The sequence below is a fragment of the Tenacibaculum soleae genome, assembly GCF_001693415.1.
GTDB lineage: Bacteria > Bacteroidota > Bacteroidia > Flavobacteriales > Flavobacteriaceae > Polaribacter > Polaribacter soleae.
This window is the reverse complement of sequence record NZ_MAKX01000013.1, coordinates 57,672-173,014: the sequence shown is the minus strand read 5'-3', so window position 1 is coordinate 173,014 and position 115,343 is coordinate 57,672. Positions and strand designations below refer to the sequence as shown.

115 protein-coding genes and 1 pseudogene (2 of these 116 cut by a window edge) are annotated in these 115,343 nt (G+C 29.2%); 50 read left to right on the top strand and 66 right to left on the bottom strand.

Annotated features, from left to right (window positions below; translation table 11 throughout):
* The 10 genes from BA195_RS10450 to thrC form a co-directional block, all read left to right on the top strand.
* Window positions 1-1,452, top strand: the 3' portion of a protein-coding gene (locus tag BA195_RS10450) for a periplasmic nitrate reductase subunit alpha (RefSeq protein WP_068705209.1). The gene continues 873 nt to the left of window position 1, outside the view; 1,452 of the gene's 2,325 nt are visible here — the last part of the coding sequence; the start codon falls outside the window, past its left edge; the stop codon is at window positions 1,450-1,452.
* Between the two features lie 3 nt (window positions 1,453-1,455).
* Complete coding sequence (locus tag BA195_RS10445; protein WP_068705207.1) at window positions 1,456-2,139, top strand: nitrate reductase cytochrome c-type subunit; 684 nt, start codon at window positions 1,456-1,458, stop codon at window positions 2,137-2,139.
* On the top strand, window positions 2,136-2,765 hold the full coding sequence (locus BA195_RS10440; protein WP_068705205.1) for a cytochrome c3 family protein: 630 nt from the start codon (window positions 2,136-2,138) through the stop codon (window positions 2,763-2,765). The genes BA195_RS10445 and BA195_RS10440 overlap by 4 nt, the downstream gene beginning before the upstream one ends.
* 59 nt (window positions 2,766-2,824) lie before the next feature.
* A complete protein-coding gene (locus BA195_RS10435; protein ID WP_068705203.1) occupies window positions 2,825-3,952 on the top strand; it encodes a 4Fe-4S dicluster domain-containing protein in 1,128 nt (375 codons plus the stop codon).
* A gap of 151 nt (window positions 3,953-4,103) precedes the next feature.
* A complete protein-coding gene (gene dsrP / locus BA195_RS10430; RefSeq protein ID WP_068705201.1) occupies window positions 4,104-5,324 on the top strand; it encodes a sulfate reduction electron transfer complex DsrMKJOP subunit DsrP in 1,221 nt (406 codons plus the stop codon).
* Window positions 5,325-5,390: 66 nt separating this feature from the next.
* Window positions 5,391-5,747 (top strand): hypothetical protein, encoded by a 357-nt coding sequence (locus tag BA195_RS10425; RefSeq protein WP_068705199.1) that lies wholly within the window; start codon window positions 5,391-5,393, stop codon window positions 5,745-5,747.
* A gap of 11 nt (window positions 5,748-5,758) precedes the next feature.
* A complete protein-coding gene (locus tag BA195_RS10420; protein WP_068705197.1) occupies window positions 5,759-6,145 on the top strand; it encodes a YchJ family protein in 387 nt (128 codons plus the stop codon).
* 315 nt (window positions 6,146-6,460) lie between these two features.
* Entirely contained in the window at window positions 6,461-8,902 is a 2,442-nt protein-coding gene (thrA, locus tag BA195_RS10415; protein WP_068705196.1) for a bifunctional aspartate kinase/homoserine dehydrogenase I, read from the top strand.
* 17 nt (window positions 8,903-8,919) lie between these two features.
* Window positions 8,920-9,852, top strand: coding sequence for a homoserine kinase (locus BA195_RS10410; protein WP_068705194.1), 933 nt, complete (start codon window positions 8,920-8,922; stop codon window positions 9,850-9,852).
* A gap of 40 nt (window positions 9,853-9,892) precedes the next feature.
* Window positions 9,893-11,179, top strand: coding sequence for a threonine synthase (gene thrC, locus BA195_RS10405; protein WP_068705192.1), 1,287 nt, complete (start codon window positions 9,893-9,895; stop codon window positions 11,177-11,179).
* Between the two features lie 56 nt (window positions 11,180-11,235).
* On the opposite strand, the gene BA195_RS14210 is transcribed toward thrC, so the two are convergent.
* The 25 genes from BA195_RS14210 to BA195_RS14255 all read right to left on the bottom strand — a co-directional run bounded on the left by BA195_RS14210 (window position 11,236) and on the right by BA195_RS14255 (window position 32,390).
* Window positions 11,236-11,409: an aquaporin gene (locus BA195_RS14210; protein WP_262509360.1), complete on the bottom strand. Its 174-nt coding sequence runs from the start codon at window positions 11,407-11,409 to the stop codon at window positions 11,236-11,238.
* A gap of 170 nt (window positions 11,410-11,579) precedes the next feature.
* Window positions 11,580-11,858: a hypothetical protein gene (locus BA195_RS10400; RefSeq protein ID WP_068705190.1), complete on the bottom strand. Its 279-nt coding sequence runs from the start codon at window positions 11,856-11,858 to the stop codon at window positions 11,580-11,582.
* Between the two features lie 64 nt (window positions 11,859-11,922).
* On the bottom strand, window positions 11,923-12,843 hold the full coding sequence (locus tag BA195_RS10395) for a hypothetical protein (protein WP_068705188.1): 921 nt from the start codon (window positions 12,841-12,843) through the stop codon (window positions 11,923-11,925).
* 58 nt (window positions 12,844-12,901) lie between these two features.
* Entirely contained in the window at window positions 12,902-15,550 is a 2,649-nt protein-coding gene (locus BA195_RS10390) for a coiled-coil domain-containing protein (protein ID WP_068705186.1), read from the bottom strand.
* A gap of 37 nt (window positions 15,551-15,587) precedes the next feature.
* A complete protein-coding gene (locus tag BA195_RS10385) occupies window positions 15,588-17,711 on the bottom strand; it encodes a hypothetical protein (RefSeq protein ID WP_068705183.1) in 2,124 nt (707 codons plus the stop codon).
* An 8-nt stretch (window positions 17,712-17,719) separates the two neighbouring features.
* On the bottom strand, window positions 17,720-18,826 hold the full coding sequence (locus tag BA195_RS10380) for a hypothetical protein (RefSeq protein WP_068705181.1): 1,107 nt from the start codon (window positions 18,824-18,826) through the stop codon (window positions 17,720-17,722).
* A gap of 6 nt (window positions 18,827-18,832) precedes the next feature.
* Window positions 18,833-19,294 (bottom strand): hypothetical protein, encoded by a 462-nt coding sequence (locus BA195_RS10375; protein WP_068705179.1) that lies wholly within the window; start codon window positions 19,292-19,294, stop codon window positions 18,833-18,835.
* Window positions 19,287-19,694 carry a hypothetical protein gene (locus BA195_RS10370; RefSeq protein ID WP_068705177.1) on the bottom strand — a complete coding sequence of 136 codons (408 nt, stop codon included), beginning with the start codon at window positions 19,692-19,694 and terminating at the stop codon, window positions 19,287-19,289. Before BA195_RS10370 ends, BA195_RS10375 begins: the two co-directional genes overlap by 8 nt.
* A gap of 6 nt (window positions 19,695-19,700) precedes the next feature.
* A complete protein-coding gene (locus tag BA195_RS10365) occupies window positions 19,701-20,246 on the bottom strand; it encodes a hypothetical protein (RefSeq protein ID WP_068705175.1) in 546 nt (181 codons plus the stop codon).
* Entirely contained in the window at window positions 20,246-21,433 is a 1,188-nt protein-coding gene (locus tag BA195_RS10360) for a PBSX family phage terminase large subunit (RefSeq protein WP_068705173.1), read from the bottom strand. Before BA195_RS10360 ends, BA195_RS10365 begins: the two co-directional genes overlap by 1 nt.
* Window positions 21,433-21,948, bottom strand: coding sequence for a hypothetical protein (locus BA195_RS10355; protein WP_068705171.1), 516 nt, complete (start codon window positions 21,946-21,948; stop codon window positions 21,433-21,435). Before BA195_RS10355 ends, BA195_RS10360 begins: the two co-directional genes overlap by 1 nt.
* Window positions 21,932-22,417: a lysozyme gene (locus tag BA195_RS10350; protein ID WP_068705169.1), complete on the bottom strand. Its 486-nt coding sequence runs from the start codon at window positions 22,415-22,417 to the stop codon at window positions 21,932-21,934. Before BA195_RS10350 ends, BA195_RS10355 begins: the two co-directional genes overlap by 17 nt.
* On the bottom strand, window positions 22,414-25,098 hold the full coding sequence (locus BA195_RS10345; RefSeq protein WP_068705167.1) for an SPRY domain-containing protein: 2,685 nt from the start codon (window positions 25,096-25,098) through the stop codon (window positions 22,414-22,416). Before BA195_RS10345 ends, BA195_RS10350 begins: the two co-directional genes overlap by 4 nt.
* A 2-nt stretch (window positions 25,099-25,100) precedes the next feature.
* On the bottom strand, window positions 25,101-25,436 hold the full coding sequence (locus BA195_RS10340) for a hypothetical protein (protein WP_068705165.1): 336 nt from the start codon (window positions 25,434-25,436) through the stop codon (window positions 25,101-25,103).
* A 22-nt stretch (window positions 25,437-25,458) separates the two neighbouring features.
* Window positions 25,459-25,851: a coiled-coil domain-containing protein gene (locus BA195_RS10335; RefSeq protein WP_068705163.1), complete on the bottom strand. Its 393-nt coding sequence runs from the start codon at window positions 25,849-25,851 to the stop codon at window positions 25,459-25,461.
* Entirely contained in the window at window positions 25,848-26,360 is a 513-nt protein-coding gene (locus tag BA195_RS10330; RefSeq protein ID WP_068705161.1) for a DUF6712 family protein, read from the bottom strand. The genes BA195_RS10335 and BA195_RS10330 overlap by 4 nt, the downstream gene beginning before the upstream one ends.
* Complete coding sequence (locus BA195_RS10325; RefSeq protein WP_068705159.1) at window positions 26,353-27,474, bottom strand: phage portal family protein; 1,122 nt, start codon at window positions 27,472-27,474, stop codon at window positions 26,353-26,355. The genes BA195_RS10330 and BA195_RS10325 overlap by 8 nt, the downstream gene beginning before the upstream one ends.
* Window positions 27,474-27,929 (bottom strand): hypothetical protein, encoded by a 456-nt coding sequence (locus BA195_RS10320; RefSeq protein WP_068705156.1) that lies wholly within the window; start codon window positions 27,927-27,929, stop codon window positions 27,474-27,476. The genes BA195_RS10325 and BA195_RS10320 overlap by 1 nt, the downstream gene beginning before the upstream one ends.
* Before the next feature lie 87 nt (window positions 27,930-28,016).
* Window positions 28,017-28,592: a hypothetical protein gene (locus tag BA195_RS10315; RefSeq protein WP_068705154.1), complete on the bottom strand. Its 576-nt coding sequence runs from the start codon at window positions 28,590-28,592 to the stop codon at window positions 28,017-28,019.
* A gap of 86 nt (window positions 28,593-28,678) precedes the next feature.
* Window positions 28,679-29,590, bottom strand: a complete 912-nt coding sequence (locus BA195_RS10310; RefSeq protein WP_068705152.1) for a hypothetical protein — start codon at window positions 29,588-29,590, stop codon at window positions 28,679-28,681.
* Between the two features lie 65 nt (window positions 29,591-29,655).
* Window positions 29,656-30,717, bottom strand: a complete 1,062-nt coding sequence (locus BA195_RS10305; protein ID WP_068705150.1) for a Clp protease ClpP — start codon at window positions 30,715-30,717, stop codon at window positions 29,656-29,658.
* Window positions 30,718-30,833: 116 nt separating this feature from the next.
* Window positions 30,834-31,322 carry a hypothetical protein gene (locus BA195_RS10300; protein ID WP_068705148.1) on the bottom strand — a complete coding sequence of 163 codons (489 nt, stop codon included), beginning with the start codon at window positions 31,320-31,322 and terminating at the stop codon, window positions 30,834-30,836.
* A gap of 24 nt (window positions 31,323-31,346) precedes the next feature.
* Window positions 31,347-31,664, bottom strand: a complete 318-nt coding sequence (locus BA195_RS10295) for a hypothetical protein (protein WP_068705145.1) — start codon at window positions 31,662-31,664, stop codon at window positions 31,347-31,349.
* Entirely contained in the window at window positions 31,661-31,894 is a 234-nt protein-coding gene (locus BA195_RS10290) for a hypothetical protein (RefSeq protein WP_068705143.1), read from the bottom strand. Before BA195_RS10290 ends, BA195_RS10295 begins: the two co-directional genes overlap by 4 nt.
* A 4-nt stretch (window positions 31,895-31,898) precedes the next feature.
* Window positions 31,899-32,390 carry a sigma-70 family RNA polymerase sigma factor gene (locus BA195_RS14255; protein WP_176714987.1) on the bottom strand — a complete coding sequence of 164 codons (492 nt, stop codon included), beginning with the start codon at window positions 32,388-32,390 and terminating at the stop codon, window positions 31,899-31,901.
* A 1,016-nt stretch (window positions 32,391-33,406) separates the two neighbouring features.
* Here BA195_RS14255 and BA195_RS10280 point away from each other — a divergent pair.
* The 5 genes from BA195_RS10280 (at window position 33,407) to BA195_RS10260 (ending at window position 36,635) form a co-directional block, all read left to right on the top strand.
* The gene (locus BA195_RS10280) at window positions 33,407-34,240 is read left to right on the top strand and encodes a hypothetical protein (RefSeq protein ID WP_068705140.1); all 834 of its coding nucleotides are present in this window, start codon (window positions 33,407-33,409) and stop codon (window positions 34,238-34,240) included.
* Window positions 34,233-34,601: a hypothetical protein gene (locus tag BA195_RS10275; protein WP_068705138.1), complete on the top strand. Its 369-nt coding sequence runs from the start codon at window positions 34,233-34,235 to the stop codon at window positions 34,599-34,601. The genes BA195_RS10280 and BA195_RS10275 overlap by 8 nt, the downstream gene beginning before the upstream one ends.
* A 251-nt stretch (window positions 34,602-34,852) precedes the next feature.
* Window positions 34,853-35,038 (top strand): hypothetical protein, encoded by a 186-nt coding sequence (locus BA195_RS10270; protein WP_068705136.1) that lies wholly within the window; start codon window positions 34,853-34,855, stop codon window positions 35,036-35,038.
* Between the two features lie 141 nt (window positions 35,039-35,179).
* On the top strand, window positions 35,180-35,869 hold the full coding sequence (locus BA195_RS10265) for a sigma-70 family RNA polymerase sigma factor (protein ID WP_068705134.1): 690 nt from the start codon (window positions 35,180-35,182) through the stop codon (window positions 35,867-35,869).
* Between the two features lie 94 nt (window positions 35,870-35,963).
* Window positions 35,964-36,635 (top strand): sigma-70 family RNA polymerase sigma factor, encoded by a 672-nt coding sequence (locus BA195_RS10260; protein WP_068705132.1) that lies wholly within the window; start codon window positions 35,964-35,966, stop codon window positions 36,633-36,635.
* 88 nt (window positions 36,636-36,723) lie between these two features.
* Here BA195_RS10260 and BA195_RS10255 read toward each other — a convergent pair whose 3' ends face one another.
* The 5 genes and pseudogenes from BA195_RS10255 to aqpZ all read right to left on the bottom strand — a co-directional run.
* Window positions 36,724-37,398 carry a hypothetical protein gene (locus BA195_RS10255; protein WP_068705130.1) on the bottom strand — a complete coding sequence of 225 codons (675 nt, stop codon included), beginning with the start codon at window positions 37,396-37,398 and terminating at the stop codon, window positions 36,724-36,726.
* Between the two features lie 287 nt (window positions 37,399-37,685).
* A complete protein-coding gene (locus tag BA195_RS10250) occupies window positions 37,686-38,225 on the bottom strand; it encodes a tyrosine-type recombinase/integrase (RefSeq protein WP_068705129.1) in 540 nt (179 codons plus the stop codon).
* Window positions 38,226-38,275: 50 nt separating this feature from the next.
* A complete protein-coding gene (locus BA195_RS10245) occupies window positions 38,276-38,773 on the bottom strand; it encodes a hypothetical protein (RefSeq protein ID WP_068705127.1) in 498 nt (165 codons plus the stop codon).
* 1,071 nt (window positions 38,774-39,844) lie between these two features.
* Window positions 39,845-41,635, bottom strand: a complete 1,791-nt coding sequence (locus tag BA195_RS10240; protein ID WP_068705125.1) for a recombinase family protein — start codon at window positions 41,633-41,635, stop codon at window positions 39,845-39,847.
* 56 nt (window positions 41,636-41,691) lie between these two features.
* Window positions 41,692-42,243: pseudogene (gene aqpZ, locus BA195_RS10235) on the bottom strand (aquaporin Z); the annotation flags it as partial.
* A gap of 130 nt (window positions 42,244-42,373) precedes the next feature.
* Between aqpZ and BA195_RS10230 the strand changes: the two are divergent.
* The 4 genes from BA195_RS10230 (at window position 42,374) to lipA (ending at window position 45,507) form a co-directional block, all read left to right on the top strand.
* Window positions 42,374-42,580 carry a membrane or secreted protein gene (locus BA195_RS10230; RefSeq protein WP_068705123.1) on the top strand — a complete coding sequence of 69 codons (207 nt, stop codon included), beginning with the start codon at window positions 42,374-42,376 and terminating at the stop codon, window positions 42,578-42,580.
* A gap of 142 nt (window positions 42,581-42,722) precedes the next feature.
* Complete coding sequence (locus tag BA195_RS10225; RefSeq protein WP_068705121.1) at window positions 42,723-43,286, top strand: RNA polymerase sigma factor; 564 nt, start codon at window positions 42,723-42,725, stop codon at window positions 43,284-43,286.
* Between the two features lie 90 nt (window positions 43,287-43,376).
* Window positions 43,377-44,597 (top strand): Nramp family divalent metal transporter, encoded by a 1,221-nt coding sequence (locus BA195_RS10220; protein WP_068705119.1) that lies wholly within the window; start codon window positions 43,377-43,379, stop codon window positions 44,595-44,597.
* A 40-nt stretch (window positions 44,598-44,637) separates the two neighbouring features.
* Window positions 44,638-45,507, top strand: a complete 870-nt coding sequence (gene lipA, locus BA195_RS10215) for a lipoyl synthase (RefSeq protein WP_068705117.1) — start codon at window positions 44,638-44,640, stop codon at window positions 45,505-45,507.
* A gap of 255 nt (window positions 45,508-45,762) precedes the next feature.
* Here the strand turns inward: lipA and BA195_RS10210 are convergent, their stop codons facing one another.
* Window positions 45,763-47,262, bottom strand: coding sequence for a hypothetical protein (locus BA195_RS10210; RefSeq protein ID WP_068705115.1), 1,500 nt, complete (start codon window positions 47,260-47,262; stop codon window positions 45,763-45,765).
* Window positions 47,263-47,457: 195 nt separating this feature from the next.
* On the opposite strand from BA195_RS10210, the gene BA195_RS10205 reads away from it, so the two are divergent.
* Window positions 47,458-47,931, top strand: a complete 474-nt coding sequence (locus BA195_RS10205; RefSeq protein WP_068705113.1) for a nucleoside deaminase — start codon at window positions 47,458-47,460, stop codon at window positions 47,929-47,931.
* 54 nt (window positions 47,932-47,985) lie between these two features.
* Here the strand turns inward: BA195_RS10205 and lgt are convergent, their stop codons facing one another.
* From lgt to BA195_RS10175, 6 genes are all read right to left on the bottom strand, one after another.
* Window positions 47,986-48,813, bottom strand: coding sequence for a prolipoprotein diacylglyceryl transferase (gene lgt / locus BA195_RS10200; protein ID WP_068705111.1), 828 nt, complete (start codon window positions 48,811-48,813; stop codon window positions 47,986-47,988).
* A gap of 136 nt (window positions 48,814-48,949) precedes the next feature.
* Window positions 48,950-49,183, bottom strand: a complete 234-nt coding sequence (gene yidD, locus BA195_RS10195) for a membrane protein insertion efficiency factor YidD (RefSeq protein ID WP_068705109.1) — start codon at window positions 49,181-49,183, stop codon at window positions 48,950-48,952.
* Entirely contained in the window at window positions 49,184-50,665 is a 1,482-nt protein-coding gene (cysS, locus tag BA195_RS10190; protein WP_068705106.1) for a cysteine--tRNA ligase, read from the bottom strand.
* A gap of 90 nt (window positions 50,666-50,755) precedes the next feature.
* Window positions 50,756-52,264, bottom strand: a complete 1,509-nt coding sequence (locus BA195_RS10185; protein ID WP_141677691.1) for a hypothetical protein — start codon at window positions 52,262-52,264, stop codon at window positions 50,756-50,758.
* The gene (locus BA195_RS10180) at window positions 52,245-52,811 is read right to left on the bottom strand and encodes a hypothetical protein (protein ID WP_068705102.1); all 567 of its coding nucleotides are present in this window, start codon (window positions 52,809-52,811) and stop codon (window positions 52,245-52,247) included. The genes BA195_RS10185 and BA195_RS10180 overlap by 20 nt, the downstream gene beginning before the upstream one ends.
* On the bottom strand, window positions 52,804-53,352 hold the full coding sequence (locus tag BA195_RS10175) for an RNA polymerase sigma factor (protein ID WP_068705100.1): 549 nt from the start codon (window positions 53,350-53,352) through the stop codon (window positions 52,804-52,806). The genes BA195_RS10180 and BA195_RS10175 overlap by 8 nt, the downstream gene beginning before the upstream one ends.
* A 99-nt stretch (window positions 53,353-53,451) precedes the next feature.
* Here BA195_RS10175 and meaB point away from each other — a divergent pair, with 99 nt between their 5' ends.
* The 4 genes from meaB to BA195_RS10155 all read left to right on the top strand — a co-directional run bounded on the left by meaB (window position 53,452) and on the right by BA195_RS10155 (window position 57,395).
* Entirely contained in the window at window positions 53,452-54,522 is a 1,071-nt protein-coding gene (gene meaB / locus BA195_RS10170) for a methylmalonyl Co-A mutase-associated GTPase MeaB (RefSeq protein WP_176714986.1), read from the top strand.
* A 75-nt stretch (window positions 54,523-54,597) separates the two neighbouring features.
* Window positions 54,598-54,939, top strand: a complete 342-nt coding sequence (locus BA195_RS10165; protein WP_068705098.1) for a tRNA-binding protein — start codon at window positions 54,598-54,600, stop codon at window positions 54,937-54,939.
* Window positions 54,940-55,019: 80 nt separating this feature from the next.
* Window positions 55,020-55,547 carry a GRAM domain-containing protein gene (locus tag BA195_RS10160; RefSeq protein ID WP_068705096.1) on the top strand — a complete coding sequence of 176 codons (528 nt, stop codon included), beginning with the start codon at window positions 55,020-55,022 and terminating at the stop codon, window positions 55,545-55,547.
* 57 nt (window positions 55,548-55,604) lie between these two features.
* On the top strand, window positions 55,605-57,395 hold the full coding sequence (locus BA195_RS10155; RefSeq protein WP_068705094.1) for a DUF885 domain-containing protein: 1,791 nt from the start codon (window positions 55,605-55,607) through the stop codon (window positions 57,393-57,395).
* Window positions 57,396-57,466: 71 nt separating this feature from the next.
* On the opposite strand, the gene BA195_RS10150 is transcribed toward BA195_RS10155, so the two are convergent.
* Together BA195_RS10150 and BA195_RS10145 are read right to left on the bottom strand one after the other, a co-directional pair.
* Entirely contained in the window at window positions 57,467-57,871 is a 405-nt protein-coding gene (locus BA195_RS10150) for a hypothetical protein (RefSeq protein WP_068705092.1), read from the bottom strand.
* The gene (locus BA195_RS10145) at window positions 57,858-58,442 is read right to left on the bottom strand and encodes an RNA polymerase sigma factor (protein ID WP_068705090.1); all 585 of its coding nucleotides are present in this window, start codon (window positions 58,440-58,442) and stop codon (window positions 57,858-57,860) included. Before BA195_RS10145 ends, BA195_RS10150 begins: the two co-directional genes overlap by 14 nt.
* Before the next feature lie 138 nt (window positions 58,443-58,580).
* Between BA195_RS10145 and BA195_RS10140 the strand changes: the two genes are divergently transcribed.
* The 4 genes from BA195_RS10140 (at window position 58,581) to BA195_RS10125 (ending at window position 60,979) form a co-directional block, all read left to right on the top strand.
* A complete protein-coding gene (locus BA195_RS10140) occupies window positions 58,581-58,928 on the top strand; it encodes a DUF6249 domain-containing protein (protein ID WP_068705088.1) in 348 nt (115 codons plus the stop codon).
* Window positions 58,929-59,033: 105 nt separating this feature from the next.
* Complete coding sequence (locus BA195_RS10135) at window positions 59,034-59,606, top strand: YdeI/OmpD-associated family protein (protein ID WP_068705087.1); 573 nt, start codon at window positions 59,034-59,036, stop codon at window positions 59,604-59,606.
* A 48-nt stretch (window positions 59,607-59,654) separates the two neighbouring features.
* Window positions 59,655-60,182 (top strand): RNA polymerase sigma factor, encoded by a 528-nt coding sequence (locus tag BA195_RS10130; protein ID WP_068705085.1) that lies wholly within the window; start codon window positions 59,655-59,657, stop codon window positions 60,180-60,182.
* The gene (locus BA195_RS10125) at window positions 60,182-60,979 is read left to right on the top strand and encodes an anti-sigma factor (protein ID WP_068705083.1); all 798 of its coding nucleotides are present in this window, start codon (window positions 60,182-60,184) and stop codon (window positions 60,977-60,979) included. Before BA195_RS10130 ends, BA195_RS10125 begins: the two co-directional genes overlap by 1 nt.
* Before the next feature lie 238 nt (window positions 60,980-61,217).
* Here the strand turns inward: BA195_RS10125 and BA195_RS10120 are convergent, their stop codons facing one another.
* From BA195_RS10120 to BA195_RS10105, 4 genes are all read right to left on the bottom strand, one after another.
* Window positions 61,218-63,446 carry a TonB-dependent receptor gene (locus BA195_RS10120; protein ID WP_068705080.1) on the bottom strand — a complete coding sequence of 743 codons (2,229 nt, stop codon included), beginning with the start codon at window positions 63,444-63,446 and terminating at the stop codon, window positions 61,218-61,220.
* Between the two features lie 15 nt (window positions 63,447-63,461).
* Entirely contained in the window at window positions 63,462-64,757 is a 1,296-nt protein-coding gene (locus tag BA195_RS10115; RefSeq protein WP_068705078.1) for a tetratricopeptide repeat protein, read from the bottom strand.
* A gap of 70 nt (window positions 64,758-64,827) precedes the next feature.
* Window positions 64,828-65,388, bottom strand: coding sequence for a DUF4331 family protein (locus tag BA195_RS10110; protein ID WP_068705446.1), 561 nt, complete (start codon window positions 65,386-65,388; stop codon window positions 64,828-64,830).
* 98 nt (window positions 65,389-65,486) lie between these two features.
* Entirely contained in the window at window positions 65,487-66,137 is a 651-nt protein-coding gene (locus BA195_RS10105) for a DUF4331 family protein (protein ID WP_068705076.1), read from the bottom strand.
* Window positions 66,138-66,573: 436 nt separating this feature from the next.
* Between BA195_RS10105 and BA195_RS10100 the strand changes: the two genes are divergently transcribed.
* A complete protein-coding gene (locus BA195_RS10100; protein WP_068705074.1) occupies window positions 66,574-67,467 on the top strand; it encodes a TIGR01777 family oxidoreductase in 894 nt (297 codons plus the stop codon).
* Window positions 67,457-68,131, top strand: a complete 675-nt coding sequence (locus BA195_RS10095) for a GNAT family N-acetyltransferase (RefSeq protein ID WP_245662344.1) — start codon at window positions 67,457-67,459, stop codon at window positions 68,129-68,131. The genes BA195_RS10100 and BA195_RS10095 overlap by 11 nt, the downstream gene beginning before the upstream one ends.
* A 15-nt stretch (window positions 68,132-68,146) precedes the next feature.
* Here BA195_RS10095 and BA195_RS10090 read toward each other — a convergent pair whose 3' ends face one another.
* From BA195_RS10090 to dnaB, 7 genes are all read right to left on the bottom strand, one after another.
* Window positions 68,147-68,941, bottom strand: a complete 795-nt coding sequence (locus tag BA195_RS10090) for a patatin-like phospholipase family protein (protein WP_068705070.1) — start codon at window positions 68,939-68,941, stop codon at window positions 68,147-68,149.
* A 23-nt stretch (window positions 68,942-68,964) separates the two neighbouring features.
* Window positions 68,965-70,002: a helix-turn-helix domain-containing protein gene (locus BA195_RS10085; protein ID WP_068705068.1), complete on the bottom strand. Its 1,038-nt coding sequence runs from the start codon at window positions 70,000-70,002 to the stop codon at window positions 68,965-68,967.
* Window positions 70,003-70,180: 178 nt separating this feature from the next.
* Window positions 70,181-71,308: an N-acetyl-alpha-D-glucosaminyl L-malate synthase BshA gene (gene bshA / locus BA195_RS10080; RefSeq protein ID WP_068705066.1), complete on the bottom strand. Its 1,128-nt coding sequence runs from the start codon at window positions 71,306-71,308 to the stop codon at window positions 70,181-70,183.
* A gap of 151 nt (window positions 71,309-71,459) precedes the next feature.
* Window positions 71,460-72,305 carry a transketolase gene (locus BA195_RS10075; protein WP_068705064.1) on the bottom strand — a complete coding sequence of 282 codons (846 nt, stop codon included), beginning with the start codon at window positions 72,303-72,305 and terminating at the stop codon, window positions 71,460-71,462.
* Between the two features lie 62 nt (window positions 72,306-72,367).
* Window positions 72,368-73,552: an asparagine synthetase B gene (locus tag BA195_RS10070; protein WP_068705444.1), complete on the bottom strand. Its 1,185-nt coding sequence runs from the start codon at window positions 73,550-73,552 to the stop codon at window positions 72,368-72,370.
* Between the two features lie 74 nt (window positions 73,553-73,626).
* Window positions 73,627-74,406 carry a hypothetical protein gene (locus BA195_RS10065; protein ID WP_068705062.1) on the bottom strand — a complete coding sequence of 260 codons (780 nt, stop codon included), beginning with the start codon at window positions 74,404-74,406 and terminating at the stop codon, window positions 73,627-73,629.
* A gap of 19 nt (window positions 74,407-74,425) precedes the next feature.
* Complete coding sequence (gene dnaB / locus BA195_RS10060) at window positions 74,426-75,958, bottom strand: replicative DNA helicase (protein WP_068705060.1); 1,533 nt, start codon at window positions 75,956-75,958, stop codon at window positions 74,426-74,428.
* 129 nt (window positions 75,959-76,087) lie between these two features.
* Between dnaB and BA195_RS10055 the strand changes: the two genes are divergently transcribed.
* The 4 genes from BA195_RS10055 (at window position 76,088) to lysA (ending at window position 80,493) form a co-directional block, all read left to right on the top strand.
* The gene (locus BA195_RS10055; RefSeq protein ID WP_068705058.1) at window positions 76,088-77,158 is read left to right on the top strand and encodes a DUF3810 domain-containing protein; all 1,071 of its coding nucleotides are present in this window, start codon (window positions 76,088-76,090) and stop codon (window positions 77,156-77,158) included.
* Window positions 77,159-77,175: 17 nt separating this feature from the next.
* Complete coding sequence (locus tag BA195_RS10050; RefSeq protein ID WP_068705056.1) at window positions 77,176-77,730, top strand: hypothetical protein; 555 nt, start codon at window positions 77,176-77,178, stop codon at window positions 77,728-77,730.
* Between the two features lie 30 nt (window positions 77,731-77,760).
* Window positions 77,761-78,999 carry a peptidase T gene (gene pepT, locus BA195_RS10045; protein ID WP_068705054.1) on the top strand — a complete coding sequence of 413 codons (1,239 nt, stop codon included), beginning with the start codon at window positions 77,761-77,763 and terminating at the stop codon, window positions 78,997-78,999.
* 288 nt (window positions 79,000-79,287) lie between these two features.
* Window positions 79,288-80,493 carry a diaminopimelate decarboxylase gene (gene lysA / locus BA195_RS10040; RefSeq protein ID WP_068705052.1) on the top strand — a complete coding sequence of 402 codons (1,206 nt, stop codon included), beginning with the start codon at window positions 79,288-79,290 and terminating at the stop codon, window positions 80,491-80,493.
* A gap of 230 nt (window positions 80,494-80,723) precedes the next feature.
* On the opposite strand, the gene rplI is transcribed toward lysA, so the two are convergent.
* Genes rplI through rpsF form a run of 3 tightly spaced genes read right to left on the bottom strand, consistent with a single transcriptional unit; the run spans window position 80,724 to window position 81,830 of the window.
* Window positions 80,724-81,173 (bottom strand): 50S ribosomal protein L9, encoded by a 450-nt coding sequence (gene rplI / locus BA195_RS10035; RefSeq protein WP_068705050.1) that lies wholly within the window; start codon window positions 81,171-81,173, stop codon window positions 80,724-80,726.
* A gap of 15 nt (window positions 81,174-81,188) precedes the next feature.
* Window positions 81,189-81,485: a 30S ribosomal protein S18 gene (rpsR, locus tag BA195_RS10030; protein WP_068705048.1), complete on the bottom strand. Its 297-nt coding sequence runs from the start codon at window positions 81,483-81,485 to the stop codon at window positions 81,189-81,191.
* Window positions 81,486-81,488: 3 nt separating this feature from the next.
* Window positions 81,489-81,830 (bottom strand): 30S ribosomal protein S6, encoded by a 342-nt coding sequence (rpsF, locus tag BA195_RS10025; protein ID WP_068705046.1) that lies wholly within the window; start codon window positions 81,828-81,830, stop codon window positions 81,489-81,491.
* A gap of 121 nt (window positions 81,831-81,951) precedes the next feature.
* Between rpsF and BA195_RS10020 the strand changes: the two genes are divergently transcribed.
* Window positions 81,952-82,848 carry a sterol desaturase family protein gene (locus tag BA195_RS10020; RefSeq protein WP_068705044.1) on the top strand — a complete coding sequence of 299 codons (897 nt, stop codon included), beginning with the start codon at window positions 81,952-81,954 and terminating at the stop codon, window positions 82,846-82,848.
* Window positions 82,849-82,878: 30 nt separating this feature from the next.
* Here the strand turns inward: BA195_RS10020 and BA195_RS10015 are convergent, their stop codons facing one another.
* The 3 genes from BA195_RS10015 to BA195_RS10005 form a co-directional block, all read right to left on the bottom strand.
* On the bottom strand, window positions 82,879-83,940 hold the full coding sequence (locus tag BA195_RS10015) for a hypothetical protein (protein WP_068705042.1): 1,062 nt from the start codon (window positions 83,938-83,940) through the stop codon (window positions 82,879-82,881).
* Between the two features lie 63 nt (window positions 83,941-84,003).
* Window positions 84,004-84,777 (bottom strand): hypothetical protein, encoded by a 774-nt coding sequence (locus BA195_RS10010; RefSeq protein WP_141677690.1) that lies wholly within the window; start codon window positions 84,775-84,777, stop codon window positions 84,004-84,006.
* Window positions 84,758-85,318, bottom strand: coding sequence for an RNA polymerase sigma factor (locus BA195_RS10005; protein ID WP_068705037.1), 561 nt, complete (start codon window positions 85,316-85,318; stop codon window positions 84,758-84,760). The genes BA195_RS10010 and BA195_RS10005 overlap by 20 nt, the downstream gene beginning before the upstream one ends.
* A gap of 353 nt (window positions 85,319-85,671) precedes the next feature.
* Between BA195_RS10005 and BA195_RS10000 the strand changes: the two genes are divergently transcribed.
* The 4 genes from BA195_RS10000 (at window position 85,672) to BA195_RS09985 (ending at window position 90,290) form a co-directional block, all read left to right on the top strand.
* Complete coding sequence (locus BA195_RS10000; RefSeq protein WP_068705035.1) at window positions 85,672-87,888, top strand: RelA/SpoT family protein; 2,217 nt, start codon at window positions 85,672-85,674, stop codon at window positions 87,886-87,888.
* Between the two features lie 75 nt (window positions 87,889-87,963).
* A complete protein-coding gene (locus BA195_RS09995) occupies window positions 87,964-88,413 on the top strand; it encodes a Fur family transcriptional regulator (RefSeq protein WP_068705033.1) in 450 nt (149 codons plus the stop codon).
* A gap of 30 nt (window positions 88,414-88,443) precedes the next feature.
* Window positions 88,444-89,715: an adenylosuccinate synthase gene (locus BA195_RS09990; protein WP_068705031.1), complete on the top strand. Its 1,272-nt coding sequence runs from the start codon at window positions 88,444-88,446 to the stop codon at window positions 89,713-89,715.
* Window positions 89,716-89,759: 44 nt separating this feature from the next.
* Complete coding sequence (locus tag BA195_RS09985) at window positions 89,760-90,290, top strand: DUF1572 family protein (protein WP_068705029.1); 531 nt, start codon at window positions 89,760-89,762, stop codon at window positions 90,288-90,290.
* Window positions 90,291-90,318: 28 nt separating this feature from the next.
* On the opposite strand, the gene BA195_RS09980 is transcribed toward BA195_RS09985, so the two are convergent.
* Window positions 90,319-91,746, bottom strand: coding sequence for a pyridoxal phosphate-dependent decarboxylase family protein (locus BA195_RS09980; protein WP_068705027.1), 1,428 nt, complete (start codon window positions 91,744-91,746; stop codon window positions 90,319-90,321).
* A gap of 134 nt (window positions 91,747-91,880) precedes the next feature.
* Here BA195_RS09980 and BA195_RS09975 point away from each other — a divergent pair, with 134 nt between their 5' ends.
* Both BA195_RS09975 and BA195_RS09970 read left to right on the top strand, forming a co-directional pair.
* Window positions 91,881-93,539, top strand: a complete 1,659-nt coding sequence (locus BA195_RS09975) for an OstA-like protein (RefSeq protein ID WP_245662343.1) — start codon at window positions 91,881-91,883, stop codon at window positions 93,537-93,539.
* A gap of 6 nt (window positions 93,540-93,545) precedes the next feature.
* Entirely contained in the window at window positions 93,546-94,733 is a 1,188-nt protein-coding gene (locus BA195_RS09970; protein WP_141677689.1) for an aspartate aminotransferase family protein, read from the top strand.
* Window positions 94,734-94,773: 40 nt separating this feature from the next.
* Here the strand turns inward: BA195_RS09970 and BA195_RS09965 are convergent, their stop codons facing one another.
* From BA195_RS09965 to BA195_RS09935, 7 genes are all read right to left on the bottom strand, one after another.
* Window positions 94,774-95,040, bottom strand: coding sequence for a hypothetical protein (locus BA195_RS09965; protein ID WP_068705021.1), 267 nt, complete (start codon window positions 95,038-95,040; stop codon window positions 94,774-94,776).
* A gap of 185 nt (window positions 95,041-95,225) precedes the next feature.
* The gene (gene ilvA, locus BA195_RS09960) at window positions 95,226-96,488 is read right to left on the bottom strand and encodes a threonine ammonia-lyase IlvA (protein ID WP_068705019.1); all 1,263 of its coding nucleotides are present in this window, start codon (window positions 96,486-96,488) and stop codon (window positions 95,226-95,228) included.
* 4 nt (window positions 96,489-96,492) lie between these two features.
* On the bottom strand, window positions 96,493-97,998 hold the full coding sequence (ilvC, locus tag BA195_RS09955) for a ketol-acid reductoisomerase (RefSeq protein WP_068705017.1): 1,506 nt from the start codon (window positions 97,996-97,998) through the stop codon (window positions 96,493-96,495).
* A 3-nt stretch (window positions 97,999-98,001) separates the two neighbouring features.
* The gene (gene ilvN, locus BA195_RS09950) at window positions 98,002-98,526 is read right to left on the bottom strand and encodes an acetolactate synthase small subunit (RefSeq protein ID WP_068705015.1); all 525 of its coding nucleotides are present in this window, start codon (window positions 98,524-98,526) and stop codon (window positions 98,002-98,004) included.
* A gap of 2 nt (window positions 98,527-98,528) precedes the next feature.
* Window positions 98,529-100,262 (bottom strand): biosynthetic-type acetolactate synthase large subunit, encoded by a 1,734-nt coding sequence (gene ilvB / locus BA195_RS09945; RefSeq protein ID WP_068705013.1) that lies wholly within the window; start codon window positions 100,260-100,262, stop codon window positions 98,529-98,531.
* Window positions 100,263-100,273: 11 nt separating this feature from the next.
* Window positions 100,274-101,953, bottom strand: a complete 1,680-nt coding sequence (ilvD, locus tag BA195_RS09940; RefSeq protein WP_068705011.1) for a dihydroxy-acid dehydratase — start codon at window positions 101,951-101,953, stop codon at window positions 100,274-100,276.
* A 1-nt stretch (window position 101,954) separates the two neighbouring features.
* Window positions 101,955-102,842, bottom strand: coding sequence for a branched-chain amino acid transaminase (locus BA195_RS09935; protein ID WP_068705009.1), 888 nt, complete (start codon window positions 102,840-102,842; stop codon window positions 101,955-101,957).
* Between the two features lie 868 nt (window positions 102,843-103,710).
* Here BA195_RS09935 and BA195_RS09930 point away from each other — a divergent pair.
* From BA195_RS09930 to argH, 9 genes are all read left to right on the top strand, one after another.
* Window positions 103,711-104,331 carry a GNAT family N-acetyltransferase gene (locus BA195_RS09930; protein WP_068705007.1) on the top strand — a complete coding sequence of 207 codons (621 nt, stop codon included), beginning with the start codon at window positions 103,711-103,713 and terminating at the stop codon, window positions 104,329-104,331.
* The gene (locus BA195_RS09925; protein ID WP_068705005.1) at window positions 104,328-105,506 is read left to right on the top strand and encodes an argininosuccinate synthase; all 1,179 of its coding nucleotides are present in this window, start codon (window positions 104,328-104,330) and stop codon (window positions 105,504-105,506) included. The genes BA195_RS09930 and BA195_RS09925 overlap by 4 nt, the downstream gene beginning before the upstream one ends.
* Window positions 105,507-105,509: 3 nt before the next feature.
* Window positions 105,510-106,487 carry an N-acetyl-gamma-glutamyl-phosphate reductase gene (gene argC / locus BA195_RS09920; protein WP_068705002.1) on the top strand — a complete coding sequence of 326 codons (978 nt, stop codon included), beginning with the start codon at window positions 105,510-105,512 and terminating at the stop codon, window positions 106,485-106,487.
* 91 nt (window positions 106,488-106,578) lie between these two features.
* A complete protein-coding gene (proC, locus tag BA195_RS09915; RefSeq protein ID WP_028889776.1) occupies window positions 106,579-107,379 on the top strand; it encodes a pyrroline-5-carboxylate reductase in 801 nt (266 codons plus the stop codon).
* Window positions 107,376-108,506, top strand: a complete 1,131-nt coding sequence (locus BA195_RS09910) for an aspartate aminotransferase family protein (RefSeq protein WP_068705001.1) — start codon at window positions 107,376-107,378, stop codon at window positions 108,504-108,506. The genes proC and BA195_RS09910 overlap by 4 nt, the downstream gene beginning before the upstream one ends.
* Window positions 108,507-108,624: 118 nt before the next feature.
* Window positions 108,625-109,560: a Rossmann-fold NAD(P)-binding domain-containing protein gene (locus tag BA195_RS09905; RefSeq protein WP_068704999.1), complete on the top strand. Its 936-nt coding sequence runs from the start codon at window positions 108,625-108,627 to the stop codon at window positions 109,558-109,560.
* A 118-nt stretch (window positions 109,561-109,678) separates the two neighbouring features.
* Window positions 109,679-110,455, top strand: a complete 777-nt coding sequence (gene argB / locus BA195_RS09900) for an acetylglutamate kinase (RefSeq protein ID WP_068704997.1) — start codon at window positions 109,679-109,681, stop codon at window positions 110,453-110,455.
* The gene (locus tag BA195_RS09895; RefSeq protein ID WP_068704995.1) at window positions 110,455-111,525 is read left to right on the top strand and encodes a M20 family metallo-hydrolase; all 1,071 of its coding nucleotides are present in this window, start codon (window positions 110,455-110,457) and stop codon (window positions 111,523-111,525) included. Before argB ends, BA195_RS09895 begins: the two co-directional genes overlap by 1 nt.
* A 264-nt stretch (window positions 111,526-111,789) precedes the next feature.
* Complete coding sequence (argH, locus tag BA195_RS09890) at window positions 111,790-113,064, top strand: argininosuccinate lyase (protein ID WP_068704993.1); 1,275 nt, start codon at window positions 111,790-111,792, stop codon at window positions 113,062-113,064.
* A gap of 200 nt (window positions 113,065-113,264) precedes the next feature.
* On the opposite strand, the gene BA195_RS09885 is transcribed toward argH, so the two are convergent.
* Both BA195_RS09885 and BA195_RS09880 read right to left on the bottom strand, forming a co-directional pair.
* Complete coding sequence (locus BA195_RS09885) at window positions 113,265-114,002, bottom strand: hypothetical protein (protein ID WP_068704991.1); 738 nt, start codon at window positions 114,000-114,002, stop codon at window positions 113,265-113,267.
* A gap of 95 nt (window positions 114,003-114,097) precedes the next feature.
* Window positions 114,098-115,343 carry the 3' portion of a dihydrolipoamide acetyltransferase family protein gene (locus tag BA195_RS09880; protein WP_068704989.1) on the bottom strand. 47 nt of this gene lie beyond the right edge of the window, so 1,246 of the gene's 1,293 nt are visible here — the last part of the coding sequence; its start codon lies beyond the right edge, outside the window; it ends in the stop codon at window positions 114,098-114,100.

The window sequence follows — 115,343 nt, the reverse complement described above, 5'->3', positions numbered from 1 at the left end:
AATAAAGGAACTACAAATATAGGCTATGGCTTAGAAGATAATTTTAAATTTAAAGACAAGCCTGAAAAAATAAATTTTGAAGAATACAAAACTTTTTTAGAAGATTATACGCCTGAAAAAGTGGCTAAATATTCTAAAGTATCAGTTAAAGATATTAAATATTTAGCTGCTATTTACGGAAATCCAAATAGTAAAGTAGTTTCTTATTGGTGTATGGGAATGAACCAACATACCAGAGGAACTTGGATGAATAACTTAGTGTATAACATTCACTTATTAACAGGTAAAATTTCACAACCTGGTAACGGACCTTTCTCTTTAACAGGGCAACCATCAGCTTGTGGTACCGCTCGTGAAGTAGGAACTTTTACGCACAAATTACCACATGGAGTTGTAATGAATAAAAAAGATAGAGAAATGGCGGCAAGAATTTGGAAAGTTCCTGTTGAAAAAATACCATCTAAACCAACCTATCACGCTACCGAAATGTTTAGAGCTGTTGATAGAGGGGAAATTAAATTTATTTGGACACAAGCTACAAATCCGTTAGTTTCTTTGCCAAAAACAAGTCGTTATCGACCTGCGATGGAAAAAGAATCTTGTTTTGTAGTGGTTTCTGATGTATTTCCTACACCTACTTCTGATGTAGCTGATGTTATTTTACCTGCAAGTTGGCATATCGAAAAATCTGGATTGTATGGTAATTCTGAAAGAAGAACCCAACATTGGAATAAAATGGTAGAAGCTCCTGGTGATGCAACTCCAGATGCATGGATGTTTATTGAAGTTGCAAAACGAATGGGATTTGGTGATTTGTTTCCATACAGTAAAGAAAATCACGTAGAAGAAATATACAACGAATATCGTCAGTTCCATGAAGGAGCTAAACATGGTATGGCACCTTTAGAAGTATTAAAGAAAGAATCTGGTGCAATTTGGCCTTATGTTGAAGGAAAATCTACCCAATGGAGATTCAATTCAAAATACGATCCTGCTTGTACAAACGGAGAAGATTTTCACTTTTATGGTAAACCAGATGGTAAAGCTGTTATTTGGCAACGACCTTACGAACCAGCTCCTGAAATGCCCGATGAAACTTATCCGTTTTGGTTAAATACAGGTAGAGTTATTGAGCATTGGCATACTGGTTCTATGACTAGAAGAATACCTGTTTTACATAAAGCTGTACCAAATGCTTATGTTGAATTACATCCTGAAGATGCTAAAAAAATGCACATCAGAAATGGTGAAAATGTAAAAGTAACTTCCAAGAGAGGGTCTTGTGTTTTACCTGCTTCTATCAATGAAAGAGGTTTACCTACAAGAGGACAAATTTTTGTACCATTTTTTGATGAAAACATGATGATTAATGATGTTACTTTAGATGCTTTTTGCCCTATTTCTAAAGAACCTGATTACAAAAAATGTGCTGTTAAAATAGAAAAAGCATAGATTATGAAAAAACGACTAGGAATCATATCGTTATTTGTAGTATTATTTATCGCTTTTATTACTATTTGGAATTATAGCTATTATCAAGGACAAGAAGATGCTTACATTCCGCTAGAAAGCGACAAAAACACACCTATAATACCAACAGAGGCAGGAGTTTTTAAAAGATCTGAACATGCTTTAGATTATACCAATATGCCAACAGATTTTGAACATCAAAGAAGTTTAGATAGTTATTATGATAATAGAGCCTATCATGGTGCGCCTCCAAGTATTCCACATGCTATAGAAGAACGTCAAAATATTGGTGATAATACTTGTTTAAAGTGTCATGAAAATGGTGGTTTTGTAGCTAAGTTTAATGCTTATACTCCTGTAACTCCACACCCTGAATTGGTTAATTGCAAACAATGTCATGTTCCTCAAAAATCAAAAACATTATTTAAAGCAGGAAACTTTGCTAAAGTACATGCACCTAAAGTAGGTAACAATAACGCTTTAGTTACAAGTCCACCTGTAATACCACATCAAACACAATTACGAGAAAACTGTTTGGCGTGTCATGCAGGACCAAGTGCTCCTAAAGAAATTCGTGTTTCTCATCCAGAGCGAGTTAATTGCAGGCAATGTCATGTACCAAATACGAAAGAACTTACAGCCATTAAAGATTTTATAAGAAAACAATGATAAATACAAATTACATAAAACATTTTTGGATTTTAAGTATCACTTTTTTGTTGATAAACACTTCTTGTAAACATAAAGAAGATGAATATCATAGTGTAACTGATAAAATTAAAGCAAAAAGCAAGCATTATAACGGAACTTCTATTTCATCAGAAAAATATATTGGAAATCTAAAATTAGTAGAAGTAACCGAAAACGGTATTACTTTTTCTATTCCAGAACGAAAAGGCGAAATAAAATCATACGCCTGTACCGAATGTCATAGTAAGCCTTTACAACAAATGCAACGTAAAGGATTAAAAAAAGCACATTGGAATATCAAATTAAATCATGCTGATGCCAATACAATGAGTTGTACTACTTGCCATGATGGAAGCAGTATGAATAATCTTAAAAGTATAACAGGGCATAAAATCGACTTTAATAATAGTTATAAATTATGTAGTCAATGTCATCAAAAACAATATAAAGATTGGACAGGTGGTGCACACGGAAAAAAAATAGCAAGTTGGGCACCTCCAAGAGCATCGATGACTTGTGTAAACTGTCACAATCCGCATTCGCCAGGTTTTGATACCAAATGGCCAGCGCGATTTAATACTAAAAAAGAAAAACAACGACAATAAACCTAACATTTGTTTAACATCATTTTTTGATGCTAACAATTTTATAGAAAGTATAATATATGAGTGGAATTGGAAAATATTTTAGGTTGAATTTAAATAGTACAACCAAACAAGAGTCTTCTGGAAGTTGTGGCTGTGGAAGTACTTCTGGAGGTTGTAATTCTCATGCCCCAAAAGAAGAATTAAGTAACGAAGAGTTTTTTGAAGCTGCAGTTGATGCTGCTATTGGTGATGAAAGACATAAAGATGGTTTTGATCAAGTTTTTGATGTAAAAATGGATCGTAGATCTGCCTTTAAAAAATTAACTGCAAGTTTATTAATTGGAGCCGGTGCAGCTTCGTCATGTACTAGTATAACCGCTAGCGAAGAATCAAAAGAGAAAGCACAAATAGATTGGGAAGAGCAATTTAAAGGGAACTATAAATTGATGGATGACAAAGAGAAAAACGCAACTGTTGATCGACTTGTGCGCTCTTATCAATTACGTACTGGTAAAAATATTAGCATGTCTAATAAAAATGCCGAAGAAGATGTGTTGTTTGGGTATGCTTTTAATATCTCAAAGTGCCAAGGATACATGGATTGTGTAAGTGCATGTGTAGAGGAAAATAACCAAGATAGAAATTCGCAAATGGAATACATCCGTATTCATGAAATGAAAGACGGAAAAGGTTTTAATTTTAATGAAGCTGATGATAATTATTATCATGAAGTTCCTGCGGAAGGACATTTTTATATGGGAACTCAGTGTTTTCATTGTGATAACCCACCTTGTGTAGAAGTTTGTCCTGTACAAGCTACTTGGCGAGAAGAAGACGGAATTGTAGTGGTTGATTACGATTGGTGTGTAGGTTGTAGATATTGTATGGCTGCTTGCCCTTACGATGGTCGTCGTTTTAACTGGAGTAAACCAGAGGTTCCGGAAGCTGAGGTAAACAAAAATCAGCATTATTTAGGAAATAGAATGCGTAAAAAAGGGGTGATGGAAAAATGTACTTTTTGTGTACAACGTTCTAGAGCTGGTAAAAATCCAGCTTGTGTTGAGGCTTGTCCTACCGGTGCACGTATTTTCGGAAACTTGTTAGATCCTAACAGTACCATTCGTTGGGTATTAGAAAATAAAAAAGTATTCAGATTAAAAGAAGATTTAGGTACTGAACCTAAGTTCTGGTATTTTATGGATTAATTGGTTTTGCGTTAGGGATTGCAGTGATATCCTTTTATTTGTCACTTTGAGCGAAGCGGAAAAGTTGTCAAATAAAAGATTTAACGAAAAGCCCGACCGTTAGGGAACGCCCAAAATAAAATATAAACGAAGCGTTATAATAAAAAATAAAATGAGAAGACTTAAAGTTTTTGGAAGTTTAATAAAAGACAGTATAGATGTTATTACCCGAGGATCTAAAAGATATCATATCTGGATGGGGTTTTTAACTTTAATAATGCTAATTGGTATGTATTGTTACTCCATTCAATTAGAACACGGATTGAGTGTTACCGGAATGACAGATCGGGTAAGTTGGGGATTGTATATTTCTAATTTTACTTTTTTAGTTGGGGTGGCTGCAGCGGCAGTTATGCTAGTAATGCCAACCTATGTTTTAAAAGATGTAGACTTTAAACAAGCAGTATTAATTGGAGAAGGTTTAGCGGTTGCCGCATTAATTATGTGTTTAGCTTTTGTGGTTGCCGATATGGGAGGTCCTTCTGTTTTATGGCATATGATGCCTGTTATAGGTGTTTTTAACTTTCCAAATTCAATGTTAACTTGGGATGTTATTGCCTTAAACGGCTACTTATTTATTAATATTAGTATTCCATTTTATATACTATTTAGGCATTATCAAGGAAAAGAATCTAAGAAAAATGTGTATTTACCGGGTGCCATACTTTCTGTTTTTTGGGCAGTAGGAATTCACTTAGTAACCGCCTTTTTGTATCAAGGATTACAAGCAAAACCTTTTTGGAATACTGCTTTACTAGGACCTCGTTTTTTAGCATCTGCTTTTGCGGCTGGACCTGCTTTAATTATTTTAGTTTTAGCAATTATTAGAACGTACACCGAGTTTAAAATAGAAAATAAAACCATAAAAAAACTAGCTTTAGTAGTTACTGTTGCTGCTCAAATTAACTTAATTATGTTAGTTTCTGAGTTGTTTAAAGAGTTTTATGCGCCTACACATCATAGTGAAAGTGCTTATTATTTATTTTTTGGATTGCACGGTAAAACAGCTTTATTACCTTGGATTTGGACTGCTATTACCTTAAATATTATAGCAACTGTATTACTTACGTTTCATAAACTTCGTAATAACTTTAAAGTATTGTTTTTTGCTTGTACAATTTTATTTATCGCAATTTGGATAGAAAAAGGGTTCGGCTTAATCGTTCCTGGATTTATTCCTGGACCTTACGGAAAAATAGCTGAATATACGCCTACAGGAATTGAAATTGGAGTTACTTTAGGTATTTGGGCAATGGGTGCACTTATTTTTACGATATTGGCAAGAACAGCAATTCAAATTGAAATTGGTAAGTTGAGGTACAAGAAAAAATAAGGTAACACTTCCCTACTCTTTTGTTATTGCTATAATTTATGGTAGTTTTACGTTTTTATTTACAAAATGATAATTGAAGATTTAGTAGGAAAATATAACATTATTGGTAATAATCAAGATGCAGAAAAGCACACTTATAAAGGTGTGCTTTCTTTAGTTTTAGACGCTAATAAGCGAATTGTTGCTAAATGGGTTATTAATAATGAACAAGAACAAAAAGGGACTGGTTTTTTTAAAAATAATATTTTAGTTATTAATTTTAATTACAAAGGAGCTGATAAAAATATTTATAAAGGAGTGGTTGTTTACAAATGTATTTCGAAAGATATATTAGAAGGTTTCTGGTCTGAAAAACATGGAAATCCGTTATATTTAGGAGAGGAACGCTGTTTTAGAACTAAAGAAAATCAACTTTTAAACTAACACTTTTACCTATGCAATGCCCTTGTAATCCATCAAAAAAATATAGTGATTGTTGTGAAAAAGCACATCAAAACATACAAACTGTTTTAACCGCAGAAACTTTAATGCGATCTAGATACAGTGCTTTTGTTTTAGCTAAAATTAATTATTTACAAGAAAGTCATCACTCTAACACACGTCCTTCAAATAAAGAAAAAAAAGAAATTTTATCATGGACAAAGTCTGTGAAATGGCTCAAATTAGAGGTTTTAAACACAAGTAAAGGCTCAATTACCGATTTAGAAGGTACTGTTGAGTTTAATGCTTTTTTTATGGAAAACGGTAAAGTTGACGTAATTCATGAAAATTCCTCTTTTTGTAAAGAAAATAAGCATTGGGTATATCTTAATGCTAACTAACACTGTATAAAATTACACAATAATTACTCTTTTTGTTATTTTAATGATAAAAATTTAATAAAAATTAAAATTATTTAAAAAAAAGTGTACATTTGATCCAATGTTAAACAACAAAAGAAATATCAATTCTTCAGAGATCGTAAAATTTACGACTTCTTTTGTTGGCACTACCATTATTTCTACTACAATTATTATTACCCTTTAGGGGTTTATTTTACTACATATCATCCTGTATATATTTATTTTTTCAAAAAATTGAAAACAGATAAATAGCCTAAAAAAATAAATAATTAATTATTTCATATTCCTTTTAAAATGAAGGTTTTAAAATTCGGTGGTTCATCGGTAGCCAACAGTACAAATATTAGTAAAGTAGTTCAAATAATAACTAACAATTGTAACAATAAAAAGATAATTGTTGTAGTTTCAGCCTTTGGTAAAACAACAAACAAATTAATTGCTTCGGCAAACAAAGCCGCAGCTAATGATAAAAGTTATTTTTTATCATTTAATGAAGTTAAACAATTACATTTTCGAGTTATTGATGATTTAGTTGCTAAAAATCAACAATCAAAAGTACATCAAAAAGTAAATGATTTGTTTAATGAATTACAAACCTTATTAGAAGGTTGTTTTTTGTTAAAAGAAGTTACGCCTAAAACAATGGCAACGGTAAGTAGTTTTGGTGAGCTACTTTCTTCATATATTATTTCTGAAATAGCAAAAAATACATTAAACGCAACTTATAAAGATAGTAGGGAGTTAATTACAACTTCAGCTATTTTTAATAAAGCTCAAGTTAATTTTGAAGTTACAAATAAAAATTGTCAAGACTTTTTTAAGCAAAACACCTATCAAGTAGTTGTTTTACCTGGGTTTATAGCTAAATCAGAAAACAAATTAACTACTACCTTAGGCAGAGGTGGTTCTGATTACACAGCTGCAATTTATGCGGCTGCTTTAGAAGCTGATGAATTACAAATTTGGACAGACGTAAGTGGTATGTATACTGCCAATCCAAGTATTGTAAAACAAGCATTTCCGATTCCAAAAATTTCATATCAAGAAGCTATGGAGTTATCACATTTTGGCGCAAAGGTAATCTACCCTCCTACTATACAACCTGTGTTAGAAAAGGAAATTCCCATTGTTATCAAAAACACTTTTGAACCTGAAAATATTGGCACATTAATTACCAAAGAAGCTAAAAGTAAAAATTTGGTGAAAGGGATTAGCTATATCGAAGATATTACACTTTTAACTATAGAAGGCAGCGGAATGATTGGTGCTTCTGGAGTTTCAAAACGCTTGTTTGAAACACTTTCTAATCAAGATATTAATGTGGTTTTAATCACGCAAGCCTCTTCTGAACACTCAATTTGTGTGGGAGTTTATGATGAAGATGCCGAAAAAGCTGCAAAAGCTATTAATACTGTTTTTGAAATTGAAATTGAACGTCGTAAAATAAAACCTGTTATTATTGAACAAGAACTTTCAATTTTAGCTTTAGTTGGTGATAATATGAAAAACCATCAAGGTTTAAGCGGACAAATGTTTAGTGCCTTAGGTAAAAATAATGTAAACATTAGAGCCATTGCCCAAGGTGCTTCACAAAAAAATATATCCGCAGTTATTGATAGTAAAGATGCTAAAAAAGGATTAAACACTTTACATGAGCAATTTTTTGAAGAAAAAATAAAACAACTTAACTTATTTATTACCGGTGTAGGTAATGTTGGTGAACGATTTTTAGCGCAAATACAGCAGCAAAAAGAATACTTAAAAGAACATTTAAAATTAAACATTCGAGTAATTGGAATGTCTAATTCTAAAAAAATGACTTTTGATGAAAATGGTATTAATTTGAATAGTTGGAAGGAAAAACTAGCAAAAGGAGAACCTGCCATTTTAGAAGATTTTTTTAATAAAACGAAAACATACAACCTTCGTAATGCTGTTTTTATAGACAATACAGCCAACTTAAAAGTATCTGAAACATACGAAAGTTATTTACGCAACAACATTGCAGTAGTTACCTGTAATAAAATAGCTTGTGCTTCTAATTTAGATAATTATAAAACATTAAAAAAAGTATCTAAAAAATACAATGCGCCATTTTTATTTGAAACCAATGTTGGCGCAGGTTTACCTATTATTGATACATTAAAAAACTTGATTGCTTCTGGTGATAGAGTGCAAAAAATACAAGCTGTATTATCTGGTAGTTTAAATTTTGTTTTTAATAACTTTAATGCATCAAATACTTTTCACGATGTTGTTGCTCAAGCTCAAAATGAAGGATACACAGAACCTGACCCAAAAATTGATTTAAGTGGTGTTGATGTAGCTCGAAAAATATTAATTCTTGCCCGTGAAAGCGGTTATGATTTAGAGTTATCTGATATTGAAAATAATGCTTTTTTACCTGAAAAAAGCATAGAAACTACTAATAATGAAGATTTTTATACAAGTTTAACTGAATTTGAGCCTAATTTCCAACAACTTTTCAAAGAAGCAAATAATAAAAATTGTCGTTTAAAGTACGTTGCTGATTTTTCTGATGGTAAAGCAAAAGTCGGATTACAACATATTCCTGAAAACCACCCTTTCTATAATTTAGAAGGAAGCGATAATATTGTGTTATTTTTTACTGATAGATACCCTGTAAACCCTTTATTAATAAAAGGTGCAGGTGCGGGAGCAGATGTTACCGCTTCAGGGATTTTTGCAGACGTTATTAGAGTAAGTAATAATTAATTTTTAATTGTAACAAAATGAATTATATAAAAATATTTGCTCCTGCAACTGTTGCTAACGTTTCTTGCGGATTCGATTCTATGGGCTTTGCTGTAGAAAATATGGGAGATGAAATGACTTTTACAAAAACTGAAAAAAAAGGAGTAAAAATAACACAAATTACTGGGGTTAAAGGATTAAGTTTAGATCCAACTATAAATGCGGCAGGAGTTGTTGCTTTGGCTATGTTACAGCAACATCCTGTTAATTTTGGAATTGAAATAACCATGCATAAAGGATTTTCTCCAGGAAGTGGTTTGGGTAGTAGTGCTGCAAGTTCGGCTGGTGCAGCTTTTGGTGTAAATAAACTTTTAGGTAGTCCTTTTTCTTTATTAGAATTAACCAAATTTTCTATGCTAGGGGAAAAAGCTGCTTGCGGTACTCCAATTGCCGATAATGTAGCTGCCGCTATTTTTGGCGGATTTGTATTAATTAGAAGTTATAAGCCTTTGGATATTATAAAATTGCCTGTACCCGATAACTTAAAATTAGTTGCCATTCACCCACAAATTGAAGTAAAAACAAAAGATGCTCGCGATGTTTTACCCAACAAAGTTCCTTTAAAAAGTGCTATTACTCAATGGGCTAATGTTGGTGGATTGGTAAGCGGTTTATACACCAATGATTATCAATTAATAAGTAATTCGTTAACAGATGTTATTGTTGAACCAGCTCGTAAACATTTAATTCCGCATTTTGATTTAGTAAAAAATGAAGCCATCAAAGCAGGTGCTTTAGGTGCCGGAATTTCTGGTGCTGGCCCAACTATTTTTGCTTTATGTAATGGTGATAAAAGTGTCGTAAAAGTAAAAGATGCGATACAAAATGCTTATGCTGATAAAAATATAGATTTCACATTATTTTCATCAAACATAAATCAAGAGGGAATAAAAATAATAGCTACAAATTAAAAATTGCATCCTTTTACCAAAAGAAATAAAAAAATCTAAAATGAATTATTATAGTCTTAATAAAAAATCGCCAAACGTAAGTTTTCAAGAAGCCGTAGTTAACGGGTTAGCACCCGATAGAGGATTGTATTTTCCTGAAAACATCAATCCTTTATCAAAAGAATTTATTGCTAATATTGATCAATACTCAAACAACGAAATAGCTTACGAAGTTATCAAACAATTTGTAGGTGATGAAATTCCAAAAAACACATTAAAACAAATTATTGAAGAAACTTTATCCTTCGATTTTCCTTTAGTATCAATAGAAGAAAATATTGCTACTTTAGAGCTTTTTCATGGTCCTACAATGGCTTTTAAAGATGTTGGTGCCCGATTTATGGCACGATGTTTAGGTTATTTTAATAAAAATAATGACAAAAAAGTAACCGTATTAGTAGCTACATCTGGAGATACTGGAGGAGCAGTTGCTGATGGCTTTTTAGGTGTTAAAGGTATTGATGTTGTTATTTTATATCCAAGCGGAAAAGTAAGTGATATTCAAGAAAAACAACTAACTACTTTAGGCAAAAACATTACTGCTTTAGAAGTAGATGGTGTTTTTGATGATTGTCAAGAAATGGTAAAAACCGCTTTTTTAGATGATGGAATTAATCGCATATTAACCTCTGCAAACTCTATCAACATCGCCCGCTGGTTGCCACAAATGTTTTACTTTTTCTTTGCCTACAAACAGGTTTACAAACAACATAAAGACCTTGTTTTTTCTGTTCCAAGTGGAAATTTCGGGAATATATGCGCAGGTATTATGGCGCAAAAATTAGGTTTGCCTATTAAACATTTTGTAGCTGCAACGAATGTAAACGATACGGTTTCTAATTATTTAAAAAGCGGTAAATATAATCCAAAACCATCAAAAGAAACCATTTCTAATGCCATGGATGTTGGTAACCCAAGTAATTTTATTCGTATTCAAGAATTATTTAATAACAATATAGATAACCTAAAAAATGCTTTTTCATCATATTCTTTTACTGATGATGAAACCAGAAAGGCAATGAAAACTATTTATAATAATAGCAATTATATTGCCGATCCTCACGGAGCTGTTGGATATTTAGGAATTAAAAAATATCAAAAAACAACAGTAGATTTTTTAGGTGTCTTTTTAGAAACTGCGCATCCTGTTAAGTTTTTAGACATTGTTGAAAATACTTTAAATGTTCAATTAGCTATTCCAAAACAAATTAAAACTGTAATAACTAAAGAAAAAACAGCTATTAAAATTAATTCTTACCTTGAATTAAAGCAGTTTTTAAACTCCTAAAAAAAGCCTCTAATAAAACGTTTTATTAGAGGCTTTTTTTGTTATACTATAATCTATTATTTTTCAAATAAAGTTTTGTGAATAAAACCTCCTACAATAGCTCCTGAAATTGGTGCAATCCAAAACAACCAAGATTGAGTTAAATAATCTCCTCCTGCAAATAATGCTTGACTCATAGATCTTGCTGGATTTACTGATGTATATACCCCACTTGTATATGTACTACACAACCCCTATGTTTACTAGAGTTCTTTACTTATTTATATCCTTTATAAATTAATAACAATGCCAAAAACTTTTTCAAGTATTATTGAAATTATTGTAATTAATGCAAATATCAATAAAATAATTTTACCAGTCTTTGTGTAAAACAACCAAAATCTTGCATCGTGTTTTGACATTATGTGTATCTTTTTAATTCTGTATTAAGTGCATTTTCAACTTGAAATTTAAAAGGGCTTTCACATTCAATTAGTTTAAATTTATTGGTCTTTGGATTATAATTAAATATTGGTTTTAATTGATGATAACCATTAATATTATAATGAAGATATTGTTCAAGTTTATATTTAAAAGAATTAATTTGTTTTTCAATGTATATTTCTTGTTCATCTGAATAGTTTTCACCCCATTCAAGAACATCTTCAATTATTACTTTAGTTTGTACCAATAAACTCATTATATAAAAATAATAAAAAACCCCTCATAAATTAATATGAGGGTTTAATTATTTATCTTTAATATTATATACTTTTACTATCAACATTAAATGTTGATAATCCTATTCTATAAACTCTTTTATAATTTTCTGTTGAAATATAAAAATGTTTATCAAAAGTAAATGCAGAACCTAAAACTGGAAAAGAAGAAGCTTTAATTTTTTTATCCTTTTTAATAAATTTCCTTGATGTTATTTGTGTTACAGTTGCACCAGATATTATTTTAAAGGTACAATTTTTATAGTTCTTTTCTAATTCTGTTAGTTTTAATTTAAGTTTAGTTAAATTAATTTCTTTATCTGAAATAACTAATCTTGAAATATCTGACGTTGAGTATTCAATAATTTCTTCTGATTTAACATTAGCCGATAAAAATAACCCCAAATTAGTATCATCACCTTTTTTATACTTGAAAGTTTCAATTTCACCATTTTTTGGTATAAATTGAACTCTTTTTAATTTATCTTTTTTAAAATCTGAAATAAGCATCGTTGATTTACCTTTATCATCAATCATAATAATTTTACCAACAACATCTGATAAGTTTTCTTTGTATGCTTCAATCCCCATATCATTAATATAAACCCTATCTTTAAAACTCAATGTATTTGAATTAGCTTTTGGTTCTGGAAAAAAAGCTAGTTCAATAGCATTAAAATTATATTTTTCATTAATCTCTTTAAATTTAATATTTACTAACTTTTTTAATTCATTAATTTTTTTTTCACTTTCATTTTTTTCTTGCCCTTCTTCAGACACATAATTTTTTAATGAATTTGATAATTTTTTATATTCTGAATTAAATTCTTTTTCTAAAGATTTATATGCTTTATTTTGCTCAATAATATCTTGAATTGATGCAGCTTTTATTACGTGTTCATTTTCGATTTGAGCATAAAAACTATTACTAATTAGTATTAATATAAAAAAAATAGATAATCTCATTTGTTTGATTTTTAATTAATTACAGACAACTAAGATAGTGAAAAAATCAATTATAAGATTAAAATGTTGCTATTGATTCAATTACACTTACATTATTATTAACTGAATTAATTTCTGATACACTTACAATTGGTGCTGGTATATTTCTATTTGCTTGTGCGACCTTAACTGCCAATAAATCATAATCAATAAATGATATTGGTGCATTATTATTTGCGCCCATAATACCACCTTGTGCGAATTTAACGCCACCACCAGCTTCATTAATTTGTGATAAAAGTGGTGCATACATTGCTGTTGATTTCTTATTAATAATTGCTTCACCACCTTCACCTTCATAACCACCAACACCGTCAACCGTCATCGGAATACCACCTTGTGAATGTGAAAGACCATTTAAAATACCACCTCTTGCTTTCTTTTCAACCTTTGTTGATGTTATTTTTTTAACTGCTGTTAAACCACTTTTTAATGCTATTGCTGAAGCTCCAATTTTACTTGCAATATCAAGTGGTGCTGGTAATACTGCTGGTGCTTTCCATACTTCAGAAACACCTTGATATGTATTAATTGTTGCTTGTGCAATACCAGCTGCTTTACCAGCTGCGGTATGTTTACCTAATAATGAAGATACATCACCAAGAGTATTTGCAACCGAATCAAGTTTTGCCTTGTTTTTTGCATCATCAATTAACTTTTGTTGCTTTGCGTATTTCTTATTAATAAGGTTAATATCAGCACCAGATTTTTCAGCGGCTTCAACTTCTTGTAATCTTTGTTGTTCAAGTCTTGCTGATTGTAAATCAAACTCATTTGTATATTTTTCTTCATCAAGTATTAATTGATTTGCAAGGTCTTCAGCTTCTTTTTCTTTTTTTGATTCCTTTCTGGTGTTTTCAACTTCTTCATTAGCAAGTCTGTTTTTTTCATTAATATCATTAATTGCCTTATTATAATCAGTTTGGTTAATGATACCTTCATCAAGTTGTTTTTTTGCAAAATCTTTTTGTTTTTGTGATATTGCATTAATACGTTCTTGTTCAATTCTTAAACTTTCATCAGAAAAATATTTATCATTATCAATTTTGCTTTGATTTGATTGGATATAATTATCAAGTTCAATTTGTGCATTTTCAACTGCAAGTTCTGATTGCTTTTGTAAAAGACCATTTTTAATATCAATTACTTGTGCATCATAAGCTTCTTGTGAAATATTCTTTGCTTTTAATTCAGCATCAAGGATTGCTATTTTCTTTTTTGATACATCTTGTTCAAGGGTTAATTGTTCTTTTAGAGTTCTTGCCCTTGTCCCTTGTTCCGCTATGTATTTATCAAGTTGTTCTTGTTGCTTTTCAATAGCTTTATCAACTCGTTCTTTATGTTTTGTTGCAGCATCTTTTTTTAATGAATTAAGATTTGTTAATTGTTCAGATTCTTGTGATGTTATACGTTCTTGAATCTCTGCAACCTTTGTAAGTGCTTCACCTCTTTTTTCAAGTGCTTCAGTTGTTTCACCTTCTTTACTTATTCTTAAATCAGCCACTTGTAAAGCTAAGTTTGCAATTTTTAGTTCTTCTTTTGATTGTTCTTTTAATAACAAACCAAGGTCTTCATTTGCCTTTATACGTTCGGCTGTTGATTTACTTTCATCATCCCTTATTTGTCTTAATTTTTCAGCTCTTTTTTGATAATCAAGTTGGATTTTATCTGATTTTCTTTGTTGTTTTTGAAGATTTGCTTCAGCATCAGCAAGTTTTTTTGAATCCTTTGCACTTTGTTCAATTTCCTTATTAAAGTTTCTTAAACTAGCTGCTTGTTCGTCAAATCCTAAGTAATTAAGACCAGTTGCAATTGAATCAAGTGCTTTATAAATTCCCTTTTCAACCAATTCAAACCCCTTTACAAGTCCATCAATTAAGAATACGCCAAGTGGTTCAAGTATCTTTAATAGTTTGTTGGTAATACCACTAAACGCTGCAAATGCTTTTTTAATTTTATTTGTTGAATCTTCTGAACGATTCATTGCATTTTTAATTAGCGTAAAGGCTACAACAAGTGCTGCTATTACTGCACCAACTGGTGTTGCAATAAATGCAAGACTTGCTTTTGTTACACCCAAAAATCCCTTTGCCATTCCTCCAAGTGAAGATTTCATTAAATTAGCAGTACCACCAGCTTCTTTTGAACGAGCAACAAATCCACTCATTCCACCGTTCAATGGATTTAATTCGTTTGCAGCTTCTTTTATCTGATTTTTATAATCACCGATTTGCATTTTTTGATTTTCGAACGCATCAACATTTTCTTCAATGTATTTTGTGTTTTCATCAACCTTTGCATTAAGTGCTTCAATTGCTTTTGCACCTTCTTTTGTTTCACTATTTAATTGATTTCTTATTTGCCTTAATTCAGCATTATTTGCCTTAGCAGCATCAAGTGTTTTAATTTCCTTTTTAAGTTCTGAATTAAGTTTTGTTTTTGCTTTGCTTGTAGCTTGAAGAACTTTTTGTTGTGAATTATATTCTTTTTTTAAATTCTTTAAATTAGCTTCATTCTGTATAAATTCCTTTGAATTTTCTTCACCAGCATTTTTAAGAATTTTTTGTTCCGCTGTTAATTCTTGAATTGATTTTTTTGTTACAGAAAGTGTTGATAATAGTTTTTTGTTATCAATTTTTAATTCTGCAATATTGATTGTTTGTGCCATTCATAATTATATAAGGGGCTTTTGTTATTTGAGTGTATTATAATAAATACACAATTGACGTACTTGTAAGTGTATCAGTTACAATTGTAACTTGATGATATATATAGAATACATTTGTGTTTGGTCTGGTAATATTATCAACTTTATGTATCGTATCACTTTGTAGATTAGTTAGGTTAATATTAACCGTTTCACCAAATGCACCAGTATTAAAATTATACGCTCTTATACTTGCAGTTGCAGTTGTTGGTGTAAAATGATTAAATCGATATTTAAACCCAATAGCAGCACCGTTAGCATCGATATCTTCGATATCTAATAACATTACATCAATTGAAGGTGTTTCAACTGTTGAAACATCACATTGAATATATGTTTGTACAATATTACTTTCAATATTATTATCATTTTCAATAATTTGTATTTGATACCAACCACAATTATTTGTACTAATTAATTCATTATGTGAATTATTATTAACATCAAGTGATAAAGTTTTTGAATAACCAGTTGGTTCACCATTTTCACCATCCAATTGCGTAAATATAATTCTTGCTGATTCTGGTGTATAACCACCAAAATTATATTGAACATTGATACCAGCAATTGAATAATCTGGTGTTGGTTGTGTTACTACTACATTTGTAATATTAATGGATAACGTTGTTGGTGGTTGAATAACTTGATTATTAATCAATGCACCGTTAACTTCAGTTAATTCAACTTTACTGATTTGATTATTAGTTTGAACTTTATTCAAAAAATAATATTTACCAGTTTGTTGTAAAAAATATAAGTTGAAGAAGTCGAGGTTGTAAATATCGATTTCATTTAATTTAAGTGATACATTTATGGTTTTAAAATTATTTAATATGTGTTGTATTCTGGTGTAATTTTTATTTAGGTAATATTCCCAATTTGTAAACTCTTTTGAAAGTATTGTTTCTTGTGAATTTATAACCCTATAACCGCTTAATATACCATCACCAATTTCAAAATTATTACCAGTCTTTATAATTTTGAAAAGACTAGAATTAAAACTCTTTGATTTAATAACTTCAACTTCATTTTCATCAATTGTTTCAGTTTTAACTTCAATTAATGGTATATTATATAGTACTGGTACATTCTCTGGTACTGGCGCATTTTCATTTTCATATTTTGATGTGCTTGTATTATAATCAAAAATACTTGTATAAGTTATTTTAGTTGGTGGTAATGTATCATTTTGTACATACAAATAACCATCACCATTTGTATTAAATTTATCCGAATAATTGAATGTAAATTTATTTGATTGTCCATAATTTAGGTTATATTTTTCTTCATTAATTTCAATAAATTTATCTGTTAAATCTGAATAACCATATTCACCAACAAGTAATGAATCCATTGAAATAAAATTAATTGTATCACCTTCTAATTTTATAATTTGTCCGTACCTATTTAATACATCTTTTAAAAATGATGATTGTTTAATTTTAGGAAAAACTTTTCTAAAATCCATAAATGAATCTTCAATACCATTTGACATACTAAACACTTCACCACTTAAATCTTCATTATCGAATAATTCACCTTTATATTTATATCCAGCTTCTTCAAGTATTGCAATAAGAATTGTCTTAACAAAAAAAACTGGATACATTTTATTAACTGTGTGGCGTGAATGTAACCAATGTGGTGTTATAACATTTTCAATGTTATTTTGGAACGCATAAACATAACCAGAAGTATTATCAAGACTATTTAAAATCGTTGTTTCATTTCTTTGATGTGAATAAAATGTTGCAACACCTAAATCACTAATACTTGCATCTTTAATTTTTTCAGCTAAATCAATAATACCATCAAATAAAACAATTGAATAATCAGTATCAGTTGTTTTTGTTATTTGTAAATATCCATTTGAAATAAGTGGTACATTATTAACAAGGTATTTACATTTAATTTTTTTATAGGGTGAACGTGACGTATTACCCAACACACCAAGAAATTCAAATATTTTATCATTTGTTGAACATCTTGGAATTTGTAATGTATTTGAATAAGTTGAATTTCTTGTTGAAATATCACTTATATCATTTACTTGAAGATTTAGATTTATTGATTCCTTTGGATATAATTTTAAATCTTCACCATTTACTACTATTCTATTCATTCAATTTTTTATAATCTTGCTGTTATTTTGTTAGGTAATTCTATTGTGAATTTCGCTTGATTTAAAGCCCTTTTATTACTTATCGTATATGTATCATTGATTGTTACATTAACCCATTTACCATTGATATATGGTCTTTGTGATGTGTACATTTGTACGCTTGGTGATGCTATAAGACTTGATAATAATTCAGCTTCATTTTTATCAATTGTTGATTTAACTTTAATTGTTTCACCAACTTCTTTACCTATTAATGTTGTTGGTGCAACAAGACCATCATTCACATTATTAAATGAATTTGTATTAACTGATTTTAATTTTTTAGCCTTGGTAGTTGTTTTATAAAATTCATCAAAAAGCCAATAAGAATACCCACCATCATTATTAAACCATTTGATGTAAACGCCACACTTTGCTGGTACTTTTTTTAAATTTAAATTGGTCTTGAAAGTATTGTTTTCGTAAATTTCAAGTCTATTTAAATTATCACTAAGTGGTAAAAAGTTTGATGTACTCCAATTTGATGTACCTTTATCAATATATAAACGGAATGAATCGGTACTTAAAGAAGATAAAGCATTACTTAAAAATTCATTATTAAGATTTTTAATTTTAACAGTATTATATTTATTTATACGCTGTAAATCAACTGAAAATGGAAAACCTTCAAAATATGTTAGGTTGTAATCAACACCATTTTCTGAATGATTTAATATTTGACAATTGTTATTATATACAACCTCATCAATTTGTTTTACTGATTTAAAAAATTCATAATTTCTTGAAATGGTTGTACCAGTAACACCAACACCATAATCTGTAATATTAATACTTTGCGTTAAATAAGAACCTTCAACACTTTCACCCCATTCTGAAGGATATGATGTAAAGGGGTCGTTAAATCCGTTTGTGTTGAATCTACTTTTCACAAGTTCTTTTAAGTTGAAAATGAAACGCCCATTTAAGTTTGGATAAATTAAAAAGGGTTTAGTATTAATACCTTCAATTTCAATTATTGCTTCAGTTGTTCCAGTTAATGAAGATGTAAATTGTACAAATGAATCATTATAGGCTGGGTATATCCCAAGCGGTTCTTTTTGTATTGTAATTGCCATTTTTTTTTAAATATTTTTTTCTAATAATTGTAATTCAATTGAAACCTCATCAAGAAAATTATTCACATTAAATTGTGATACTTTTTTAATAATTTTATCAATTCTTTCTGGTGTTATAACTTGCTCATATATCTTTAAATGATAGTTTGAATTTGTACCCTTTTTTGCAATATTCTTTGCAATTGCCCAAGCAAGACTTGAAGTAGTCATACTTTTTTCGAATGGTTGAATACCTTTTTGTTCAATCCATCTTTTAATATTTTCTATTGGCGGCATTTTACCAGCACGCCTACCAGCTAAATATGTATAACCTTGAATAATTGCTTTATCTTCTTCATATATAGCTTTTAAACCCTTCTTAAATTCACCACTTACTTTTTTACCACTTGCTTCATAAACCTTTATAATATCAGCAATTAGGGCTTCTATTTCGCTCTTAATTATATCTTGTTGGTTTATATTATCCATCAATTGAATAGGTTATTATAACACCATCAAAATTATAATCAAAGGCGTTAATTACTTCTATTATTCGCCAGTTGTTAATTAAATTTTCACCATCACATTTAATACCTTCTTTAATTAATTTAAGTGAATCTTCAATGATTGGTTTTATGTAGCTTTGGTATCTATAATTATAATCTTCTTCATCAATATTTGATGATAAAAGCAACATAAAAGAACCAGAATAATTTGTACTAATTACATTATTATATTCATCAAATCCTTCAGTTATTTGAATAGGGTCAACAAATAAGTGTGGTGTGTTTTTTTGTTCAGCTTCGTTATATAAATTGTGAAAATCTTTACGTGCATATTCAAAAATCCAGTTATTATAATCTGCTATATATTTTAATATTTCATACATTCTTTTTTAATTGTTAATGCTCTTTATTTGCTCCATTTCTTTTTGCAAATCATTATTTGTTTTATCCATCAATAATTTCATAAATACATCTGAATATGGTAATTCAAAAATTGCATTCCATTTAAGAATATCACCTTTCGCTAAATTGTCAATAGTATTGTAAATACCAAATTTTGCAATGCGTTCTGAACCGTTAACTGATTCCCATTTTATGTTGGTATTATCAACTGATAATGATGATAATTCAGCTCTATTTATTTTTTGAATTTGTTCTTTAATTGAATTTATTAAAGAAAAAACTTGTATAACGTCTAGGTGTAAGACCTCACTATTTTTGATACCTTGAACCATTGAAATTATACTTATTAAATCACCATCATTTTCACTTGTTAGATTTTGTTTAATAAATTCAACATCTTTAAGTTTTAAATGAATTACTTGGTTCTTGGTTTGTTGTGGTTCAAGATTTTTTAAAATATTTACATAATCTTCAATTAATTCAATTGGTTGCTTGTAAAATTCCTTTAATTTAAAATTCGTTATTTGCTCCATTATCTAACCCATTTTAACGTGCAACCATTATTTGAAGTCTTACTTAATCGTTCCATAAAAAAGTAACGTACTCCATCAATTCCGTGATTATAATCATCAATTGGCACACCTAAAGATTCACCACTTCTATTTTTTTGATATGTATAATTTGAAAATTCTTCAATCAGATTTTCACCAATTACCAGAAGATTATATTCTTGCATTATCGCAATACCAGAAAGTATTGAACCCCTTGTTTTTTTTACACCCATAATTGGAATGTTATATGTACGTAATTCTGCAATTGTTTTTGGTTCTGAACTATCGCAAATAATAATACCACTTGATAATTCATCATCGTTTAGTATATACCTTGCAATTTGTGAATTAAGAAGTCCTTTTTTGTAAAGACTTTCAACCAGTATTATTTGTTCACCAAATCGATAAATTTTTGTTAATGCAGTTTCATCATTTGAGTAACCAAAATCAAGACCAGCACCAAGATATTTTGCACCTTCTGGTAATTCATCTAATTCACTCCAATTATCAAAAATAAGACCATCCGCAATACCTAATTCACCAAGACCAAGTACTTTATATTTATTTATCCAGTAAGGGCTTCCAGTTTCTTCAGCTTTCTTTTTATACCATAAAATAGACTGTAATTCATTATCTGGTATATATTCGTTATGTGTGTAATTAAGTTGAAGATAATCAACGTGTTCTTGCCCTATTAATTCGGAATGCGCCCAAAAACGTCTTCTTGGGTTGTAATCTAATATTGTAAATACACTTGTACGTCCTTGTAATTCAAGAAACGTTTCAAATTTTATTGCATCAGCTTCATTTATATATAAGTGTGTACGTCTTGAACCAAGTCTTGATGATTCACCATCAACTGAAAAAAATTCAATTGTATTTGTTCCATATTTAAAAGTCCTATCTGTTGCGTTTATCTTGAACTTTGAATAAACACCCATATCTTTAAGAATCTTTTCAAAATCTCTTAATGCACCAGATTTAAGATTTGGTAATGATTCAGCAACAATTGAAAGAATCAGATTTTTCTGCTTTGACATTGCAAGAAAAATGAATAATTGTAAGATTGAAATGGTTTTTGATGAACCTTTACCACCTTGAATAATTCGTATTTCTTTTTTAAGTGTTGCAATTAATTTGAATGCGGTTGTTGTCTTGTAATTGTTCACTAATTAACATCATCTTCATCTTTTATTATTTCATAATCTTTTGGTGTTTCCAGTTCGATTGTTTTACCTTCAAGAATATTATTAATAATATCCTTGTGTTCGTCATTTGTGGCACTTATTTGAATAATATTTGCCGTTGGTAATTCAAGTTGTTGCTTCAATTTTAAATCTTCAAATTTTCGTTCTAAAATCCAAGATGAACCCCATTGATTTTTGCTATTTGCATCAAGCATTGTACCCGTTAGGTTCATTTTTTGTTCAACCCTCGCAAATGCTAATTGTTGCCTAAAATCTTCAGCAACACCTTCTTCAAGATTTTGTACTTCTGGGCTTCTGATATTTTGAGTTGGTGATTTCCAATATTTGAAAGTTGTAAATGAAACACGGTCTTTTGGTTCAAGTCTATGATTAACCGCAATTAATAGTTCTGCATCTGTTAATATTACACTACGTTCATCTTGAAGAACTTCTTTCATTTTTTCAAGAAATTTTGGTAATTTATGTTTGTAACTCATCTTTTTCTTCAATATTAATTGGTGGTGTGAAGTATAAATATGATTCTTCATTACGTCTTTTTTTAAGTCCTTTTAAGACCTTACCACCGCTTTTATTCCATCTTCTAAACTGATATTTAATATCTTCATCAAATGGATTATTATTTATTCTTTTTAATAAAGTTGATGAAGCGAATGCACCCAAACCAACGTTATATGAAAATGATACAAGTGCATCAAATTGATTTTGATTTAATTCAACTTTAATAAGATTTGATACACCTTTTTCAAACTGATTTACAACACTTTTAAGTAATGTTTCAGCTTCTTTTAATGTAATTGGTGTATCAGTTAATTTGACCTTGGTACTGTCATTATAATAGGTATTACCATAACCAATTGTTGGAATACCAGAAGGACATAAATAAGGGTTATTTCGGAATCCTTCGTGTTTTTTTATTAGGTTTAAACCTCTTTGTGAAATAATCAATTAATTATTTTTTTTACTCTATAACCACCAAAAGGATAAGTTTCGGAATTAACTCTTTGATGATTATTTATTTCATCAATAAAGGGTGTGTATTTGAATTTTTTTACCTTCATTTCTACTTGGTCAAAATTTGCTTTCATTCCACCATCTTGACCGATAACACCACCACCCCAAGCTTTACTTGGGTTTGATAACCAAGGTTTACTTGGTAATGGCGAGGACGGAAACCAAACGCCAAAAGTAAAATAGCCCGCAATATCTGGAATTGTATCACCTCTTTCAGTATTAACATTTATTCTTTTAAGTACATCATCTACATAAAATTCTACTCTGTCGTGATACCAATCATACCTTAATTTATGATATTGACCATCGGCTATATTGAACCCTACTTCTGTTAAATTATCTCTATACTCCTCCCAATAATTAACATCAATTGGTGGAACATCCCAATTTTGTAATTCTCCTCGCCAAGTATTACACTTCATATTACTTAATGATGGTTGTGATAAAATCCCTCCGTCCAAATGTGATGGAAATTCTATATCTATTTCGTGGTTACGTGTTACATAGTAACCATCTACATCATTACCTTGACGATGTAGATTTTCATTTATAAAATCATTATATCTTGGGTCGGTTGGATATACTTCGTTATAAAAAAAAGTCCACATTGCATAACATACACCTAAGTTATTAGGTATTAATGTTTCAATCTCATAAGAACCAAACCCCGTTTTTCGATTAAATACAAGGCAACCACCCACACGATTAATCCACGGTTCACCGACTTTAGGGTCGTCTATATGTGTATGAAATAAAGGTTTACCATCACGCCCAACACCTTGTGTTGTACCAGTATAATTATCTCCATTACCAACAAGAATTAGTTCATTATCACGCAAAAAAACATTCTCACCAACAACACCACCGTTTGCACCCCCCCATTGTCGATTAAGTAACCAATAATTTTGATTTATTGTGTTATGGTTTGAAAAATCATCTTCAAATATTTCAGTAAATAATTCAGCTTCTTTAATTGTAAGTGGTAATTTATTTGTTAATTCAAGTCCAGATTTTAAATTAAGTAAGTAATCACCAATCAAAAAATTTGGGGGTACTGTAAATCCTAATTTTTCATTTTCTAATTTTAACATCCATTCTTCACCTATTAAGTGCTTCACTTCAGTAGAAATATTTACTAATTCTACTTGTGTTGAGGGTTTATTAATTAATTTATCTTTTTGAATTTCTGTTAATTTACTATGGTTGGATAGTGCATAAATATTTGCAAAAGCTGAATTTGGTGTTGATAAAATTATTTTATCACCATATATTACACCATCTGGTAATGTTTTAGCATTATTTGGGGGGGTGTAATTTAAGTCATTCGACTTAAATAAAACCTTCATTTCCACTCCATCAGTACCAGCAAACATTGCTTCAAGGTTCATATTTTCATCTGGTAATGTTATATTACCAAATAGAACATTATTTTTATAGTATGTGATAATTTTACTATTCGAATCATAAACAACACCTATTATATCACCCACATTATAAATTTTATTACCACCCCCCCAAATTGAACCACCTCCACTTTGTTTTTTAAATTTTCTACCGTGTGAAGTAATCGACCAACCAGCGAGTCCAACTGCTGTTGTTACGTTAACAACATTTTCACTTACTCCCACCCAAGCAACTCCACCAGTTGGTAATGTTATTATTTCCACCTCAAAATAATATTTTCCATCATTATTTTGCATTACTGAATTACTTCTTGATGTTGCCCAACCACCACCAACTTTAGTTAATACCTTATTTTCTTCAGAAAGGTTATAAGAATTACTGGTTCTGGTGTTGGATAATTGTGCTATTTCATTTATAGTAGAGGCACTAATTTTTGCGCCAACTCTTAATTCACCAGTTGATGGTAATGTAATTAATTCAGCTGTTAATGGGCTATTATCATTCAAATAAAGAGTTACAATACCATCAATTCGCTCAAGAATATACTTATTCCACATATCTGGAATTACTGGGGTTGTTATTATAGTTTTAGTACTTAAACCTTTAAGTACAGTTAATTCAATTTCATCATTATTATTTACAACAAATTGTAAACCATTCAAATTATCACCAAAACTTAATAAAGGGGTTGTTTTTCCTTGTGGGTAATTAAACCATCCGCTAAATATAAAATCGTTTAACCCATCATTACCAATTAAACCATTAATTGGTAACCCCCTATTCTCATCAATAGGTAGTTGAAAATAATCACCAGAATTAACAATTTTCATTGATTTAATATCATCAACAACATCACCTATTAATGGTTGACCTACATACTTACCTCCTATAAAATTTTCGAAAATATCATTATCATTTTTATTTAATTCCCAATAACCACCAATTTTAGGTGATATAAATTGACTATCACGAAAACCTTGACCATTTACTAATATAAAATTCTCTGGTTCAGCACTATAACTTTCAAGGTTTTTAATTCGAAAACTAGATTCATAATTAACTGATTCATCAATATACACAAGCTTCCAGCTACCATTTACACCAATGAATTTATATTTTTCTGATATCCATTCGCCATTTACACCAACAAATCTTTTATTTACACTTTTCCATTCAGTACCGTTACCAACATATCCTTTATTATTTATCATCTTTAAATTTCATAAATTACCCATTCATCACCATCTGCTGGGATACCACTAGGTGGTGTTGTACTTGCTATTATATTCCTAAATTGTTCGACATTATTACCACCCATTTTATAAATTACTGGTAATAACGCATCAATTACATCATCTTGTGAATTATAATTAATACCATTAATTTTAAATTCAGTATAATTTGTACTATTTATTAATTGAAGTTTAGTATCATTTACATTATAAATTCCAACGTTATTATCACCTTGTTTAAGTGGTTGATATATCTTTGCGTATGTTGTACCGTTTAAGCTGAAATAATCACTTCCAATTGTGTTAATTAATATCATTCATTATTATTTTTTTTTGTTGTTATTCACTTTCATATTTATCTTGGAAATATTTAAGACTTTTTGCTTGTTTTCTGATTATTTCCTTCTGTTCTTCTATAATCTTACTAAACTTTTCATTTAGTGCTTGTAAAGCCCTTAAATCAGCTTGTAAACGTAACATTGAAGCATCAAATGAATCTTCAATATCTTTGATGCGTTGTTTGTATTTTTCGCTTAAATCTTCAACCATTTCTTGATATATATCCAAGTTTTTTTGAACATTATTTAAACTTGAATTATCAACATCATTTTCTTTTTTTTTGATACCTAATTTGGTTGCTATTTTGTCTTTAAACCAAACACCTACACCAGTTACAAAGGTTAATAAATACGGTAATGCATCAGCAAATGCTTTTTGTGTTTCTGGAATCATTTTATTATTGTAAATCTTTGACCAAATGTGTTAATATCTGGATTATTATTATTTGAATATCTTGGAAATATTGCTTTATTTGTTTGAAGATATTTATCAATCATTTTGAATTTAATACTTGCATCAATTTGTGTTTGCTTTACAACATCTTTAATAAAATTTCTATCAACTGGTTGTGAATCTTCTGTGTATTTTTGCTGATACCCAAAACTTGTATGATTTGTATTAATTACATATATATATCTTGAATAAGTGTAATCAGCTAATAAGCTTTTTAGCCCTTCTTGGTAATAGTTTTTACCTTCTGAAGTAAATGTACCACCACTCATTAATTCGTTGTATTCTGGCTCGTTTACGCCTTGTAATAAATCAAAATAAAAATCATTTAACACATCAAATAAATCAACACTTTGTGCCAATTTTATACACTCGTTAATTTTACCTTCATCAATTTTTTTAGATATATTTCTATACTCTGCAAATTCTTTTGCTGTAATTATATTATTCATATTTTTGTGGTCTTTGGTTTGGGTTGATTATTATTAATTCACCTTCAATTGGTTCTGCGTAATTTGACATCAATTTTTGAAATATTTCTTCAATTTGATTACGTTCTTCTTCTCTACTTTCCCACAACTGAAGCTTTGCTTGTTTAAGCATTTCACCACTATTTCCAAACATTCCATCACTTGATGTATCAACTAGTATTAATGGTACACCAAACGCCTCTGTTATATTTTGCTTCGCTTGTTTATCCGAATATTCAAATAATTTATCATTATAATTACTTGTAAGGTCTTCAACTTTAAATTGATTACTTAAATCATCTGCCATTTGACTAGATTCAAGCAATGTTGTTGTACCAGCATTTTCAGCACCTTGAATTTCCTTAATGGTATTTTTAAACGTCCTTCTGTCATCATCATTTGCGAATGGTTGTACAACTATTACTTTATTATTTAAAAAACCTCTTTCAGCACCGTTTGCCCTAAAAATTTGTGAATTTTTTTGTAATAATGCTTCATTTTGAACCGCAAATAAATCTGGTAATGAATAGATTGAATTTGTGTCTTTTTGAAGGTGTAAAATTTGCCCTTTGTAATTAAGAATTGAACCAGCTTTTTCAATTTGTGCTTCAATTACATTTTTTAATGGGTTGAATTTGTCATAAACTCTGAATTTATCCGCATCAATTTTACCATTTTCTTTATTCCAATTATCATAAACAATAAATTTACCAGAATAGCCCAAATCATCAGATTTACCAACCCTTACGGATGTTGCTGGTATTACCTTAATTGCTTTAATTCTTAATTCACCATTATATGTAATATGAAAAAATACGTTGTTGTGCTTTGCATATTCTCGTGAAGCTATTCTTAACACTTCATTAAGCGTTTGACCATCACTATTAATAATAATATTACCAATTTTACCAAATGATTTACCATATATCGCCTTGGCAACCTTATTGATGCAATTCTTACTGGTAACACTATGATTTACAAGTATTTCAATTAATGATGGAAATGAGTTATCAAGACCCCAATTAAAAACTTCTGTTCGTTTATCCAGTTTTACATTTAGAATTGAATCTTTTACTTTGTTGAAGTGTATTTTCATTATTTTTTTCCATCTGTATTAGTTTTTTTGTTATTTTTTTTACAACTAGTACAAGGTTTTTTTGCTGTTGTTTTTCTCTTTGTGTATTTTCTTTTTGGTTTAATTGGTTCTTCTATTTCACCAATTAATTCAAGCCAATTTGAAGGATATTTTGAAAATAATTTAATACGTTCTTTACGTAATTTTAAAAATTCAATTGCTAATTCATCAGTAAGTGTTGAATTTGATATTGTTATTGAACTACCTTTTTTTAATTTATAAATTACACTAGGTTTTGCCAATTCAAAATTCACCACCTTATAATGTTTTTTTAAAAAATTAAGCATATTTTGAATATCTGAAGGACAACTTGTACAAACATTTCTTTTTGTCAAATCTTTATAATCATCTGCCAGAACTTGAATATATTCTTTGATTATTTTATTTGAACTTTTTAATATTTCTTGTATTTCCATATCTAATTTTTATGATGTAATAAAGGCTGAATTGGTGTTACCCTATCAGCCAATTATTATTGTGTTATTTTAGTTGTTTTTCGTTTCTTAAACGTTAGCAAATAAAGCGTCAAACGTTGCTTTAGATGTACTATAATCACTTTCTAAGAATACGTTATATGGATATTGTTCAACTGTTCCTTCTCTAGTAGATAATGTGAACAACATACTTCCAGAATTTTCATTACTTCCTTGTGACATTTCAGATAATTCAAGACCTGCATCCCAACCATAAGCCTTGAATCCATCAGTACCATTAGCACCTTTGTATTCAGTTTCAACAATTACGATAAAACGCCCATTTTTAAGTTCATTTGCACGTTCTGCATTTTCTGCTGAAGTAGTTGATAATCTTGACAAAAATGAATGTGAAAATCCATCAACATCTTCAGAATTTGAAGCGTAACTTGATGCCACACTTGCTAATTCTTTATACCATTCAATTGATATACCACTTGCTGTTGTTACTAAGTCAGTAATTGTTGCACCGTTTACAGTACTACCAGCTTTGTCAATATCAGAATAATTTATAATTACACCTCTTTGACCAGATAACCCTTTAATTGGTGTATCAGCACAGTCAAATAAAATACCTTCTTTTAATTTATTATTATTACAAGCCATTTGTTTTATATATTTTATAATTAATTGGGGTGAATTAACACCCCATTAATTTTTGTTTTGTTATTAAATTTTATTGTTAATTTGAATTATACACTTAATGTAAATTCAACGATTTCATCAGCATTACTAATTACAACACCAGCTTTTCCTTTTACTCTTATGTGCATTTTATCCGATACTTTATCATAAAATACATCAGCAACATCAGCTTCACCTTGTGCATCTGAACCAACTATAAAATTCGCTCCAACGCTTGAAAACATTCTTCCAGTTCCATCAAGTCCGTAAACTCTAATTAATGCACCTTGACCACCTCCGATATTATAAATACCTTCATCGTGTTCTGGTTTATAGTGATATAAATTATCAGCTTTTTCTTTTGATATGTACATATCAAATACATCATCACCAACAAGTGTTACGTACTCTTTGCTTCTCTTTACCTTAGCTGGTGAAGCAATACGCATATCTTCAATTAATTCTTTTACATTATTCTTTGTGATTGATGTTGCACTTGAAGTATTACCTTCAATTACGTTTGAATCAGCATCAGCTTTTTTGATATAACCATCAAATAAATTGTGCGTTCCATTTGTATCACCTTGCCAATAAGTTAATTCAAGTTTTTCTTGGATTGATGCAATTTTATTTGCAACAATTTGTTCTTCCCAAGTTAATTTGTCACCGTTGTTTGAACCAGGGGCTAAAACTGTATTTGGTAATTTATTTTGTAAATCATCTTCACAAAATGATTCAAAAACTGTAAAAGGTTTTACCGTTAATGTAACTTCATTTATTTGTGTATCTCCTTGTGGTGTTGCACAAGAACCAGATTGTAATGTTGCTTCACCAGATAAGTGTGGTACAGTAGTTGAACCCTTTACACCTCCCATAAATAAAGCGAATTTACCAGTATCACCACCAGCAAATAATGTTTTTGTTAATACCGCATTTTCTCTTGCGATATAGTCGCTAAAATTTGTTAAATCGTATGCCATTTTTTTCTTTTTTTTCTATTTCATCAACTAACGTGTTTGTATAAGAATAGCTAGTTGAAATTTTTTTAGGCTCTTAAATAGTTTGCCTTGTTATTTTTTGTTTTGTTTGTTGAATTTGTTCTTGCAACAATTGCTTCTTCACTTCCAACCAATTTTTTTAAAGCTTTTATTTCAGCTTTTAATTCATCATTTTCTTGTTTGAATGCTCCACTAAGTTTTGCAAATAATGCTGCTTCAATTCCACTTAATAATGCTTCAACATCAATTTCATCTTCTGTTGATTCAGCTTCATCTTCTGCTGGTTCACCTTCTTCTTCAACTGGTAATATTTCTTTTAATTCACCAGCTTCAAATATGAATGTTGAACCATCTGGTAATACTCTTTCACCTTCAATTGCTTTACCTTCTGAATCTTTTGCAACATCACCAACTTGTGGTTCTGCTCCTTCTTCTAAATCTGCAAAATCAAGTACATCACCATTAGCAACTTGAATCATTAAAGCATTCACTTCAACATTTTCAACTGCATCTTCAGAATTGAAAAACGCATTTAATGCATTCATAAATTTCTCTGTTTTTGTCATTTCTTTTTCTTCTTTTTCTTTATTATTTGTATAAATCGCCACCGCTTGAAGTGGTTGTTTGATTTCCGTAGCAATACCAATTTCAAGTGCTTCTTCACTTGATAAAAAGGTTTCATTTTCTAAAAGTGTTTTAATACTTTCAGTATCAATATTTGTGTAGGTTGAATAAAATGTGATAAAGTCCTTCTCAATTGCTCTTAATTCCTTTGCAACGCTTTCTAAATGGTTTGCACCACCATCAACACTTGCCCAAGGGAAATGAACCATAATTTTAGCTTCACCAGCTTCAACAATTCTAATATCACCAGCCATATAAATACTGGCTGCAATCGAGTAAGCTTGTTTTGCTATTGTGGTAACTGGTATTTGTAAATTCCTTAAATAATTGAAAATTGAAAGTCCAGTATCAACACAACCACCAACACTATCAATTACAACTTCAACCGCTTGTGGGTTTTCGTAACTCTTAAATTGTCTTATGCAGTCAAGAAGATTTGTATCTTGACCAATAACACCGTTAATATATATTGTTGCTTTATTCATTCCTTGTTCTTTGATACACTCATATCATAAGAATCTGGTGTGAAGTGGTAATAAGGAACGTTTGAATGTTCTGTGAATGAAAAAACCACCTAAAATTGGTGGCTTCTTGTATTATTTTATATGGTTTTGGTGGTTATTATTGCTTGTTCTGGTTGAAGAAGAAAAATATCTTTATAAATCCACTCATTTGAACCATCTTTTGCCGTGTGTTTTGGTAATAATTTTGAATATAATTTACCATAATCAACACATTCAAGGTCAAACAAATAGGTGAAATCATTATATTGAACTAAATAATAAGATTTAAGTGTTTTATTTAAGTTTTTTTGTAAGCTTTTTGCTTCATTTAGGGCTTGTTTAACGCTGTTTAACTTATCTAATTGAATAAGTACACCGCCTTGATGCGTATCGTGGTTAATATCTCTTGTTTTGGCTTCTACTATACCAAATAATTTATGTGAAGATGTGGTTGAAGCTGAAGTAATTACTGCATCGTAACAATTGAACCCTTCATTGAGTAATTTATTAATTGTAATATCACTTTGATTTGTGAAAAAATTGGTAATTGTCGTTGTTTCTTTATTTATGTGTTGATTAAAATTCATTGTTAATTGGTTAATACTATCTTTTTATTCTGGTAATGGTGCTACGTATGTTGTAGTGATATATTTTTTAATTAATTTAATTGCTTTTTCGTTGTATCTGGTGTTGAACCTTACCAACATTTGTAAATCAAATATTACACAACCGTTTTCAAATCTATAATCATTAAAATCTTCAAGTTTTACACTTAGTGTAATTTTATTAATTGATTTAATACTTGTCAAATCTTCTTTGATTTGGTTGATTATAGTATCAGCAGTTTTTTTATCATTGAATAATTTAATACCAATTAAATTACCACTTACTTCAAATAATGCTGGTCTTAATTCTTTTGATGTTATCATCTTGCATTTTGATTTAACTTTTTTATTATTTTTTGTATCGTTTTTGGGTGCTTTTTAAATTCCTTTGAAAGTAATTTATAGCGTTCTGTTTTAGTTCCTTCTAATTCATAATATTTATCATAAATTGATAAATGATGTAATACTGTTGAATCAACCAGTATTTTATTCTTTACTAGCTTTACTATTACACCAAGGTTTTCTGGTGTGTTGATTAGTTGGTATAAAGTCATTCTTTTATCTTTTAAGTAATTTATATATCGTTTTCTTACTCTTAATTTGATGAAAATCTTGATATACTGTTATTATTTCTTCAACACTCATACCTTCATAGTAATATTTATCTTGGATGAATTTTTGAATATCTGTTAATTGCTCCTTATACTTTTTTAAATAATCTGAATTGATAATATCATCTTCAAGTGCTTCTTCAGATTCCAATAAATCAACTTTACTTATTACGCTGTTATCTTCATTATAAAGGACTTCATCAAGACTTTCATTGTTTAGTATATTATCTTGGATAAAGTCCAAACAAGTGTAATATAAACGCATATATGCATACGTTTGAAAAGTTCCTTTACTCGGTGTGTATCTCAATGCTAATTGATGCAGTTGAATGTAACATTCGTTGAATAATTCACCACGGTATTTTGGATTGAATTTATTCGTAATTGCGTGAATCAAATCTTTGTAATCATTAATATTAATCTTTGGTTGGTCGCTCACTATTCATAATCTCTTTGGTCTTTGTTATTAGTGCTTGAATTACTTCAATATTGGTGTTATTTAAACTCATTACCTTCTTTAGTTGTTCCTTCATCTTTCTCTTTTTTTTCTTACTTAATTATACTGTGCGCTCCACTACAAGTAAAGCTTCTTATAATTAAATATGTTGAACTTTACTAAACGACCAAAAAACCCTAAAAAACTTTGAAAATATTTATGCACGTAGTGCAATTGGTGATGTTATTTATAAAGCTGTATGTTATCATCTGAACGCAAATAAGACCGTTTAAGCAACGTATTATATATTATAAACAACTTTATCATCAGAACGTTAAACCACCCTTAAATAATCGCATTCGCTCAATTGGTGTTATTTGTTTTAATAAAACTGTATGTGAAAAACTGTATCTTAAAAAATTTATGCACGTAGTGCAATTGGATATATTTTATTTATTTTACTTCTTAGCAATTTTAAAAGATGGGTGTAGCCTAAAGCGTAACCCTCTTTTATTAAATTGTGTGTGGTTACTAATACCCACAATAGTATGTTTCTATATATGTATTATATAAGGTTCGATAATCGAACAACTTTTACTTCGATAATCGAACAACTTTTACTATATTTGCAATAAATACCAAGGTTCGATAATCGAACAACTTTAAGTGAATTGTAATTAATTCAATAAAAATATTTTAATATCAAGGTTCGATTATCGAACAACTTTAGATAGTTACCAAGGTTGCAAAATGAGTACACTTTTAATAAGTATAAATATATTCAATGTTAATTAATTTAACTATAAGAAAATTATATAATATATTTTAGTTTACCTTTTAAGAATCTTACGTTTATATAAGTAATAAAAATAATTTGACTTTTACAGAAGTTCAACATATTTATAAATAACAACATCAAGTTGTTCTGGTTTCCAGCGGAATTATGAAAATAGCTATTTCACCGCTGGTTGCATTACCAGTAAAAAAATGTGATAAAGAAAAATGCAATATTTAAGATTATGAAAAAAGAAACTAAGAAAATAAAGAACGGTTATATAACAACCTATTCAAGAAGTGAAGGTAATTATGCAACAATAAGCAACAATATAATTAATGATTCAAGATTAAGTGATTCCGCTGTAAGGCTCTTAATAATGTTAATAAATTCACCAAGCGAAAAAATAAGTATGACTTATTACCGCAAAAAACTTGGTTGGGGGTCAGAAAAAATGAGTAAAATCACAAAAAAACTTGCCGAATTAGGCTATTTAAAGGGTATTCAATACCCACAAGGTGAAAAGTTCAAGTATCATTATAATATTGATGAAACTGGTAAATTAAAGCCTTCTTATGATGATAATGGTAATGTAATAGTGTTGAAAAATTCAACCAAACCTTATACCAAAAAAGAACATCACAAGAAAAAAGAAACTACTAAACAACCAGAACCAAAAAAAGTTGAAATTGTTGATAATGATATTTTAAAATACTTAATTGATAACGTTAATGTAGATGTAATTGAAATGTATCAAGATGAATTTACATCAATTATAAATAATGTTGACAGTTATAACCAACAAGTTAAAGATATTGATGCACTCATCAAAAAAATAAAACTAGAATGTTATAATTTCAATATTAATAATGTAAGTGAACGACTTTCAAAAGTATCAAAAAAAGCAAGTACCAAATTTTCTGAATATCTTAAAAAAGAAATATTTGAAAAGTTTAATCTAAATGTTAATGCAACAAATAAATTAAAACACTTCAATCAGCAAAATCCAAATCAAACCAAACAAAAAACATTATTTGAAGATAAATTACAAGAACTAAGTGAACAACCAAATGATTAATTTTAAAAAATTTATAATACCAATTATATTACTGGTAATCGGTTTATTTTTATATTACTTATATAATAAAGATAATAGTAATAAAGATTATTTAATTAAAATTTTAGAACTAAAAGAATTAAATAATACACTTGTAAATAAAAATGATAGTATCAAACTTATTAATATTAAACTTGATGAAGAACTTGAAAATTTGAATCATTATATTATAATTAAAGAAGATGAATTATTTGAAACAAATAAAAAATTAGAAACAATTGTTATTAAAAAAAATAATATTAAGAAAAATATTCAAAAATTAAATATTGAAGAAGTTGATGAAAAACTTACTGATTATTTAGATAAAAGAAATTTTAAATAAAAATACATAACAAAATATTTAATATACACAAATCTTTTATTGCAACTACGGAAAAAAAGAAGTATATTCGTGTAAATTATAACAGTAACCAAAAAAAACCTTGTATGTTCAATCATAGACCAAACAAGGTTTTTTTATGCGTTAAAATCAAAATGTTAAAGAAATGTTAAAGTTTGACTTTTACAAAAGTTGAACATATTTATTAATGTAACCAGTCACAAATAATAAGAGGTTACTATTTTTGGTCAGAAATGTTAATTGATGGTATTAATTATAAAGTTGAACCAATTGATTTTGATGAAAATAATGATGTTGAAATTGGTTACATCGTGAAAAAACAAACTGGTAATGATATTCAATGTTTTCTTGATAATACTGAAATTGAAATACCAGAAGAGCTAAAAAATTATATTAAAAAATATTCTTTTCATAATTAATAAGGGTTTAGTGACATAAACCCCTATTGTTTTAATAACCACCAATTTTAGGTGGTTATTTTTATTTAAAATACTGCTTTAAATCGGTTTACCTTTTCAACTTTTTACGTTTATATAATATATATATAAACCCCTAAGAAAATGCAATACTTAATAAACTACGTTACTGATAATTATATCCAACTTGACATTCAAAATGTGAAGGATTTATTTCAAGATAAAGAACGCAATCAAGATACAATTATCAAATCACAATTACCACTAGTTTACAAATTAGCCAACTCTTACAGTATCACAACACCAATAACAATTGAAGAACTTTTTTCAATTGGTCTTGAAGCACTTCTTGATGCTTCACAAAGATTTGATAATTCAAATGGTGCATCATTTACAAGTTACGCTAGTAAGGTTATTACATCACACTATTCAAATCATATACATTCAAATAGATTAATTCCAATACCGCATTCAAAGAGTGAAGCAATTAAACCAGTTGCATTTACATTTTCACAACTAACAAAAGATGATGAAAATGAATCTTTCATATCCACTACCCTATCAAATAACATTGATTTAAACTACTCTTATTTATCAAATGAAGATGTATTAATTCAACTAATTGAAGATACCCTAAACAACCCAAAATGGGCTTCAATTGTTGTTGAAGTGTTAGGTATCGGAATGTTTAAAAAGAAAAAACAAATTGAAATTGCTGAAGAAAATAATACAACCAAGCAAAATATCGGTCAAATGTATAATAAGGCAATTAATAGATTAAAAAATAATAAAGCATTCAAAAATAAAATAAGAGGTCTTTATAACTTGGATTAAATAATTTCAAGAAACTTTACTTTTTCTGGTCGTTTACTATTTTTTTAACATATTTAATAATATACTCAAATAACAATACATAATGAATTAAATAATGCAACCATTACAAAAATATGTTGAACAAAATAAAATCAAATTAACACAAGACCAAATAAAAGAACTTTGCAATAACAAAGAACGCAATCAAGATTTGATAATTAAATCACAATTGCCACTTGTATTAAATATTTCAAACTCTTTTAATTCAACAACTGGTGCAAATATTGAAGACTTATTTTCAAAGGCTCTTGAAGCAACACACAACGCCCTTATTAATTACGATAATAAAAGCAATGCTTCATTCACAACATACGCTAAAATCAGCATTATAAACGCTCTAAAAGATTATAGACTTCACAATAATAACATTATTAAACAACCTTCAAAAAATAAAGAACTAAGCAACACAAAAGCCTATTGTTTCAGCTCGTTCAATTCAGAAGATAATAAAGCCATTGAAGATACCATTGAAGATACTACCAATTCAATTTATAGTGATGAAGATAAACTTGAACAACTTATAAAAGATAATTTAAAAGCTGATTATGCAAATATTGTAATTCTGTACTTCGGAATTAATCAAGATAAATCAAAAGTATGTATTGAAATCGCTGAAGAACTTAATACAACCAAGCAAAATATTAATGATAAATTACTTAAAGCATTAAATAAATTAAAATCAAATACGCATTTTAAAACCCTTTTAAAGAAACTTTACAATATATAATATACAACACATTAAAAACAAATAAAAACCCCTTAGAAATCACCTAAAGGGGTTTTATTTATTGTACTATGTATAAAGTGTTATGTATTTATGCAATATAAACTGAACTACCACCCTTGGCAACTGAATATATACCAACACAAGTGCGTTCAAATTTATCTTCAATTAATTTATCAGTCCTTACATTTTCGCCAGTACTTTCAGCCCATACAATTAAATATTTACGTAAATCTTCGATGTTCATATATTGATATTTAGTAAAATCAAAATTTCTTAACATACTAGTTAATCTTTCTGAATCTTCATCATTAATATTATCACATTCCATTTGTGCGTTTATCTCATTATGTATATCTCTACGTAGTGTATCAATTCTATCAATTAAATAATCTTCACCAACAATAAACCCAAGTTGAACTTCACAAATATCAGTTGTTAATTTAACACCCTTAATATAAGCGTTTACAATTAATTCATCAACCATTGCAATTTTTTCATCTTGTGTTAATTCAAGACGTGGTATTTGATTGTAAATTGAATCAAGGAATTTTAAATGGTTTTCAACTGCTGATAATTTTTCATTAACATCTTTTGAATAAAGTTCAAGTGCTTCCTTACTCCCACCTTTAAGTCCATTTGTTGAAAACACATCTTCAAGTTCATCTTTTAATTCATTTATAACTTTAAATGAATTTCTTATTGATACTAATTTTGTTAATAAGATTTTGTTTTCTGCTTGTTGTTCTTTCGTTAATTCACTCATAATACTAATTCTTTTTAAATGTTAATTATTAAAATTCTATTGTTATTGTCCGACTATGCAAATTTACAAAAAATAACCCACTTAACAAAATATTTTACATAAAAAAATTATATTTGCTTTTTAACATAATTTTAACATAGTGATATTTGCGTATATTACCAATCTAACAATCAACCACTTACAAAAAGATATTATTTAATAACTTCAATAAAGTCTTATAAAAAGCCATTTTACACCATTAAACTACCAAAATCTTCTTGTGATATTTCACTATCTGCTTATTCTTTTTATAAGTTTATGTAAATATCATTTAATTCATCTTGTGTTATTCCAAGATATGTACGTGTTACTTGTGTTGAACTATGATTAAATAGTTGTGATAAATAAACAAGTGAACGTTCACTTTGATTATCATTATCCCACACCCTACGACCAAAACATTTACGCAAAGAATGTGAAGATACTTTACCAGCACCAACGCCTTTAAAGTGCTTCTTTAATAATCTATTAATATGTTGTGAACTAAATGGTGTACCCTTTTGCGACTTGAACGCATAACCTCTTAATGATTCATCAAAGAATGTTAACGCCAACTTAATATGGTCGTTTACTTTAAGCGTTCTTTGCTTCTTTGTCTTACCTTCAATTATAGTTATTTCATCACCTCTTAAATCTTCAAATGATAACTTGCTTAAATCATCAATTCGTAAACCAAGGTTAATACCACATATAACAAATAAACCAAATGATTTAAGTTTATCATCTTTAAGCATTTTAAAAGCTTTATTAAGTGTTTTATCAAAATCAAAATAAGTTGAACCAGTCATATATATAAGTATTTAAAAGGGGCTAAATTAGCCCCTTATTAGTTAATTTATTAAGCTATTGTATAAGTTTGTTTTGTTTTAAAATTTGTTGAACCATAAGTATCTTTTATTTGTTCAATGCTTTTATTACTTTTAAACTTCTGTGTGTACCCTTCACTTGAAAAATACCACATCTTCTTTTTGTTTGCCCATCTTGCAGTATTATAACCTTCAATCTTTATTGATTTAATAACTTCTTTTTGATTATACATTGCACCAGCCTTTAAATCTTGCAACCAGATAAAACAACCTACAAAAGATACTTCAATATCAACTAGTTTATCAAATTGTTTAAAAGCATTATAAAATTTATCTGCATCAAAATCTTTATCAGATTCAAAACCAGTATTAAATTTTAATTCCTTGGTGATGGTTTTAAACTCATTATGCATTGCAACAAAATCAGCTTGTGAATTATAACCACTTGTATCTGGATGTAATTCTTTACAAAGTTTTTTAAACTCATTCTTTGCTTCTTCTAAGTTGGTAACATTTTTAAAGTAATTCATAATATTTTAATTTAAGTGTTATTGTTTGACACCACAAATATAATGTTCATTTACCATATATGCTAATTATAAATGAACATTATTTAAAATATTTTACTTGAATGTACCACAAAAACTAATAATGTTCATTTATTATATTAATGAACATTTTTGTATTTGTTAATAACTTATACTTTTTAGCTATAAGTATAAGTTTTGATTATACATAAAAAACATTAATTTTACACCACAATAAAATAAAACATATACCAAAGTACCATACTATCGATATATCGCCTTAAAACATCTAAAATGGACGTATTGATAAATAAGTTATATTTGTAATATGAAAAAAAATAAAAATGAACACAAAAAAAAAAGACTCACTTGGTCAATGAGTCTTATTTAATAACTGTGATGTGACACAATCACCAATAAATTATTATAATTATGGCAAAAAAGCCACGTTTTGAGTCAATCATTGACTCATTGGTAAAATTAATAAAGGAATTAAAACCCCTTATTAAACTATTATCAACTATTAATAACGGTTGATAATCAAATTAACTACTGCAATAGTTAATTTTAATAACCCTAGCTTAAACGCTAGGGTTTTTATTTAATGCAAATTTACATTATTTTTTTTAATAGTACACAATAGTACACAATAGTACACAATTTTTATTTTTAAAGTTATGATTTTTTTTCTGGGGGTGGTGGGTTACTAATTTATGCGCTGTGGCTAAGGTTGAGTAGGCTAAGTAGGCTAAGTAGGTTGAGTAGTTTAAAAGACTTCAAATACTTCAACCTTCCGAAGTGTAATAATAATTGTTCAGATAGGTAATAATATACCTCAAATAAAAAAAAGGGTCACAAATTAATGCAACCCTAAGATAATACTAAAGTCGTCAAACAATAAAACACTTAAAATTAAAATGAATTAATATAGTATTAACTAACTACAAAGATATATTATTATTAGTAATTAGTAAACATCTACCTTTTTATTATTCTTTTTTGGGTTGAATGTTTTGTTTGTGTATTTCTTAATTTTTAACATAAAAACTGCGTGAAATGGTCATTTAGAGTTGTTTAATCAAATTCAATTATATCTTCTTTATTAATTAAAATATCATCACCTTTTGAAATATAAAATTCTGGTTTACTTTTATTTAGACTATCATCAAATGTTTTAATATCTCCCTTTTCAGTATCATTAATTAATTCAATAAATCTTTCTCTTTCTTCTAAATCTTCTTGTGTAGGTGTTTTAGTAACTTTATTTAACCACAACCATTTATTATAGGGGTTTCTTGTGGTGAATATGCTGTATTCATCAAAATCTTTATATTTAATTTTAAATGTGAAAAACTTTTTATCGTTAATATCTTTAGCACCTAAAATTCTAATTTCATCAACTAGTTTTTTTATTGCTGTTTGATACTGTGTAAAATTCCAATTAGGTTTAAAAGTTTCTTGATTTTCTTTAAAATTAGTTACTCGATTTACATTAATTTTTCTTTCTAATAAATTTTCTGTGTTTTGTATTTTAGTTAATAAACCCCTAATATTTAATTCTGTGTTATTCAATTTAATTTGAAAACGTTCGGTGTTATCAATTCCTTTTTTAAATAATAAATCTTCAATATTATTACGAATGTGTTCTTGCTCTTTTAATTGCTCTTTAAAACTGTTTAAATCATCTTTAATTGCTGAAATAGAATCATCTTGTTCATCAACTAGTTTAAGATGTTCAATTAATGATTTATCTTTTAATAAGTGTTTTATTATGAAACTTTCTACCATTGGAATTGAAAGTCCGAAATTATCACATTCATAATTAATACTTCTTTTAGAACTACACCCATAATAATTACCTATATATTTTGCTGAACTATTTTTGTTATTATTATGTTTTCGAACTCCATTATAAAAGCGACCACATTTATCACATATTAATAACCCTTTTAATAAATATTTATGTTTAACATCTTTACCAGAATTATTTGTATTTTTTTTTAAATTACTTTGAACATCATTAAATAACTTTTTAGTTATAATTGCTTTAGGTAATTTATATACAACCCCATTATATGTGCGTTCACCTATATACCATCTATTGCGAAGTACTGAGTAAATTGTTTTTTGATTCCATAATGACTTACTCCTATTATAAGTAACTACCGTACCGTTTTTATTATTAATAATTCTGCTTTCTTTATAATCTTTTTTATTTGGATTCTGTAAAATCAACCGTTTTGATTTAGTATCAATTCCATCTTCATTTAAACCTTTTGCAATTTTTCTTGTTCCGCTACCTTTCAACGATTCATTATATATACGTCTTATAACTGAAGCTTCATATTCATCAATTACTGGTTTACCGTCAACACTTATATAGCCATATGGTAAACGCCCCCATATTTTACCAGTTGAGGCTCTATTTTGTAAACTTCTTTTAGTTTCGAATGATTGATTATTTGGTGCAAATTCATCCATTGCACCAAAGACTTGTAACACCATTTTACTTGCTGGTAGACTTAAATCAAGTAAACCTTTATCGCCAAAATAAATTAATGTTTTATATTTTTCAATTATAGTTAGAAATTCATCAAGTATTTTTAATTTCCTTGATATCCTGTTTTGTTTACGAGTATAAACAATTTTTATTTTTTCACTTTTAATATCTTGTACTAACCTTGAAAGTTCTGAACGTTGTTTAATTGGAATTGAACCTTTAACACCTTCACCTTCATTATAAATTATAATTTGTGAATCTTCATAGTTATTTAATTTTGCGTATTTTAAAGCTTCATCTATTTGGTTTTGAATTGAGTTACTTTCTTCATCTTCAACTGATAACCTCACATATATACCTAACATAAAATTTATTATTTTAGGTAAATATAATACGTTATTTAATCATACACAAGTGGGGTGTTTACTGAAGTATTGGTAATCGGAATACTAATTAAATGTATTAATGTTAACCCTAAACCAATTGCAATCGGTGCAAAACCTTTAGGTGCTTTTTCATTGGTACTTCCTAAAATAATTAACAAAAAGAACATGGTTAATAAAAATTCAGTAATAAAAGCTGCTGAAATACTATAACCATCTGGCGATAATTTTCCGTAACCGTTAGCGGCAAAGCTTCCAATTGATTCAAAATCAGATTTACCTGAAATTATTAAATATAAAGCTCCTGCACCAAAAATTGCTCCTATTAATTGAGATATGATGTAAGGTATTAATTCTTTAGCAGAAAACTTACCACTTGCCCATAATCCTAAGGAAACTGCAGGATTAAAATGACCTCCTGAAATATGTCCTACGGCATAAGCCATTGTTAAAACAGTTAAACCAAAAGCTAAGGCTACTCCTACAAATCCAATGCCTAAATTAGGAAATCCTGCAGCAAAAATAGCGCTACCACATCCTCCAAAAACAAGCCAAAATGTTCCAAATAATTCTGCTAAATACTTTTTCATCTGTAATCTTTTTTAATATTTCAATACTTATTTATGACCCTAAAAAAGTAAAAAGGTCACGCTATAAATTCGTAAATATTATATTTATAAATAAGGTAATTTGTATCTTTGCACTACAAAATTTAAAAACATGAAATTAGTTTTTCTTACCATTGGATTATTAGCATTTGCATTTGCTGGAATTGCTATAAAAATTTGGGCAAAAAAAGACGGAGAGTTTGCCGGTACTTGTGCTAGTCAAAACCCAATGTTAAATGAAAGTGGTGAAGCTTGCGGTTTTTGTGGTAAAACACCAGATCAGTTTGATACCTGTGAAGATTCACAACACAACAATTAATCTTTTTAACAGCCATAATTTTTGCAAACTTGTTAAATTTATGGCTGTTAAATATTTTTTTTTATAATCATCATTTACTTATATATATACAAAGTATTCTAAAATCAGTATATTTATCAAATACAACTTCTAAATACATATCTTGGATATAAATAACGAAAAAGTACACAAACACATTCAACTAGCTAAAAAAGGGAATCAAGTTTCTTTTAATTTTTTGTTAGATACTTTTTGGGCAAGTGTATATCATTATCAACTATCAAAAATTAAAAATGATAATGAAGCTGAAGATATTACAATTAGAACTTTTTCAAAAGCTTTTGATAAAATTGATACCTTTAATGAAGTGTATCAGTTTAAAACATGGTTAATTACCATTTCTAAAAATGTATATATTGATTTTCTTCGGAAGAAAAAAAATTCTATCTTAATTGATACTACCAAAGAGCAAGAAGAAGCCGCTTTTAAAGTTATCGACAACTCCCCTTCTCCTGAAGACAAACTTATCACTGAGCAAAATTTAGCCAAGTTATTAAAAGATATAAAAAAGCTAAAGCCAAAATACCAAGAAGTTATTAATTTGCGTTTTTTTCAAGAATTAAGTTATAAAGAAATCTCTGAAAAACTAAATGAACCTATTAATAATGTTAAAGTTAAATTACTGAGGGCTAAAAAATTATTAGCTGAAATAATAAAGAAATCTTAACTTACCAAGGTTTTAAATTTTAGATATTCGAAAAACAATACAATTTTTGAATATTTTTAAATTATAGTTTAACTTTTTTTATCCTCTTTTATGAAAAAACCCCTTTCAAAAATACTGGGTCCTGGATTGTTATTTGCTGGTGCGGCAATAGGTGTTTCTCATTTAGTACAATCTACAAGAGCTGGTGCCGATTTTGGTTTTGGTTTATTATGGGCTTTATTAATTGTTAACATTTTTAAATATCCTTTTTTTCAATACGGTCCTCGTTATGCTGCAGCGACTGGTGAAACTTTATTAGATGGTTATAAAAAACTTGGCAAAGGTGTATTAACTAGCTATTACATTATAAATTTTATTACAATGTTTACCTTTCAGGCTACCTTAACAATTGTAACCGCTAGTATAGCTGCTACTATATTTGGTGTCACAAATGATTTGGTAACTTGGTCATTAACAATCCTTATTATAAGTATCATTATTTTAGGTATTGGTAAATATAAATTGCTTGATAATTTAATGAAATATATCATTATTATATTAACTATAAGCACAATAATAGCAGTAAGCATTGCTTTATTTAGCACGAAAAAAGGATTTAGTTTTCAACAAATAGTACCAAGCGGAACTGCTCAAATTACATTTTTAATTGCTTTTTTAGGGTGGATGCCCGCACCTTTAGATATTTCTATTTGGCACTCGATATGGTCTGTTGAAAAAAGTAAAACCACCTTTGAACAAATTAAACCAAAATATGCAATTTTTGATTTTAATGTTGGTTATATAGGTACTTTATTTTTAGGCGTTTGTTTTGTTATACTTGGCGCATTGGTAATGTTTCAATCGGGAGAATCTTTTTCATCAAAAGGAACCGTATTTACTTCGCAATTACTTAATTTATATACAAAAAATTTAGGTGATTTTTCTTATTTATTTATAGGTATTGCAGCCTTTACAACGATGTTTAGTACTACTTTAACCACCTTAGATGCCTCACCAAGAGCCATGTCGATAACTACTAATTTAGTTTTCAATAAAAAAATAAAGTTAAACTATTGGTTTTGGATACTCTTATTAGCCATTGGTACCTTTATTATTTTAAAATATTTTTTAGCAGATATGGGCTTTTTAGTAAAAATAGCTACTGTTTTATCTTTTTTAACAGCTCCTTTTTATGCCATTGTAAACTACATTTTAATTACAAGTAAGCATACACCTAAAAAAAATCAACCCAAATTACCCTTGCGTATTTTAAGTATTGTAGGTATTCTTTTTTTAATCGGATTTAGTCTATGGTTTTTAGTTAATTTATAACAGTTTTCTTCGTAAATTTGCTTTTCAATTTTTTATTAAAATGGCAAACGAATCAGTAGTACTACCAGAAAGAGTAAAAAAACCAAAATGGTTACGTGTAAAATTACCCGTTGGTAAAAAATATACAGAATTAAGAGGGTTAGTAGACAAATATAAATTAAATACGATTTGTACCAGTGGTAGCTGTCCTAATATGGGCGAATGTTGGGGAGAAGGCACTGCTACTTTTATGATTTTAGGTAATGTTTGTACACGTTCATGTGGTTTTTGTGGAGTAAAAACTGGAAGACCAGAAACTGTAGAATGGGATGAACCTGAAAAAGTAGCTCGTTCTATTAAATTAATGAGCATTAAGCATGCTGTATTAACCTCGGTAGATAGAGACGATTTAAAAGATGGTGGTTCTATTATTTGGGCAGAAACTGTAAACGCAGTTCGTAGGGCTAATCCAAACACAACTTTAGAAACTTTAATTCCTGATTTTCAAGGAAACGAAAAATTAATTGATCGAATTATTGAAGTTGCTCCTGAAGTAGTTTCTCATAATATGGAAACGGTTCGTCGTTTAACTCGTGAAGTTCGTATACAAGCCAAATATGATAGAAGTTTAGGCGTGTTAAAATATTTAAAAGAAAACGGAATGCGTACTAAATCGGGAATTATGCTAGGTTTGGGTGAAAAGGAAGAAGAAGTAATTCAAACAATGAAAGATTTACGTAACGTTGGCCTAGATGTTATTACAATTGGGCAATATTTACAACCTAGTAAAAAACATTTGCCTGTAAAAGAGTTTATAACTCCTGAGCAATTTAAAAAATATGAAACTTTAGGACTTGAAATGGGCTTTATGTACGTTGAAAGTGGTGCCTTAGTACGTTCATCATACAAAGCACACAAACATGCACGTTAGTTTTAATGATTCCTTAACATTTTAACTATTTAACGTTAAAAAAATGTCAAATATCTAAAAATCAAACAATTTACAAAGTTTTATTTCTAAATTTGCACCGTACTTTGTTAGTAAAGTATAATGAAAAGAGCCTTGTAAACTGTTTTCATTGTGTAAATTATTTGAATTAGTTGATAAACAAAATCCCACTCATATGAGTGGGATTTTGAATTTTTACACTTTTCTTTAACAGTGTAAAATCAATCTAAAAAAAAATTATTTTAAGCTATTTTTCATAAATTCTTTTACTTCTTGTTTTGCTTTTAACATTTCTACCTCATCAAATGTTTTTCCTTCCGCTCTTTTAATATAAGAATTAAAAGCATGACTTAAATAAATTGGTGATTTATTACCCGTATAACTAACCGCGTTATGACAACTAAAACAGTTTGCTAAGTTATCTACTTTTATGTCTTCAATAGAACTCTTAAATGTTTGTGTATAAGTTTCCATAGTTACATTAGCGTTATTTAAAGAACCTCTTGCTGATGAATCTACAGTAGCGTCTCCTACTGAACTACCCAAGTCAACTAATAACTTTGCTTGTTGCTCTGTATTTAATTTATCAGTATCTATCCAAATAGAACCATTATAAAAATAATTATTCCATACATCTTTTAAATGTTTTTTTACGCAAGCATTTATATTTTTTATATTTTCAAAATTAATAGGTTCTTGTTGGCAGGTTTTCATAAAGTTACCTACACTATCTCTTGGCACACCGTATTGAAACAAATCATATGCTTTATATTTCTCTTTTGCTGATAAAGATGCTGTATCCCAAGTAATTCCATTAATTCCTGTAGTTTTATCTTTTGCAAATAATAACTTATCTGTAGACGAAATTGCTACATTTTTTTTCCTATCATAATTTGGAGCTAAATCATCTTGTTCAAAAGTTGCCCAAATAAACTCAGGATGATTTTCTACCACTCCTACAACATGCATACCTAATAAAGCTACTTCTGTATTAATAAAGTTACCTTTTCCATCATTTACGGCTCCTACGGTTGTAAAATAATTGGCACGTTTGTTTGCTGGAATAGCATCAATTGAAGTCCATGAGACTTTTAATTCTAAAGATCCAACAGGAAAGGAAGATAGATTGTTTTTAGCTAATGAACCATTTAAAATAGCGTCTTTAAATTTTTTAGCTGCGTTTTTTAATATCGGAGAAACATGAATTGAGTAAAATACTGTCTCTTCTTTATTATTAACAGAATTATATGCTGGGTTAGTTTTTAAAATACCTGAAGAACCAGCTTGTGCTGTATCTTCTAAAACGACAGATGCTCCAGGTACAGATGTTATACTTTCTAGATGAGCATTTACTTGATACATTTTTTTTGGGTTTAAAAATAAAGGTAAAGTTTCTCCAACATACAATGGAATATCCTTTCCCTCTAATTTTACAAACAATTTTTCTATTTGATATTCAGGTTTTGTTACCCATAAAAACTTTTGCCATGACCATTGATGAAAAATAGCATTGGTAGTACTAATTGTATCAAACGGACTTCCTTTTCCTTCATCAGGTGCAGGTGTTTGAGAATGCGGAAACCAATTACTTTGACACAAGCTTTCAATTTCTAATTTATTATAAGCTACTTCGGTTTGTACTTTTACTGGCTTTTTTTTATTCTCTTTACAAGAATTTAAAAATATTGTACTCAATGCAAGTAGCAATCCTAAAGCTAGTTTAAATGATAATTTCATAATTGATTAGTTTTATAACAAATTTGTAAAATATAGTTACATTAATTAAAAAAAATGTCATGAGGCTAGTAATTAAAGGTATAAGCTACTATATATCAACATTAACGTATATCAAAAAAATAATTTTAAAAAATTAATCTATTAAACAAAACAAATCACTTAGTTTTGCAGTCCTTTTTTTATAAAAAACAAAAAATGAATACACACGAAGAATATATGAGCGAAGCTGTAAAAGCAGCTTTAAAAGGAATGAGTAACAATGAAGGTGGTCCTTTTGGATGTATCGTTGTAAAAAATGGTAAAATTGTTGGTCACGGTAATAATAAAGTAACTTCTACAAACGACCCTACAGCGCATGCTGAAGTTACCGCTATTAGAGATGCGTGTAAAAACTTAGGTTCTTTTCAATTAGACGGATGCATTATATATACTTCATGTGAACCTTGCCCTATGTGCTTAGGTGCAATTTATTGGGCGAGACCAGATAAAGTATACTACGGAAGTAACCAACAAGATGCTGCTAATATTGGTTTTGATGACGAATTTATTTACAAAGAAATTCCGTTACCTTATGAAAAACGTAGCATTCCGTTTGAACAAATAGGTCGAAAAATCGCCTTAGAACCATTTGAAAAATGGAGCGAAAAGCAAGATAAAATAGAGTACTAGTAATAAAAAAACTCCAAGTTTAAACTTGGAGTTTTTTTGTATCTAATATCATGCTTATTTTGTTTTTCTAAACATCAACCAAAAACCGATTAAAACCAATGGTATACTTAATACTTGCCCGGTGTTTAGTGAGTTAAACACCCAATCTTCTCGTCCGTCTACTTGTGCCTTCTTTAAAAACTCTATAAAGAAACGTAACGACCATAAAACCACCATAAACAATCCGAATAAAAATCCTGATTGGTTTTTTTTATCTGTTTTCCAATAAAAATGCCACAATGCAAAAAACAATGCTAAATAACTAAATGCTTCATATAATTGTGTTGGATGACTCGGTACGGTTTCACCTGCTCTTTTAAAGATAACTCCGAAACTACTTCCTGTTGGTTTTCCGTAAATTTCAGAATTAAAAAAATTTCCTAAACGGATAAAAAAACCTGCTAAGGCAACCATAATCCCTAATCTATCTAAAATAAACAACCAAGGTTTCTGTAAATGCTTTTTTGCATAAAAGTATAAAGCTATTGGAATACCAATGGCTGCACCATGACTTGCAAAACCTGTAAACCCTGTAAATTTCCAAGAACCATCAGCCAATTGTTTTATTGGCAAAAATATTTCTAATAAATGATTTTGGTAATGACTCCAACTATAAAAAAATACATCTCCTAAACGCATTCCTACTAACATAGAAACAAATACATACATAAATAATGGATCTAATTTTTCTACAGGAATTTTATCGTTTATATAGATTTTCTTCATTAAACGAAGCCCTAATACAAAAGCTGCTACAAACATTAAACTGTACCAACGTATACCTAAACTACCAATTTTTAAGATTTCAGGATCTAAATCCCATACTATAGATAAAAAATTCATTTATTCTTATTATATGTCAGGTCGAGCATAGTCGATACCTATTTATTAATTCTTTCTTACTAAAACCTCTTGCAAACTACGTTTCTTTTTTCAACAAAAAATAATTTTATTAAAATAATACTCGAGGTAACAATTATTATTTCTTTTTTTCAGGCACCGGATCGTAACCACTTCCTCCCCATGGGTGACAACTAAAGATTCTTTTTGTTGCCAACCAACCGCCATAAAACAATCCATGTTTTTGTAATGCTTCAATTGTGTAACTAGAGCATGTTGGCGAATACCTGCATGTTGCTGGTGTAAATGGCGATATTGCTGTTTGATAAAATCGCACCAATAATATAAACGGATATGTTAGTATTTTTTTCAATTAATTTACAGAAAAACTTGTACCTTCTTTACCATCTTTTAGCTGAATTCCTAATGCTAATAATCTATCGCGAATTTCATCAGATAATGCCCAATTTTTATCTTCTCTTGCTTCTTTTCGCATTTGAATTAGCATTTCAACAACTCCGCTTAATTTATCAGAATTATTTCCATCAGCTATTTCATTCATCAATCCTAAAACATCAAAAACAAAGGCTTTTATTGTTACAATTAACTCTTCTAAATCATTTAAAGTTAAGCTAGCATTTCCTTCTTTTATTTGATTAATATTTTTTACAGCTTCAAATAAATGAGAAATTAACACAGGTGTATTGAAGTCATCATTCATGGCTGCATAACAATCTGCTTTCCATTTTTGAACATTAAAAGTTGAAGTATTTCCTGCCTGAATTTTATCTAAATAATTTACAGCATCCATTAACTTAGTATGTCCTTTTTCTGATGCTTCTAAAGCTTCACCAGAAAAATCTAAAATACTTCTATAATTAGCCTGCATATTAAAAAAACGAACTACACTTGCTGAAAATGCTTTTGGTAAAACACTGTTTTCACCAGTTAAAATTTCGTTTGGCAAAATAAAATTACCTGTTGATTTAGCCATTTTTTGACTATTTAACAACAACATATTGGTATGCATCCAATAGTTTACTGGTTTTACACCGCTACAAGTTTGTGATTGTGCTATTTCACATTCGTGATGAGGAAACTTTAAATCCATTCCTCCTCCATGAATATCAAATTGTTCTCCTAAGTATTTTGTGCTCATTACCGAACATTCTAAATGCCAACCAGGAAAACCATCGCTCCAAGGAGAAGGCCAACGCATAATGTGGCGTTCATCTGCTTTTTTCCAAAGGGCAAAATCTTGTGGGTTTCTTTTATCTGACTGTCCGTCTAAAGTTCGTGTATTATGAATTGCATCTTCTATTTTTCTACCAGAAAGGATTCCGTAATTACCAGTTTCGTTGTATTTTAAAACATCAAAATATACAGACCCATTAACTTCATAAGCAAAACCTTTTTCCATGATTTCTTTAATCATTTCAATCTGTTCAACAATATGACCTGTTGCTGTTGGCTCTATACTAGGTGGTAAAAAATTGTAATTTTTTAAAACATCATGAAAATCTACAGTATACTTCTGTACCACTTCCATTGGTTCAATTTCTTCTAAACGTGCTTTTTTAGAAATTCTATCTTCTCCTTCATCTGCATCATTTTCTAAATGACCTGCATCAGTAATATTACGTACATAACGCACTTTGTAACCTAAATGTAATAAATAACGATATACCACATCAAAAAACATAAATGTACGTACGTTTCCTAAATGGGCATTGCTATATACTGTAGGTCCACAAACGTACATACCTACATATCCGTCGTTTACAGTTTTAAAAGGCTCTTTTGTTTTTGATAAAGAGTTGTATACTTTTAGTTGATTTTCTTTATATAATTTCATCGGAAAAGTGACTATTAACAGATGCTAAAGATAGGCACTTTATTAGGAAAGTAATAAATTTTTAAAAGGTATTTTTTTTAATACTATCTATTATTTTTGAAGTACTAACTGACTGTATTTTCCAATAATTTTCAGCATATTATCTTCTGTTGATATGCTGAAATTACCATTTACTTCTTTTTTAGAATCGTTAATAGAAAATTTTATTGCTGGTTTATGAGGATGATTTCTAGATTTATCCTCTATAACATGCGCTAATTTTTTATTGATGTTAGCTATATTTATCAATGCTTCGGATGAATTTAAATCAACTTTAAAAGTATGATAATTTGGATGAATTTTATTGATTTTTAAACCTCCAAATTCACTATTTACTTCAACATTTTTATAAACGTTAACAAGAACAACCTCTGATGAAGTTGAACTTATTTTAGTATTAGCAACCGATGCTATATGAGCATCGGTTACATTATTTAAAAATAAATCAGTAGTATTTAGTGAATTTATTATTACTGGCGAGTATGATATATTTAATTCGCCTCCGTTTAAAACATCAGCATTAAAAGTACCATAACTAACTTTACCTGAAGCTTTTGTTTTCGGTAACTTTACTTTACAATGACGTGTATTTAAATCGAAAGTAGCATTTTTAGGTACTTTAATAGTAATTTTCTTAGTTATTTTTACTTTTTTTCCATTTACAGTTACTGTTCCTGATTTATTCCAAAAAACAAAATCTAATTTGGTATTTTTAAGTGACTCTTGCGCTTTCTTTAACGCCTCTCTTTTTATTTCAAGATTGTATCGTTGTGCTTCTCTTTTTTTTATTAACTGCTGTCTTTTAGCATCAGCTTTTTTCTTTAATACTTCTCTTTTTAATTTAATTAATTCGACCTTTTTTTCTCTTTCAAAACGCTTCATATTCTCTTTGAGCTCATCTTTACTTTTTTCTTGCGCTTTTTTAAACTTCTTATATTTTTTACTTTTCTTAAAGGCTTCCCATTCTTTTTTTGATTTTATAGTAATATCATTTACACCATCTTTCCACTGAAAAAAATAATTTTTTCCATCTTTTGCGTATTTATCAAAATCAAATTCTATGTAATCTAAACCTGTTATTAATTCTTCAAAATTAATCTCTGGAATCTCAATTTCGTCAATTTCAGGAATTATAATCGTTGGTAATTCAGGTAATACTATAACATCATTGGCATCTTTGCTATAATGATACACATTAGATTCACTATTTTTTGATGGATTAAAAAACACAATATTATCATTACCTAAAGAATGCATATTACTATTTGTTGCATTTATTTTTACTTTACTTTTATTACCTAAAGCTTCAAACTTCCACTTACTTAAATATTTTTGAGCTTCATTTTTATCGAGCCCTTCTACTTCAATAATTGCTTCTACAAAAACTTCATTTTTATTCCATGTTGTTACATCAATAGTTGCATTTGTTGCATTTATATTTACAACAACATCATTGTTTGTTTTAAAGTTTTCGTTAAATTTCTTATCGTATTTTTGGGCAGTTACTACACCAGTAACTAACATCAAAAAAACACTTATTTTAAATTGTTTGAATGTCATTTTTAATTGGATTTTTAAGTTCATGTAATTGTTTTTGCATACGTTTTAACAACTGTAAACGCAATTGCAGGTTTCCAATCAATGCATTGATGGTGTTGTCGTTAACTCCTTTTGTATTGAGCTCTTCGGTTAACGATTTATATTCGTTGGTTAGTTCGCCTATTTTAGCAAAATAACCATCGATAAATTCTTTAGTATCATCAGTTAATTCTAACTGACTTAATTCGTAATTAATAGTATTAATATAATACGACTCTAATGTTTTTAATTCAGGTGAAACATTTCCTAAGCTAATCGTATTTTTATATTCATTTGGCACTATGTTTACAGGCGTATTTATATTTTCTGTTGGATAAAATTTAATCGTAACACTTAATAACAATACAATAGAAGCCGCAATATATAACCACTTATATGATTTTTCGCCAACAGGTTTCTCATGCAATTCTTTCATTAATTTTTCTTGAAAACGTTGCCTATGATTTGTTGATATTTCAACGTTTTTTTGAATCTTATTTTTTAATAATTCTCTAATATCTTTAGGCATAGTTTACGTTTTTTAATTGTTCTTGCAGTTTCTTTTTACCTCTTAACAAATGTGTTCTTGAGGTTACCTCTGAAATCCCTAAAATTTCAGCAATTTCTCCATGATCATATCCTTCTAACAAAAACAAGGTTACCACTACCCTATATTTATCTTTTAATTGTTGAATACTGTTTACAATTTCTGCGTATGAAATTGTTGGTTCTACATGCCAATCTCTCTCTTCTATTATTGTATTTGTTTCTTCTTTTATTGAAACTAATTCTAGTTTCTTCTTTTTCAAAAAATCAATACTTTGGTTTATCACAATTCGTTTTAACCAAGATCCAAAGGCTACCTCTTCTTTATAATTTTTTATATTTTTAAAGGCTTTAATAAATGCTTCTTGCATTACATCTTCGGCAATAAACGTATCTTTTACATAACGAACTGCAACCGTAAGCATCGCTTCACAATACAAATCATACAATTGCATTTGCGCCTTTGCGTCATTATTTTTACAACCGTTTATTATAGGTTGATGTAACTGTTTGGTTAATTTCATTATTGATTTCTTATACTAAAGACGATACTTTTTAAACTTCGTTGCAGTTTGCTTACTTTTTATTTTTAAATTTACTTAATATTTAGTTTTTACTTTATAATGATTGATAAAAAAAAATCTGCACTTACCGAAAAAGACGGTGTTTTCCAACCTGAAACCACTAGTATCTCATCTGCAGAAAAAATAAAACTTAGTCGTAGAAAAAAAATTACTACAACCAAGTATATTACAAATATATTAGCAGGTAATATTCCTTTTTTAAGTAAAGCTATTACTTTAGTTGAAAGCACCAATTTAAAACATCAACAACAAGCCAATAAAATTTTAGAAGCTTGCTTACCATATGCAAACAATTCAGTACGAATTGGTATTACTGGTGTTCCTGGTGTTGGAAAAAGTACTTTTATTGAAACTTTAGGAAAACACTTAACCGCACTAGGTAAAAAAGTGGCTGTTTTGGCTGTTGACCCGAGTAGCTCTGTTAATAAAGGAAGTATTTTAGGTGATAAAACTCGGATGGAAGAATTGGTTACCGATAAAAATGCGTTTATCAGACCTTCTCCTTCAGGAACTTCATTAGGAGGTGTTGCTCAAAAAACTAGAGAATCGATTATTTTATGTGAAGCTGCTGGTTTTGACACCATTATTATTGAAACCGTAGGTGTTGGACAATCAGAAACCGCCGTACATTCTATGACCGATTTTTTTTTACTTTTAAAACTTGCTGGGGCTGGTGATGAATTACAAGGTATAAAACGCGGAATTATAGAAATGGCCGATGCTATTGTTATAAATAAAGCCGATAGTGGTAATGAGAAAAATGCAAAAATTGCTAAAGTAGAGTTTAATAGAGCTTTACATTTATATCCACCAAAAGATAGTGGTTGGCAACCCAAAGTTTTATTGGCAAGCGCCCTTAAAAACCAAGGTATAGATGAAGTTTATACAATGATTGATCAATATATAAACACGGCTAAAAGTAGCTTATATTTTCAACAAAAAAGAAACGATCAAAACAAGTACTGGCTGTTAGAAACGATTAATCAGCAATTAAAAGATAATTTTTACAACAATAATAACATCAAAGACTTATTACAGCAGGAATTAAAAAAATTAGAAAACGGAAAAACGACTCCGTTTACCGCTGCTAATAGGTTATTAAATAAATAACTATGGAAACCCATAATGGGTATTTGGTTAAAATGCTACATGTAATAATAAAAAATTTTAAACTCCTTTACATTTATGGAAAACAATACTTTAACTTGGGTTGATTTTACAAAAGTAGAAATGCGAGTAGGAACCATACTTACTGCAGAAATATTTAAAGAAGTAAAAAACCCTGCTTATAAAATGCAAATAGATTTTGGTGAATTTGGTATTAAAAAAACCTCTGCACAAATTACTAAATTATATACTCCTGATGAGTTAATAGGTAATCAAATAATTGCAGTAATAAACTTTCCTAAAAAACAAATAGCCAACATAATGAGTGAATGTTTAGTGTTAGGCGCTGTTGGAGATAATAAAGAAGTTACGCTTATATCACCCGAAAGAAATATTAAAAACGGCACAAGAATTGGGTAAATTTATTTTATTCTTATAAACACAAAACTTTCTTAATTAATAAATAATTATTGTAAAATGGAAAAATAGGTGTTAAAATAATGAAAATGACTTTAAAATCTAGGATATTGTTTATTCTAGGTATAACAATTATTTACACTTTAATTCTTTGTTTTTTTGATTATGTTTGGAATGAAAATAATTCAATTACATCGTTAATTATTCAAGGTTTATTTTTTGGCGTTATTTTTGGAATTGGGTATCCTTATTCTAATAAAAAATTAGCTGACACATTTTACACAAAAATCTCTAAAAATTTAAATCCTAAATTAGACAAAAATGAACAAATCGAAGTTCACGGACCAGGGAATTTATTTAAAGGAGTTGAAGCTATTGGAGGAAAAATATTCTTAACCAATAAAAGAGTAATCTTCAAATCACATAAAATTAATATTCAAAAAATAAGCATTGATATTAATTACTTCAATATTAAACAAATTAATAGAACAAAAACTGTTAAATTTATCGACAACGGAATAAAAATAACTACCAAAAATCATAAAGAATATAACTTTGTTTTTAATGAAAGAGACTTATGGTTTAGTAAAATAAATGAACGATTAAATTAAAAACAATTTAATCCTTTTTCTTTTTTGGTATATTTGTTTGCAATCAAAAACAATACCATGAAGAAAATCTTCTTAACCATTGTAGCTACTGCTACACTACTAACTTCTTGTAAACAAGAAAAAAAGGAAGTAATTACAGTTCCTATAAAAGAAAATACAGCTTTTAATCAATTATTAAAAGATTACAATGAAGGTAAACTACAACTAAATCCGATAAATGCCACTTTTGCTGGTGATAATCGCTTTAACGATCAATTTCCTAACATCTTATCTGAAAATTATCTAACAAAAAACAACGATTTTTACAAAAACTACAAATTAAAACTAGCTGATTTTAAAGAGAATGATTTAACTGAAAGTCAACAAATGAGTAAAGCTGTTTTAGATTGGGATTGTGATATGGCTTTAGCACAAAATAGCTTTAAAAACGATGCTTTAATGCCTATCAACCAAATGTGGACTATCAATTTAACCGTAGGTCAATTAGCTAGTGGTAGTAGTGCACAACCCTTTAAAACTGTAAATGATTACGAAAATTGGCTAAAAAGATTAGATGGTTTTCATGTTTGGATGCAATCTGCCATTACAAACATGAAACAAGGTATTAAAAAAGGTTATGTTTTACCAACTTCTTTAATAAAAAAAATTGTTCCTCAATTTAAAGGTTTGGCTGAAACAAAAATTACGGAACATTTATTTTATTCACCAATCAAAAAATTTCCAACAGATTTTTCAAAAGAGGATAAAAAGAAATTAGCTGAAAACTATTCTAGTTTATTAAATGAAAAATTAATTCCTTCATTTAAATCAATATACAATTTCTTAAAAACAGATTACTTAGCCGCTGGTAGAGAAACAAGTGGAATTTCTGCTATTCCTAATGGAAAAGAATACTATCAACACGCTATAAAAAACTACACAACAACTACTATGACTGCTGATGAAATACACAACTTAGGTTTAAGTGAAGTTGCACGTATTTTAGCCGAAATGGAAAAAGTAAAAACACAGGTTGGTTTTAAGGGAGAATTAAAAGATTTCTTCAATTTTGTTAGAGAAAATAAAGAGTTAATGCCTTATTCTGAACCGCAACAAATTATCAATAACTTTAATGCGATTCATGATAAAATGAAACCGCAATTAGAAAAATTATTTGGTAACAAACCAAAAACACCTTTTGTAGTAAAACAAACTGAAAAATTTAGAGAAGCTTCGGCTAGTGCAGAATACAACCCAGGTTCATTAGATGGTACACGTCCGGGAGTTTTTTATACCCCAATACCAGATGCTACGAAATACAATGTATTTTCTGATGAAGCGTTGTTTTTACACGAAGCAATTCCTGGGCATCATTATCAAATTTCTTTAACACAAGAAAATCAAGATTTACCAGATTTTAGAAAAACGTTATGGTATAGTGCTTATGGCGAAGGTTGGGCATTGTATACCGAAAACTTAGGAAAAGAATTAGGTTTATATACCGATCCTTATCAATATTTCGGAATGTTAGGTATGGAAATGCACCGTGCAATTCGTTTGGTTGTTGATACTGGAATGCACGCAAAAGGTTGGAGACGTGAAAAAGCAATTCAATATTCTTTAGATAATGAAGCAGAAAGTGAAGCCAGTATTATTTCAGAAATTGAACGTTATATGGCAAACCCAGGGCAGGCATTATCTTATAAAATTGGACAATTAAAAATACGTGAATTACGTGCTAAAGCGAAAAAGGAATTAGGTAAAAAATTTGATATTAGAGAATTTCATAATCAAGTTTTAGAAACAGGTTGTATTCCCTTAGCTTTATTAGAAGCTAAAATTGATAAATGGATTACTGCTAACAAGTAATTATGTGATACTGTAACAAGTTTAGTTTAAAAAAATCCACTTTGTAAATTACAAAGTGGATTTTTTATGATTTATAAATGTTTTGTAAAGTGGTTTTTAAGCATAATTATTTGACCAAAAATCATCAAGGTAAAAAAGAAACAAGCAAATAACATGATGTTAGAAATGGTAATTCCTTCAAACAAATTTGGCATTTGAATATGATATGAAAAATCTAACTGTAATGTTGGCATTTTCATCCAACTTAAAGATGTACCTCTTGAAACAAATAAAATACTTGCCACTAAAATAACTCCAAGAAAAAACCATCCTTTTCTTGATATTAAAGGTGTTGCTTTATAAATGTTAACAGTTTCTTTTTCTAAAACGGTCATTAAATTAGCTGTAAAATCTAAAGAGGGACTTTCTTCTTTTACTTCTTTAATGTACTTTTTCGTAAAAGCATCTAACTTTTCTATGTCTTTATTTTCTCCCATAATGATTAATTAATTCGGGTTCAACATTTTGTTTTATAACACTTAACAATCTTTTTCTGGCTCTGTGTAATTTTACTTTTACATTGGCTTCAGAAAAATTAGTTATTGCTATAATTTCTTTTAAACTTAGTTCATCAAAATAAAACATCCATAAAATAGTCCGTTCATCTTCTGGTAAACGTAATATACAGTTATTAATTATTTCGGCACGTTCTTTTCGTTCAATACCTTCTAAAATATTTTCAGTAGATTTTATTTTATTAAATGTTATTTCATCAATCGTATCAGTACTATACTTTTCTTTATGCTTTTTTAAGCTATCTAAGGCTGTTCTATACCCTATTTTGTACAACCAAGTAGAAAATTTTGATTCTCCTTTAAACTTACTTAAATTTTTAAACGCTTTTATAAAAGTATCTTGAGAAATTTCTTCAGCCTCTTCTCTACTCTTTACCATTTTTAAAGCCAAAGTAAAAATCATCGTTTTATACTTATCAACTAAAAAAGCAAAAGCATTAGTATCTCCTTGTAAGGTTAAATCGATATATGTTTGGTCAGTTTTTATGGTCATTTTATACTTTGACTGCCTATTAATTTAAAAGGTTACAAAATTTCATGAAAAATATTTTTTTATTTTTCTGTAACCTTTTCTATAATCTAACGGTCATACTTGCAAACACAATAAAAATAATCATTTAAATTTTAAAATATGGAAGTAGCAATTGTATTTATGTTTTTATTCGCAGTAATTTTCGGAATCTTTTATTTATTCTATTCAACTAGAAACAAAGAGCGTTTAGCATTGATAGAAAAAGGTGTAGATGCTAAAATATTTATGCAAGGAGAGCGAAAAAAATCAACTTTAACAGGTAGAGTAATTGTTTTAAACCTAGCGCTATTGTTAATGGGAATTGGCTTAGGAATCTTTTTAGGGTTATTAATTGATACGTATAGCTCTATTGATGAAGAAGCGGTATATCCAGCAATGATTTTTTTAATGGCTGGTTTAGGTTTATTTACTGGCTTTAACCTAACTAAAAGATTAGATAAAGAATAGTTTTTTACAATAAATTATAATTTAAAAAGAGAATGAAGTTTTATTTCATTCTCTTTTTTGTTTTATAAATTAGCGATAATTTTTCTTTTAAATAAGATAGTAATTGTGAAAGAAAAAGTGGAATTTTATTTTAAGAATGATATTGAATGGCGTAATTGGTTGTCTAAAAACTATAATACATCCGAAGGGATATATCTTATTTTTTATAAAGTTGAAAACATAGAGGAATCTATGCGTTGGGAAGAAGCTGTAAAAGTAGCTTTGTGTTACGGTTGGATAGATGCCACTGTAAAAAGCTTAGGCAACGGTAAACGTAAGCAATATTTTTGTAAGCGAAAACCAAAAAGTATTTGGAGTGCCGTAAATAAAAAACATATTAAAAGTTTAATTGCTACTAATTTAATGCATAACAGCGGATTCGAAGCCATAAAGATTGCTAAAAAAAATGATTCTTGGAACACTTTAGATGCGATTGATAAACTAATAATTCCGATAGAGCTACAAATGGAATTTGATAAAAATAAAATTGCTTTTACAAACTTTAAAAACTTTGCTCCTAGTTATAAAAAGAATTATTTATATTGGCTACTACAAGCCAAAAGAGAAACGACTCGAACAAAACGTATTTATGAAATTATTAAGCTTTGTACTAACAATATAAAATCTAGAAGTAATTAATCATAAAATTATGCCTTAATTAATTTTACTATCTTACAAAAAAATAAAATGCAATTAGAAGATCTTGTTATAAAATTCACACAAAAAGATGTAAAAGCTTTTGAAAAATTATATGAAATGTATAATAAAAGTGTAAACGGAATTGTATTTAATATTATTAGAGATAAAGATATTTCAGAAGAAGTTACTCAAGATGTTTTTATAAAAGCTTGGAATAATGCTACATCATACTCTGCTAAAAAAGGTAGGTTTTTTACTTGGATTATTAATATTGCTAGAAATGCTGCGATAGATAAAACCCGATCAAAAAGTTTTAAGAACAGTGCTAAAAACCTAAACTCTGAAATTTTCGTAGATATATTAGAGAATCATGATAGTTTAGATTCTAAAACGAATGCTATTGGAATTAAAAACTTTGTAAATAAGTTAAAAGACACCTGTATAAAAGTAATAGAATTACTTTATTTTAAAGGTTTTACGCAAAAAGAAGTTTCTGAAAGTTTAAATATACCTTTAGGTACTGTTAAAACAAGAAACAGAAACTGTATTAATGAGTTAAGAATTATGCTTAAATAATGGAAGCAAAAAAACACATAGAATCTGGAATACTAGAATTGTACGTTGCTGGGGCACTTTCTGAAAAAGAAAACGAGCAAATACATGCCTTAATTATAAAATATCCTGAAATTTTAGAAGAAATAAAAGATATTGAAAAATCAATATCTTCTCTTACTGGTTATGTTTCTCGTTCAGGAAACAAAAACTCTTTTAAAAATGTTTTAATTAAAATACTACAAGAAAAAGAGAATTCAAGTACAGTTATTCCTTTAAATAATCGAAAAAATAACTGGGCAACTTATACTGGTTGGGCAGCTGCATTTATTATTGGTAGTACATTAGTTTTATCGATAAATAAAAATAATAACCTACAAGCTGAAATAGATACAATTAATCAAGCTAAAGACCAATTTGAATTTCAATTAGAAAAATCGAATACTTATTTAGCCCAGAATGAAAATTTATTAAAAGTAATAAGAGCTAAAAATGTTGTTACTGTGCCTTTACAGGGACAAAAAGTACTTCCTGAGGCATACGCTAAAGTTTTTTGGAATAAAGAATCGCAAAAAATATATTTAGATGTACAAGGATTACCTGATCCTCCTGAAGGAAAAGTATATCAAGTATGGTCGTTAAAACTTGATCCGTTATCACCTACCAGTTTAGGAACTATCGATAATTTTATAACTAATAAAAATAAAATATTTACTATTGATAATCCTAACGAATCTCAAGCATTCGGTATTACTTTAGAGCCTACAGGAGGTAGTATATCTCCTAATTTAGAGCAGTTATATACTTTGGGTGCTGTTTAACAATTATATTTATCTTACAAGCCTTCCTATTTTAAGATCTTAGGTTATAAAATCTTTTTTATATTTATTAATAAAGCTATTGATATTTATAGTCTTAATTATATATCGGTTTTTATAAAAAATTAAATCACTTATATAAATAAACATAGCCGCATAAAGCGACTATGTTTTACTATCATTAATCCTTCTAAAAAATGATAGCACTTAATAGTTATCCCCCCGAACAACTACTTTTTTATTAAAATGAATATCTTATTGTTGCTTTTACACTAAATGGTGTACCAGGTGTAAAATGAATTTCTTCTACGGCGTTAGGTTCATTTTGTAATCTAGATTCCGTTGCAAATTGTGTTTCATTCCAAGCTACATCAAATAAATTTTCGACTGCCAAACCTAAAGTTATATCATTAATTTTATAACTAATATTTGCATCGGTAACAAAATAACCTTCTGCTACTATTGAGTTATCTTCATTTGCAGGTCTATCTCCTATGTATCTATAATCAATTCCTCCTGAAAAATTTTTATAATTATTTATAGATAAACCACCTGTCATTGTAAAACTTGGAGCTAACGGTATGTTATTAGCATTTGATGGCTCGGCTACAATTTTAGCATCGGTAATGGTAGCATCGGTATTAAAATATAACCAATCTGTTAATTGATATCTAAAACCAATATCTAATCCAAAACGCTCTGACTCTCCTGATGGCTCTACAATACCAGCATCACCAACATAAACCAATTCATCTTCAGATAATAAATACCATAAGGCAGTATTAATTGCTATTTTTGAAGTAGGTTTCCAAATATTACCAAAATCTATACCATAAGCCTTTGGTAATGTTTTTCTGTTAGGTTGTGTAGCAACAACTCTTGCATCATTTGAATGAAACCCAATACCTGATTTTAAAAACCATTGAGTTTTTGTATTTGGTGTGTATGTTATATTTACTTTAGGATTTACAATTACTTTTGATTTTGAAAATGTTTTATATTCATTCAATAAATAATCGTTGTAGCTAAAGTTTAAATAATCTAATCGTAAAGCCGGAGCAATTGTAAATTTACCTAATTCAAACTCACTGTTAAAAAAAGTGTAAAAATTTGTTTGATGTACTTTTCCTAGTTGAATTTCATTTAAAACTTCTTTTCTTTGTAATGTATGTGATAATTCTAAATTATCTACAATATCTGTTCTTAAACCGGTACCAAAAGTTAATGTTGTTGGTATTTTATTTATGTTTAATTTCTTTTTAAATTGTGTGTTAAACCCTAAAATATCTCTATTTTCGGTTTGTTTTATTTGATCTCCATTTATAGGATCGTCTAAGAAAAAAGTAAAATTAGAAAACAAATTAAAATTATAATTCGAATAAAAAATATTAGAAGTTATTTTTACATCATTCTTTAAAACTTTTGAATGTTCAATATTTATATTTGTTCTTGATGTAGTTCCTCCTTCTGTATCATCTATACTACCAAAACGAGTAATATTTCCGTTAGCAACTTCCCTTACAGGGATTTGTCCTGATGCATCCCATTTACTTGTAAAATGAGCTGCTGATAAAGACAAACTACTATTATCTTTTAAAAAGGTTTTATATTTTGAAAAGATATTTATTCTGCTAAAGTTTTGAGGAGATTCTACAAAACCATCTGTTGCCAAATACTCAATAGCTATATAAGCATTGTCTGTACTGTTTTTATCTAAAAGATTAAACATACCTAATGTTCTAAAAGTATTAAATTGCCCAATACCAATTTCAATTTGACTTTGCTCTAAATGTGATTTTGTTTTAAAATCTACATATCCGGCTGTATTAAAATCACCTTTACTTGCATAATAAGGCCCTTTTCCAAAGTTTATTTTTTCAATAGTTTCTGGTATTAAAAAGTGCAAGTCACTATATCCTTGTCCGTGAGCATGAGATACCATATTTACAGGCATTCCGTCAACTGACAATGCTAAATCAGTACCATGATCAATGTCAAAACCTCTTAAAAAAACTTGTTCTGCTTTTCCACCACCAGCATGTTGTCCTATAAATAAACCTGGTACTTTTTGTAAAATTTGTTGTGATGAGTTTACTGGTTTTTTATCTAAATCTATTCTAACAAAAGTTTGTAAAGCATCTTGTTTGTTTGATAAAACCATTTCATCTAACATAAAACGTTTGGTTGATAAAATTAATATATATGGCTTTGCTAAGTTGTTTTTAGTTAATTGAATTACTTGTTTTTTGTAACCTAAAATTCTAAATTCTACAAAATCGCCTTCATTTGCTTTTTCAATAACAAATTTTCCGTTTACCTCTGTATGACTATGAGTATTACTTGTCATGTTATACACATAAACATTTTCTAAAGGTTTATTATTGGTGTTAAATACTGTTCCTGTAAACTTTTGTGAAAATAATTGCAAATAACTAATAAGCACAAAAAGTATTGTTAATTTAGTTTTCAAAATAATAGTTTTTAATTAAATATTTAAAATTTTCTTTGTCATCAAAGGTCCTAATTCAAAAGAACTTTTCAGCAATTCTTTTCTTATTTTTTTTGCTTTTGATATTTTTCCGTTAGCTTTATAAATTTCTGCCATATGGTACTGTATTTCAGGTTCAAAAGTTTTATTTGCAATATATGTATCTACTATTTTTAACGATTTTTTAATTTTTTTTTTCTTAAAATAATACCATGCTAATAAATCGTAAGATTGTGGGGTAGGTCTGTTAACTATTTCTTCATTAATTAACGGTAATGCTTTGGCTGTATTATTGTATTCATCTAAATAAACTTTAGCTAAATTTTGATGATACATCACACCATATTGATTATTTTTTATAGTTGATAAATAAGAATTTATGTTATTATTTTTTGATATAGAATCGTTTTGATACTCAGCAATTTCGGCTTTTAACAAATAATAATCTGGTGAAAAATGACGGGTGCTAATCATATCTAAAATACGCTTTGCTTCTGTTGGTTTTTGATCATTAGAATAAACAATCCAAGCAATTCCTTTTTTGGCATATGCATTATTTTCATCTAAAGCTAATGCTTTTAAATATAAATTGTATGACTCTTTAATTTGACCATCATGACCGTAAAAATCTGCTAAGTTGGTGTAGCTCCAAATTTTAAGCTGTTTGTTGTTTGCTTCTTCAGCTTTTTTCATAGCCTTTTCCATAAAACGAATGGCTGAACTTAAATTTCCTTTATGATCATACCATTTAGAAACCCTAATTAGGTAATCAAAATCGGCATAATCCTCTATCTTGGCTAAAAATTCAAATGCTTTTTGGGTATTTCCTAATTCTAAATATATATCGAAAAGCATTTTTTGACTACCTCTTAAATTTTCTCCAATAACAGTGGCTTTTTTTACTAATGCTAAAGCTTCTTTAAATCGATGTTGAGAAATATAATTTCGTGCTAATGCCCTTAAGTTTCCGCTATTATTATAATTCGTTTTTTTATTAACTTCTATTAACTTTTTCTCAGCTTCTAATAAATAAGTAATAGTACCTTTTGATGAAAAAAGTAACATGTTAGCATCTGCTATTTTTGATAAATATGGATATTGATTGGGGTTTTTAATTATTTTATTTTCCCAAAAAACAAGCTCTCTTTCTGCTAATATTTCAGTTATATTTATTGGATTTTTTAGGTATTTATTATAATCTGTTTCATTTGTTACCTCAATATTTGTAGCAGTACTGCAACTATAAAATAGATTAAAAATAACTATAATTAGTAGTGTTTTTATTGTTTTCATAATAAGAAGGATTAGTTTTTAAAATTGGCTACAATGAGACAAAGTAGCCAATTCTTATCTTTTTATAATTTTACCAAGGACTTGCTAAATAAGGAAAAGATGTTAAAAACTCTTTATCATTAGCACTTACATTATCATCAGATAGTGTTGGGTTTTCAGTAAAATCTTCACCTCCAAAAATCAACAATAACTCTACCGTTATAACATCATCAGCTAAAGCTCTTCCTGTTAAAACATTTTCTCCATCATAAAAAGTTGTTTTACCATCTAAAGATACCGTTAACACATCGGTAGCTAATACTCCTGCAAAATTTGCGGCATCTAACCCTAATGCATTTTTATCTCCTTCATTTGCATAAGCTGGGCTTAAAGCTTTTAAATTTGTTTCAAACATCGCTGCATAGGCTGCATTTTGTTCTGATGGTATTGTAGTATTAAACATATCTTTTTTATCACTATTAACAAACACAGTATTAATAGCTGGTCGTCCCATTTGATCTTTTTGTGTATAAGTACCTGAAAAATTCATAGGTGTTAAATAATCCATATTATCATTATCATCACTACAACTTATTAATGTTAAAAAAGATAATATTAAAAGTGATACTATTTTTATTGGTTTAAGTTTCATAGTGCTGTTTTTTGTAATAAAATTTGATACTATTAACAATACGTTCGTTTTTATATTTTTAAGTTTCATGCTTCAAGATTTTAAAATTTGATTGATAATTATTGCTTTGTTTTTGTTTCTACCCAAGTATTAATAGTTCCTGATCCTCCAATCATAGACTTTGGTACTTCTACAACAACAGACAATACATTGGTTCCTTTAAAAGTATCTGTACCTGGATTATCAAATCCACTCGCCATACCTCCAATTATTTCACCATACTTAGCAAAATCCATAAAAAAAGGATCATCTCTTGGACCTGCAAAAAATTTCATTCCGTTTTTATTTCCTATAACAGGATTTACTTTATAGGGAGATATAGCTACTCCGTATTCAGATCCATCTTGAGGCAATAAACTTTTTACACCTGTCATTGATGGTTTATACGGACCAAAAAAATACATTTTCCCATCTCTTGGAATGGCCTGAATTACCAAGTCTTCTATTTTATCATCATTATTATCAATATTAAATTCTATTAATACATTTTCATCAAATTTTGCCTCACTCGTTGCTGAAGGACTTAATAACCCCTGAACATTTGCTACAAAAACAAGGTTGTTTGTATCTTCTGCTTGAAAAGCATAAAAGTCTGTAATATCGCTCGTACCACCTTGTACATTTGGCGCATCAATATGATCTGCTGCATAAAGCATTAATCCGATTAAAGCAAAAACACCTGCTCCGATAATTAATTTAATTTTTTTCATGATTGTAAATTTTTATTAGTTAATTATTCATTCAACCTTATTTACGAGAAAACTTCTATTTCGGTTTTTATTTTATATCATTTTTTTAAAAAATATTTTAAAACACTAAAAAACAAGTACTTATTTTATGTTTTTTTTCTTATCTAAACAATATCCTAACCTTATATTTGTATGTACTACCGTTTTAATTAAATGGTAAAAAACAATTAAGTAATTAAGAATACTTTTTATTGTATTACTTTTATATCATATGATTGGATAAAAAGTTAAAAGACTTATTTTAATTACTCTGATTACTGAAAAAAAATAAGGTAAAACGAATGAAGGAAATGTTTACTCAAGTTACAGCCCCTAAAGAACATAAATATTAAGTTGTAATTCCAAATGCCAAAAATCATTCTATTGCCTTTCACTTTTTATATAAAAAATATTAAAAATGACTAAAATACTTATAACTGGCGGAACTGGATTAATTGGAAAAAGACTTCAAAAAAAGTTAATAGAAAAAAAATATGAAGTTGTTATTTTATCAAGAAATCCAAAAAAAAAGAATGAATTTCTTTGGAATATTTCAAACGAATTTATTGATGATAATGCTTTTGCAAACATTACACATATCATCCATTTAGCTGGAGCAGGAATTGCTGATAAGCGATGGACAGATGAACAAAAAAAAATATTAATTGATAGTCGTGTACAGTCCGCTAATCTACTTTTTAAAAAAATAAAAGAGTTAAAAATTCAACTCAAAGGTTTTATTTCAGCTTCAGGAATTGGTTATTATGGAGCGATTACTTCTGATAAAATTTTTACTGAAGATCATCTTCCTGAAAATGATTTTATTTCTAAAGTTTGTGTACAATGGGAAAAAGCTGCACATCAATTTAAAAAACTAAATATTCCTGTTACTATTATACGTACCGGTATTGTTTTATCAGAAATAGGTGGTGCGTTGCCAAAAATAAATACACCTTTGTTTTTAGCTAATATAGGAAGCGGAAAACAATACATGCCATGGATTCATATTGATGATTTATGCAACATATATTTAAAAGCAATTAAAACCAATAACTTTACAGGTACATACAATGCTGTAGCTCCCGAGCATCAAACAAATAAAAATTTCACAAAAATACTATCAAAAGTTATTCATAAACCTGTTCTTCCATTTAACGTGCCTTCATTTATACTAAAAATTATTTTAGGTGAAATGAATGTCCTTTTATTAAAAGGAAGTCCTATTTCCTATAAAAAAACAGAAAAACATTATTCATTTATATTTTCTGATTTAAAATCAGCTTTAAAAGATATTTATAAAAGTGGAAAATAAACTTAAAAATCCTGTTTGGTTTTCTTTAAATGAAACACATAAAGATTTCGCTATTAAATATGATGGAGTACAATTTTACAATCCAAAAGTATGTCCGTTTGGCGCTTTTATTGATTCTTCAAAAACAGCAAATGCTTTAAATAAATACGCTAAACTTACTGATAGTTTTTTCTTAGTAACAGAAAAAGAAACACCAAATCATGACCCTAATTTTGTTACATTAAATCGAAAAATTGAAGGATGCCAAATGGTATTAGAAAACTTAATTGAAGTTAATATAACCGAAAAAATCATTCCACTTACTACTAAACATATCAATGAAATATATGACTTAGTTTGGTTGGTTATGCCAGGCTATTTTAAGATGAAAACTTTTGAAATGGGTAAATATTTTGGTATTTTTAAAAACAACAAATTAGTATCCATTACTGGTCAACGCATGCAAACTAATAATTTTATTGAGGTAAGTGCTGTTGTTACACACCCCGATTATAGAGGTAATGGTTTTGCTAAACAATTAACAACTCATGTTACTAAAAATATAATAGCAAATAAAAAACATCCTATTTTACATACTACTAAAGGAAACTCAGCAATAAAAATTTATGAAAATCTAGGTTATAAATTAACACGTGAAATGAATTGGTGGCACTACTCTAAATAATTTTTATAATAAATACTAACTAAGCTGGGTTTCTATGTATTTTTTTGCTGTTTTATAAATAACATCCACTTCTGTTTTATCATAGCCACTAAATTTACCTAAAGGAAAACATACTGTTGCAAAGGTTTCAAAAAATTTATATTCTTCAGAAGATAGCATCAATAATTTTGAAGCATGCGCTAAGACCTTTAATGTTGTATCTAATTCTTCTGTTTTTTTTTCTGATGGAAAAACAACATAACTTCCTACCGTTGGATATTGTGAATTATTAAAAGGTGTTGTTGGAAAATTATCTATTACTCCTCCATCAGAATACAACATATCATTAATTTTTACAGGATTAAATAAACCTGGCAAGGCACATGATGCTAGTACAGGTTTTAATAATTCGCCTTTAAAAAAATATTCCGTCACTCCTTTATTTAAATTTGTTGTTGAAATGATTAACGGAATTGTTAATTCTTCAAAAGTTGTTTTTATTTTATCTTCAATTAACTTTGCGTAACTAGAGGAATTAAAAATTCCAGGTTTTGCTATAGTTATCCATGAGTATTGAAATATTTCAGTAGTTCTAAAAAAAGATAAAATCTCTTTTGGCTTTAAACCAGAAGCATACATAGTTGCTACTAATGAGCCAGAACTGCATGCAGATATTGCATTAATTTTTATATTAAGTTCTTCTAATTTTTCTAACAGAGCAATATGAGCAACACCTTTTTCTGCACCACCACTTAACACTAGGTTTATAGGTGTATTAGGTTGTAACTTTTTTAATTTATAAATTGAGCATTTATACTTTTCTTTTACCATAAACTATCTATTATAAAATCATCTTATTGTAATTTAATTATTTTTTCTTGCTTATTTTTTAAAAATTCACTCGGGTTAATACCATATTTACGTTTAAATATCTTCGAAAAATAACTTCTACTAGAAAATCCTATTGAATAAACTATTTGAGAAATATTATAATCTGTTGTATTCATCAAATCTCTTGCTTCTTCTAAACGTACATGCCTTATATATTCAATAACTGTTCTAGAAAACAATAACTTAAATCCTTCTTGAAGTTTAACTTGTGTAATACCTATGTTATTAGCTAAATCCTCAACATTATAATCTTCTGCTACATTTTTAAGTATTCTTTGACCTACTTTACGTACTAAACTTATTTCTTTTTTAGTTAAAGATGTACTTGGTTTTTTATTTCTTTTAATATCTTTATTATGCTGTAGCATGTGTTCTGATAATATCTGATACACAATACCTTCTTTTATTAATATACGAATCATACCTTTTTGTTTAATTCCGTTATATTGTTTTATAAGGTTTGCTAATTTCAAATTGTACGTTCCAAAGTAAGCGAAAACATTTTCATGTTGGTCATCATGAAAAACTTCATATAATCTCTGGTTTAATACTGAAGCATCATTTAAACGTTTTTTAATAAATAAAACTCTATTTATTTGAATAAGATGCATGTTTATTTTTACATTCTTTTCAAAATATCTATAATTATAGCCTCCATCTTTACTCGTAATAATTACAGATTGATATTGCTCTAATTTTCGTTTTTTATTTTCTAATTCAAACTTATGAAAAGTATGACCTTCAGTTGTATATGTAAAGTGTATTGGGTTAAATTCAGAAGCATCTATAGCTACTCTAATATCATCTAAAAAGGTAATATCGTATTGTAAAACATTGCCTCCCCACTCAAAGGTTAAAAAGGTAATTTTACCTTTAGCTAAATTACTATCAACTTCTAAAACATACTCACCCCATCTTTCAGTAATCTCGCCTCCTATTACTTTTTGTATTTGCTCAACTGCTCCTATAACATCTGTAGCGGTAATATTTATAACTGTCATTATTTTTTTTGATAAAGTTAATCTTAATCTATTATAATTTTCATAAATGTTTAAAACTACAGACCTTTAATATCTTTAAAGTTATATGTTTATGTTATTTAATTTTTAGTTTTTAACAAGATATTTAAATACTCTTTTCATAAATAATTTTCAGCTAAATGCTTTCAAAACAAATTTTTTATCTTTTTGAACATTTTTTATAAATTTCCTCATAAACAGGCAGTATTTGTTCTAATGAAAATAATTTAATGTGTTCTTTTGCCTTCTTTTTAAATCTTTCTAAAACAATTTCGTTTTTTAAAATTTTAATGGCATTTTTAGCCATGTCATCAATAGCTCCTAAATTACTCAAATATCCTGTTTTACCATGAACATTTACCTCAGGCAACCCTCCACAATTAGTTGAAATTACTGGTGTACTTGCTGCCATCGCTTCTAAAGCTGCTAACCCAAAACTTTCTGTTTCTGAAGGTAATAAAAACACATCTGTATAACATAGTATTTTGGCAACTTCATTACTATTCCCTAAAAACAATACTTTCTCTTCAATTTGTAATTTTTTTGCTAAATTCTCAGCTTTTAAACGTTCAGGCCCATCACCCACCATTAGTAATTTAGAGGGGATTTTTTTTTGAACTTCATTAAAAATCTTAATTACATCTTCTGTTCTTTTAACTGGACGAAAATTACTAACATGTGTTAAAATTTTTTCTTCAGGTTTTGCTAAAGCTATTCTTTTACATTCGTCTTGATTTGCTTTATCGTATTTTTTACCATCAATAAAATTATAAACCACTTTAATATCTTTATCAATATTAAATAAACGCAAAGTGTCTTCCTTTAAACTATTAGATACCGCCGTTACTTCATCTGACTTATTGATACTAAATTCTACCGCAGTTTTATATGTTGGATGACTTCCTACTAAAGTAATATCTGTACCATGTAAGGTCGTTACAACTTTTATTTCTATACCTTTATCTTCTAACATTTTTTTCGCCATATAAGCTGCATAAGCATGCGGAATAGCATAGTGCACATGCAAAACCTCTAATTGGTGCTTCTCTACAACTTCAACCATTTTACTAGATAATGCTAACTCATAAGGTTGGTATTGAAATAATGGATATTCTTCTAAAACGACTTCATGAAAATGCAATCGATGTGAAAAAAAATCTAACCTAACAGGCTGGTTATAAGTAACAAAATGCACTTCATGACCTTTATCAGCTAATGCCATTCCTAACTCTGTTGCTACTACTCCACTTCCTCCAAATGTTGGATAACACACAATTCCTATTCTCATATTTTATTAAAAGATTGAATGGTTTAATTATTGATTTACTTAACTGTAAAGATAAAATTATTCTTACAGTTAAATTCTAAATAAAACTATAAAAAAAAGAGTTTTTCAATTATGAAAAACTCTTTTTTTAAATTATTAATAACATGTTCTTTTAGTAATCTCCTAATGTTTCAGGATTTTGTGCTAATGATGATGCTAATTGCTCATCATTAGGTGCTTTACCATGCCATGCGTGAGTATGCATCATAAAATCTATACCATTACCCATTTCTGTATATAATAATACACAAACTGGTTTTCCTTTACCTGTACGATATTTTGCATCTGCCATTCCCTTTAAAATAGCTGCTACGTTATTTCCTTCTCTTATTTCAAGTACATCCCATCCAAAAGCTTCAAATTTTGCTTTTAAACTTCCCATTGCTAAAACTTGGTCGGTGGTACCGTCAATTTGTTTTTCGTTTACATCAATAGTTGAAATTAAATTATCAACTTTTTTTCCTGCAGCATACATTGCTGCTTCCCAAATTTGACCTTCTTGTAACTCTCCATCACCATGTAATGTGTATACAATTTTATTATCGTCATTTAATTTCTTTGCTTCAGCAGCACCAATTGCAACGCTCATTCCTTGTCCTAAAGACCCTGAAGCAACACGAATACCAGGCAAGTTTTCATGAGTTGTTGGATGTCCTTGTAAACGAGTGTCTAACTTTCTAAATGTAGCTAATTCAGCAACTGGAAAGAAACCACTACGTGCCAAAACACTATAATAAACTGGTGATATATGTCCGTTTGATAAAAAGAATAAATCTTCATTATTCCCATCCATTTTAAAATCAGTAGAATAATCCATGATTTCTTGGTATAAGCATGTTAAAAACTCAGCACATCCTAAAGAACCTCCCGGGTGTCCTGAATTTACTGCATGAACCATTCTAACGATATCTCTACGAACTTGTTGTGTAAACTCTTGGTGTTGTTGTATTGTTGGCATTGTTGTTTTGTTTTGTCATTAGCAAAAGTAACTGTTTATAAAACAATTGCCAATTACTTTTTTTAAGTTTTTTTCTTTTTCTTTTTTGCAGCAGGAAAGAGCACATTATTTAAAATTAATCGATATCCTGGTGATGTTGGATGCAAATCTAATTCTGTTTTCGGATCTCCTACTCTATGCTGATAATCTTCCGGATCATGGCCACCATAAAAAGTAAACATTCCTTTCCCTTTGGTACCATGGATATAACGCCCTTCACCATTCGTTTTATTTTCACCTAAAACCATTACAGTCGATTTTATTGTACTTCGATCAAAAGAAGTAGTTTGTCCCATAAAAGCTTTTACCAATTGCGTGTGATTTTGCGTTAACATTGTTGGTACTTGATCCCATTTTGCTGAAAACTCTCTTAACGTAAAATAATCAACTTCTTTTTTTATTTTACGCTTACGTGTCATATCTATTGATGAAAACTCGTACGTAGTTGGATTGCGAATCAGCTCAAAGTTTTTAAATGCAAAAGTTTTATTAAAATCTATTTTTGATTGATAATTAGGCTCCGAAGCATCTCCGTCAAACATTCCTTCAGCAATATCAACACCGTCAGCAGCTAAAGCAATATCAAAACTATCGGTTGCTGAGCACATTGCAAACATAAATCCGCCACCAACTACATAATCTCTAATTTTTTTAGCTACGGCTCTTTTTTCTTCTGATACTTTTGTGTAACCTAATTTTTTAGCCAGTGCTTCTGCATCTTTTTTTTGTTGAATATACCAAGGTGCCGTTTTAAAAGCGCCATAAAAACGCCCGTATTGTCCCGTAAAATCTTCGTGATGTAAATGCAACCATTCGTATAATAATAGTTTATCATTTAATACTTCTTCATCATAAATTACATCAAACGGAATTTCAGCATAGGTTAATACCATAGTTACTGCATCATCCCAAGGCATTTTTCCTTTAGGAGAATATACAGCTATTTTTGGTGCTTTTTCTAAAGTTACCGCTTCTTGATTTTTAGAGGGTGATGAAATTTCTTCTAAAATTAAAGCTGATTTAGCGTCTGAAATTACTTGGTATGAAACTCCACGAATTTTACATTCTTTTTCTACCGATTGATTGTTTTCTATTAAAAAAGCACCACCATCATAGTTTAACAACCATTTTGCTTTTAAGCCGTTTTGTAAGGCGTAATAAACAATACCGTATGCCTTTAAATGATTTTTTTGATTATTATGATTCATCGGCACGTATATAAAAGACGCCCAAAGTGAGTTTGTAACAAAAAATAATATAAATGAGTATAATGTTTTTTTCATTAAATACTTACAGGATTAGTTTTAGATATTTCTATTAAATCACTTTCATTATCTTCAAAAAAATCATCAATATCCTTTTTCAATTCTTGAATATACTTTTGTAAATTATTAGATGATGCAATTGTTATTAAATTTGAGTTATTTTCGTCTAAAATTTTTGTATTCATTACCACAGAAGAATTTACTTTATTAAAATTAAGTTCATTTTTTATATCTAAACAGGCATCAAACAATACTCCTTCAATTAAAACCATGGGAATATAAATATTACACTGTTTTAAGTTAGAGTTATTAAATTTGTGTATTAGATAATCACATGCTTTTAACAAACTTGTAGTAGCAGAATATGCTAAATCTTTACTTTCTTTAAATGCAACTACTAAATTGTATCCAGCGTTATTTATATTTGGAAAAAGATTTTTATATTTATCTTTACCATTTATTTTGTCTAATAAAATTTCTGCGTTTTTAGTTGCAAATGGTTTGAATCTATTTAATTTAGGGTTTATTAAATTTTTATTTTTAAAAACCAACCAAGGTTTATTTGTAGATTTTTTACATTCTATAACAAAAGAAAAACTAAAAGACACTCCGTTTACTACTTTATTCAAATAAGCAATAACGTCTATTTCTCTATATTTATTTGTGTCCGTATCTTTATATAATAAAGATTGTGAAATTTTAAACCCTTCTTTTTGAAACAAGCTAGCTACCTCCATTTCAAAAGGATAACCATTTTTTAAAACCCAATTTTTTATTTTTCTTTCTAACTCATCCATATATCAAATATACAGAATTTTAAAAAGGCAATCCTTCATCATCATCACTAGGGCCAAAAGCATCTTCAGGCGAAGCAAAGTTATTAGAAGCCATTTCGTTGTTAAAACCTGATTCGACACCAGTATTCATACTTGATTGAAACTCACTACTAAACCCTTCTTCTAAATCTGAGAATTTTGCTAAATGCCCTGTAAATTTTAAACGAATATTATCCAATCCACCGTTACGATGTTTTGCTACAATAAACTCTCCTTGTCCTTCACATGGTGAGTGATCATCATCGTCCCATTCTGTCATTCCGTAATACTCTGGTCTAAAAATAAACGATACAATATCGGCATCTTGCTCAATTGCACCCGATTCACGTAAATCTGATAATAACGGTCGTTTTGATCCTCCACGAGTTTCTACGGCACGCGATAATTGTGATAATGCAATTACTGGCACACTTAGTTCCTTTGCTAAAGCTTTTAAGTTACGTGAAATGGTAGATATTTCTTGTTCACGATTTCCACCAGATCCTCCAGCAGTCATTAATTGTAAATAATCAATTATTAAAATACGAACGTTATGTTGTGACACTAAACGTCGTGCTTTTGCACGTAAATCAAAAATTGAAAGCGCTGGCGTATCATCAATAAAAATTGGTGCATCTGATAGTTTTTTAACCTTAACATTTAATTGTTCCCACTCATGTGGTTCTAAATTACCTTTACGTAGTTTTTCTGATGTTAAACCTGTTTCAGAAGATATCATACGTGTAATTAACTGTACTGATGACATCTCTAGTGAAAAAACTGCAACAGCGTGGTTAAAGTCAATTGCCATATTTTTAGCCATTGAAATTACAAATGCTGTTTTACCCATACCAGGACGCGCTGCAATAATTATTAAATCAGACGGTTGCCAACCCGATGTTAAAGCGTCTAATTTGGTAAACCCGGTTGCCAAACCACTCATTCCTTCTTGGCTAGAAATTTCTTGTATTTTATTAATAGATTGTTGTACTAGCGAATCGGCTCTTTCGGCTCCCTTTTTAAGATTTCCTTGTGTTACTTCAAATAACTTTCCTTCGGCATCATCTAATAAATCAAAAACATCAACTGTTTCGTTGTATGCATTTTCAATAATTTCAGAAGAAATGGTAATTAACTTACGCTGAATATATTTTTCTAATATAATTCGAGAATGGAATTCGATATGCGCTGATGATGCTACTTTTTGAGTTAAACCAATTAAATAAAAATCACCTCCTGCTAAATCTAACGTTCCATTTTTCTTTAATTGATTTGATACTGAAAGTAAATCAATTGGCTCTGAGTTTTGAAACAACGCGTAAATTGCAGCGTATATTTCTTGATGCCTTTTGTCATAAAAAGCTTCTGGATTAAGTATATCGATTATCTCATCAATTCCTTTCTTATCAATCATCATGGCTCCTAAAACAGCCTCTTCTAATTCTAGTGCTTGTGGTGGTATTTTACCTTTTTCAAGGCTAACAATTTTAGCCCTTTCTGTTTTTGTTCCTCTGAGAGATTGCGTTCGTTCCATAACTGCAAATGTAATTTTTTAAGCTGATACTTATAGGCGCTATCTTTAACTTTCTTTATACACAAATTTTGTAAACAAAATTGTTATTAACTTGTTGATAACCTTATAACTTTCTTATTTTTGAATTTTATGAAGCAATATCAAAAAAAAATATTTTTAGCTTTAACCTTACCTATTCAGGTATTTTTTGTGCACCTTTTAAGTCAAAAAACTGCGTGGATAGAAAAATACTATAGTAATGGTGTATATCCCTATATATCTAAATTTTTTCGTTTTATTTTAGGTTGGATTCCTTTTTCTTTTGGAGATATTGTAGGATTAATTTTAATTTTATTATTGATAAAGGGCATTTATCAACTAATTAAAAATCGATTTAAAAATAGCATTTCACTACTTTTAAATTTTACAATAGCTTTATCTATTATCTATTTTTGTTTTTACACTTTTTGGGGATTCAATTATTTTCGTGAACCATTGGCTAAAAATTTAAACTTACAACAAGCAACTTACAGTACTGAACAATTGGTTAAAACAACAAAAAAAATTGTTCTTGAGTTAAATAAAGTGCATTTGCAAATTGTTGCAAACGATTCTATGAAAGTCAAAGTTCCATATTCGCAAAAAGAAATTTATCAGTTAGCTACCAATGGTTATCAAAACTTAGCTTTTATTTATCCGCAGTTAACCTATCAAAATACATCTATAAAAAGTTCTTTAGTTAGTTTATTTCAATCTTATAACGGAACCGCTGGTTATATAAATCCAATTACTGGTGAAGCGCAAGTAAATTGCATGATTCCTAAAACAGGATATCCAACTACTACATGTCATGAAATGGCGCATCAAATAGGTTGGGCTGCAGAAAATGATGCTAACTTTGTAGGTTTTTTAGCCTCTATTGCAAATGATGATTTATATTTTAAATATTCAGGCTACAGAATGGCGTATAATTACTGTATTGGCCAAGTATACAAACATGATAAAGCGATTGCATCTGAAATAAAAAACTTAGTAAACAAAGGCATTTATAAAGATTACAGAGATAGTTATTTACATTGGAAACAATTTGACAACCCTTTAGAGCCTTATTTAAAAAAAGGTTATAACTCTTATTTAAAAGCAAACAATCAATCAAAAGGAATAAAATCTTACAGTTATGTGGTAGATTTGTTAATTGCCTATTTTGATAAAAATCAATAAAAACATTATTCTTATTTATGAAATATTTTTTAGCTATTTTAGTCCTATTCTCTATCATTTCTTGCAACTCTCTTCCTGATTTGAATGAAGATTTTCCGTGTGTAAAAATTGATACTTACACTGATTTACAAAAAAATGAAGATGTTAGAAAAATGTTTACAATACCGTTGCCTAAAAAATGGAAAGTAAATTTATATTTTGATGATACAAAAACATCCCTTTACGCAGCTGACACCACAGTAAGCCTAACAAAAACAACGCTTATTGATGTTACCCTAGTACATAAAACCGTTTTTATTGATAAAACTTTTGCTCAAAAAATTACAGACGATAACAAAAAAATGAATTTATCAGAAATTAAAACAAACAAAGTAAACCTACTTAACAAACCATCATATTATAGTTATGCTAAGGGTAAAAAAAATAATTATTCTTATCATATTTTAAACACCTTTACTAAAATAAATTCAGACAATTTTTTACATGTAAAAACAGAAATTTATGGAGACTCTTTAGTAGATGAACGAATTTGTAAAGCCTTAAAATTAATAAACAAAATACAGTTAAATTAGTTATTTTTGAAACGCTAAAAAAATACAACAATGAACAAACAACATATCATCAATCGATTTATAAAATACGTAACTATTGATACAGAAAGTGATCCTAACAACCCTGCTTTTCCGAGTACCGAAAAACAATGGGATTTAGCTAGAGTTCTTGAAAAAGAATTGAAAGAAATAGGAATGGAAGAAGTTGATTTAGATGAAAACTGTTATCTAATGGCAACCTTACCTAGTAATTTAGATTACGAAGTGCCAACCATTGGTTTTGTTGCTCATATTGATACAAGTCCTGATTTTACTGGCGCAAATGTAAAGCCTCAAATTCATGAAAATTACGACGGAAAAGATATTCTTTTAAATAAAGAAGAAAACATTGTATTATCTCCAGATTATTTTGAAGATTTATTACAATATAAAGGACAAACAATTATTACTACTGACGGAACTACACTTTTAGGTGCTGATGATAAAGCTGGTGTTACCGAAATCGTTTCTGCGATGGAATATTTAATTCAACATCCAGAAATTAAGCATGGTAAAATTAGAGTATGTTTTCCTCCTGATGAAGAAGTAGGAAAAGGTGCACACATGTTTGATGTTGAAAAATTTGGTGCTCAATGGGCATATACTATGGATGGAAGTCAGATTGGAGAACTAGAATATGAAAACTTTAATGCTGCTGGTGCTAAAATTACTGTTAATGGTAAAATAGTACATCCTGGTTATGCAAAAGGAAAAATGATTAATTCAATGACAATTGCCAGCGAATTAATTAATGCAATGCCATCCAATGAAGTGCCTGAAAAAACAACTGGTTACGAAGGTTTTTTCCATTTACACAATATGGAAGGAAAAGTTGAAAAAACAACTTTACAATACATTATTAGAGACCATGATATGGAATTGTTTAAAAATCGTAAACAAGCCATGTTAGATTTAGTTTCAACCATGAATAAAAAATTAGGTCAAGACTTAATTGAAATTGAAATCAAAGACCAATATTACAACATGAAAGAAAAAGTAACTCCTGTTATGCATATTGTTGATATTGCCGAAGAGGTTATGAATGATATCGGAATTACACCTTTAATTAAACCTATTCGTGGTGGTACCGATGGATCTCAACTATCATACAAAGGATTACCTTGCCCAAATATTTTTGCCGGCGGACACAACTTTCACGGACGTTACGAATACGTACCTGTAGAAAGTATTTTAAAAGCTACCGAAGTAATTGTTGGAATTGCTGAAAAAGTAGCTGTTAAATTTAACTAAGCTTAACTTTTTATAAAAACAAAAAACTCTAGCAAAAGCTAGAGTTTTTTTATGACATCTCCTAGCCCTACAGAAAATATAATAAATATTAAATTGAAATAAATCCCCTTATTTTTATTTCAATACAAATATGAATCTATTTTCAATCCCTTTATTTAGGAGAATCACCTTTTCTCTTCCTGATAACAACCTTTTTTTACAAAAGAAACAGATTTGTATAGTTTTTATAAATAATTTTTTAGGTATACAGACTTCTATAAATTTGACGCAGTTAAACAACAAAGAAGAATGAATAGAGAAGATTTATTAAATTTAGCCAATAAATATGGTTCACCACTTTATGTATATGATACCGAAAAAATAACGCAGCAATATAAAAAGATAACCACAGCGTTTTCTAAAGTTAAAAGTGTAAAAATAAATTACGCTGCAAAAGCTTTATCTAATATTAATATTTTAAAGGTTTTAAACACTTTAAAAAGTGGACTAGACACTGTTTCTATTCAAGAAGTTAAACTTGGTTTACATGCTGGTTTTAAACCAAAAGATATTATTTACACACCAAATGGAGTATCATTACAAGAAATTGAACAAGTAGCTAAATTAGGAGTTCAAATTAATATTGATAATTTATCTATACTTGAATTGTTTGGTCAAAAACACCCTAAAGTACCTGTTTGTATTCGTATAAATCCACATATTATGGCTGGCGGAAACAGTAATATTTCTGTAGGTCATATTGATTCTAAATTTGGAATATCAATTCATCAAGTACCACATATAAAAAGAGTTGTTGAAAATACAGGAATGCGTATTAATGGTATTCATATGCATACCGGATCTGATATTTTAGATATTGATACTTTTGTTAGAGCTTCAGAAATATTATTTGACGTTGCTAAACAATTTAAAAACATTGACTTTATTGATTTCGGAAGCGGATTTAAAGTACCTTATAAAAAAGATGATATTTCTACAGATATTGTTGAATTAGGAGAAAAATTATCCACTCGCTTTAATCAATTTTGTAAAGAATATGGCAAAAATATTACCTTAATGTTTGAGCCTGGTAAGTTTTTAGTAAGTGAATCTGGTTACTTTTTAGCAAAAGTTAATGTTATAAAACAAACTACTTCTACTGTTTTTGCTGGTATTGATAGTGGAATGAATCATTTAATTCGCCCAATGCTATATAATTCTTATCATTATATAGAAAACCTATCAAATCCTAAAGGTAGAGAGCGTTTTTATAGTGTTGTAGGTTATATTTGTGAAACTGATACTTTTGGCTCAAATAGAAGAATTAATGAAATATCAGAAGAGGATATTTTATGTTTCCATAATGCTGGTGCTTATTGTTTTTCTATGACTTCAAATTACAATTCAAGGTTTAAACCTGCAGAAGTTATGATTTACAAAGGAAAAGATTATTTAATAAGAAAAAGAGAGACATTTGAGGATATTCTTAAAAATCAAGAGGATATAAAACTATAAAAAAAACGCTGATCTTATATAAGATCAGCGTTTTTTAAAATATAATCAATCCCTTAAAAGACTATATTTTAATTGTAATAAAGTCCCCTATTCTTTATTTATATTACAAATGTCATCAATTACTTTTAATAAACAGTAAGGAAAAACCTCCTTTTCACCTATTAAATACTATAAAAAATAAAAACCTACTCAAAAATGAGTAGGTTTTATAATATATATTATTTTAACTATTACTTTTCAGCAACAACTTCAAATACAATATCAGCAACTACAGCTCTGTGCAAACGTACAGCAGCATTATATTTACCTAATCTTTTTACACTACCTCCAGTAACTTTGATAAATTTCTTATCAATTACAGTACCAGCTTTAGCTATAGCTTCAGCAACATTAATGTTGTTTACCGAACCAAATAATTTATCACCAGAACCTACTTTAGAAGCAATCTTAATTTCATATCCTTTAATAGCTTCAGCCACTTTGGTAGCATCTTCTACTAATTTAGCTTCTTTAAAAGCACGTTGCTTTAAGTTTTCAGCTAATACTTTTTTAGCTGAAGAAGTAGCTAAAATTGCAAATCCTTGAGGAATTAGGCAATTACGACCATAACCATTCTTAACAGTTACAACATCGTCTTTAAAACCTAAATTTTCTACGTCTTGTTTTAATATCAATTCCATGTGTCTACTTCTTTATTATTTTAATAAATCACCAACATATGGCATTAATGCTAAGTGACGCGCTCTTTTAATAGCTTGTGCCACTTTACGTTGATATTTTAATGATGTTCCTGTTAAACGTCTTGGTAAAATTTTACCTTGTTCGTTTACTAAATACATTAAGAAGTCAGCATCTTTATAATCGATGTATTTAATACCATTCTTTTTAAAACGACAGTATTTAGCTTCTTTTTTAGTTTCGATATCAAGCGGAGTTAAGTAACGTACTTCTCCTTGCTTGTTTCCTTTTGCTTGTTGATCTATTGATGCCATTTCTTACTTTTTTGCAGATTTAACACGATTTCTTCTCTTTTCAGCCCAAGCTGCAGCATGTTTGTCTAACTTTACAGTTAAATAACGCATAACACTATCGTCTCTTCTGAACTCTAATTCAAAAGGAGCAATCGCATCTCCTGCTACCTTGTAATCTAATAAGTGGTAAAATCCACTTTTTTTCTTTTCAATTGGGTAAGCTAATTTTTTTAAGCCCCAATCTTCTTTAGAAATCATTTCTGCACCTTTAGATAGTAAGTAGTCCTCAAACTTCTTTACTGTCTCCTTTATCTGAGTTTCAGATAAAACGGGATTCAAAATGAAAACAGTTTCGTAATGATTCATAATTAAATTGTTTAAAATTTATTTTAAGCCTGCAAATATACTGTTTTTTCCTATCTAAACAAATTCTTACCTTTAAAAACAATCACTATTTTTTATGTAGGTTTGTAACTAAACCTTTTTTATGCAACTCCCTGAAACACCAAACTTAATACATTACGCCATTCCTTTTTTTGTTATAACTGTTATTATTGAAGTTATACTCACTGTTAAAGTTAAGTTAGAAGATTATGAATTTAAAGATGCCTTTACTTCAATAATAATGGGTTTAGGTAATGTTGCTATAGGTTTATTTACCAAAGGAGTAATTTTTACAATTTTTACTTTACTATATAGTTACAGATTTTTTACGATTCCTTTTATATGGTGGTCATGGATTGTTTTGTTATTTGCTGAAGATTTTGTGTATTACTGGAATCATAGAATTGCACACAAAAGTAGGCTTTTCTGGGCAAGTCATGTAGTGCATCATTCATCAAAAAAACACAATTTAAGTACCGCTTTAAGGCAAACTTGGACCGGTAGCTTTTATACTTTTATTTTTTGGGCACCTTTGGCTATCATCGGATTTCATCCTTTAATGATATTAACTCAAATGAGTATTAGCTTATTATACCAATATTGGATTCATACTGAATTGATAAAAAAATTACCCAATTGGTTTGAAGCTGTTTTTAATACACCTAGTCATCACAGGGTACATCACGCTACAAATCCGCAGTACTTAGATAGAAACCATGCGGGTATTTTTATTATTTGGGATAAACTATTTAGTACTTTTGAACCCGAAGTTGAAAAACCTATATATGGTTTAGTTACTAATATAAATACATATAATCCTATTAAAATTGCTTTTTTAGAATGGTGTAATATGTTTACTGATGTTTTTAAAAGCAAAACTTCTTTAGGAAAAAAGTTTTTATATCTACTAAAGCCTCCTGGTTGGAAACATGACGGCACCGGAAAACTTTCTGGTGATTTACGCCATGAATGGGAAGTAAATAAAAAAAGAGAAGTTTAAACACTTCTCTTTTTTATTAAAGTCAATACCTTAATTAATATCAAATCGTAATCCTAATGAAATATTTCGTGTGTCTGTATTCTTAAATAAAGGATTTAAATCATATTTAACATACAAACCATAACCTTGGTAAGCAAAATATGCGCTTAGTCCATAATTAATTGTGTTGGTGTTAAAACTAGCTTTTTGTACTTCTTCAACATTAATACCTTGTGCGTTTTTGTATTCTAAATACTGGCGAGTTCCTAACTTAAACCCAAAGAAACCTCCAAGCCCGAAGCGAATAGATTGATGTGTTCTATCAACAATTTCTTCATCTGAATACTTTTTATTTTTTGAAAAATCAAATTCTAAATGCATCGGAAAAGTCATTTGAACATGGCGTAATCTACTTTCTATAAGATTATTTGTATGTTCATTTAATGCTATTTCATCTCCATTTACAACATGATATTGGTTATTTTCGGCTCTTAAATTATTCCATAAAAATGATACCCCATATTTAAAATATGTTTTCGATGGTTCTTTTGAAAAACGTGTTTTAAATGTAAAACCTAATTCGTAAAAATGCGATTGCCAAAATTTATACTTAGAATCATTTAATGAGCTAAATTTATTATTTGTTAAAACATTGTTTACACCTAAAGCAAAAACAAACTGAGTAGTGGTTCTTTTATTTTTTCTATTTCTTTTTTTCTTAACATCATCATCCGATAAGTTAAACTTAAATGTCGTTCCTCCTATTCTAAAAGTATCTTCATAGTCAACATCATTATTACTTGCTATTTTACCATCAGTTTTATCTTGCACTAATTGTTGTAAATTTTGCTCTTGTTCACTAATTAAATTTTCTATTTGTCTCGCATGATAAACTGCTGCTGACTTTTTTAAAGCATTAGCCTCATCAAGTGTAAGCTCTTTTTTATCAACTTTTAAATTAATTTCTTTTACCTTTATTTTTAAGGAGTCTTTTTGCTGTGTTGTTATTTTATCAATATTTTTAGATATTTTTTTCACCTCATTTTCAAATGTTTTTTCTTGAGATTGGGCAATAGTTGTTACAAACAACACTAATAATAGTATTCTTTTCATGTTTTAAATTTTTAAATTAAATGGAATAATTTGGTAATTTAATTATCGATAATTGGTAAGCGTTTACTTATTTCTATCTGCAATTGCTACAATTACATTTGATAGTTTTGATTTGAATTTTTTCATGAAATTTTGCTCAAAATCAGTTTCTTTAATATCATACTCTACTTCGGCCAAAATAGTTTCAGGATTTATGGCAAGGTTTGATTTTATTAATTCTTTTCGAATAGTATCTAACACATCTTTTCTATTAATTTTATACTTCGCATAATACTCTTTTACCTCTTCTTGCGAATGTGTTACTACAAACAACAAATCATCACTATTTACAAGTATACTTGATTTGCCTTTTTTACTATTTGCAATCGTTGAATCTTTATCTTCTTTTTTAACTTTATGATTAACTAAAATTTTACCAATACGTTGTTTTGACACATTGGCTACTGTCCTTTTAGATTCTTCTTTAAACTGTATTTTTTTAGTTTTTATATTTTTATATTTTTCCTTTCTTTCAATCACTTTTACAATTGCTTCTTCAACAGGTATAATTTCTTTTAGGTTAACTTCTTTAAGTTTTAAAGTATCAGTTGTTGCATTAACTATAATATTTTGAGGAGTAAGTTTATTATTATTTAATATGTATAAAAAACCTGCACCAATTAACACAACAATACTTGCTGCATAACCTAGGTACAAAACCCAACTATGTTTTTTCTTAACTGGCTCTTTATTCAACTCTTCACTTAAACGTTCCCAGGCTGATAAAGAAGGTTTAAATTCCCTATCTTTAAGTTTATCAGCTATTTGTTTATCTATTTTATTTGTCTGCATTTTCAATCTGATTCATTTTTATATAGCTTTGTTGCAACCACTTTCTGGCTTTAAACAATTGCGACTTAGAGGTACCTTCTGAAATATTTAATTTTTTAGCTATTTCTGAATGTTTATATCCTTCAATGGCATATAAATTAAAAACTAATTTATAGCCTTCAGGTAATTGGTCTATTAATTTCTGAATATCTTCTACCGATGTATTTTCTAAATTTTCGGTAGCAACATCATCAAAAACAAAATCTTCATCTGTTAATTGAATCGGATTTTTTTTATTTAAATAAGTAAGACAAGTGTTTACTATAATTTTACGAATCCACCCTTCAAAACTCCCTTCATTTTTAAAGGTATCTAATTTTGTAAATACTTTTAAAAACCCTGAAAGCATTAAATCTTCAGCATGGTGCATATCTTTTACATATTGCCTACAAACCCCTAACATTTTAGGCGAGTACTGTTCAAATAATAGCTGCTGAGCTTCTCTATTCTGCTCTTTTGCTTTTTTTATTAATACAGATTGATTTTTATGTAACTGAATAATTTTCAATTCGAATAGTTAATTTACACGCTTACAAATATAAAGACTAGCACATTGTAAAAAAGGTTGCCTAGCGGTAAAAAAAAGTAAAAAAGAATCTCCGACTTTATAAAAAGTCGGAGATCCAAATATCATCTTAAATGATATTTCAGGGGGACTTAAATATTTTAAAGTCTTGTTACCTCTGAATTATATAACAAATATATCTTTTTTTATCAATATATATTAGAGGAAAAACACTCGATGTTTACTGTATAAATACTTTTTTATTATTGTAAACATTTTTAACGAAAACTTGCTCAGTAAGTTTCTTTACACTATTTTTATTTTGAAACGTATTTAACAAAAAGAACTTTAAGCGTATGAGTTATAATGCAACGATCGAAGAAGAAAATAAAGAAATAGCCCACAGATATAAAGATTTATTAAAAGGAACCTACCAAACACTATCTGATAATGACAAAAAATTAATACGTAAAGCTTTTGATATTGCTGTTGAAGCTCATTCTGAACAACGAAGAAAAACAGGCGAACCTTATATTTATCATCCAATTGCTGTAGCTAAAATTGTTGCTTATGAAATTGGCTTAGGAGCTACCTCAATTGCCGCAGCATTATTACACGATGTTGTTGAAGACACCCATTACACTATTGATGATATGGAGCGTTTATTTGGTGAAAACATAGCACGTATTGTTAGCGGACTTACCAAAATTTCTAATCTAAAAAAAGAGCAAGATTACTCAATACAAGCTGAAAATTTTAGAAAAATGCTACTTACCTTACATGATGATGTAAGAGTTATTTTAATAAAAATTGCCGATCGTTTGCATAACATGCAAACCATGGACGCAATGCCTGCCCATAAACAGGTAAAAATTGCCTCAGAAACCTTATACATTTATGCGCCTTTAGCACATCGATTAGGTTTATACAATATAAAAACAGAATTAGAAGATTTAGGATTAAAATATACCGAACCTGAAGTTTATAAAGATATATTAACCAAAATAAAAGACAGTAAAGAAGAACAACAAAAATATATTGATAGCTTTACTGGTATTTTAAAAGAAGCTTTAGATAAAGAAGGTTTTAAATATGATATTAAAGGGCGCTTTAAATCAATTTTTTCTATCAGAAGAAAAATGCGAAAACAAAACGTAACCTTTGATGAAGTATACGATAAATTTGCAATTCGAATTATTTATGAACCAACCTCTGATGATGAAAAATTTGATGCTTGGAAAATATACTCTATCGTAACCGATTTTTTTAAACCAAACCCTGCCCGTTTACGAGATTGGATTTCACAACCAAAATCAACAGGTTATGAAGCTTTACATATTACCGTAATTGGCCCACAATCAAGATGGGTTGAAGTACAAGTGCGCTCTGAAAGAATGGACGAAATAGCTGAAAAAGGATATGCAGCACACTTTAAATACAAACAAGGTAATGTTAAGGAAAACGGACTAGAAGGTTGGTTAAATAAACTAAAAGAAACTTTAGAAAACCAAAGTGCTGATGCCATTGACTTTGTTGAAGATTTTAAACTTAATTTATACGCAAAAGAAATATATGTTTTTACTCCTAAAGGAGATTTAAAATCACTACCTAAAGGAGCATCTGCGCTAGATTTTGCTTTTTCTGTTCATACCGATGTAGGTTTAAAATGTAGAGGAGCCAAAGTAAACGGAAAATTAGTTCCGTTAAGCCACACCCTTAAAAGCGGTGATCAAGTACAAGTGCTAACCGCTAGCAACAACAAACCAAATGTACGTTGGTTAGATTTTGTATTAACTGCAAGAGCACGTACTAAAATTAAATCAGCACTAAAAGCTGAAGAAAAGATAATTGCAGAAGAAGGAAAAGCAATTTTATTACGAAAATTACGCCATTTAAAAATTGGATCAGGAGAAAAAGTAATACACGAACTTGCTAATTATTTTGGTTTAAAAACAAGTTTTGATTTATTTTTTAGAGTTGGTAACGGTGCTATTGACAATACACAATTAAAGGAGTTTGTTACACAACGAAGCGGACTCATTATGGGCTTTATTAAAAATACGTTTCGTCGAAACCCATCAAAAGGAATTTCAGAAAAAGAAGAAATCACCCATAAATATGACGCTTTAGTATTCGGTAAAGAAGAACAAACATTAGATTACACATTAGCAAAATGCTGCTCTCCTATCCCAGGCGATAAAGTTTTTGGCTTTGTAACCATAAACGAAGGTATAAAAATTCATAAAAAAGATTGCCCTAATGCTATTTCATTACAGTCAAATTACGCATATCGAATTATGCTTGCTAAATGGATTGACTCTACCAAACAAGAGTTTACAGCCATTTTAAATTTATCAGGAATAGATAATAAAGGTATCGTTAATAGTATTACACGTATTATTTCAAATAGTATGGATGTACATATTCATAGCATTAATATCTCAGGAGATCATGGTGTTTTTGCAGGAAAACTCTCGTTAAGTGTAAAAAACAAAGCCCAACTTAATAAGTTAATTGACAACATAAAAAAGATAGATGGAGTACAAAAAGTAGAGCGTGTTAATACATTGTAAATATCATTTTAATATCCTTGTTTTTTTATCAATAAATAAACGTAAATTTGTCCGTCCGTAAATTTTTAAATAAGAATGAGTAACTCAGTCGAAAATCAAGAAATTGTAAAAAAAGTTTTCACTACTTTTTTAGAAGAAAACAAGCATCGAAAAACACCAGAACGTTATGCTATTTTACAAGAAATATATAGTGCTGAAGAGCATTTTGATATCGAATCATTATATATTAAAATGAAAAATAAAAACTATCGTGTAAGTAGAGCAACACTTTACAATACGATGGATTTACTTTTAGATTGTGGTTTGGTTCGTAAACATCAATTTGACGGGCAATCAATGGCACGTTACGAAAAAAGTTATTTCGATAAAAATCACGATCATGTAATTTTAACTGACTCTGGAGAAGTTAAAGAATTTTGTGACCCTAGAATTCAAATCATCAAAAAAACAATTGAAGATGTTTTTGATATTGATATTCACAACCATTCACTCTATTTTTACGGAACAAAACGCAACAAAAAATAACAACAACAAATACACTTAATAACACACTAAATGGCAGTAGATTTATTACTCGGATTACAATGGGGAGACGAGGGAAAAGGTAAAATCGTAGACGTACTAACAGGTAATTACGATATTATTGCACGATTTCAAGGAGGTCCAAACGCAGGTCATACCTTAATCTTTGACGGTAACAAACACGTTTTACACACAATTCCTTCTGGAATTTTTCATAAAACCGCTTTAAACGTAGTTGGTAATGGAGTGGTAATAGACCCTGTTATCTTTAAAAAAGAACTAGAAAATTTAGATGTTCATAATATCGATTATACATCTAAATTATTAATTTCTCGTAAAGCACATTTAATTTTACCAACTCACCGTTTATTAGATGCTGCTTCTGAAACATCTAAAGGAAAAGCAAAAATTGGTTCTACTTTAAAAGGTATTGGTCCAACTTATATGGACAAAACTGGTAGAAACGGAATGCGTGTTGGTGATTTAGAACTTGATAATTGGAAAGATAAATATAGAGCTTTAACTCAAAAGCACTTAAGTATGCTTGCTTATTTTGATGTGCAAGTAGAATATGATTTAGATGAATTAGAGGCTGAATTTGATTTAGGAATTGAAAAATTAAGAACACTACAATTTATAGATTCTGAAGAATTTTTAAACTCAGCAATAAAAGAAGGAAAAACAATTTTAGCTGAAGGTGCGCAAGGATCATTATTAGATATCGATTTTGGTACCTATCCTTTTGTAACCTCTTCAAACACAACAGCTGCAGGTGCTTGTACTGGTTTAGGAATTGCTCCTAACAGAATTGGAGATGTATTTGGTATTTTTAAAGCCTACACAACACGTGTTGGTTCTGGACCTTTTCCTACTGAATTATTTGATGAAGATGGTGCACAAATGGCTAAAGTTGGTCATGAATTTGGGGCAACTACTGGTCGTCCAAGAAGATGCGGTTGGTTAGATTTAGTGGCTTTAAAATATGCTGTTGATGTAAACGGTGTTACGCAATTAATGATGATGAAAGGAGATGTACTTTCTGGATTTGACACCTTAAAAGTATGTACTTCATACAATTATAAAGGAGAAGAAATTACACATTTACCTTATAATATTGAGCCTGAAAATATTTCAGTAAACTATACTGAATTTAAAGGATGGGAAGATGATTTAACAAAAATGACAAATGCTGATGAGTTACCAAAAAACTTACTAGACTATGTTGCTTTTATTGAAAAAGAGACCGGAGTTCCTGTAAAAATAGTATCGGTAGGACCTGATAGAAAACAAACAATTAATAGATAAATTTAAAAAGGAACCCTAATTGAGTTCCTTTTTTTTTGCATTTAATGGTACACGAATATTTACAAAATATAACAACGCAATTTAAATCGTATAAACAAGTAGCTGACAAAACCATTGCGCAACTACAAGAAAAAGAATTGCATTTTAAGTACAACGAAGAAAGCAACAGTATTGCTATAATAATGATACATGTTTCTGAAAATATGTTATCGCGTTGGACCGATTTTTTTACTTCAGATGGTGAAAAGGAATCAAGAGATAGAGATGCCGAGTTTAAAACTCAAAGTTTATCAAAGGATGAATTATTAACTAAATGGGAAAATGGGTGGAATTGCTTATTTACTGCTTTAAGTTCGTTAAATGAAACTAATTTCGAGCAACCTATTTATATCAGAAATAAAAAGCATAAACTTATAGAGAGTATTACTAGGCAAATAGCTCATTACCCTTATCATATTGGTCAAATAACTTATGTAGGTAAAATGATTTTAAATGATAAATGGCAAACAACTTCTATTGCCAAAGGAAAATCAAAAGAACATATGAAACGAGAATTTGCTAAAAATTCAAAATAAAAAAAGGAGCTCTTAAGAGCTCCTTTTTTTATTTATTTAATATTTCTTGTCCAAATTTATGGCACAAAGCTAATGTTTCGTTTATATCATCAATAGTCGTTTTTGGATTTATCAAACACATACGTAATACAACTTGTTTATTTAAAATAGTTGTTACTAAAAACGCCTCTTTAGAATCCATTACTTTTTTAGAAATTTCTTGATTTAAAACATCAATCTCTTTTTCTGATAAATTTAATCCAATTGGGTTATATCTAAAGTTAATTACTGCTAAGGTTGCAGGAGAAATAATTTCCCAATGCCTACTTTTTCTTAATATTTTTTCAACATCATCCGTTAGTTTAATGTTATAACTAACTGCTTTTTTAAAAGTATCTAAGCCGTATGTTTTTATCGACATGTAAAATTTTAGCGCTCTAAATCTTCGTGTTAATTGAATCCCGTAATCATAAAAGTTTATTTCAGACTCATTTCCTTCAATATCTCTTAAATATTCAGGTTTTTCGCTAAAGGTACCACTTAACCATGACGAATCCTTTACTAATAAACATCCGATTTCGTAGGGTTGATAAAACCACTTGTGCGGATCAACAGTTAAAGAATCTGCTCTTTCGATTCCACGCAAAGCTTTTGCTCCTTTTTTAGATAAAATTGCAGCTCCTCCATAAGCTCCATCAATGTGAAACCATAAATTTTCTTCTTCACAAATGTCTGCTATTTCATCTAAAGGATCAACAGTACCTGTATTTGTTGTTCCTGCCGAAGCTAAAAAACAAAAAGGCTGTAACCCTTCTAACCTATCTTTAGCTATGGCATTTTTTAGTTTATTTATACTTATCCTAAACTCTATATCAGTTGGCAAAATACGAATCTGCTCTTTTTTAAATCCTAAAACACGAACTGCTTTAATATTAGAAGAATGTGCCTGATCAGATAAATAAATAACAGCTTTTGAAAAATCATCTCCACACTTAATACGACGAGCTGTAACCAAAGCTGTCAAGTTTGCCATTGACCCACCACTTGTAAAAATACCTCCACCTTTTTCAACAGGAAAATTAAACATTTTTAACAACCAGTTCATAGTTACTATTTCTAATTCTGCTGCTGCAGGAGAAACCATCCATCCTCCAGAAAAAACATTAAAACCTGTAGCTAAACTATCAGCCATTGTACTAATAAAATTACTAGGTCCTGGTACAAAAGAATATGCTTTTGGATGCGAAATAACAGTACTATTAGGTATCACGTTATTCATCACAAAATCTAATACTTCATTTGCATTCATTCCTTTATCAGGAGCTTCTTGCAAAAATAAATTATCCATTTCTTTACGTGTAGCAGAAGTAACAGGTTTTTTATCTTTTAAAGTATCCCAATGTTCAGCTATTAAATCGACTATTTTATAGCCATAAGACTTCATTTCTTCTATTGATAAATCAAAATGAGCACTCATAAAAATTCTTTTTTAATTTGCACAAAAATAGCCAATAAAATACGACACACTCTTTTTAATGTTATAATTTTATTGATTTATTAAGAAAAACCGCAAGTTCTTTTCGTTATTTTTGCTTTCTAAATATGGTTACTTTGAAAAAAATATTTCTTTTATCTTTTTTATTATATATTACTACAGGTTTTTCTCAAGCAAAAAAAATAAAAATCCTTTCTACACAACAGGCACTTACTGATGAAGCTAAATATCCCGGTGCTACTTTACTTATTGGTAATGTAAAAATGGAACATGAAGGTGCTACTTTAGACTGCCAAAGAGCCTTACTTTATAAAAAAGAAAATATTTTTAAAGCCCTTGGTGAGGTTGTTATTGAACAAGGTGATAGTATTATTCAATACAGTGATTTTACGCTTTACAATGGAAATACCAAAAAAGCAAAATCGTGGGGAAACGTTGAAATTAACGATAAAGAAATGAAAATGAGTACTGATACACTTCATTTTGATCGTCAAAATCAAATTTTATATTACCCAAATGGCGGAACGATTCGTGATAAAAAAAACACCTTAAAAAGCATTAAAGGAACTTATTTTTTAAGAGACAAAAAATTTACAGCAAAATCTAAAGTTACCGTAGTAAACCCTGATAACAATTTAGAATCTGACCATTTAGATTATTATACAAACTCAAATTTAGCTTATTTATATGGTCCCAGTACCGTTACAAATTTAAAAGATAGCACAAAAGTTTATTCTGAAAGAGGGTTTTACGATACCAATACCGATATTTCTTATTTTGTAAAAAACGCAAAACTTTTTTTAAAAGAACGTACAATTTTAGCTGATAGCCTTTATTATGATAAACGCAAAGGTTTTGCTTCTGCAACCAATCGAATAAAAGTAATTGACACACTTCAAAATATGGTTACTAAAGGTAATTATGCAGAACTATACGAAAAAAAAGATTCACTCTTTATTACTAAAAGAGCTGTTACAATTTCTTTGCTCGATAAAGATTCTATGTATGTTGCTGGTGATAAAATTTTACTAACTGGTAGGCCTGAAAAAAGAATTGTTCGAATTTTTAAAAATGTTAAAATTTTTAAATCTGATTTACAAGGAAAATGCGACTCCATTCACACAAGTCAAAACACAGGGCTTACACGAATGTTTAATAACCCAATTTTATGGTCAGGTAAAAGTCAAATTACAGGAGATAGCATTCAACTATTAAGTAATAAAAAAACCAATAAATTAGACTCTTTAAGAGTATTACAAAATGCTTTTATGATTCAAAAAGATTCTTTATCTACAGATGATTTTAATCAAATAAAAGGAAGAAATATTTACGGTAAATTTGAAGAAAATGATTTAAGGATTATGCTTGTGAAAGGAAATGCAGAATCGTTATATTATAACAGAAATGAAGAATCTTTAAAACTAGAAACTATTACCAAAGAAATAGCTAGTGATATTGAATTTACCTTAGAAAACAACGAAATTATTCAAACAAAATACTTTAAAAAAACAGAAGGAAAAACATTTCCGCCATCAGAATTTCCTTCTGAAGAAAAAAAGTTTAAAGGTTTTATTTGGCGTGAAGATGAACAACCCAAAACAGTAGAAGATATTTTTGTGAAAGATAAAAACACTACAACTCCTGTTAAGGTTAAAAAAAATAACTCAGCAATTAATAAAGCTAAAAAAATGTTTGTAAAAGAAACTATAAAAAGGCAAGATTTTAAAAAATCAAGAGCCTTAAAACCTGAGTTAGAATTAAAAAAAATTAAATAATAAATTGTGAAAAACGATTTTTTAAAATATCAAGGGCAAACAACACCACATCCATTAGCTATTGAAATATCACATGCTAATGGTAGTTACATTTACGATGCTAACGGAAAAAAAATGTTAGATTTTGTTGCTGGTGTATCTGCAAATACCTTGGGACATAATCACCCCAAAGTTACTAATGCTATAAAAAATCAATTAGATTCATATACGCATGTTATGGTGTATGGAGAATTTATACAAAAACCTCAACTAGAATTGTGTAAAGCACTAGCAAAAACATTACCTGAAAACTTATCTTCTGTTTACATCGTTAATTCGGGAACTGAAGCTACTGAAGGTGCCCTAAAACTAGCAAAACGTTTTACAGGCAGAGATGAAATGATAGCCGCTAAAAACAGTTATCACGGTAATACCCAAGGCGCAATGAGTGTTTGTGGTGCCGAACAACAAAATCGCGCATTTCGTCCGTTGGTTCCTGGTATTAAATTTATTGAATTTAATAACGAAGCCGATTTAGCAAAAATCACAACAAAAACAGCAGGTGTTATTTTAGAAACGATTCAAGGTGGTGCTGGTTTTATTGAACCACAAAATAATTATTTAACAAAAGTAAAGCAACGATGTGAAGAAGTTGGTGCTTTATTAATTTTAGATGAAATTCAAACAGGAATTGGGCGCACCGGAAAATTTTGGGGTTTTGAAAATTACAATGTTATTCCTGATATTATTATAACTGGTAAAGGTTTAGGTGGCGGAATGCCGATTGGTGCTTTTATTGCTTCTTTTGAAATTATGAATTGCCTTAAAGAAAATCCAAAATTAGGACATATTACAACTTTTGGTGGACATCCTGTAATTGCAAGTGCTGGTTTGGCTACTGTAAAAGAAATTACTGAATCAAACCTCATCGAAGAAACACTAAGGAAAGAGAAATTAATTAGGGATAAATTTAAAAATAACACTGCCATTAAAGAAATTAGAGGGCGCGGATTAATGTTGGCTTTATTAGTTGAATCTCCTGAAATTGCTTCAAAAGTTATTTTAAATTGTTTAGATAAGGGCTTAATTTTATTTTGGTTGCTTTTTGAAGGTAGTGCTATAAGAATCACTCCTCCATTAACCATTTCTGATAAAGAAATTAACGAAGGATGTGATTTTATTTTAAATGAATTGAACGTTTTTATACAAGACTAATTACTTACGTATCTATATGCTAAATAAAAAATTGGTACACTTATTTATGTTTAAAATAAATTCTTAGTTCCGAAGGTATTGAGTCTTGTTTGAAGTTTTTATGTATGCTCCAATTGAAACTTTCTTGTTTAGATTCAATAAATGTTCTAGCCATTTTATTTGGAATTAGATATAATCCTTCTGGGTGTTTTCCTTTTATAGGAGATGTATTTATCTTGAGTTTTAAGTCAGTATTAATAATAAGTTCTTCATAAACTTTTTGAGTAACATAAAATCGAGTTGAAGAATATTCAATTGTTTTTTTCATAGTTCTCTTTAGTTTTTTAAATAAAAAAAAAGTTAATATATCTTTAATTTGATGTTTTTTAGCGATAAATATATATATATATTACATTTTTCATAAAATGTAATACTTGTACATAACTAAAAAAGCGCATTAACCAACAACCGTTGGTGCGCTTCATCTATTCTTAAAAAATATTTAAAATAATACTACACCAAAAATTCAAATAAATTTGGTTTATCATTTAAGTATTCACCATAAAAATTAAGTGCTTTCATTCTAGCTATTAAAGGTGCTAAATTTTCACTTTTAACAAGTTCAATACCTACTACAGCTGGTGCATTTTCTTTACTCGTTTTCTTTGAGTATTCAAAATATGTAATATCATCGTTTTCTCCTAAAACGTCTATTACAAATTCTTTTAATGCTCCTGCTCTTTGCGGAAAACGAATGATAAAGTAGTGCTTTAATTTACCATACAATAATGCACGTTCTTTAATCTCGGCTGTTCTTGTTATATCGTTATTACTACCGCTTACAACACAAACAACATTTTTACCTTTAATTTCATCAGCAAAAAAATCTAGTGCTGTTATTGTTAAAGCTCCAGCTGGCTCTACAACAATTGCTTCTCTGTTATATAAATCTAAAATCGTTTGACATACTTTTCCTTCAGGAACCGTTATCATATCATGTAAATTTTCTTTACAAATATTAAAAGTTAAATTCCCTACTTGTTGTACTGCTGCACCGTCAATAAACTTATCTATTTTTTCTAACTTAACATTTCTATTAGCTGAAATAGATGTTTTCATAGATGGAGCTCCTGCTGGCTCTACTCCTATTATTTTTGTGTTTGGAGACAGTAATTTAAATACACTAGATAGGCCTGAAGCTAATCCTCCTCCTCCTACAGGAACAAATACATAATCTATAGCCTCTTTAGATTGGTTTATCATTTCTAAACCAACTGTTGCCTGCCCTTCTATAATTTTTTCATCATCAAAAGGATGCACAAACGTTTTACCTAAAGTATCACATACGTGTTTTGCAAACTTATAAGCATCATCAAAAGTATCACCAGATAATTCAATATCAACATAATCTCCACCAAACATTTTAACCTGTTCTACTTTTTGTTTTGGTGTAGGTGCTGGCATTACTATAGTACCATGAATTTTTAATTTCTTACAAGCAAAAGCAACACCTTGCGCATGATTTCCAGCACTTGCACAAACAATTCCACTACCTCGTTGTTCTTCAGTTATCGAACTAATTTTATTATATGCTCCTCTAATTTTGTAAGATCTAACCTGTTGTAAATCTTCTCTTTTAAGGAAAATATTTGCCTTAAACTTTTCTGAATAAATATAATTTTTGAATAAAGGAGTTTCTATAGCTACACCTTTTAGTGTAGCTACAGCCTCCTCAATTGCCTTTATTGTTGGTGAATATGTGGTGTTTACTTGCATATTATTAATGAAAAACTACTGCTTCTTTTTCTTCTTCTTGATCTATTGTTTTCATGGCGGTCATTGACGCTCTTAATGTTTTACCAATAGCCTCAATTGGATGTCCTTGAATTGCATTGTTTACAGCAATTAAATCTAAATTATCTACTTCATTAGAAGATGTAAATGATTTACCAATAACAGAAGTATCAACGTCTTTCATAAAATCAACTAACATTGGTTTAGCAGCATGATCAAATAAATAACATCCATATTCAGCTGTATCAGAAATAATACGATTCATTTCATATAATTTCTTTCTTGCTACGGTATTCGCGATTAATGGTAATTCGTGTAAAGATTCGTAATAAGCTGACTCAGCCTTAATACCTGATGCTACCATGTTATCATAAGCTAACTCTACACCTGCTCTTACAAAAGCAACCATTAAAGTACCATGATCAAAATATTCTTGTTCATTAAACTCTATTTCTGTAGCTGTTGTTTTTTCAAAAGAAGTTTCTCCTGTAGCTGCTCTCCATGATAATAAGTTAACATCATCATTAGCCCAATCTTCCATCATTGTTCTTGAAAAATGACCTGACATAATATCATCCATATGCTTTGTAAACAATGGCGCTAAAATAGTTTTCAATTCTTCTGAAATTTCAAATGCTTTAATTTTAGCTGGATTTGATAAACGATCCATCATATTTGTTATTCCTCCATGCTTTAAAGCTTCGGTAATAACTTCCCATCCGTATTGGATTAATTTAGATGCATATGTAGGTTCAATTCCTTCTTCAACCATTCTTTCAAATGATAAAATAGAAGCTGTTTGTAATACACCACATAAAATAGTTTGCTCTCCCATTAAATCAGACTTAACCTCAGCAACAAACGATGATTCTAATACACCTGCTTTATGACCACCTGTTGCAACGGCATATGCTTTTGCTTGAGACCATCCTTTATTTTCTGGGTCATTTTCTGGGTGTACTGCTATTAAAGTTGGTACACCAAAACCTCTTTTATATTCTTCTCTTACCTCTGTACCAGGGCATTTTGGTGCAACCATAATAACCGTTAAATCTTCACGAACTTGCATTCCTTCTTCTACAATATTAAAACCATGAGAATAAGATAATGTAGCTCCTTTTTTCATTAAAGGCATTACCGTGTTTACAACTCTTGTGTGTTGTTTATCTGGTGTAAGGTTTAATACTAAATCTGCAGTAGGAATTAACTCTTCAAAAGTACCTACGTTAAAATTGTTTTCTGATGCATTTTTAAAAGAAGCTCTTTTTTCTTCAATTGCAGCAGCTCTTAAAGCATAAGAAACGTCTAATCCTGAATCTCTCATGTTTAAACCTTGGTTTAATCCTTGAGCTCCACAACCAATAACAACAATTTTCTTTCCTTGCAATGCTTTTACTCCATCAGTAAATTCTGATGAGTCCATGAATCTACATTTTGCTAATTGTTCTAATTTTCCTGCTAATGATAATGTATTGAAATAATTTGTTGCCATTTTTTAGTTGTTTGTTGATAATAATGTTGATATTTTCATTTCGTCTTTGGTAATTGCAATTCGTCCTGATCTAACAAATTGCATAATACCATGTTGATCTAACGTATGATATAATTCTTCTATTTCTTCTTTAGCTCCTGATTTTTCAAGTACAAAAAAGTCTTTATTTATATTAATTACTCTAGATTTACTACTATTTATTATAGTTTGAATTTCGTCATTCTCTGTTAATAAATTAGAACTCAATTTAAACAAGCATGATTCTTGATATACCGTATTTTCATCTGTATGATAATACGCTTTTATAACTTCTACTTGCTTTTCTATTTGACCTATAATTTTTTTTATTTGTTCTTCTGTTACTTTAACTAATAACGTAAACCTAGACACACTTTTTATTTCTGATTTAGAAATATTCATGCTTTCAATATTAATGTGTCTTCTTAAAAAAATTCCTGAAATTCTATTCAACAACCCTAATTTGTTTTCGGTATAAATCGAAACGGTAAATGTTTGTTTATTTTCCATAATTATGCTAATCTTATATCTGAAACTGATGCTCCTGTTGGAATCATTGGGAATACATTATTCTCTTTCTCAACACAAACTTCTAAAAAATATGCATCTTTAGATTCCATCATTTCTTTAACAGTACCTGCTAAATCTTCTCTTTTGGTAACCCTTTTTGCATCTATACTGTAACCTTTTGCAATCGCTATAAAATCTGGATTAGTCATTTCTGTCGATGCATATCGTTTGTCAAAAAACAATTGTTGCCATTGACGTACCATTCCTAAAAATTCATTATTTAAAACAACAATTTTAACTGCTGCTTTGGTTTGTAAAATAGTTCCTAATTCTTGAATTGTCATTTGATAACCTCCGTCACCAGCAATCATTACAACCTCTCTTTCTGGTGCTCCCATTTTAGCCCCAATTGCAGCTGGTAATGCAAAGCCCATTGTACCTAAACCACCTGAAGTAACATTACTTTTAGTTTTGTTAAATTTAGCATAACGACATGCAAACATTTGATGTTGACCAACATCAGAAACAATAATCGCATCGCCTCCTGAAGCTATATTTATTTCCTTCAAAACCTCAGCCATTGTTAAACCATCTTTGGTTGGATATAAATCTTCTTTCTTTACTTTTTCATATTCAATAGCTTCTAGTTTTGTAAACTCTTCTAACCATTGATCATGTTTATTTTCATTAATTAGCGGTAATATTTGTGCTAAACTCTCTTTAACATCACCTAAAACAGCAACATCTGCTTTTACGTTTTTATCAATTTCAGCAGGATCTATTTCAAAGTGAATTACTTTTGCTTGTTTAGCATATCTACTTAAATCTCCTGTAACACGGTCATCAAAACGCATTCCTACAGCTATTAATAAATCACATTCGTTTGTTAATTTATTAGGCGCATAATTACCATGCATTCCAACCATACCCACATTTAATTCATGTTCTGTTGGTAATGCTGACAATCCTAAAATTGTCCATGCTGACGGAATATTTGCTTTTTCTATAAACTTCTTAAACTCTGCTTCTGCTTCTCCTAAAATAACACCTTGCCCAAAAATAATCATTGGTTTTTTAGCGTTATTAATTAATGATGCAGCAGCTGCTACTTTTGTTATATTAACTGCTGGTTTTGCTTGGTAACTACGTACTGAAGTACATTTTTCATATTCAAAATCAAAAGTATCAAACTGAGCATCTTTCGTAATATCAATTAATACAGGCCCTGGTCTACCTGATTTTGCTATATAAAATGCCTTTGCAAAAATTTCTGGAATTTCAGAAGCTTTTGTTATTTGATAATTCCATTTAGTTACTGGAGTAGAAATACCAACTATATCAGTTTCTTGAAAAGCATCCGACCCTAATAAATGAGAAGCTACCTGACCTGTTATGCATACCATCGGTGTAGAATCTATTTGTGCATCAGCAATACCAGTAATTAAATTCGTAGCTCCAGGTCCAGAAGTTGCTATTGCTACACCAACTTTACCAGTTACCCTTGCAAATCCTTGTGCTGCATGCGTAGCTCCTTGCTCATGGCGAGTAAGCACATGATTAATTTTATCTTGGTATTTGTATAGCTCATCATATACCGGCATAATTGCCCCACCAGGATATCCATAAATTAAATCTGTTCCTTCTTCAAGTAAGCATTTAACAACAGCTTCTGCTCCAGAAATATGTATTTTCTGCTTTGAAACTGTTTCAGATTTTGTTTGCGTTTTTGTATTCATAATTTCAGCTATTAAAATGCATCAGTTACACACCCTTTAGATGCTGACGCTACTGTTTTTGCGTATTTGTATAATATTCCTTTTTTATGCTTTAATGCAGGTGTTACCCATTGCGCTTTTCTTTCTGCTAATTCCTCATCAGAAAGTAATACATTTATAGAATTGTCTTCTGCACTAATTCTAATTTTATCTCCTGTTTTAAGTAAACCTATTGTTCCTCCAGATTGTGCTTCAGGTGTAATATGCCCAACTACAAATCCGTGAGTTCCTCCTGAAAAACGACCATCAGTAATTAATGCAACAGATTTTCCTAAGCCTGCTCCCATAATAAGCGAAGTTGGCTTTAACATTTCTGGCATTCCAGGTCCTCCTTTTGGTCCAACATATCTAATTACAACCACATCACCTCTTTCTACCTCTCCGTTAGAAATACCTGTATTTGCTGCCTGTTCTCCATCATATACAACTGCTTTTCCTTCAAAAAGCAATCCTTCATTTCCTGAAATTTTTGCAACAGCTCCTTCAGAAGCTAAGTTCCCATAGATTATTTGAATGTTTCCTGATGTTTTTAAAGCTTTATCTTTTGGGTGTATTACATCTTGATCATCAAACTCCATTGCATCAACATTTGCTAAGTTTTCAGCCAATGTTTTTCCTGTAACAGTTAAACAATCACCATGTAAATAACCATTATCTAATAAATACTTCATTACAGCAGGCGTACCTCCTATTGAGTGAACATCTTCCATTAAATATTTTCCTGATGGTTTTAAATCTGCAATTAAAGGAGTTCTATCTGTTACCTTTTGAATATCATCTAACGTAAAATCAATATCAGCAGCATGAGCTATTGCTAAAAAGTGCAATACAGCATTGGTAGAACCTCCTAAAGCATTTACTAATGCCATTGCGTTTTCTAAAGACTTTTTAGATATAATATCTAAAGGTTTTAAATCTAATTCTAATAAGTTTTTAATAGCCAAAGCTGTTCTTTCTGCTTCTGATAATTTATTAGGATTTTCTGCTGGTATTGATGAATTATATGGTAGTGCAAACCCCATACACTCTATTGCTGATGCCATAGTATTTGCAGTATACATACCACCACATGCGCCAGCACCAGGAATTGCTCTTTTTATAATTTCTCTATATTCATCCTCTTCTATTTCTCCTGCTACTTTTTGCCCTAAAGCTTCAAAAGCAGAGACAATATTTAGTTTCTTTCCTTTATAGTTTCCAGATGCAATTGTTCCTCCATACATCATAATTGATGGACGGTTTAAACGCAACATCGCTATTACTGCTCCTGGCATATTTTTATCACAACCAACTACCGATACTAATGCGTCATAACTTTGTGCATTCATAACAGTTTCTATTGAATCGGCAATAATATCTCTTGAAGCTAACGAGTAATTCATTCCTGAAGTTCCCATCGAAATCCCATCAGAAACTCCAATTGTATTAAATCCTAAACCAACTAAACCTGCAATTTTTGTTTCAACTTTAACTTCGGCTGCTAAATTGTTTAAATACATGTTACATGGGTTACCATCATAGCCAGTACTTGCAATACCAACTTGAGCTTTACTCATGTCTTCATCTGTTAAACCAACTGCATACAACATTGCTTGTGATGCTGGTTGAGATTCATCTTGTGTTAACCTACTACTGTGTTTGTTTAATTTCATTTTAACTTGCTTTACGTTTATTACGTAATCCTAATACTTCGTTTTTATATAATTTCATTAATTGATATCCGTGTGATTTCTCCCATGCTAATGGGAAATGATACTCATCTAATGATTCTAACCCTACAACTTCGGCTGCTGTTCCTGTAAAAAAACAAGCATCCATATTTTTTAATTCTTCTAAAGTGACATGCTTTTCTTCTAGTGGAATTCCATTTTCTTTACATAAATCAATTACTGTTGATCGTGTAATACCTGCCATAATATGGCCTTTAGGAGGTGTATATAATTTCCCATCTTTCTCCATAAATATATTTGCTCCAGAACATTCGGCAACATTATTATTCATGTCTAATAACAGAGCTTCATCATAACCTGCCGCTTTTACTTCATTTGATGCTAAAATAGAGTTCGTATAATGCCCTGTTACTTTTGCTTCAACAAAGCATGATTTAGGATTTGGACGTTGAAATTTAGATGTTTTAACTCTTAATAATTTATTACCCATTAATTTACCCCATTCCCAACATTGTATAATTAATTGAGAATCTTTAGCTGAAAAGACCCCCATATTTTCACCTGCTACAATTAGAGGTCGTATATATGCGTCTTGTAAATTATTTTTTTCTAACAACTCATATGTTAATCGTGTAAGCTCTTCTTCAGTATAATTAAACTCAATACTCATTACTTCGGCTCCGTATTTAAGTCGTTTATAATGTTCTTCAGATTTAAACACTTTAGTACCTTCATTCGTTTTGTAAGCTCTTATGCCTTCAAAAACTCCATTACCATAATGCAAGCTTTGACTGTATGGATTTGACGTAGCATCTTTTGCTTTGATAAACTCTCCATCGTAAAAAATCACACTTTCTTCGTTATAATACATCCTCTTCTTTTTTTAATATTCAAAATTATTTTATTGTTTCTTTATTAATTCTATTTTCTTTTTACTTTAATGATGCCTATCTGACAATAAAAACACTTAATAGTTTAATTATCAATAATTTAAAAAACAACATATATACTATTCAACATATAAAAAAAACCTGTGTCAAAATTGACACAGGTTTTTTTTGTATAGCAATAAACATCTGTATCAACTCGGTGGTGAGCTAATAATGACAATAATTAATGCGATAATGTTTAAAATTTGATTCATTTTGTTGTAATAAAAAAGGCTTCCTAAAAATTTAGGAAGCCTTTTAATATTTATTTTTTTTAAATATACTTCCTTTATCCTTGTAAAATAATTACAATGACTACAATAGAAATAATATTTAAAATTTGTTTATTCATTTTTTGTTTTAATCTCCGTTTATAAAAAACCGATAGGCAAATATTGAAATTTATTTTTTAATTATCCTAATTATTTTATAATAATTTAAAATTAATTTATATGTTTGTAATATGATTACACAAAAAAATAAAATACGTAGTACTGTTCCCAGTACATTTGTTCGCTTTCGCCGTCGCAGCTAAAAGCAAACAAATATTTCTTTATACGTAACTTTTATTTTTTATTCTTTGTACAATTTCAAATTCATATCAATAGTATCTGTAGTTATTCTTTCGAATAGCGCCGCAGTTGTACGCCCTATTTTCCGCCGTCGCCCTTTGGGTGCTATCTAATTTATTGAACCTAGGTGAGTCCGGTTCTTCTTTTCAAACAATCAATTTATTTCAAATAACACAATACCTATCAAACACTTAAGTGTTTACTAAATTCATATTGGTATTATTTAAAATCAAGAACAATGGAAATTGTTATTGCTAATAAATCACATAGTATATACGCAAAAATTATCTGTGACACTATTGCCGAATCTGCTAATGTTAGAGGTACAGGAATTGCTAAGCGTACACCTGAATATATCATCACTAAAATAGAAAACGGCAATGCTGTTATCGCTTTAGAGAATGAGAAATTTGCTGGATTTTGTTATATAGAATCTTGGGGACATGGAAAATTCGTTGCCAATTCAGGCTTAATTGTACATCCTAATTTCAGAAAACAAGGATTGGCTAAAAGAATAAAAGCAGCTGTTTTTGAGCATTCGAGAACAAAGTTCCCTTCAGCGAAAGTATTTTCAATAACAACAGGTTTACCTGTAATGAAATTAAATAGCGATTTAGGGTACAAACCTGTTACTTTTTCAGAATTAACAAATGACCAATCTTTTTGGAAAGGCTGTCAAACCTGTAAAAACTATGATGTTTTACAAAGAACAAAACAACAAATGTGTTTATGTACAGGAATGTTATTCGATCCATCAATCAAAGAAAAAAACAACACTAAAGTAAAAATTAAAGAGAAAGTTTTTCAAAGATTAAAGAGAATTAAAGAAAGCCTTTTCTTAAAAAAATATAAAAAATGAAAAAATTAGTCATTGCATACAGCGGAGGTTTAGATACATCATATTGTGCCGTTAGCTTATCTAAAGCTGGATATGAAGTTCATGCTGTTAGCGTAAATACAGGTGGATTTACAAATACTGAAATTCAAGATATTGAAAAAAACGCCTATAAAATGGGAGTTACTACTTATAATAATATTGATGCTGTCGCTACATTTTATCAAAAAGTAGTAAAATATTTAATCTACGGAAATGTATTAAAAAACAATACATATCCTTTATCTGTAAGTGCAGAAAGGATTATTCAGGCAATAGAAATTGCAAAATATGCTAAAAGTATTAATGCAAAATATATTGCTCACGGAAGTACTGGAGCAGGAAATGATCAGGTACGTTTTGATATTATTTTTCAAACTATTGCTCCTGAAATTGAAATTATCACACCAATTAGAGATCAACAACTCTCTAGACAAGAAGAAATACAATACCTAAAAGATAATGGAATTGACTTGTCTTGGGAAAAAGCAAAATACTCGGTAAATAAAGGTTTATGGGGAACAAGTGTTGGCGGAGAAGAAACGTTAACTTCTGCTAAAGCATTACCTGAAAAAGCATATCCATCTCAATTAGAAAAAAACGGAGAGGAAAAAGTAAAAATGACTTTTAAAAATGGCGAATTCATTGCTATAAACGCTATAATTGATTCACCACAAAATAACATTCAAAAATTAAATGAATTAGCATCTAAATATGCTATTGGTAGAGATATTCATGTAGGTGATACCATTGTTGGAATTAAAGGAAGAGTTGGTTTTGAAGCTGCTGCTGCGCTAATTTCAATTAAAGCACATCACTTATTAGAAAAACATACACTTACTAAATGGCAATTACAACATAAAGAATATTTATCTAGTTTTTACGGAATGCATTTACACGAAGGCCAATATTTAGATCCTGTTATGAGAGATATCGAAGCTTTTCTAGAAAATAGTCAAGCTAAAGTTTCAGGTGAAGTATCTATAACTCTTAAACCATATCATTTTCAGTTAGATGGTATTACTTCTAAACATGATTTAATGAATCCTGAATTTGGAAGCTATGGAGAAGAAAATAAAGCTTGGACTGCAAATGATGCAAAAGGTTTTATTAAAATTCTAGGAAATCAAAACAAAATATATCAACAAGTTAATTCTTAAAAAATGATACAAGCAGGAATTATAGGAGGCGCTGGTTATACAGCTGGCGAGTTAATTAGATTATTAATAAATCACCCAAAGGTTAAAATTAACTTCATTTTTAGTACCTCTAATGCAGAAAATAAAATAAGTAACATTCATCAAGATTTAGTTGGTACTCTAAACTTAAAATTCACCAATACAATTAATTCGAATATTGATGTATTGTTCTTATGTTTAGGTCATGGAAATTCTAAGAAGTTTTTAGAAAGTAATACTTTTTCTGATGCTACAAAAATCATCGATTTAGGAAATGATTTTAGATTAAAAAAAGATACTGTTTTTCAAGAAAAAAACTTCGTTTATGGTTTGCCTGAGCTACAAAAAAGCAAAATTAAAAAAGCAAAATACATTGCAAACCCTGGTTGTTTTGCTACTGCAATTCAATTAGCAATACTTCCATTAGCTAATGACAACTTAGTTACTAACGATATACATGTAAATGCTGTAACAGGTGCTACTGGTGCTGGTACCTCTTTATCTGCAACAACCCATTTTACTTGGAGAGATAATAATTTTTCATATTACAAACCTTTTACACATCAACATTTAGGAGAAATCAATCAATCTGTAAAAACGTTACAAACTAATTTTAGTTCTCAAATTGTGTTTATGCCAAATAGAGGTGATTTTTCTAGAGGAATTTTTGCTACGGCTTACACCTATTTTAAAGGAACTTTAGATGAAGCAAAAACACTTTATAAAGAGTTTTATAAAGATGCTAATTTTACTATTATTTCAGATAAAGAAATACATTTAAAGCAAGTAGTAAATACCAACAAGTGTTTAATTCACTTACACAAGCATGAAAATAAATTACTTATAACAAGTGTTATTGATAATTTATTAAAAGGAGCCTCTGGGCAAGCAGTACAAAACATGAATTTGATGTTCGGGTTTGAGGAAACAGCAGGACTAAATTTAAAAGCAACTTATTTTTAAAGCAATGTCATTGCGAGAGCAGCGAAGCGATCTTATAAACAGATTACTTCAATCATTCTTCTTTCGTAATGACTCAAAAACTAATAAAAACATGAAAATAGCAATTATAGGTACAGGGAATTTAGGAAAATCTATTGCAAAAGGATTAATAACAACCAATGCTATAACTTCTTTGTATTTAACAAGAAGAAAACTAGATACTATTAAAGAATTTGAAGGATATAAAAATGTTAGTTTAACAACTAATAACTCTGAAGCTGTTATAAATTCAGACATCATTATTCTAGCTGTTCAACCAGCACATTTAAAACAAATTTTAAATGATATTAAGCCTCTATTAAAAGAGAATCACATTATTATTTCTACCATTACTGGTTTTTCAATTACTCAAATTGAAGAGGTTGTTGGAGTTCATAATTTTATTATTAGAGCAATGCCTAATACTGCAATTGCCGTTGGTAAATCGATGACTTGTTTGTGTGGAAACACCAAAGGATTGGAAAGAATAAAAGTAGCCGAAGCTGTTTTTAACAGATTAGGTACTTCTATTGTTATTCCAGAATCTAAAATGCAAGCTGCAACCGTAGTTTGTGCAAGCGGAATTGCTTTTTGGATGCGAATGATAAGAGCAACTACTCAGGCTGCTATTCAATTAGGTTTTGATGCCAAAGAAGCACAAGAATTAGCCATGCATACTTGTGATGGCGCTGCAAACTTATTAATTACAACAGGAAATCATCCAGAACAAGAAATAGATAAAGTTACAACGCCTAAAGGCTGTACTATTGAAGGGTTAAATGAAATGGAACATCAAGGGTTGAGTTCTTCATTAATACAAGGAATGGTTACCTCATATAATAAAATTAACACCATAAAAACTGAGCAATTATGAGTTTATTTAATGTATATCCACTTTTTGATATTACTCCCGTAAAAGCAAAAGGTATTAATGTGTATGATGAAAATGGCACAGAATATTTAGACTTATACGGAGGGCATGCTGTTATTTCTATTGGACATTCTCACCCAACATATGTAAAGAATATCAGTAATCAAATAAGTAATTTGGGCTTCTACAGTAACTCAATTCAAAATCCGTTACAAACAAAATTAGCTGATGAGTTAATAAAGCAATCTAATTGTAACGATTATCAATTATTTCTATGCAATTCAGGAGCTGAAGCAAATGAAAACGCTTTAAAACTAGCTTCTTTTCATACCAATAAAAAGAAAATTATTGCTTTTAAAAATGGTTTTCATGGTAGAACATCTGCTGCGGTTGCTGCTACAGATAACACTAAAATTGTTGCGCCAATTAATGCACAACAAGAGGTTGAATTTTTCGAATTAGGTGATTTACAATCTGTAGAAAAAGCTTTACAAAAAGAAGATGTTTGTGCTGTAATTATTGAATGTATTCAAGGAGTTGGTGGTTTAGATGAAAGTACTACTACTTTTTATCAAAGTTTAGATAAATTATGTAAACAATACAAAGCTTTGTTTATAGCCGATGAAGTACAATCTGGTTTTGGAAGAACTGGTGATTTCTTTGCTTTTCAAAAACATAATATTACCCCAGATATTATTTCAATGGCTAAAGGAATGGGAAATGGTTTTCCTATTGGCGGAATTTTAATTCATCCTTCAATTGAAGCTTCTTATGGTTTATTAGGAACCACTTTTGGTGGAAATCATTTAGCTTGTGTGGCTTCTTTAACTGTTTTAACTATTTTGAAGGAAGAAAAATTACTAAAAAATGCAAGTATTATTTCTGAATACTTTATTAAAAAAGCAGCAGAGATTCCAGCTATTAAAAAAATAAAAGGGAGAGGTTTAATGCTTGGAGTAGAATTAAATTTTCCAATTGCAGCATTAAGAAAGGAACTAATTTTTAAACATCATATTTTTACAGGAAGTGCTAAAAACCCTAATTTACTAAGGATTCTTCCTCCACTAACAATCAAAAAACAACATGTTGATCAGTTTTTTGATGCCGTAAAAAAGGAATTGAGTAATTAAAAACCTCTCAACTGTGCTCTAAGAGACATTGATTTGTCTGATTGATCATTACTAAAATTAAAATATTTTTTAATTGAAAGTAGCAAACGCAGTTTGTCGAGACCTATAGAATTATAGTATGAAAAAATATACCAATATAAACGATATAAAAAATGTTTCTAAAATTATTCAAGAAGCAATTCAATTAAAAGAAACCCCCTTTCTATTTGAAAATTTAGGAAAACATAAAACACTTGTAATGTTATTTTTCAATTCTAGCTTAAGAACAAGGTTAAGTACAGAAAAGGCAGCGAAAAATTTAGGAATGCAAGTAATGATATTAAATGTTAACGATACTTGGAATTTAGAATTTGAAGATGGTACAGTTATGAACTTAAATTTATCTGAACATGTAAAGGAAGCTGCTCAAGTAATTTCTCAATATGGAGATGTTATTGCCATAAGAGCATTTTCATCTTTAGAAAATAAAGAAAAAGATGAATCTGAATTCATATTAAATAGCTTTATAAAATATGCAACAGTTCCAGTTGTAAACATGGAAAGTTCAACAGCGCATCCTTTACAAGCTTTAACAGATGCAATTACCATTGAAGAGTTAAAAACAAAACCAAAGCCAAAAGTTGTATTGTCTTGGGCTCCGCACCCTAAAGCATTGCCTCATGCTGTTGCTAATTCATTTGTTAAAATGATGCAAGAAACAGCTGTTGATTTTTCTATTACGCATCCAAAAGGTTATGAATTGAATCCTGAGATCACAAAAAACACACCTATTAATCATAATCAAGAAGAAGCTCTTAGAAATGCTGATTTTGTATATGTAAAAAACTGGAGTAACTATACTGATTATGGGAAAATTACTTCTCAAGATCCAAATTGGATGCTTACGAAAGAAAAATTAGGTACAGCTAAATTTATGCATTGTTTACCTGTTAGAAGAAATGTGGTAGTTGAAGATAGTGTGTTAGACAGTAACAATTCTGTGGTAATTCATGAAGCTAATAACAGAACGTATGCAGCTCAGGTTGTGTTAAAAAAAATAATAGAGAATATATAATTATTGTCAGGTTGAGCATTACTGAAATCATAATATTTTTTGATTGAAAGTTACAAACGAAGTTTGTTGAAACCTAATTAACCTCTCGACTTCACTCGAGGAGACATTAAAATAGAGTATGGAAACATTAAAAATTATAAAAATAGGAGGAAATATTATAGACAATCCAATAGCATTAGATAATTTTCTTATTGAGTTTTCTAAAATTGAAGGTCCAAAAATATTAGTACATGGTGGCGGTAAATTGGCCACAAAACTAGCACAACAAATGAACGTAGAAGTTAAAATGGTTGATGGTAGAAGAATAACAAATACAGAAACATTAGATATAATTACGATGGTCTATGCAGGAAAAATAAACAAAACAATCGTAGCTTCTTTACAACAAAAATCAACCAATGCTCTTGGTTTTACAGGTGCTGATGGCAATACAATTCTCTCAGTAAAAAGACCTATAAAAGAAATAGATTATGGTTTTGCTGGCGATATAATTAATGTCGAAACCAATGTTTTAGAGACATTATTAAACATAGGCATTACACCTGTTTTTTGTGCTATTACTCATGATAATAATGGTCAATTATTAAACACTAATGCAGATACAATTGCTTCAGAATTAGCCATTGGTTTTGCTAAGAAACATCAAACAGAATTGTATTACTGCTTTGAAAAAAATGGTGTTTTATTAGATATAAATAATAACGACTCCGTTATAGAGAACATTACTACAAAAAAATATGAAGAGTTATTGGCTAAGAACATTATTGCCGATGGAATGTTACCAAAAATGAATAATTGTTTTCATGCAATTAACCAACAGGTACATAAAGTTTGTATTGGAAAATCAGAAATGTTACACAACCAGAATTCAAAATTCACAACAATACAAGCTTAATGAAAACACAACAAGAATTAACGCTTGATGCGATCGAATTATTAAAAAACTTAATAGAAACACCTTCTTTTTCATCAGAAGAGAACCAAACAGCACTGCTTTTAGAAAGTTGGTTTATTAGTAACAATATTCCTTTTAAAAGAAATGTACATAACGTTTGGGCTATTAATAAATATTTTGATGAAAGTAAACCTAGCTTACTTTTAAATTCACATCACGATACCGTAAAACCCAATAATGGCTACACAAAAGATCCTTTTAAGGCAATTATTGAAGATGGAAAGTTATATGGCTTGGGAAGTAACGACGCAGGTGGTTGTTTAGTTTCACTATTAGCTACTTTTACTCACTTTTATCACAAAAAAGACCTAACATATAATTTAGTAATTGTAGCGTCTGCAGAAGAAGAAAGTAGTGGTGATAATGGTTTAAATAGTATGCTATCTATCATTCCGAATATTGATGTTGCTATTGTTGGCGAACCAACTTTAATGAATTTAGCTGTTGCCGAAAAAGGATTGGTTGTTTTTGATGCTATAGTTAAAGGTACTCCAAGTCATGCTGCACACCCAAATACCAATAATGCCATTTATAATAGTATTAATGTTTTAAAGTGGTTTGAAAATTATCAATTTAAAAAATCGTCAGATGCTTTAGGTGATGTAAAAATGACTGTTACACAAATAAATGCAGGTAAGCAACATAATGCAATTCCTTCAGAAGTGAAACTAGTTGTTGATGTGCGTGTTAATGATAAATATACAAATCAAGAAATTGTAAATATTCTACAACAAGAATCTCCTTGTGATACTATTAAACCTCGTGGAATAAAATTGAGTTCTTCTTCAATTCCGAAGAATCATGATTTAATAAAAGCAGGTATTTCTTTAGGTAGAAAAACCTATGGTTCTCCTACCCTATCAGATCAGTCTGTATTAAGTTGTCCTTCTTTAAAATTAGGCCCTGGTGATAGCACCCGTTCGCACACAGCAAATGAATTTATTTATTTACATGAAATTGAAGAAGGAATTGAAATTTATATTAATTTGTTAAATCGAGTAATAGTTTAAAAAATAAGTAATCGTCATAACGAGGAAGTATGGTGAAATTACCTCTTATACCAATTCGGATATAAAATGATTGTAAATAAATACGTTTTAATTTTTGTTAGTTTAAGGCATAAAATTTAAACATAGCCTTAGCTATATTTCAATTTTATAACGAAGAAATAGTAGAAAAGTAAATGTATTTTACCGATTATATTATGTCCGAATTGGTATTAATTAATTATGAGATTGCTTCGTGCCTCGCATTGACAATAAAACATAAAGAATATGAAACTTTGGGATAAAGGATTAACCATAGACAAAAAAATAGAACAATTTACTGTAGGGAACGATAGAGAGATTGACATGCATATAGCAAAATACGATGTGCAAGCATCTTTAGCACATGCAAAAATGTTGCATAAAATTGAAATTATTAATTCAGATGAATTACAAAAACTAGAAGAAGGGCTTGATGAAATGAAACATCAAATCGAAAATAGCACGTTTGTAATTGAAAATAACTTTGAAGATATACACTCTAAAATTGAATTTGAGTTAACTAAAAAGTATGGAGATGTTGGAAAAAAAATTCATACTGCCCGTTCTAGAAACGATCAAGTTTTAGTTGCCTTACATTTATATTACAAACAGAACATAGCTGACGTAATTAAACAAACGAATACTTTATTCGAAACTCTTTTAGGTTTATCAGAAACATACAAAGACAATTTATTACCTGGCTATACACATTTACAAGTAGCAATGCCTTCTTCTTTTGGTTTGTGGTTTTCTGCCTATGCCGAAGTATTAATAGACGATATATATTTGTTAGAAGCCGCTTTTAAGGTAGTAGATCAAAACCCTTTGGGCTCTGCTGCTGGTTACGGAAGTTCTTTTCCTATTGATAGAGATTTTACAACACAAGAGTTGAATTTCTCTACGTTAAAATACAATGTTGTTGCTGCACAAATGAGTAGAGGTAAAACTGAACGAACAATTGCAGCGGCTTTGGGCGGATTATGTAACACCTTAGCTCGTTTTTCGATGGATATTTGCTTGTATATGAGTCAAAATTTTGGATTTATTTCCTTTCCTGATGAGTTAACCACAGGAAGTAGTATTATGCCTCATAAAAAGAATCCAGATGTATTTGAATTGATTAGAGGTAAATGTAATAAAATACAGGTATTGCAAACTGAAATGATTTTAATTACTAATAATTTGCCAAGTGGTTATCATAGAGATTTTCAATTATTAAAAGAAAATATGATTGCTGCTTTTGAAGAAGTTAAAAATATTTTAGAAATTTTTAATTTTTCAATCAAACAAATTATTGTCAAAGATGTAAATCCAAATGATGAAAAATACAAATTTTTATTTACGGTTGATAATATGAATACATTAGTAGAAAACGGAATGACTTACAGAGATGCTTATAAGGATATTGGTGCTAAAGTTGAAAATGGAACATACAAACCAGATACTTCAAAGAAGCATTCTCATATTGGAAGTATCCATAATTTAAGTTTAGATAAAATTCGAGAGAAATTTCCGAAATAAGAATATAAAATTCTTTGCAAACGTATATTTACTTAGTTAAAAAAAGAGGTAATCTATTTTTGTGATTTAAACTGTGATTTTAAATAATGAAAATTTATTTTTTTATGAAGTTTTAAATAAATCAATAAAAACATATAGTCAGTAAATACAAAAAAAGCTCAGAATTAATTTAATTCTGAGCTTTCTATCTTAAAGCAATATTATTGCTTAACAATATTCATTTCTACATTAGTTTTTAATTCTTGACCTTGAATTTGTATAATCATATCTATTTTTGAATTTACAGGCACACCAGATTTTCTGTCTATGCTCATACTTCCTGTAATATCACCTGTTGCAATACCTTCAACTTTTCCTGAAACATTTAACAATACACTTTTAGATGAGATAGAAGTTACTTTATAAACAAAGTTAAATTTCATCCCTTTACTATCTTTAATCATAGACCAAGTATCGCCTACTACTACAGCTTTTTCAGGATATGTAACATTACTCGATTGTTTAGTTAAATCACTTGCCCCTGGTATATTTGGTACTACTTTTGTTTCTAAAATTTTTCCTAATTTATCTCCTTTAGCTGTAATGGTAGCTTTTAGCATTGGTTCCATTTGAGCTTTCATCATTTTTCCTGCTTGATCTAACTCTTCACCTTTCTTACTAGAATCATAAGACATTTGCATGCCACCTTGCGACATATCCATTATCATTTTAGTAATTTTCATAGTACTTTCATACTCTTTGTCAGAAACATCTGTAATCTCTTGACTCATCGTCATTGTTGTATTCATAGACATTACTCCTACACCCATATTTTGAGTCATTTTCATGTTCATTTCATACACATCTCCTTTTTCGTAATTTAAACGCAATAAAACTTTTTCTTGCCCAACACTTACTATTGTTAATCCTAATAACAATACAGTTAATAACTTTTTCATTTATTTTAATTTTTATTATTCGACGACTAATATACACAAAAACAGAAAGGCTTAGGAAAATATCCTAAGCCTTTTATTTTAACTAAAATTTATTTTTAAAAATCTTGATTAACATCCCAAGATTCTAAAATTTCTTTTAAGGTTTTAATAAACATTCCGCCCAAAGCTCCGTTTACAACCCTGTGGTCATAAGAATGAGAAACAATCATTTTTTGACGGATTCCAATAAAATCTCCTTCAGGAGTTTCAACTACTGCTGGTTTTTTAACTATTGCTCCTAATGCTAAAATGGCTACTTGAGGCTGGTTAATAATAGGTGTTCCTGTAATACTTCCAAAACTACCAACATTTGTTACGGTATACGTACCTCCTTGAATATCGTCTGGTTTTAGTTTATTACCACGGGCTCTAACCGCTAAATCATTTACTTGTTTAGTCATGCCAACTAAACTTAATTGATCAGCGTTTTTTATTACTGGTACAATTAAATTTCCGTCAGGTAAAGCTGCCGCCATTCCTAAATTTACATTCCCTCTTTTAATAATTTTATCGCCATCAACAGCAATATTAATCATTGGATGTTTTTTAATTGTTTGCGCAACTGCTTGCATAAAGATTGGTGTAAAAGTTAACTTTTCTCCCTCTCTTTTCTGATATGCATTTTTAACTTTATTTCGCCAAGTAACAATATTAGTTACATCAATTTCAATAAACGATTGCACGTGTGCAGATGTTTGTACAGAATCGACCATATGTTTGGCTATCAATTTACCCATACGTGACATTTCAATAACCTCATCCTGTCCACTTAATGTTACTGGAGCTGCTTGAACTTTTGGTTTTTCTGTTTTTACAACTGAAGTTTCAACTTTAGGTTGATTCCCTCTAGTTTCTAAATAAGTTAAAATATCTGATTTAGTAACTCTTCCTTCTTTCCCTGTACCTTTTATATTTTCTAACTCGGCAAAAGAAATCCCTTCTGTTTTTGCTATATTTTTTACCAAAGGTGAATAAAAACGATCACTCGATGAAGTATCTATACCTGCTGAAACAACTTCTTTTGCTTCTTCAATTGTTTTTTCAACTTCAACAACTGCTGCTTTTATTTCTTCTTTTTTAGGTGTTTCATTTACGACAACATCCCCTCCTTCAGTTTCTATAATTGCTATGGTTTGTCCTACCTGAACAACAGTATCTTTTTCAAATAATATCTCAACTAAAGTACCTTCTACTTCACTTGGCACTTCGCTATCTACTTTATCTGTAGCTACTTCAACAACTGTATCATCAATATCAATAGTTTCTCCGATTTCTTTAACCCAAGAAGTTATCGTTGCTTCT

Excerpts from the sequence above, each read along its gene's own strand:
- BA195_RS10445 (WP_068705207.1), top strand. The coding sequence starts at position 1,456 with ATGAAAAAACGACTAGGAATCATATCGTTATTTGTAGTATTATTTATC.
- BA195_RS10440 (WP_068705205.1), top strand. The coding sequence starts at position 2,136 with ATGATAAATACAAATTACATAAAACATTTTTGGATTTTAAGTATCACT.
- BA195_RS10435 (WP_068705203.1), top strand. The coding sequence starts at position 2,825 with ATGAGTGGAATTGGAAAATATTTTAGGTTGAATTTAAATAGTACAACC.
- dsrP (WP_068705201.1), top strand. The coding sequence starts at position 4,104 with ATGAGAAGACTTAAAGTTTTTGGAAGTTTAATAAAAGACAGTATAGAT.
- BA195_RS10425 (WP_068705199.1), top strand. The coding sequence starts at position 5,391 with ATGATAATTGAAGATTTAGTAGGAAAATATAACATTATTGGTAATAAT.
- BA195_RS10420 (WP_068705197.1), top strand. The coding sequence starts at position 5,759 with ATGCAATGCCCTTGTAATCCATCAAAAAAATATAGTGATTGTTGTGAA.
- thrA (WP_068705196.1), top strand. The coding sequence starts at position 6,461 with ATGAAGGTTTTAAAATTCGGTGGTTCATCGGTAGCCAACAGTACAAAT.
- BA195_RS10410 (WP_068705194.1), top strand. The coding sequence starts at position 8,920 with ATGAATTATATAAAAATATTTGCTCCTGCAACTGTTGCTAACGTTTCT.
- thrC (WP_068705192.1), top strand. The coding sequence starts at position 9,893 with ATGAATTATTATAGTCTTAATAAAAAATCGCCAAACGTAAGTTTTCAA.
- BA195_RS10400 (WP_068705190.1), bottom strand. The coding sequence starts at position 11,858 with ATGAGTTTATTGGTACAAACTAAAGTAATAATTGAAGATGTTCTTGAA.
- BA195_RS10395 (WP_068705188.1), bottom strand. The coding sequence starts at position 12,843 with ATGAGATTATCTATTTTTTTTATATTAATACTAATTAGTAATAGTTTT.
- BA195_RS10390 (WP_068705186.1), bottom strand. The coding sequence starts at position 15,550 with ATGGCACAAACAATCAATATTGCAGAATTAAAAATTGATAACAAAAAA.
- BA195_RS10385 (WP_068705183.1), bottom strand. The coding sequence starts at position 17,711 with ATGAATAGAATAGTAGTAAATGGTGAAGATTTAAAATTATATCCAAAG.
- BA195_RS10380 (WP_068705181.1), bottom strand. The coding sequence starts at position 18,826 with ATGGCAATTACAATACAAAAAGAACCGCTTGGGATATACCCAGCCTAT.
- BA195_RS10375 (WP_068705179.1), bottom strand. The coding sequence starts at position 19,294 with ATGGATAATATAAACCAACAAGATATAATTAAGAGCGAAATAGAAGCC.
- BA195_RS10370 (WP_068705177.1), bottom strand. The coding sequence starts at position 19,694 with ATGTATGAAATATTAAAATATATAGCAGATTATAATAACTGGATTTTT.
- BA195_RS10365 (WP_068705175.1), bottom strand. The coding sequence starts at position 20,246 with ATGGAGCAAATAACGAATTTTAAATTAAAGGAATTTTACAAGCAACCA.
- BA195_RS10355 (WP_068705171.1), bottom strand. The coding sequence starts at position 21,948 with ATGAGTTACAAACATAAATTACCAAAATTTCTTGAAAAAATGAAAGAA.
- BA195_RS10345 (WP_068705167.1), bottom strand. The coding sequence starts at position 25,098 with ATGATAAATAATAAAGGATATGTTGGTAACGGTACTGAATGGAAAAGT.
- BA195_RS10340 (WP_068705165.1), bottom strand. The coding sequence starts at position 25,436 with ATGATATTAATTAACACAATTGGAAGTGATTATTTCAGCTTAAACGGT.
- BA195_RS10335 (WP_068705163.1), bottom strand. The coding sequence starts at position 25,851 with ATGATTCCAGAAACACAAAAAGCATTTGCTGATGCATTACCGTATTTA.
- BA195_RS10330 (WP_068705161.1), bottom strand. The coding sequence starts at position 26,360 with ATGAATAATATAATTACAGCAAAAGAATTTGCAGAGTATAGAAATATA.
- BA195_RS10325 (WP_068705159.1), bottom strand. The coding sequence starts at position 27,474 with ATGAAAATACACTTCAACAAAGTAAAAGATTCAATTCTAAATGTAAAA.
- BA195_RS10320 (WP_068705156.1), bottom strand. The coding sequence starts at position 27,929 with ATGGAAATACAAGAAATATTAAAAAGTTCAAATAAAATAATCAAAGAA.
- BA195_RS10315 (WP_068705154.1), bottom strand. The coding sequence starts at position 28,592 with ATGGCTTGTAATAATAATAAATTAAAAGAAGGTATTTTATTTGACTGT.
- BA195_RS10310 (WP_068705152.1), bottom strand. The coding sequence starts at position 29,590 with ATGGCATACGATTTAACAAATTTTAGCGACTATATCGCAAGAGAAAAT.
- BA195_RS10305 (WP_068705150.1), bottom strand. The coding sequence starts at position 30,717 with ATGAATAAAGCAACAATATATATTAACGGTGTTATTGGTCAAGATACA.
- BA195_RS10300 (WP_068705148.1), bottom strand. The coding sequence starts at position 31,322 with ATGAATTTTAATCAACACATAAATAAAGAAACAACGACAATTACCAAT.
- BA195_RS10295 (WP_068705145.1), bottom strand. The coding sequence starts at position 31,664 with ATGATAACATCAAAAGAATTAAGACCAGCATTATTTGAAGTAAGTGGT.
- BA195_RS10290 (WP_068705143.1), bottom strand. The coding sequence starts at position 31,894 with ATGACTTTATACCAACTAATCAACACACCAGAAAACCTTGGTGTAATA.
- BA195_RS10280 (WP_068705140.1), top strand. The coding sequence starts at position 33,407 with ATGAAAAAAGAAACTAAGAAAATAAAGAACGGTTATATAACAACCTAT.
- BA195_RS10275 (WP_068705138.1), top strand. The coding sequence starts at position 34,233 with ATGATTAATTTTAAAAAATTTATAATACCAATTATATTACTGGTAATC.
- BA195_RS10270 (WP_068705136.1), top strand. The coding sequence starts at position 34,853 with ATGTTAATTGATGGTATTAATTATAAAGTTGAACCAATTGATTTTGAT.
- BA195_RS10265 (WP_068705134.1), top strand. The coding sequence starts at position 35,180 with ATGCAATACTTAATAAACTACGTTACTGATAATTATATCCAACTTGAC.
- BA195_RS10260 (WP_068705132.1), top strand. The coding sequence starts at position 35,964 with ATGCAACCATTACAAAAATATGTTGAACAAAATAAAATCAAATTAACA.
- BA195_RS10255 (WP_068705130.1), bottom strand. The coding sequence starts at position 37,398 with ATGAGTGAATTAACGAAAGAACAACAAGCAGAAAACAAAATCTTATTA.
- BA195_RS10250 (WP_068705129.1), bottom strand. The coding sequence starts at position 38,225 with ATGACTGGTTCAACTTATTTTGATTTTGATAAAACACTTAATAAAGCT.
- BA195_RS10245 (WP_068705127.1), bottom strand. The coding sequence starts at position 38,773 with ATGAATTACTTTAAAAATGTTACCAACTTAGAAGAAGCAAAGAATGAG.
- BA195_RS10240 (WP_068705125.1), bottom strand. The coding sequence starts at position 41,635 with ATGTTAGGTATATATGTGAGGTTATCAGTTGAAGATGAAGAAAGTAAC.
- BA195_RS10230 (WP_068705123.1), top strand. The coding sequence starts at position 42,374 with ATGAAATTAGTTTTTCTTACCATTGGATTATTAGCATTTGCATTTGCT.
- BA195_RS10220 (WP_068705119.1), top strand. The coding sequence starts at position 43,377 with ATGAAAAAACCCCTTTCAAAAATACTGGGTCCTGGATTGTTATTTGCT.
- lipA (WP_068705117.1), top strand. The coding sequence starts at position 44,638 with ATGGCAAACGAATCAGTAGTACTACCAGAAAGAGTAAAAAAACCAAAA.
- BA195_RS10210 (WP_068705115.1), bottom strand. The coding sequence starts at position 47,262 with ATGAAATTATCATTTAAACTAGCTTTAGGATTGCTACTTGCATTGAGT.
- BA195_RS10205 (WP_068705113.1), top strand. The coding sequence starts at position 47,458 with ATGAATACACACGAAGAATATATGAGCGAAGCTGTAAAAGCAGCTTTA.
- lgt (WP_068705111.1), bottom strand. The coding sequence starts at position 48,813 with ATGAATTTTTTATCTATAGTATGGGATTTAGATCCTGAAATCTTAAAA.
- cysS (WP_068705106.1), bottom strand. The coding sequence starts at position 50,665 with ATGAAATTATATAAAGAAAATCAACTAAAAGTATACAACTCTTTATCA.
- BA195_RS10185 (WP_141677691.1), bottom strand. The coding sequence starts at position 52,264 with ATGACATTCAAACAATTTAAAATAAGTGTTTTTTTGATGTTAGTTACT.
- BA195_RS10180 (WP_068705102.1), bottom strand. The coding sequence starts at position 52,811 with ATGCCTAAAGATATTAGAGAATTATTAAAAAATAAGATTCAAAAAAAC.
- BA195_RS10175 (WP_068705100.1), bottom strand. The coding sequence starts at position 53,352 with ATGAAATTAACCAAACAGTTACATCAACCTATAATAAACGGTTGTAAA.
- meaB (WP_176714986.1), top strand. The coding sequence starts at position 53,452 with ATGATTGATAAAAAAAAATCTGCACTTACCGAAAAAGACGGTGTTTTC.
- BA195_RS10165 (WP_068705098.1), top strand. The coding sequence starts at position 54,598 with ATGGAAAACAATACTTTAACTTGGGTTGATTTTACAAAAGTAGAAATG.
- BA195_RS10160 (WP_068705096.1), top strand. The coding sequence starts at position 55,020 with ATGAAAATGACTTTAAAATCTAGGATATTGTTTATTCTAGGTATAACA.
- BA195_RS10155 (WP_068705094.1), top strand. The coding sequence starts at position 55,605 with ATGAAGAAAATCTTCTTAACCATTGTAGCTACTGCTACACTACTAACT.
- BA195_RS10150 (WP_068705092.1), bottom strand. The coding sequence starts at position 57,871 with ATGGGAGAAAATAAAGACATAGAAAAGTTAGATGCTTTTACGAAAAAG.
- BA195_RS10145 (WP_068705090.1), bottom strand. The coding sequence starts at position 58,442 with ATGACCATAAAAACTGACCAAACATATATCGATTTAACCTTACAAGGA.
- BA195_RS10140 (WP_068705088.1), top strand. The coding sequence starts at position 58,581 with ATGGAAGTAGCAATTGTATTTATGTTTTTATTCGCAGTAATTTTCGGA.
- BA195_RS10130 (WP_068705085.1), top strand. The coding sequence starts at position 59,655 with ATGCAATTAGAAGATCTTGTTATAAAATTCACACAAAAAGATGTAAAA.
- BA195_RS10125 (WP_068705083.1), top strand. The coding sequence starts at position 60,182 with ATGGAAGCAAAAAAACACATAGAATCTGGAATACTAGAATTGTACGTT.
- BA195_RS10115 (WP_068705078.1), bottom strand. The coding sequence starts at position 64,757 with ATGAAAACAATAAAAACACTACTAATTATAGTTATTTTTAATCTATTT.
- BA195_RS10110 (WP_068705446.1), bottom strand. The coding sequence starts at position 65,388 with ATGAAACTTAAACCAATAAAAATAGTATCACTTTTAATATTATCTTTT.
- BA195_RS10105 (WP_068705076.1), bottom strand. The coding sequence starts at position 66,137 with ATGAAAAAAATTAAATTAATTATCGGAGCAGGTGTTTTTGCTTTAATC.
- BA195_RS10100 (WP_068705074.1), top strand. The coding sequence starts at position 66,574 with ATGACTAAAATACTTATAACTGGCGGAACTGGATTAATTGGAAAAAGA.
- BA195_RS10090 (WP_068705070.1), bottom strand. The coding sequence starts at position 68,941 with ATGGTAAAAGAAAAGTATAAATGCTCAATTTATAAATTAAAAAAGTTA.
- BA195_RS10085 (WP_068705068.1), bottom strand. The coding sequence starts at position 70,002 with ATGACAGTTATAAATATTACCGCTACAGATGTTATAGGAGCAGTTGAG.
- bshA (WP_068705066.1), bottom strand. The coding sequence starts at position 71,308 with ATGAGAATAGGAATTGTGTGTTATCCAACATTTGGAGGAAGTGGAGTA.
- BA195_RS10075 (WP_068705064.1), bottom strand. The coding sequence starts at position 72,305 with ATGCCAACAATACAACAACACCAAGAGTTTACACAACAAGTTCGTAGA.
- BA195_RS10070 (WP_068705444.1), bottom strand. The coding sequence starts at position 73,552 with ATGAATCATAATAATCAAAAAAATCATTTAAAGGCATACGGTATTGTT.
- BA195_RS10065 (WP_068705062.1), bottom strand. The coding sequence starts at position 74,406 with ATGGATGAGTTAGAAAGAAAAATAAAAAATTGGGTTTTAAAAAATGGT.
- dnaB (WP_068705060.1), bottom strand. The coding sequence starts at position 75,958 with ATGGAACGAACGCAATCTCTCAGAGGAACAAAAACAGAAAGGGCTAAA.
- BA195_RS10055 (WP_068705058.1), top strand. The coding sequence starts at position 76,088 with ATGAAGCAATATCAAAAAAAAATATTTTTAGCTTTAACCTTACCTATT.
- BA195_RS10050 (WP_068705056.1), top strand. The coding sequence starts at position 77,176 with ATGAAATATTTTTTAGCTATTTTAGTCCTATTCTCTATCATTTCTTGC.
- pepT (WP_068705054.1), top strand. The coding sequence starts at position 77,761 with ATGAACAAACAACATATCATCAATCGATTTATAAAATACGTAACTATT.
- lysA (WP_068705052.1), top strand. The coding sequence starts at position 79,288 with ATGAATAGAGAAGATTTATTAAATTTAGCCAATAAATATGGTTCACCA.
- rplI (WP_068705050.1), bottom strand. The coding sequence starts at position 81,173 with ATGGAATTGATATTAAAACAAGACGTAGAAAATTTAGGTTTTAAAGAC.
- rpsR (WP_068705048.1), bottom strand. The coding sequence starts at position 81,485 with ATGGCATCAATAGATCAACAAGCAAAAGGAAACAAGCAAGGAGAAGTA.
- rpsF (WP_068705046.1), bottom strand. The coding sequence starts at position 81,830 with ATGAATCATTACGAAACTGTTTTCATTTTGAATCCCGTTTTATCTGAA.
- BA195_RS10020 (WP_068705044.1), top strand. The coding sequence starts at position 81,952 with ATGCAACTCCCTGAAACACCAAACTTAATACATTACGCCATTCCTTTT.
- BA195_RS10015 (WP_068705042.1), bottom strand. The coding sequence starts at position 83,940 with ATGAAAAGAATACTATTATTAGTGTTGTTTGTAACAACTATTGCCCAA.
- BA195_RS10000 (WP_068705035.1), top strand. The coding sequence starts at position 85,672 with ATGAGTTATAATGCAACGATCGAAGAAGAAAATAAAGAAATAGCCCAC.
- BA195_RS09995 (WP_068705033.1), top strand. The coding sequence starts at position 87,964 with ATGAGTAACTCAGTCGAAAATCAAGAAATTGTAAAAAAAGTTTTCACT.
- BA195_RS09990 (WP_068705031.1), top strand. The coding sequence starts at position 88,444 with ATGGCAGTAGATTTATTACTCGGATTACAATGGGGAGACGAGGGAAAA.
- BA195_RS09985 (WP_068705029.1), top strand. The coding sequence starts at position 89,760 with ATGGTACACGAATATTTACAAAATATAACAACGCAATTTAAATCGTAT.
- BA195_RS09980 (WP_068705027.1), bottom strand. The coding sequence starts at position 91,746 with ATGAGTGCTCATTTTGATTTATCAATAGAAGAAATGAAGTCTTATGGC.
- BA195_RS09965 (WP_068705021.1), bottom strand. The coding sequence starts at position 95,040 with ATGAAAAAAACAATTGAATATTCTTCAACTCGATTTTATGTTACTCAA.
- ilvA (WP_068705019.1), bottom strand. The coding sequence starts at position 96,488 with ATGCAAGTAAACACCACATATTCACCAACAATAAAGGCAATTGAGGAG.
- ilvC (WP_068705017.1), bottom strand. The coding sequence starts at position 97,998 with ATGGCAACAAATTATTTCAATACATTATCATTAGCAGGAAAATTAGAA.
- ilvN (WP_068705015.1), bottom strand. The coding sequence starts at position 98,526 with ATGGAAAATAAACAAACATTTACCGTTTCGATTTATACCGAAAACAAA.
- ilvB (WP_068705013.1), bottom strand. The coding sequence starts at position 100,262 with ATGAATACAAAAACGCAAACAAAATCTGAAACAGTTTCAAAGCAGAAA.
- ilvD (WP_068705011.1), bottom strand. The coding sequence starts at position 101,953 with ATGAAATTAAACAAACACAGTAGTAGGTTAACACAAGATGAATCTCAA.
- BA195_RS09935 (WP_068705009.1), bottom strand. The coding sequence starts at position 102,842 with ATGTATTATAACGAAGAAAGTGTGATTTTTTACGATGGAGAGTTTATC.
- BA195_RS09930 (WP_068705007.1), top strand. The coding sequence starts at position 103,711 with ATGGAAATTGTTATTGCTAATAAATCACATAGTATATACGCAAAAATT.
- BA195_RS09925 (WP_068705005.1), top strand. The coding sequence starts at position 104,328 with ATGAAAAAATTAGTCATTGCATACAGCGGAGGTTTAGATACATCATAT.
- argC (WP_068705002.1), top strand. The coding sequence starts at position 105,510 with ATGATACAAGCAGGAATTATAGGAGGCGCTGGTTATACAGCTGGCGAG.
- proC (WP_028889776.1), top strand. The coding sequence starts at position 106,579 with ATGAAAATAGCAATTATAGGTACAGGGAATTTAGGAAAATCTATTGCA.
- BA195_RS09910 (WP_068705001.1), top strand. The coding sequence starts at position 107,376 with ATGAGTTTATTTAATGTATATCCACTTTTTGATATTACTCCCGTAAAA.
- BA195_RS09905 (WP_068704999.1), top strand. The coding sequence starts at position 108,625 with ATGAAAAAATATACCAATATAAACGATATAAAAAATGTTTCTAAAATT.
- argB (WP_068704997.1), top strand. The coding sequence starts at position 109,679 with ATGGAAACATTAAAAATTATAAAAATAGGAGGAAATATTATAGACAAT.
- BA195_RS09895 (WP_068704995.1), top strand. The coding sequence starts at position 110,455 with ATGAAAACACAACAAGAATTAACGCTTGATGCGATCGAATTATTAAAA.
- argH (WP_068704993.1), top strand. The coding sequence starts at position 111,790 with ATGAAACTTTGGGATAAAGGATTAACCATAGACAAAAAAATAGAACAA.
- BA195_RS09885 (WP_068704991.1), bottom strand. The coding sequence starts at position 114,002 with ATGAAAAAGTTATTAACTGTATTGTTATTAGGATTAACAATAGTAAGT.